The sequence below is a fragment of the Ralstonia pickettii genome, assembly GCF_030582395.1.
Lineage (GTDB): Bacteria > Pseudomonadota > Gammaproteobacteria > Burkholderiales > Burkholderiaceae > Ralstonia > Ralstonia pickettii_D.
This window is the reverse complement of sequence record NZ_CP104381.1, coordinates 2,931,040-3,044,984: the sequence shown is the minus strand read 5'-3', so window position 1 is coordinate 3,044,984 and position 113,945 is coordinate 2,931,040. Positions and strand designations below refer to the sequence as shown.

General features: G+C 63.4%; 104 protein-coding genes, 6 tRNA genes and 3 rRNA genes (2 of these 113 only partly in view). 86 read left to right on the top strand and 27 right to left on the bottom strand.

The window, feature by feature from the left end; all coding sequences use genetic code 11:
- On the bottom strand, positions 1-503 hold the 5' portion of the coding sequence (locus N5B55_RS14700; RefSeq protein ID WP_304538519.1) for a hypothetical protein. It extends 625 nt beyond the left edge of the window; only the first 503 of its 1,128 coding nucleotides appear in the window; the start codon lies at positions 501-503; the stop codon falls past the left edge of the window.
- A gap of 374 nt (positions 504-877) precedes the next feature.
- Here N5B55_RS14700 and N5B55_RS14695 point away from each other — a divergent pair, with 374 nt between their 5' ends.
- Positions 878-1,696 (top strand): MerR family transcriptional regulator, encoded by an 819-nt coding sequence (locus N5B55_RS14695; protein ID WP_065858054.1) that lies wholly within the window; start codon positions 878-880, stop codon positions 1,694-1,696.
- 91 nt (positions 1,697-1,787) lie between these two features.
- Here N5B55_RS14695 and N5B55_RS14690 read toward each other — a convergent pair whose 3' ends face one another.
- The 6 genes from N5B55_RS14690 to N5B55_RS14665 form a co-directional block, all read right to left on the bottom strand.
- Positions 1,788-2,684 carry a metal-dependent hydrolase gene (locus N5B55_RS14690; protein ID WP_009239703.1) on the bottom strand — a complete coding sequence of 299 codons (897 nt, stop codon included), beginning with the start codon at positions 2,682-2,684 and terminating at the stop codon, positions 1,788-1,790.
- The gene (locus N5B55_RS14685; RefSeq protein WP_304538518.1) at positions 2,681-3,703 is read right to left on the bottom strand and encodes an alpha/beta fold hydrolase; all 1,023 of its coding nucleotides are present in this window, start codon (positions 3,701-3,703) and stop codon (positions 2,681-2,683) included. The genes N5B55_RS14690 and N5B55_RS14685 overlap by 4 nt, the downstream gene beginning before the upstream one ends.
- Positions 3,704-3,712: 9 nt before the next feature.
- A complete protein-coding gene (locus N5B55_RS14680; RefSeq protein WP_065858050.1) occupies positions 3,713-4,603 on the bottom strand; it encodes an SDR family NAD(P)-dependent oxidoreductase in 891 nt (296 codons plus the stop codon).
- 28 nt (positions 4,604-4,631) lie between these two features.
- On the bottom strand, positions 4,632-6,254 hold the full coding sequence (locus tag N5B55_RS14675; protein WP_304538517.1) for a flavin-containing monooxygenase: 1,623 nt from the start codon (positions 6,252-6,254) through the stop codon (positions 4,632-4,634).
- A 145-nt stretch (positions 6,255-6,399) separates the two neighbouring features.
- Positions 6,400-10,710, bottom strand: a complete 4,311-nt coding sequence (locus tag N5B55_RS14670; protein ID WP_304538516.1) for an ATP-binding protein — start codon at positions 10,708-10,710, stop codon at positions 6,400-6,402.
- A 4-nt stretch (positions 10,711-10,714) separates the two neighbouring features.
- Positions 10,715-11,383: a response regulator transcription factor gene (locus N5B55_RS14665; protein ID WP_178959503.1), complete on the bottom strand. Its 669-nt coding sequence runs from the start codon at positions 11,381-11,383 to the stop codon at positions 10,715-10,717.
- A gap of 238 nt (positions 11,384-11,621) precedes the next feature.
- Here N5B55_RS14665 and N5B55_RS14660 point away from each other — a divergent pair, with 238 nt between their 5' ends.
- Entirely contained in the window at positions 11,622-12,770 is a 1,149-nt protein-coding gene (locus N5B55_RS14660; RefSeq protein WP_304538515.1) for a cation diffusion facilitator family transporter, read from the top strand.
- A gap of 16 nt (positions 12,771-12,786) precedes the next feature.
- On the opposite strand, the gene N5B55_RS14655 is transcribed toward N5B55_RS14660, so the two are convergent.
- Positions 12,787-14,001, bottom strand: coding sequence for a hypothetical protein (locus N5B55_RS14655; RefSeq protein WP_304538514.1), 1,215 nt, complete (start codon positions 13,999-14,001; stop codon positions 12,787-12,789).
- Positions 14,002-14,274: 273 nt separating this feature from the next.
- Between N5B55_RS14655 and N5B55_RS14650 the strand changes: the two genes are divergently transcribed.
- The 4 genes from N5B55_RS14650 to N5B55_RS14635 all read left to right on the top strand — a co-directional run bounded on the left by N5B55_RS14650 (position 14,275) and on the right by N5B55_RS14635 (position 15,970).
- A complete protein-coding gene (locus N5B55_RS14650) occupies positions 14,275-14,484 on the top strand; it encodes a hypothetical protein (protein ID WP_015855794.1) in 210 nt (69 codons plus the stop codon).
- A 44-nt stretch (positions 14,485-14,528) separates the two neighbouring features.
- Positions 14,529-14,756 (top strand): hypothetical protein, encoded by a 228-nt coding sequence (locus N5B55_RS14645; RefSeq protein WP_009239712.1) that lies wholly within the window; start codon positions 14,529-14,531, stop codon positions 14,754-14,756.
- Between the two features lie 336 nt (positions 14,757-15,092).
- The gene (locus tag N5B55_RS14640) at positions 15,093-15,515 is read left to right on the top strand and encodes a hypothetical protein (RefSeq protein ID WP_015855792.1); all 423 of its coding nucleotides are present in this window, start codon (positions 15,093-15,095) and stop codon (positions 15,513-15,515) included.
- A gap of 41 nt (positions 15,516-15,556) precedes the next feature.
- Positions 15,557-15,970, top strand: coding sequence for a hypothetical protein (locus N5B55_RS14635; RefSeq protein WP_065858034.1), 414 nt, complete (start codon positions 15,557-15,559; stop codon positions 15,968-15,970).
- A 41-nt stretch (positions 15,971-16,011) separates the two neighbouring features.
- On the opposite strand, the gene N5B55_RS14630 is transcribed toward N5B55_RS14635, so the two are convergent.
- Positions 16,012-16,728, bottom strand: a complete 717-nt coding sequence (locus N5B55_RS14630; RefSeq protein ID WP_304539803.1) for a glutathione S-transferase — start codon at positions 16,726-16,728, stop codon at positions 16,012-16,014.
- 117 nt (positions 16,729-16,845) lie between these two features.
- Between N5B55_RS14630 and N5B55_RS14625 the strand changes: the two genes are divergently transcribed.
- Together N5B55_RS14625 and N5B55_RS14620 are read left to right on the top strand one after the other, a co-directional pair.
- On the top strand, positions 16,846-18,099 hold the full coding sequence (locus N5B55_RS14625) for an MFS transporter (RefSeq protein ID WP_304538513.1): 1,254 nt from the start codon (positions 16,846-16,848) through the stop codon (positions 18,097-18,099).
- Between the two features lie 72 nt (positions 18,100-18,171).
- Positions 18,172-20,439, top strand: a complete 2,268-nt coding sequence (locus N5B55_RS14620; protein WP_304538512.1) for a mechanosensitive ion channel family protein — start codon at positions 18,172-18,174, stop codon at positions 20,437-20,439.
- Between the two features lie 277 nt (positions 20,440-20,716).
- On the opposite strand, the gene N5B55_RS14615 is transcribed toward N5B55_RS14620, so the two are convergent.
- The gene (locus N5B55_RS14615) at positions 20,717-21,763 is read right to left on the bottom strand and encodes a porin (RefSeq protein WP_304538511.1); all 1,047 of its coding nucleotides are present in this window, start codon (positions 21,761-21,763) and stop codon (positions 20,717-20,719) included.
- A 289-nt stretch (positions 21,764-22,052) separates the two neighbouring features.
- Here N5B55_RS14615 and N5B55_RS14610 point away from each other — a divergent pair, with 289 nt between their 5' ends.
- Positions 22,053-22,916, top strand: coding sequence for a MurR/RpiR family transcriptional regulator (locus N5B55_RS14610; RefSeq protein WP_015855786.1), 864 nt, complete (start codon positions 22,053-22,055; stop codon positions 22,914-22,916).
- 71 nt (positions 22,917-22,987) lie between these two features.
- Here N5B55_RS14610 and N5B55_RS14605 read toward each other — a convergent pair whose 3' ends face one another.
- Positions 22,988-23,752, bottom strand: coding sequence for a PepSY-associated TM helix domain-containing protein (locus tag N5B55_RS14605; RefSeq protein WP_304538510.1), 765 nt, complete (start codon positions 23,750-23,752; stop codon positions 22,988-22,990).
- A gap of 89 nt (positions 23,753-23,841) precedes the next feature.
- The gene (locus tag N5B55_RS14600; protein WP_304538509.1) at positions 23,842-24,798 is read right to left on the bottom strand and encodes a helix-turn-helix domain-containing protein; all 957 of its coding nucleotides are present in this window, start codon (positions 24,796-24,798) and stop codon (positions 23,842-23,844) included.
- Between the two features lie 117 nt (positions 24,799-24,915).
- Here N5B55_RS14600 and N5B55_RS14595 point away from each other — a divergent pair, with 117 nt between their 5' ends.
- Both N5B55_RS14595 and N5B55_RS14590 read left to right on the top strand, forming a co-directional pair.
- Complete coding sequence (locus N5B55_RS14595; RefSeq protein ID WP_304538508.1) at positions 24,916-25,836, top strand: alpha/beta hydrolase family protein; 921 nt, start codon at positions 24,916-24,918, stop codon at positions 25,834-25,836.
- A 135-nt stretch (positions 25,837-25,971) separates the two neighbouring features.
- Entirely contained in the window at positions 25,972-26,157 is a 186-nt protein-coding gene (locus tag N5B55_RS14590; RefSeq protein WP_065858020.1) for an ATP-binding protein, read from the top strand.
- A 32-nt stretch (positions 26,158-26,189) separates the two neighbouring features.
- On the opposite strand, the gene N5B55_RS14585 is transcribed toward N5B55_RS14590, so the two are convergent.
- On the bottom strand, positions 26,190-26,987 hold the full coding sequence (locus N5B55_RS14585; protein ID WP_304538507.1) for an AraC family transcriptional regulator: 798 nt from the start codon (positions 26,985-26,987) through the stop codon (positions 26,190-26,192).
- Between the two features lie 283 nt (positions 26,988-27,270).
- Here N5B55_RS14585 and N5B55_RS14580 point away from each other — a divergent pair, with 283 nt between their 5' ends.
- Positions 27,271-28,362 (top strand): ABC transporter substrate-binding protein, encoded by a 1,092-nt coding sequence (locus N5B55_RS14580; RefSeq protein WP_256731009.1) that lies wholly within the window; start codon positions 27,271-27,273, stop codon positions 28,360-28,362.
- Between the two features lie 677 nt (positions 28,363-29,039).
- Here N5B55_RS14580 and N5B55_RS14575 read toward each other — a convergent pair.
- Together N5B55_RS14575 and N5B55_RS14570 are read right to left on the bottom strand one after the other, a co-directional pair.
- Positions 29,040-30,341, bottom strand: a complete 1,302-nt coding sequence (locus N5B55_RS14575) for an MFS transporter (RefSeq protein WP_027680520.1) — start codon at positions 30,339-30,341, stop codon at positions 29,040-29,042.
- Positions 30,342-30,349: 8 nt separating this feature from the next.
- Positions 30,350-31,591 carry an AGE family epimerase/isomerase gene (locus N5B55_RS14570; protein ID WP_304538506.1) on the bottom strand — a complete coding sequence of 414 codons (1,242 nt, stop codon included), beginning with the start codon at positions 31,589-31,591 and terminating at the stop codon, positions 30,350-30,352.
- Positions 31,592-31,867: 276 nt separating this feature from the next.
- Between N5B55_RS14570 and N5B55_RS14565 the strand changes: the two genes are divergently transcribed.
- On the top strand, positions 31,868-33,481 hold the full coding sequence (locus N5B55_RS14565; RefSeq protein WP_304538505.1) for a glucan biosynthesis protein: 1,614 nt from the start codon (positions 31,868-31,870) through the stop codon (positions 33,479-33,481).
- Between the two features lie 282 nt (positions 33,482-33,763).
- Here N5B55_RS14565 and N5B55_RS14560 read toward each other — a convergent pair whose 3' ends face one another.
- Entirely contained in the window at positions 33,764-34,390 is a 627-nt protein-coding gene (locus N5B55_RS14560) for a DUF1415 domain-containing protein (RefSeq protein WP_304538504.1), read from the bottom strand.
- 192 nt (positions 34,391-34,582) lie between these two features.
- Here N5B55_RS14560 and N5B55_RS14555 point away from each other — a divergent pair, with 192 nt between their 5' ends.
- Entirely contained in the window at positions 34,583-34,948 is a 366-nt protein-coding gene (locus N5B55_RS14555; RefSeq protein WP_015855776.1) for a hypothetical protein, read from the top strand.
- Positions 34,949-35,015: 67 nt separating this feature from the next.
- On the opposite strand, the gene glpK is transcribed toward N5B55_RS14555, so the two are convergent.
- From glpK to glpD, 8 genes are all read right to left on the bottom strand, one after another.
- Positions 35,016-36,512: a glycerol kinase GlpK gene (gene glpK / locus N5B55_RS14550; RefSeq protein ID WP_304538503.1), complete on the bottom strand. Its 1,497-nt coding sequence runs from the start codon at positions 36,510-36,512 to the stop codon at positions 35,016-35,018.
- 113 nt (positions 36,513-36,625) lie between these two features.
- Entirely contained in the window at positions 36,626-38,371 is a 1,746-nt protein-coding gene (locus tag N5B55_RS14545) for an ABC transporter substrate-binding protein (protein WP_009239732.1), read from the bottom strand.
- Between the two features lie 153 nt (positions 38,372-38,524).
- Positions 38,525-38,806 carry a DUF2160 domain-containing protein gene (locus tag N5B55_RS14540; RefSeq protein ID WP_304538502.1) on the bottom strand — a complete coding sequence of 94 codons (282 nt, stop codon included), beginning with the start codon at positions 38,804-38,806 and terminating at the stop codon, positions 38,525-38,527.
- Positions 38,807-38,828: 22 nt separating this feature from the next.
- Positions 38,829-39,659, bottom strand: a complete 831-nt coding sequence (locus N5B55_RS14535; protein ID WP_009239734.1) for a carbohydrate ABC transporter permease — start codon at positions 39,657-39,659, stop codon at positions 38,829-38,831.
- Positions 39,652-40,542 carry a carbohydrate ABC transporter permease gene (locus tag N5B55_RS14530; protein ID WP_004637132.1) on the bottom strand — a complete coding sequence of 297 codons (891 nt, stop codon included), beginning with the start codon at positions 40,540-40,542 and terminating at the stop codon, positions 39,652-39,654. The genes N5B55_RS14535 and N5B55_RS14530 overlap by 8 nt, the downstream gene beginning before the upstream one ends.
- On the bottom strand, positions 40,539-41,636 hold the full coding sequence (locus N5B55_RS14525; RefSeq protein ID WP_154208140.1) for an ABC transporter ATP-binding protein: 1,098 nt from the start codon (positions 41,634-41,636) through the stop codon (positions 40,539-40,541). The genes N5B55_RS14530 and N5B55_RS14525 overlap by 4 nt, the downstream gene beginning before the upstream one ends.
- Positions 41,623-42,741: an ABC transporter ATP-binding protein gene (locus tag N5B55_RS14520; RefSeq protein WP_154208142.1), complete on the bottom strand. Its 1,119-nt coding sequence runs from the start codon at positions 42,739-42,741 to the stop codon at positions 41,623-41,625. Before N5B55_RS14520 ends, N5B55_RS14525 begins: the two co-directional genes overlap by 14 nt.
- Positions 42,742-42,809: 68 nt before the next feature.
- Complete coding sequence (glpD, locus tag N5B55_RS14515) at positions 42,810-44,387, bottom strand: glycerol-3-phosphate dehydrogenase (RefSeq protein WP_015855769.1); 1,578 nt, start codon at positions 44,385-44,387, stop codon at positions 42,810-42,812.
- Between the two features lie 122 nt (positions 44,388-44,509).
- On the opposite strand from glpD, the gene N5B55_RS14510 reads away from it, so the two are divergent.
- From N5B55_RS14510 to recQ, 31 genes are all read left to right on the top strand, one after another.
- The gene (locus tag N5B55_RS14510) at positions 44,510-45,304 is read left to right on the top strand and encodes a DeoR/GlpR family DNA-binding transcription regulator (RefSeq protein ID WP_441295867.1); all 795 of its coding nucleotides are present in this window, start codon (positions 44,510-44,512) and stop codon (positions 45,302-45,304) included.
- Positions 45,305-45,412: 108 nt separating this feature from the next.
- Positions 45,413-46,273, top strand: coding sequence for a CHAD domain-containing protein (locus tag N5B55_RS14505; protein ID WP_304538501.1), 861 nt, complete (start codon positions 45,413-45,415; stop codon positions 46,271-46,273).
- Positions 46,274-46,771: 498 nt separating this feature from the next.
- Positions 46,772-48,309, top strand: a 16S ribosomal RNA gene (locus N5B55_RS14500).
- Positions 48,310-48,369: 60 nt separating this feature from the next.
- Positions 48,370-48,446 (top strand) — tRNA-Ile (locus tag N5B55_RS14495).
- A 36-nt stretch (positions 48,447-48,482) separates the two neighbouring features.
- Positions 48,483-48,558: transfer RNA gene (locus N5B55_RS14490), tRNA-Ala, on the top strand.
- Positions 48,559-48,824: 266 nt separating this feature from the next.
- Positions 48,825-51,703 (top strand): 23S ribosomal RNA (locus N5B55_RS14485).
- 117 nt (positions 51,704-51,820) lie between these two features.
- Positions 51,821-51,933, top strand: a 5S ribosomal RNA gene (rrf, locus tag N5B55_RS14480).
- Together the 16S, 23S and 5S rRNA genes with 2 tRNA genes alongside form the textbook arrangement of a ribosomal RNA operon.
- A gap of 204 nt (positions 51,934-52,137) precedes the next feature.
- A complete protein-coding gene (gene tnpA, locus N5B55_RS14475; protein ID WP_004633552.1) occupies positions 52,138-52,509 on the top strand; it encodes an IS66-like element accessory protein TnpA in 372 nt (123 codons plus the stop codon).
- Complete coding sequence (gene tnpB, locus N5B55_RS14470; protein ID WP_306303472.1) at positions 52,476-52,841, top strand: IS66 family insertion sequence element accessory protein TnpB; 366 nt, start codon at positions 52,476-52,478, stop codon at positions 52,839-52,841. The genes tnpA and tnpB overlap by 34 nt, the downstream gene beginning before the upstream one ends.
- Positions 52,842-52,903: 62 nt before the next feature.
- A complete protein-coding gene (gene tnpC / locus N5B55_RS14465; RefSeq protein WP_009238807.1) occupies positions 52,904-54,433 on the top strand; it encodes an IS66 family transposase in 1,530 nt (509 codons plus the stop codon).
- Between the two features lie 390 nt (positions 54,434-54,823).
- Positions 54,824-54,909, top strand: a tRNA-Tyr gene (locus N5B55_RS14460).
- Between the two features lie 56 nt (positions 54,910-54,965).
- Positions 54,966-55,039: transfer RNA gene (locus tag N5B55_RS14455), tRNA-Gly, on the top strand.
- A gap of 19 nt (positions 55,040-55,058) precedes the next feature.
- Positions 55,059-55,133, top strand: a tRNA-Thr gene (locus tag N5B55_RS14450).
- Positions 55,134-55,176: 43 nt separating this feature from the next.
- Positions 55,177-56,367 carry an elongation factor Tu gene (tuf, locus tag N5B55_RS14445; protein ID WP_015855767.1) on the top strand — a complete coding sequence of 397 codons (1,191 nt, stop codon included), beginning with the start codon at positions 55,177-55,179 and terminating at the stop codon, positions 56,365-56,367.
- A gap of 88 nt (positions 56,368-56,455) precedes the next feature.
- A tRNA-Trp gene (locus N5B55_RS14440) sits at positions 56,456-56,531 on the top strand.
- A gap of 59 nt (positions 56,532-56,590) precedes the next feature.
- Entirely contained in the window at positions 56,591-56,971 is a 381-nt protein-coding gene (gene secE / locus N5B55_RS14435) for a preprotein translocase subunit SecE (protein WP_015855766.1), read from the top strand.
- 12 nt (positions 56,972-56,983) lie between these two features.
- On the top strand, positions 56,984-57,568 hold the full coding sequence (gene nusG / locus N5B55_RS14430; protein WP_015855765.1) for a transcription termination/antitermination protein NusG: 585 nt from the start codon (positions 56,984-56,986) through the stop codon (positions 57,566-57,568).
- Positions 57,569-57,745: 177 nt separating this feature from the next.
- Positions 57,746-58,177 (top strand): 50S ribosomal protein L11, encoded by a 432-nt coding sequence (rplK, locus tag N5B55_RS14425; protein WP_004634453.1) that lies wholly within the window; start codon positions 57,746-57,748, stop codon positions 58,175-58,177.
- 2 nt (positions 58,178-58,179) lie between these two features.
- Complete coding sequence (gene rplA, locus N5B55_RS14420; RefSeq protein ID WP_004634454.1) at positions 58,180-58,875, top strand: 50S ribosomal protein L1; 696 nt, start codon at positions 58,180-58,182, stop codon at positions 58,873-58,875.
- 376 nt (positions 58,876-59,251) lie between these two features.
- Complete coding sequence (rplJ, locus tag N5B55_RS14415; RefSeq protein ID WP_004634455.1) at positions 59,252-59,758, top strand: 50S ribosomal protein L10; 507 nt, start codon at positions 59,252-59,254, stop codon at positions 59,756-59,758.
- A 63-nt stretch (positions 59,759-59,821) separates the two neighbouring features.
- Positions 59,822-60,196 (top strand): 50S ribosomal protein L7/L12, encoded by a 375-nt coding sequence (gene rplL, locus N5B55_RS14410; protein WP_004634456.1) that lies wholly within the window; start codon positions 59,822-59,824, stop codon positions 60,194-60,196.
- Positions 60,197-60,645: 449 nt separating this feature from the next.
- Positions 60,646-64,752 (top strand): DNA-directed RNA polymerase subunit beta, encoded by a 4,107-nt coding sequence (gene rpoB / locus N5B55_RS14405; protein WP_304538500.1) that lies wholly within the window; start codon positions 60,646-60,648, stop codon positions 64,750-64,752.
- Positions 64,753-64,879: 127 nt separating this feature from the next.
- Positions 64,880-69,109, top strand: coding sequence for a DNA-directed RNA polymerase subunit beta' (gene rpoC / locus N5B55_RS14400; RefSeq protein ID WP_065859623.1), 4,230 nt, complete (start codon positions 64,880-64,882; stop codon positions 69,107-69,109).
- 259 nt (positions 69,110-69,368) lie between these two features.
- A complete protein-coding gene (locus N5B55_RS14395) occupies positions 69,369-71,225 on the top strand; it encodes a DUF2138 domain-containing protein (protein WP_304538499.1) in 1,857 nt (618 codons plus the stop codon).
- Positions 71,222-71,926: a DUF1175 domain-containing protein gene (locus N5B55_RS14390; RefSeq protein WP_304538498.1), complete on the top strand. Its 705-nt coding sequence runs from the start codon at positions 71,222-71,224 to the stop codon at positions 71,924-71,926. The genes N5B55_RS14395 and N5B55_RS14390 overlap by 4 nt, the downstream gene beginning before the upstream one ends.
- An 8-nt stretch (positions 71,927-71,934) precedes the next feature.
- On the top strand, positions 71,935-76,719 hold the full coding sequence (locus tag N5B55_RS14385; RefSeq protein WP_304538497.1) for an alpha-2-macroglobulin family protein: 4,785 nt from the start codon (positions 71,935-71,937) through the stop codon (positions 76,717-76,719).
- Between the two features lie 7 nt (positions 76,720-76,726).
- Positions 76,727-78,457 (top strand): DUF2300 domain-containing protein, encoded by a 1,731-nt coding sequence (locus N5B55_RS14380; protein WP_304538496.1) that lies wholly within the window; start codon positions 76,727-76,729, stop codon positions 78,455-78,457.
- Positions 78,458-78,465: 8 nt separating this feature from the next.
- Positions 78,466-79,257: a YfaP family protein gene (locus tag N5B55_RS14375; protein WP_154208716.1), complete on the top strand. Its 792-nt coding sequence runs from the start codon at positions 78,466-78,468 to the stop codon at positions 79,255-79,257.
- Positions 79,258-79,267: 10 nt separating this feature from the next.
- Positions 79,268-80,110, top strand: a complete 843-nt coding sequence (locus tag N5B55_RS14370) for a YfaP family protein (protein ID WP_304538495.1) — start codon at positions 79,268-79,270, stop codon at positions 80,108-80,110.
- A gap of 7 nt (positions 80,111-80,117) precedes the next feature.
- A complete protein-coding gene (locus N5B55_RS14365; protein WP_304538494.1) occupies positions 80,118-80,708 on the top strand; it encodes a class I SAM-dependent methyltransferase in 591 nt (196 codons plus the stop codon).
- A 112-nt stretch (positions 80,709-80,820) separates the two neighbouring features.
- Complete coding sequence (recQ, locus tag N5B55_RS14360; protein ID WP_304538493.1) at positions 80,821-82,734, top strand: DNA helicase RecQ; 1,914 nt, start codon at positions 80,821-80,823, stop codon at positions 82,732-82,734.
- On the opposite strand, the gene N5B55_RS14355 is transcribed toward recQ, so the two are convergent.
- The gene (locus N5B55_RS14355) at positions 82,731-83,651 is read right to left on the bottom strand and encodes a LysR family transcriptional regulator (RefSeq protein ID WP_304538492.1); all 921 of its coding nucleotides are present in this window, start codon (positions 83,649-83,651) and stop codon (positions 82,731-82,733) included. The genes recQ and N5B55_RS14355 overlap by 4 nt on opposite strands.
- A 99-nt stretch (positions 83,652-83,750) precedes the next feature.
- On the opposite strand from N5B55_RS14355, the gene N5B55_RS14350 reads away from it, so the two are divergent.
- The 36 genes from N5B55_RS14350 to dsbD all read left to right on the top strand — a co-directional run bounded on the left by N5B55_RS14350 (position 83,751) and on the right by dsbD (position 107,227).
- Positions 83,751-85,010, top strand: coding sequence for an MFS transporter (locus tag N5B55_RS14350; protein ID WP_304538491.1), 1,260 nt, complete (start codon positions 83,751-83,753; stop codon positions 85,008-85,010).
- Positions 85,011-85,308: 298 nt separating this feature from the next.
- Positions 85,309-85,686 carry a 30S ribosomal protein S12 gene (gene rpsL, locus N5B55_RS14345; protein WP_003265519.1) on the top strand — a complete coding sequence of 126 codons (378 nt, stop codon included), beginning with the start codon at positions 85,309-85,311 and terminating at the stop codon, positions 85,684-85,686.
- Between the two features lie 186 nt (positions 85,687-85,872).
- Positions 85,873-86,343: a 30S ribosomal protein S7 gene (rpsG, locus tag N5B55_RS14340; protein WP_004634470.1), complete on the top strand. Its 471-nt coding sequence runs from the start codon at positions 85,873-85,875 to the stop codon at positions 86,341-86,343.
- A gap of 115 nt (positions 86,344-86,458) precedes the next feature.
- Entirely contained in the window at positions 86,459-88,585 is a 2,127-nt protein-coding gene (fusA, locus tag N5B55_RS14335; protein ID WP_009241889.1) for an elongation factor G, read from the top strand.
- 83 nt (positions 88,586-88,668) lie between these two features.
- On the top strand, positions 88,669-89,877 hold the full coding sequence (gene tuf / locus N5B55_RS14330; RefSeq protein ID WP_009241890.1) for an elongation factor Tu: 1,209 nt from the start codon (positions 88,669-88,671) through the stop codon (positions 89,875-89,877).
- Between the two features lie 107 nt (positions 89,878-89,984).
- Positions 89,985-90,296, top strand: coding sequence for a 30S ribosomal protein S10 (rpsJ, locus tag N5B55_RS14325; RefSeq protein WP_004634473.1), 312 nt, complete (start codon positions 89,985-89,987; stop codon positions 90,294-90,296).
- A gap of 285 nt (positions 90,297-90,581) precedes the next feature.
- Positions 90,582-91,235, top strand: a complete 654-nt coding sequence (gene rplC, locus N5B55_RS14320; RefSeq protein WP_004634474.1) for a 50S ribosomal protein L3 — start codon at positions 90,582-90,584, stop codon at positions 91,233-91,235.
- An 11-nt stretch (positions 91,236-91,246) separates the two neighbouring features.
- A complete protein-coding gene (rplD, locus tag N5B55_RS14315) occupies positions 91,247-91,867 on the top strand; it encodes a 50S ribosomal protein L4 (protein ID WP_004634475.1) in 621 nt (206 codons plus the stop codon).
- Entirely contained in the window at positions 91,864-92,178 is a 315-nt protein-coding gene (gene rplW, locus N5B55_RS14310; protein ID WP_004634476.1) for a 50S ribosomal protein L23, read from the top strand. The genes rplD and rplW overlap by 4 nt, the downstream gene beginning before the upstream one ends.
- Positions 92,179-92,180: 2 nt before the next feature.
- A complete protein-coding gene (gene rplB / locus N5B55_RS14305; protein WP_009241891.1) occupies positions 92,181-93,011 on the top strand; it encodes a 50S ribosomal protein L2 in 831 nt (276 codons plus the stop codon).
- A 21-nt stretch (positions 93,012-93,032) separates the two neighbouring features.
- Positions 93,033-93,308, top strand: coding sequence for a 30S ribosomal protein S19 (gene rpsS, locus N5B55_RS14300; protein ID WP_004634478.1), 276 nt, complete (start codon positions 93,033-93,035; stop codon positions 93,306-93,308).
- A gap of 9 nt (positions 93,309-93,317) precedes the next feature.
- Positions 93,318-93,647, top strand: a complete 330-nt coding sequence (rplV, locus tag N5B55_RS14295; RefSeq protein WP_004634479.1) for a 50S ribosomal protein L22 — start codon at positions 93,318-93,320, stop codon at positions 93,645-93,647.
- A 9-nt stretch (positions 93,648-93,656) separates the two neighbouring features.
- Positions 93,657-94,451, top strand: a complete 795-nt coding sequence (gene rpsC / locus N5B55_RS14290; protein ID WP_012763158.1) for a 30S ribosomal protein S3 — start codon at positions 93,657-93,659, stop codon at positions 94,449-94,451.
- Positions 94,452-94,453: 2 nt separating this feature from the next.
- On the top strand, positions 94,454-94,870 hold the full coding sequence (gene rplP / locus N5B55_RS14285) for a 50S ribosomal protein L16 (RefSeq protein ID WP_003264123.1): 417 nt from the start codon (positions 94,454-94,456) through the stop codon (positions 94,868-94,870).
- 12 nt (positions 94,871-94,882) lie between these two features.
- Positions 94,883-95,077, top strand: a complete 195-nt coding sequence (rpmC, locus tag N5B55_RS14280; protein WP_304538490.1) for a 50S ribosomal protein L29 — start codon at positions 94,883-94,885, stop codon at positions 95,075-95,077.
- Positions 95,074-95,343, top strand: coding sequence for a 30S ribosomal protein S17 (gene rpsQ / locus N5B55_RS14275; protein WP_004634482.1), 270 nt, complete (start codon positions 95,074-95,076; stop codon positions 95,341-95,343). The genes rpmC and rpsQ overlap by 4 nt, the downstream gene beginning before the upstream one ends.
- Positions 95,344-95,610: 267 nt before the next feature.
- A complete protein-coding gene (rplN, locus tag N5B55_RS14270; protein WP_003264129.1) occupies positions 95,611-95,979 on the top strand; it encodes a 50S ribosomal protein L14 in 369 nt (122 codons plus the stop codon).
- 11 nt (positions 95,980-95,990) lie between these two features.
- The gene (rplX, locus tag N5B55_RS14265; protein WP_009241893.1) at positions 95,991-96,299 is read left to right on the top strand and encodes a 50S ribosomal protein L24; all 309 of its coding nucleotides are present in this window, start codon (positions 95,991-95,993) and stop codon (positions 96,297-96,299) included.
- 26 nt (positions 96,300-96,325) lie between these two features.
- A complete protein-coding gene (gene rplE / locus N5B55_RS14260) occupies positions 96,326-96,868 on the top strand; it encodes a 50S ribosomal protein L5 (RefSeq protein ID WP_009241894.1) in 543 nt (180 codons plus the stop codon).
- Between the two features lie 9 nt (positions 96,869-96,877).
- On the top strand, positions 96,878-97,183 hold the full coding sequence (gene rpsN / locus N5B55_RS14255) for a 30S ribosomal protein S14 (protein WP_004634486.1): 306 nt from the start codon (positions 96,878-96,880) through the stop codon (positions 97,181-97,183).
- 27 nt (positions 97,184-97,210) lie between these two features.
- Positions 97,211-97,606 (top strand): 30S ribosomal protein S8, encoded by a 396-nt coding sequence (gene rpsH, locus N5B55_RS14250; protein WP_004634489.1) that lies wholly within the window; start codon positions 97,211-97,213, stop codon positions 97,604-97,606.
- A gap of 12 nt (positions 97,607-97,618) precedes the next feature.
- Positions 97,619-98,152 (top strand): 50S ribosomal protein L6, encoded by a 534-nt coding sequence (gene rplF, locus N5B55_RS14245; RefSeq protein ID WP_012763152.1) that lies wholly within the window; start codon positions 97,619-97,621, stop codon positions 98,150-98,152.
- Between the two features lie 11 nt (positions 98,153-98,163).
- Positions 98,164-98,520, top strand: a complete 357-nt coding sequence (gene rplR, locus N5B55_RS14240) for a 50S ribosomal protein L18 (protein ID WP_009241896.1) — start codon at positions 98,164-98,166, stop codon at positions 98,518-98,520.
- A gap of 21 nt (positions 98,521-98,541) precedes the next feature.
- Positions 98,542-99,060: a 30S ribosomal protein S5 gene (gene rpsE, locus N5B55_RS14235; protein WP_004634493.1), complete on the top strand. Its 519-nt coding sequence runs from the start codon at positions 98,542-98,544 to the stop codon at positions 99,058-99,060.
- A 22-nt stretch (positions 99,061-99,082) separates the two neighbouring features.
- Positions 99,083-99,265, top strand: a complete 183-nt coding sequence (gene rpmD, locus N5B55_RS14230; protein ID WP_003264137.1) for a 50S ribosomal protein L30 — start codon at positions 99,083-99,085, stop codon at positions 99,263-99,265.
- 18 nt (positions 99,266-99,283) lie between these two features.
- Positions 99,284-99,715, top strand: coding sequence for a 50S ribosomal protein L15 (gene rplO / locus N5B55_RS14225; RefSeq protein ID WP_024977880.1), 432 nt, complete (start codon positions 99,284-99,286; stop codon positions 99,713-99,715).
- A 57-nt stretch (positions 99,716-99,772) separates the two neighbouring features.
- Positions 99,773-101,095, top strand: coding sequence for a preprotein translocase subunit SecY (gene secY / locus N5B55_RS14220; protein ID WP_037027069.1), 1,323 nt, complete (start codon positions 99,773-99,775; stop codon positions 101,093-101,095).
- 26 nt (positions 101,096-101,121) lie between these two features.
- The gene (gene infA / locus N5B55_RS14215; protein WP_003264140.1) at positions 101,122-101,340 is read left to right on the top strand and encodes a translation initiation factor IF-1; all 219 of its coding nucleotides are present in this window, start codon (positions 101,122-101,124) and stop codon (positions 101,338-101,340) included.
- A gap of 30 nt (positions 101,341-101,370) precedes the next feature.
- Positions 101,371-101,487: a 50S ribosomal protein L36 gene (gene rpmJ, locus N5B55_RS14210; protein WP_003264141.1), complete on the top strand. Its 117-nt coding sequence runs from the start codon at positions 101,371-101,373 to the stop codon at positions 101,485-101,487.
- A 21-nt stretch (positions 101,488-101,508) separates the two neighbouring features.
- A complete protein-coding gene (rpsM, locus tag N5B55_RS14205) occupies positions 101,509-101,874 on the top strand; it encodes a 30S ribosomal protein S13 (RefSeq protein ID WP_004634501.1) in 366 nt (121 codons plus the stop codon).
- A 24-nt stretch (positions 101,875-101,898) separates the two neighbouring features.
- Positions 101,899-102,300: a 30S ribosomal protein S11 gene (rpsK, locus tag N5B55_RS14200; RefSeq protein WP_003264143.1), complete on the top strand. Its 402-nt coding sequence runs from the start codon at positions 101,899-101,901 to the stop codon at positions 102,298-102,300.
- 203 nt (positions 102,301-102,503) lie between these two features.
- Positions 102,504-103,127 carry a 30S ribosomal protein S4 gene (gene rpsD / locus N5B55_RS14195; RefSeq protein ID WP_012763151.1) on the top strand — a complete coding sequence of 208 codons (624 nt, stop codon included), beginning with the start codon at positions 102,504-102,506 and terminating at the stop codon, positions 103,125-103,127.
- Between the two features lie 233 nt (positions 103,128-103,360).
- A complete protein-coding gene (locus N5B55_RS14190; protein WP_004634508.1) occupies positions 103,361-104,341 on the top strand; it encodes a DNA-directed RNA polymerase subunit alpha in 981 nt (326 codons plus the stop codon).
- Positions 104,342-104,482: 141 nt separating this feature from the next.
- Positions 104,483-104,881, top strand: a complete 399-nt coding sequence (gene rplQ, locus N5B55_RS14185) for a 50S ribosomal protein L17 (RefSeq protein ID WP_024977878.1) — start codon at positions 104,483-104,485, stop codon at positions 104,879-104,881.
- Between the two features lie 156 nt (positions 104,882-105,037).
- Entirely contained in the window at positions 105,038-105,376 is a 339-nt protein-coding gene (cutA, locus tag N5B55_RS14180) for a divalent-cation tolerance protein CutA (protein WP_154208700.1), read from the top strand.
- An 18-nt stretch (positions 105,377-105,394) separates the two neighbouring features.
- The gene (gene dsbD / locus N5B55_RS14175) at positions 105,395-107,227 is read left to right on the top strand and encodes a protein-disulfide reductase DsbD (protein ID WP_304538489.1); all 1,833 of its coding nucleotides are present in this window, start codon (positions 105,395-105,397) and stop codon (positions 107,225-107,227) included.
- On the opposite strand, the gene hemB is transcribed toward dsbD, so the two are convergent.
- Positions 107,228-108,223: a porphobilinogen synthase gene (gene hemB, locus N5B55_RS14170; protein WP_304538488.1), complete on the bottom strand. Its 996-nt coding sequence runs from the start codon at positions 108,221-108,223 to the stop codon at positions 107,228-107,230.
- 150 nt (positions 108,224-108,373) lie between these two features.
- Entirely contained in the window at positions 108,374-109,075 is a 702-nt protein-coding gene (yihA, locus tag N5B55_RS14165; RefSeq protein WP_012763149.1) for a ribosome biogenesis GTP-binding protein YihA/YsxC, read from the bottom strand.
- A gap of 256 nt (positions 109,076-109,331) precedes the next feature.
- On the opposite strand from yihA, the gene N5B55_RS14160 reads away from it, so the two are divergent.
- The 5 genes from N5B55_RS14160 to N5B55_RS14145 form a co-directional block, all read left to right on the top strand.
- A complete protein-coding gene (locus N5B55_RS14160) occupies positions 109,332-109,991 on the top strand; it encodes a c-type cytochrome (protein ID WP_009241906.1) in 660 nt (219 codons plus the stop codon).
- Positions 109,992-110,103: 112 nt separating this feature from the next.
- Positions 110,104-112,317 (top strand): cytochrome c biogenesis protein ResB, encoded by a 2,214-nt coding sequence (locus N5B55_RS14155; protein WP_304538487.1) that lies wholly within the window; start codon positions 110,104-110,106, stop codon positions 112,315-112,317.
- Positions 112,317-113,504, top strand: a complete 1,188-nt coding sequence (ccsB, locus tag N5B55_RS14150; protein WP_304538486.1) for a c-type cytochrome biogenesis protein CcsB — start codon at positions 112,317-112,319, stop codon at positions 113,502-113,504. Before N5B55_RS14155 ends, ccsB begins: the two co-directional genes overlap by 1 nt.
- Positions 113,505-113,538: 34 nt before the next feature.
- Entirely contained in the window at positions 113,539-113,616 is a 78-nt protein-coding gene (locus tag N5B55_RS25320) for a hypothetical protein (protein ID WP_369812433.1), read from the top strand.
- Positions 113,613-113,945 carry the 5' portion of a COG4315 family predicted lipoprotein gene (locus tag N5B55_RS14145; protein WP_304538485.1) on the top strand. It continues 96 nt past the right edge of the window, so 333 of the gene's 429 nt are visible here — the first part of the coding sequence; its start codon is at positions 113,613-113,615; its stop codon lies beyond the right edge, outside the window. The genes N5B55_RS25320 and N5B55_RS14145 overlap by 4 nt, the downstream gene beginning before the upstream one ends.

Here is a 113,945-nt window from a genome sequence, read left to right as displayed (position 1 = left end):
TCGGCGCGCATGTCGAGCGTGCCGTCGTCAAGCGAGAAACTGAAGCCGCGCAACGGGGGGTCTTCGCCCGGCCCGCGCGCAAAGACCACGGTATTGAAGAGCGCGGCCATGCTTTCGGCCGTGACGCGCACCGAACCGCTCACCGGCTGCAGCGTGTACGACGACACATCGTCGAGCCACACCGGGTCGCCGGGCGCACGCGGCACCATGCGCAGCGCGAGCTGATCGACCAGGAAGCCCACGCCGCCATCGAAACGAAAATCGACATGACGCAGATACGAGATCGCATCGGGCTGGCCAGAATCGCGCAGCGTGGCGGGCCGCACCTCACGCGTGGCGAGATTGCCCGACTGGAATGGCGCCCGCGCCTGGGCGCGTGCATCTTCCAGCTGCTTGGCTTTGTCGGCTTCGATGGCGCCGTGCCCGTCGCCCGCGGTGGCGCAGCTTTGCAGCAGCAGCGCCGCCACCACTGCGCCCGCAGCCCGAAGCCATGGAGCCCGCACTCGCGCACCGATGTTTTGACCGTACCCGGCCCTAGATGGCGCCTTGGATTTTTGTCGCGGGGAGGAAAAAGACGGGAGGCTGTTTGAGCGCAGCGAGTTTGCCTCTCCTCCCTCCCCGTGACACAAATCCAAGGGGCAGTCGCCATCTCGGGCGCGCCTTTCCTTGCTTACCTTTCTTTGGCAAGACAAAGAAAGTAAGTCGGCCCCGGCAGGGGGCGAAACACGGGATGTGCCAACAGCATCCACAGACTGCCAGCGGCGCAGCCAATGCAACATGAAGTCCCACATCGACGGTCTCCTCGTCGTGAGAAACGCACCGGAAACGTTCCGGTCACCGACGCGGTCTGTCGCCGCGCTCGTGTAGAATTTTTTGCATGCCTGCCCGCAAACCAACCGGCGACGCCGGTCCGCCTGCCACTCCGCCCGCCCGCGAGTTCACCATCGATGAACTGGCGCGCGCGGCTGAAACCACTGTCCGCAACGTCCGCTCGTATCAGGACCGCGGCCTGATCGATCCGCCCGAGCGGCGCGGCCGCGTGGGCATCTACACGCAGGCGCATCTGGGGCGGCTCAAGCTCATCAATCATCTGCTCGGGCGCGGCTACACGCTCTCCAACATCCAGGAGCTGCTCAAGGCCATCGTCGAGGGCCATGACCTGCGCTCCATCCTCGGGCTCGAATCCGCCATCGCGAGCCCCTGGTCCGATGAGTCGCCCAAGCACTACTCGCTCCTGGCGCTCGCCAAGCTGTTCGGCCGTGCCATGTCGCGTCAGGCGCTGGCGCGCGCCATCTCGCTCGGCCTGCTTGAACCCGATGGCCTGGGCTATCTGGCGCGCAGCCCGAAAGCACTGCTGGCCGGCGCACAGATGGCAAAAGCCGGTTTCCCGCTCGTCGAAGTGCTCGACATCATCGAGCGTGCCCGGCCGCATACGCAGGCGGTGGCCGACGATCTTGTCGCCATGGTGGTGCGCGAACTCGACAAGTACGGCAGCGACCTGCCGCCAGTCGAAGACGTGCCGCGTCTGGTCGACGTGATCTGGCGCATCCGTCCGCTGGCGCTGGTCGCGGTCGAGGCTGAGCTGATGCGTGCGCTCGAGACGGCCGCCAACAAATACCTTGGCGACCGCGTGGCGCAGGTCATCGAGCACATGCACGAACCGCCGGGCAGCGCGCCCGGGCCGGACAAAGGCTAGTGTCTCCAGCGCGCCCATGCGTGGGGCGCGCCTGATCTATTTCTAGTTTGATCCCGATATGACGGGTGCTGCAGGCGTTTTGAATGCCTGCTCAAGATCCGGCCGCGCCCGCCGTCGACAGCTTGCGGCGGATCGACGGCGACGGCGCTTCGCCGTTTGCAGCGGCGTACGCTTCAATTTCCGAGATCAGCTTGGGCAGGCGTTCAAGTGCGTCACGGTTGTCTTCATCCCAGGGGTGAAATGAAGGCCGGAAAAAGTCGAAGAATTCCGGGATGATCTTGCGCAGCGGCGCCGGGTGAATCCACAGGAAATGGAACGCCTTACCGAGGCCGAGGAATTTGTGCTTGACGGTGCGATCCGCAAAGATCAGCCGCAAGTGCACGTAGAACACCATCGCCCAGAATGTAACGGTCGTCACCAACATCGTCAGCGTGCGCGTGAGGTAGCGGCCCACGCCCGGCTTGATGGCCAGGTTCCAGACGTCGTAGCTGACGGCCTTGTGCTCGGTCTCTTCCATGGCGTGCCACAGCCAGACCTGGCGATAGCCGGGTTCCGAATTGCGGCCCAGGCCATCTTCATGCGAAAGCACCTGGCCGGCCAGCATGGCGGTGTAGTGCTCAAGCGCCACGGTCACGGCCAACTGGTGCGACTTGGGCGTGTACTTGCGCAGCACGTTCAGGAACTTGCCAATAAAGCGGTCGATCCGCGTGGCGGGCAGGCCGGCGCGATCGAGCAGGTCGTTGTACAGCACGTGCTCACGCGTGTGCATGGCCTCCTGCCCGATGAAGCCGGCCACGGCCTGCTTGAGCTCGGGGTCGGTCACCAGATGGCGGTAGTTGCGCACGCTGTCCATGAAGAAGCGCTCGCCGGTCGGGAAGAAGATCGACAGCGCGTTCAGGAAGTGGGTCACGTGCGGGCCTCGCTCGTGCCAGTTGCTGATGCGATCAGCCGGCAGGTGAGGATGCACGTCGCGACGGACTGGCATCATGGGCGGTTCTCCTGGAATGTGGTTTCTGAAAGGCGCGTCGATGCGCGCCCCTGATCGAGGAATGCACAGAGGTCGGTCCCCACGCGTACGGGGTCTTCCTCCATCGGGATATGGCCGAGCGCCGGATACATGCGCAGCGTGGCGCCGGGAATGCGGCGGGCGAATTCGCCGGCATGCGCGGGCGGGATCCACCGGTCGCGCTGGCCCCAGAGGATGAGCGTGGGCACTCGGATCGAGGCCAGCCCGCTGGTATCGACATCGTCAAAGCGGAACTTCGGCACCATCTTGCCGATGGCCTGTCGTGCGCCGTCGGCATAGAAGAAATCGGCGTAGCGGCGCAGCGTGGGTTCGGACACGCGCGACGGGTCGCCATACACATCGCGCGTGGCGGCGCGGATGATCCCCTCCGGCAGCATCCACGGCGACGTCATCCGCACGCCAATGTGATTGAACAGATCGATGTAGATCGGCAGCTTCATCGGAAAGCCGGCCGAATCGATCAGCACGAGCTTCTCGACGCGGCCCGGGTGCCGCACGGCAAAGTCCCACGACACCATGCCGCCCAGCGAGTTGCCGACCAGGGTCAGTTTCGACAGGCCGAGCGTGTCGACAAACGCGTCGATGAAGTCGCGGTACAGCGGCAGCTCCATCGTGCGCGGGCGGCCCTGAGCGTCGCGCAGTGGGCCGGTGATACCGAACGGCGGCAGGTCGAGCCGAATCACGCGATAGCGCCGCGTGAGTTGCGGCAGCACGCCATCCCACGTGTGCAGCGATGCGCCAAAGCCGTGGATCAGCAGCAACGTGCCGTCGGAATTGGCGGCACCTTCATCGGTGTAATGCACGCGCGTGCCCATCAGGGGCAGGTAGCGCGATTGCGGCTTGGCGTAGCGCGCGATCAGCACGTCGCGCCCGATGCTGCGCAGGCCGATGCGGCCGGGACGCAGCATCGCGCGGGCGACATTGAGCAGATTCGCGCGCGGGGGGCTGGCGAACAGTTCGCCGGTGGTGGCCGTGTCCATCGGCACCTCCTACTTGGCGCGCGCGGTGGCCGGCGCCGTATCGTCGCGCAGTGCCTTCTTGCGCGTGCGGCGGGCTTCGCGCACGACCAGCGCCTGATACGCGGCAGGCAGCACGCGGGCCATCACGTCTGCAGCGTGCGCATCGGGGCCGATCAGCACGCGGCGCTTGTTCTTGCGCACGCCATCCAGAATCACCTGCGCGGCCTTCTCTGCCGAGGTGATGAAGAACTTCTCGAACTCCGCCTTGCCTTGCTGTTCGTCGCGCACCAGGAAGCCGTTCATGCTCGGCGAGACGCGGCTCGACTTGGCAATGTTGGTCTTGATGCCGCCCGGATGGACGCACGTGGCCGACACGCCGCAGTTCATCAGATCCAGTTCCTGGCGCAGCGCTTCGGTGTAGCCGCGCACGGCGTACTTGCTGGCGTTGTAGGCGCCCATGCCCGGCTGCGCGAAGATGCCGAAGATGCTCGACGTATTGATGATGTGGCCGTTGCCCGTTGCCTTGAGCAGCGGCAGGAACGCCTTGGTACCGTGTACGACGCCCCAGAAGTTGATGTTCATGATCCAGGCCAGCTCGTCGTCTTCCATGCCTTCGATCGTGCTGGACAGCGCCACGCCCGCGTTGTTGAAAATCAGGTTGACCTTGCCGTGCGCGGCGGCCGCTTCTTCGGCCCAGCGGTACACGGCGGCGCGGTCGGCCACGTCGACCGCATGCGTGGTCACGCGGATGCGGTCGCCCTCGTGCGCGCGCACCAGTTGCAGTGTCTGCGCGAGCGCTGCTTCATTGCGATCGGCCAGCGCGAGGTGGCAGCCTTCGCGGGCCAACTGCAGCGCCAGCGATCGGCCCATGCCCGACGCGGCACCCGTGATGGCGGCAACCTGATTGTTGAATGACTTCATGGCGGGGTCTCCGTGTGGCTGACGCGCCTCAGGCGCGGTCGAGCGCTTCTTCGTTAGGGGTGTTCTGAGCGGCGGGCACCGTGCGGGCAGGTACGCGCAGCGGCACACCCTTCGGTACGGTCATCGGGCGCGTGCGGTAATCCGCCAGGCGGAAATGCGCGGTCGCGCGACGGAACTGCCACGTGAATCCCGGCCACAGCGTCGTGTTCTTGCCGGTCTTCGGATCGAGGTACCAGCTTACGCAGCCGCCGGCAGACCAGATCGCGTTCGACAGCCGCTTCTGGATGCCGTCGTTGAAGCGGCGCTGCACATCCGGGCGCACGTCAATGGCGGCCACGTTGTGTGCGCGCATCGACTTCAGCGCATCGACGATGTACGCCACCTGCGACTCAATCATGAACACCATCGACGAGTGGCCGAGCCCCGTGTTCGGGCCCACCACCATGAAGAAATTGGGGAAACCCGACACGGTCGTGCCCAGGTACGCCTCCGCGCCGTGCTTGTCCCACGCATCGACAATGTCCACGCCCTGGCTGCCAAGCAGCACACCACGCGGGAACGGGTCCGTTGCGTGAAAGCCCGTGCCGAAGATCAGGCAATCGACTTCGCGCCGCGTGCCGTCGGTGGTGACGATGGCGTTGGGCTCCACGCGTGCGATGCCTGAGGTGATGACGTCGACGTTGTCGCGCGTGAGCGCCGGGTAATAGTCGTTCGAGATCAGGATGCGCTTGCAGCCGATGGTGTAGTTGGGCGTGACCTTCTCGCGCAGCACCGGGTCTGCAACGCGGCGCTTGATATGGCCGCGGGCCATGCGTTCCACTGCCTTCATTAACTTCGGATGGATCACGAAGCCGAGCACGCGCGATTCCAGCATCCAATAGATGCCCGTGCGCATCAGCTTTTGCGTGAACGGCAGGTGGCGGAACAGCCAATGCTCCGCGCGCGACACCTTGCGGTCGGGCTTGGGCAGGATCCACGGCGGCGTGCGCTGATACAGGTCGAGGCGGCCGACCTTCGGCGCAATCTGCGGCACGAACTGGATGGCCGACGCACCCGTGCCGATCACGGCGACGCGCTTGCCGCGCAGGTCGTAATCGTGTTCCCAGAGCTGGGAGTGGAAGGCCTTGCCCTGGAAGGTTTCGATGCCGGGAATGTTCGGCCAGGCCGGACGGCTCAGGCCGCCCATGCCGGAGATCAGCGTGCGGGCGCGGTAGCGGCGGCCGTCGGCCATCTCCAGGTTCCACACGCCTGCAGCATCGTCGAATGCCGCGCGCGCCAGTTCGTGATGGAAGCGCACATGCGGGCGCACGCCAAATTCATCGGTGCAGCGCTCCAGATACGCGCGGATTTCCGGCTGCGGCGAATACATGCGCGACCAGTCCGGATTGGGCGCGAACGAAAACGAATACAGGTGCGATTGCACATCGCACGCGCAGCCGGGGTAGTGGTTGTCGCGCCACGTGCCGCCTACCGAACCCGCTTTTTCGAAGACGAGGAAGTTATCGATGCCGTGCTGCTTGAGCTGGATCGCCATCCCCAGGCCGGCAAAACCCGTCCCGATGATGGCGGCATCAATCAGGGCGGGGGCGTCGGGGCTGTGCGGGGTCGGCGCAGAAGCGTCGGCACGCGGGAAATCGGTCCGTGCGTTCACGTGGTGTCTCCGTGGGCACCACTTGGGCGCCTCTTAATGTGACATTGATCGATGTCATCGTAGGAGGCTGCCTGGAGCGAGTCAATCGGCCGATTGGAATGGTTGATCTAAAAGCGATGCATCGACCGCTTGAAACGGTTTTCCCTTATGAATCCGTCACTTGCGTGCGGTGCACAACGTCGGCGACGGGCGATCCGAAGGCGCCGAGTAACCCGTTGATATGCGTCAAAAGCCGCATCGTGCGCGCGCCGGCAGCGCGGATGTCGTTCGCAGTGCCGTCATGCACGGCATGGCGGAACGCTTCGGCTACGGCGTCCACGCCCGGGTTATGCAACAGCGCGAGGGCACCACCGGTGCGATGGGCCCAACGGCGCAGCGCTGCACGGTCCATCGCGTCCAGCAGCGGCTGGAGGCGCTGGGCGTCATCGGCCAGCGAAGACAGGAAGACCTGCGCCAAGTCGACCGCGGCGGGGTCCGACCCGAGTGCGGCGCGCAAGTCGTCGAGCGAGATGGTGGGCGGTTGCTCCGCGGCCGCGCCGGCGCCTGCGGGAGCGTCAGCGCTCCACAGCGCTGACAGCGCTTCCTGCAGCGTGGCAAGCGTGGTCGGTTTCAGCAGGCTCGCGTCCATGCCCACGGCGCGGCAGCGCGCATGCTCCTCGGACAGCGTTGTTGCCGTGATGGCGATGATAGGCAGGCGAGGGCCGTCGCCTTCTTCCTGGCGGATATGCCGCGCGAGATCGAAGCCGTCCATGCGCGGCATGTGGCAATCGGTGAGCAACGCGTCGAAACGGTGTTCGTGCAGGCGCTCGAGCGCGACCACCCCATCTTCGGCCAGCGTTACGCGGTACCCCAGCAAGCGGAGTTGCTTTGCGATCAGTTCGCGGTTGATGGGATGGTCTTCCGCCACGAGGATGTGCGCACCCTGCGCGTCACACGGTGGTGCTGCGGCCGGCAGCGCATGTGTCGCGGCGCTGGTCGCCTGCATAGGGTCGGATGCGGGAAGCGCGCGCTCACACGCCTCCACAAACGCATGCCAGTTCAGCGGGTTGATGCTCAGGGTGTTGCCGGGTCCGGCATGACAGGGTTCCGTGGTGATGCGGACGGCGCGCGCATCTGAGTGTGCGGTCGAGCTCAAGAGAATGTCGGCGTCGGCCACGGGGGCTGCTTGCAGTCCGGCCGCGATCGCGAATTGCGCGAGGCTGTGTCGCACGGCCGCGTCGTCCACAACAATGGCAACACTGCATCCCGCCAGTTGCGGTAACGCATACCGCGCCTCAAGCACTGGCACGGCCAGCCGCAGCGTGACGGCAGTGCCGTGCCCCGGGGCGCTCTCCATGACCAGTTCGCCGCCCATGAGGCCGGCAAGCTGACGAGAGATCGCCAGCCCGAGGCCGGTACCGCCGTAGCGGCGCGTGGTCGAGCGCTCCGCCTGCACAAACGGTGCGAACAGCGTGGCCTGAACCTCCGGCGAGATGCCGATGCCTGTATCGGAGACGCTGATGGCGAGATGCGCCGTATCGTCCGTTACGTGCGTGCATTTCGCCGAAAGCCGCACGCTGCCTGCATCGGTGAACTTGATGGCGTTGGAAAGCAGGTTGAACAGGATCTGCCGAAGACGAATGCCGTCGACCGAGACGCTGGCCGGCACCTCGGCGGCCACATCCACGTGCATGGCGAGCGCTTTTTCGTGCGCGCGGCTCGCCAACAGGCCGACCGTGCCGTCAAAGACCTCACGCAAGTCGGTGGCCGACGGTGAGATGTCCAGTCGGCCGGCCTCGACCTTTGCGTAGTCGAGGATGTCATCGAGGATATGCAGGAGGGCGCGCCCCGAATCCTGCACCAACGAGACCATCTGCTTCTGCTCGCCTTCGAGCTTGGTCTGCTGCAGCAGTTCGACCAGTCCCAGCACACCGTTCATCGGCGTGCGTATTTCGTGGCTCATCATGGCCAGGAAACGGTCCTTGGCATGCAGCGCCGATTCCGCTGCGTTCTTGGCCGCCTCCAACGCGTCGGCCTGCTCGCGCTCGGTGGTGACATCGCTCAGGTAGCCGTTCCAGACCGTGCGGCCGTCCGCCTCGCGGTGCGGAATCGAGCGTGCATGAAGCCAGCGCACCGAACCGTCCGGGCTGACGTGGCGGAATTGCAGGTCGAGTGGCGTCAACTCTCGCGCGGAGGCCAGCACGCTTTCCAGAACCCGCTGCCGGTCGTCCTGAAAAATAAGCAGTTCGGGCGTGGACAGGTACCGCAGCAAATCCTGCGGCTCGACGCCCAGCGTGTCGTGCGCCTTGCCAGCCACGTAGGTGATGCGTCCCTGCACCTCGCCCGGTGGCAGCTCAAACTGGTAGACCAACGCGGGCAGCGATTCGGTGACTTCGCGCAGGCGCTGTTCGAGGCGTTCCGCGCGGGCCTGCGCGTCGCGAATCTCGCTGATGTCGACCAGCGAGGCGACGGTGCCCGCGGGTTGCCCGTCCGGCAGATGGAACGGCTCGATCCAGTACAGCACGTTGCGCGATTGCCCGTCCGGCGTGTCGATGATGAGTTCTTCGCGCGTGCTTTCGCTGATCTGCGCGGCGCGCTGGTTGATATCGGACAGCGGCGACGTGTTGCTGACCGAATACAGTCCGAGCTCCTGCGGCGTGCGCCCCAGCAACGAAGCGCGGGGTTGGCCAAACATGTTGCAGAAGGCTGCATTCACGGCAACGTAACGCTGCGCGGCGTCTTTGGCGACGAGCGGGAACGGCACGGCCTCCATCAGCGCGCGCTGAAAGCTCAGTTGTTGGGCGAGGGTCTCTTCAGCGCGGCGGCGCTGATGATTCTCGCGGCGCAGTTGCATCTGCTTGATGAAGAGCGCCACTATTGCCGCCAGCACCAGTGCGGCCACCGGCCCAAACTTGCCGAGCACGGCCGACGCCGAAGGACCGAGCTGATAGCTGACCGACAGCCACTTGTTGCGGATGCTGACCTGCTCGCCTTCAGGCATGGCAAAAAGCGCGCGGTTGATAAGCGGCACCAGCGCGGCGTACCGCGCCGACACGCCCACGCCGATGCTCTCAATCGTGTTGGCCGAGCCTGTGACCTTCAGTTCGCCAGGAAAATGGTGGCGGATCAACGCGTCGGCCACCGGCAGATTGACAATGGTGAAATCGGCTTTGCCGCTGGCCACCATAGACAGCGCGTTGTCGACCGAACCCGCCGGCACGAGACGGATTTTCGGCACGTTTTGGTGCAATATCGCGGTCAGCGTATCGCTGGCAGGCAGTGCGACAGTCTTGCCGGAAAGCTCGGACAATGCCGCCACAGTCAACGCATCGTTGCGCCCGACGATAACCAGCGGCGTGGCGTCGATGGGCTGCGTGAGCGCAAATCCAGCTGGGCGAGCATCCTGGTCTGACATGCCGAGCAAGATGTCGACCTCGCCATTGCCCGCCTTGTCGAGCGCGTCGGCCCAGTCACGCACGGGGACGCGCTCGAACTGCAGGCCCAGCGTTCGCGAGAGGAAATTCTGGTACTCCGGGAAGATGCCGAGCAGGCCGCCGCCAGTGTCGTCAAAGGTGTACGGCATGTAATCCGGGTCGGCTGCGTATCGCAACGGGGGCAGCGATGCCAGCATGGCGCGCTCATCATCCGACAATTGCAGCGCCACGGTCGACGTACCGCCCTGAGCGATCCAACGGGCGCGAAGTTGGCTCATCGTGGTGTCAGGCAACTGCGCGAGATGGCGATCCAGATGGCGAATCAGCGTCGCGCGATTCCGGGGCGCGGCGAAATGGAGCGCATCGACCTGCTGGTTTGCAAGCTGCACGATCGATAGCTCCCGGTAGCGCGGCCGCGCCATCAGTTCCCGTGTCGGGTAGGTGACGCCAACGTAGACGTCGACCGTTTTGTCGAGCACGGCGTCCAAAGCATCGGCTGCGGTGGGCGTGCTCATCAGCACGATGTTCGGGTATTGATGGGCCAGTTCCTGCTCGAGTGAAGAGCCTTGCTCGACCGCAACGCGAACGCCCGCCCCGAAGGGGTTCTGCGCTATTTCGGCGTTTTCCGTGCGCGCGACCACTGCGGTGGGGCGTTCCAGATACGGCGCCGAATACTCCAGGCAATGGTCGTATTGAGAGCGTGGTGCCACGCTCATGACGATGTCGACATCGCCGCGACATGCCGCATTGAGAAGCTCGTCGCGCCGATTGAATACGCGAGGGACCACTCGCACTTGATCGTGCGGCAACAGCTGCATGAGGAGATCCCCCGAGAAACCGCTCAGCCGGTCCGCTTCAATACCCTCCAGCGGCATCATCGAGTTGCCAATGACGCCCACGATGAGCGTGTGCGGAAAGCGGGCCAATTGATACGCTCCCCCATGCGCGGCGTCGTCAGCATCGTCTTGCAGTGCGCCACCGCCCCACCACGCAAGGATGGCCGCACAGATGACGGCGGATACCGCGAAGAGGGAACGCCTCATCCGATCAGGCCTCACCGCTGCCAAGCAGCCCGTTGCGCGCGGCAAAGTCGAACAACGCCGCCTCGGTGCCCAGATCGAGCTTGCGCATGGCCGCCTGCTTCTGCGCGCTGATGGTCTTGACGCTGCGGTTGAGTTGCAAGGCAATCTCGCTGACCGTCTTGCCGGTCACATACATGCGCAGCACTTCCAGCTCGCGCTTGCCGAGCCTGGAGACGGGGTCGCCCTCGGTGGGCCGCGGCTCGCCGTTGCGGCAGAGCAGCTTGGCGTTGAGCAGCGGCGAGAGATAGATACGATCGGCGACCGCCGCGTGCATGCCTTCGAGGATGTGCTGCGGCTCGTCCGATTTGCTGACGATGACCTTGATGCCGGCGCGCAGAATGTTGCTCATCAGCGCGCGGGTCTCAAGCATGGTGAGCACCATCAGCCGCAGGTTCGGGTGACGGCGCACGAGGAATTCGAGCAGGATGATGCCGTCGCCGTAGCGGCTGCCCGGCATGGCGTAGTCGGTGATGGCGAGATCGCAGCGCACGCGGCTCAGCACGGCGAGCAGCTCATCGGCGTTGCTGGCTTCGCCCACCACCTCGTAGCCGTTGACCGCCGATACGAGGCGTCGCACGGCGGCCACGACGCCGGGGTGGTCATCTGCAATGACGAGTTGGACGGGGGGCTGCATGTCGACGTGTCTCCGAGCGTGTAACGTGCGGCAACGTGTTTGCCGCATTGCTGAGAATCGCCGAAGCCGCCACCGTGGAACATCGGAAAAGTCTTATTAGTGCGCCCCGATCTGCGCTCTTCTGGTGCAAATTTGTCGCGGTGCGTTGCGATTGTGTCGACCGGCTTGGTCCGAAGCAGCGCTTTTTGCGTGGCACAATGCTCGCGAATTCTTCCCGCGCTCCACTGCACCGATTCCCATGACGCCCACCTCCCAGACAGCCCTTTCCGCGGCCGCGCGCCAGCAGAGCGCCGAACGCTCCACGCTGGTCAGTGCGGGCGTCAATTGCCTGCTCTCGGCAGGGCAGATTGCGGCCGGGCTGTGGTCGCACTCCCAGGGCCTTGTGGCCGATGGGCTGCATACGCTGTCGGACCTGATCGCCGACGGCATCGTCTTTATTGCCAACCGCAACAGCCACAAGGGGCCGGATGAAGATCACCAGTACGGCCACGCGCGCTACGAGAACGCAGCGTCGCTGGGGCTGGGCCTGCTGCTGGTCGGAGCGGGCGCCGGCATGATCTGGGCTGCGGTGGAAAGCCTGCGCTCACCGCAGGGGCCCGCGCCCGTGCATGGGCTGGCGCTGGTGGTGGCGATGATCGCCCTTGCAGCCAAGGAGGGGCTGTTCCGCTACATGCTGGCCGTGGCCAAGCGGATCAACTCACGCATGCTGATTGCGAATGCGTGGCATGCGCGTTCCGATGCGGTGTCGTCGTTGGTGGCGGCGATTGGCGTGGCGGGCAACCTGATGGGCTATCACTGGCTCGACCCGCTGGCCGCGTGCGTTGTCGGTCTGATGATTGGCCGTGTGGGCGTGCGTTTCGGCTGGGAAGCGCTCAATGACCTGATGGACCGCGCGTTGCCGCCCGCGCAGGTGGAGGCCATTCGCGCCAGCCTCGAAGCCACGCCGGGCGTGATGAACGTGCACGATTTGCGCACGCGTGTGACGGGCGACCAGGCATTGGTGGACGCGCATATCGAGGTGGATCCGCGCGTCTCCGTGAGCGAGGGCCACGCGATTGCCGTGCGGGCCCGCACCAACGTGCTGACGGCGCATACGGCCATGGCCGTGCTCGACGTGCAGATTCACGTCGACCCGCGCGAGCGCATCGCGACCGACCCCGTGCCGCTGCCAGACCGCGACGCGCTGCACGCCCTGCTGGCACAACTGCTGCCGCCCGGCACCCCGCTCGACGCGCGCCACTGCGTGCTGCATTACGTCGATGGGGCGGTGGAGGTCGACCTGGTCTTGCCACCGGCGCTGGCCGGTGAACTCGGCCGCATTGCCGACGCCGTCCACGCGCGGTGGGATGGTCTCGTGCGCCTGCGCGTGCTGGTCACCGACGCTTGACCCGGGGCCTGCCGCGCTAGCGGCATTGATCGACCGCGTTGGCAGGCTGCGTCTTGGCGGGGTCGAAATGCAGCTGCTCCAATCCTTTTTCCGTCAGCGACATCCAGTCGATTGCGCCCGACGTGCGCAGCAAACCGGTGCTGCCCACCGGGCGCCATTGCACGCGCTTGCCGTCGGTGTTCAGCAGCGTGGCCGATAGCGTGAGGGAATCCGGCCCCGCCTGCAGTTGCAGCAGGCGGCCATCGGCGGCGGGCGTATAGGCGACGTTCTGGTTCACGGTGATGCCCGCTTCGCGCACGGTTGCCGGCATGCACGTAATGGACGCGCGCACCTTGCCCGTGGTGTCGATCAAATCGGCAAAGCCGTTGCCTTTGGCCACGCCGACCAGCAGATACCGCTCGATGGAGGGCATCCACGCGACGCTGTAGGTGTAGTACTGCAGATGCTTGTGCAGGAGCTGCTCGCCCGTCACGCGCCCGCTGACCGGGTCAAAGACCGCGATTTTCAGATTGGCTTCGGTCTCGCCCGGCACGAACTGCTGCCACGCGAGCAGCGCATTGGTGCTGCCGCCCGCCACCATGGGCCACCATTCGCGCCGGCCATCGGCAACATCGACGTTGTGCAGGCGGCGTCCGCGCCCGTCGTAGACCTTCAGGTAGACGCCGTTGCCGCTACCGAGGTTGTCGACACCGCCGCCGGTGACCCAGCCGTCGGAATAGAACACCACGAAGCGGTCGCCCACGGCCGTGATATGGCCGGAGTGCCCACCGGATTCCACCTGTTGCGGATACGGCTTGATGGGCCGCAGCGCCGTGTCATAGATGCCGAAGCGCTGGTTCACGTTTTCCGGCGCGTTCCAGCCGTCTTCAAACGACACCATCACCTGGCCCGCGCGGTTGCGGGCCACCGTCACGGGCTCTTGCGCTTCGGGCTTCTGGATGAAGATGCGCGGGGCATCGAGCACGCCCGTGTCGGCATGCCACTGCGCGACATAGACATCATGCGGCCAGCTTCCGGTGCGATCCGCGCCGCGCGGGGGCAGACCCGAGCTACTGAAGAACACGTTGAAGGTGTTGGCCGTTGCGCCAGGCACCGCGCCAATGCCATGCATGTATTGACGCGGGTCGGGCGCGCCGGCCGTTGCGACGGCCGGCAGGGCCAGCACGCAGGCGAGCGCCAGTACGGTACGGCGCAGGAAAGACAGTCGGGACACGTAACGCTCCATCTTCATCGGTGGCTGGGAGGCGGTTGCAGAACCGATTGGGCCACGGGCACCCGCCGAAGTTGCTGCGCGAATGGGGGAGCCCGTTTGGCGGAGTGGCACCTGGTGGTCCCGGACGTGAGGACGGCCCGTTTACCCCCCGCCGCGGCAATCAAGTTTCAGTTCCGTGTGCCGTTGTTCACAAGCAAGAGCGGAACCCATTCCGCCAATCCCTTCCCAGCGCGGACAGAGTGGGCACAAGCCCGCCGCCCACCGTGCCAGAACCGACCCAGCGAGAACAACATGACCCAGCGACTCGACGCCCGATGGCGAAGCGAAGTGACGGAGGCTCTACGTACCGTGGAAGCGCAGTTCGGCGTGGCACCGCAAAGCCTGCCGCGCGACGCGCTGATCGCGGCCCTGACGGACGCCATCTGGGCCCAGCGCGGCGCCTATGCGCGTGTGCGCGAGACGCTGGTTGCGTGTCCGGAGCTGGTCGACGAATCGATGTAGCGGCGTGCCTCGGTGCCGCTGCTGTTTTTCAAGAAGGTGATGTGATGCGGTACTGCGGTTCGCTGGATCTGGACCATCTGCTGCGCCAGCCGTTTGGCCTCCTGGGCCGCCTGGTGCCCGATGAAGACTCGGGGCGGCCCCTGCCTCCGGTGGAAGTGGCCGCGCGGGCGGTGTTGCTGCGCGCTGCCGGCTACGAAGTCATGCCTACCTGTGGGCACCATGACCGACGTGGCTTCTGTCTCGGCCACCCGGACCGGATCATCGGGATGTAAGCGCCCCACCTACGACGCATGCGCCACATGCGCGCAGTCATGCGCACATGCTGTTGCGAAAGCGCATCGCAGCGTGCCGAAACGGCCCGATCGCGTGTCGTCTGAAGCACCCGGAAAGCGTTGACTGGCGCACCTTTGCGGGCAATCCGTTGCCAAAAAGCAAACGGTAAAAATGACTTACATTCCGGTCCTTTTTCGGCCCATGGTTCTGGTGCATCCTGAATCAAGATAGATCGCACGGATGGCAGATTGTGCGACGTCGGACGCAACGTCAGGCCGGAAGTCGGAAGTTAATCGAATCGGCGACGCCTGCAATCTGGGGTCAGGGGAAACAACATGAAAACGCAATATCTCAGCAAACAAGAAATCTACGACGGCGCAGTCCGCCATCTGTTCGGCCAGGGCGGCGCTGCCATCCTGCCGCGTGGCGGTGCGGCGTACCACGGCCAGGGCGGCCGCTGCTGCCCGATCGGCAACCTGATCGGCGTGCGCGACTACACCACATCGATGGAAAGCGTGCCGGTGCGCTACATCCTCAAGCCGACCAACGAGATTCCGCGTTACATGGACGCAGGCGTCATCGCATTGCGCCGCGCGCTCAAGCGTGCGCGCATTGACGTGGATGACCGCGACACCGTAGAGCTGCTCTCCAAGCTGCAGAACGCTCACGACGTGTTCGGCACATGGGAGTGGAAGGAACGCCTGCAGTCGATTGCGCGCCAATTCGGCCTGAACGGCGCACTCGTCGATACATTCTGACCGACCGGCCGGTCACAGATCACCCTATAGAAGGTGACGCCATGAAAGGGAAGGGGACGTTCCTCGCCATCGAGGACATTTTTGAACGCGTGCGCGCGCACCTGCTCGCACAGCAATGCCGCTCCGAAGACGCTGACGGCGAGCCGCGCTACCGCGGCCTCGACAACCGTCGATGCGGCGTCGGCATCCTCATCGACGATGCGTTCTACTGCAGCGCCATCGAGCGCCTCGGCGTGAGCCTGCTGCGTGTGCCGGGCGAGGATCCGCTAGCCTGTGCGCTGCGCCGTTCGGGCGTGAATGTCGACGACGATCAGGTGGTGGATTTGCTGATCGATCTGCAGGACATCCACGATCTGGCGGCCATTGAAAGCTGGCCTGCCGCGCTGGAAGATATTGGCCGACGGCTGCCCCGCCAGTTGTCCTGCCAGTTGTCCGCTACGCCGCTGGCAGCCTGAACGGTGCATTCACCGCGAACCCGGCCTCGCGCCGGGTTTCGTCATTTCAGCGCATCAAGCTCGGGGTAGTGGCGAAAGATGCCCATCGTGTTGAACGGAATGCGACGCGGCGATTCCAGATACGCCGCGATGTTCGGCAGCGCCGCCACGCGATCATGCAGCGCAACCAGATGCGGCAGCTCTCGCTCGTAGCGCTGCATGTGGCGAGGAAACGCGTAGCGCAGCCCGGCCACGATCTGGAATAGCGACAAATCCACATAGGTCAGCGCATCGCGCACGGCCCAGGTTGGGCCGGCGGGGTTGCGGTCGAGCACGCGCTCGAAGTAGTGCAGGAACTTCGGCGCGCGATTGTCGAGAAAATCCTGTGTGCGGCGTTTGGCTTCGGTACGCTGGTCTTCGTAGTACTCGCACGACGCAATGGGGTGGTGCGTGTCATGGATCTCGACCACGAAATCGGCAATCGTCAGTTGCAGGCCGTGCGTCCACAGGCCGCCGGCTTCGTCATGCGGGGCCAGGCCATAGTGCTGGCCGAGATAAAGCAGGATGTTGGCCGTCTGCGCGATCACCAACTGGCCAGCCACCAGGAATGGCGGCGCGAACGGCGGTGTGGGAATGCCGGCGTCGTCCAGAAACGCCGCGATGGCGGCTTCATCTTCGCGGCCGAGGTCGGTATAGGGCACGGCGGCCTGCTCCAGCGCCAGCCGGACGAATTCGCCGCGGCCCTGGATTTCGGGCCAGTAGTAGAGCGTGGTTTCCATGGTCGGGGGATGCGCGAGGTGGGAGTTGCGCAGCAAGATCGATGCCGCATCGCAGCAGGAACGGCGCCTGCGAACGATAATAGGCGCTCGCCTCTGCGCTTGTTTCAACCACCCTCCGTGAACGCTCCGCTTTCTTCTCCGCCCGCCATCGAACCCGCTGATCCTTCGCGCTGGCTGGTGCGGGGCCACCCTGGTTATCTGCGCGCCAATCTGGCGTTGTTTGCCGCAGGCTTCTCCACGTTCTCCCTACTGTATTGCGTGCAGCCGCTCATGCCGTTGCTGGCGCACGACTTTGGCCTCACGCCCGCGCAGACCAGCCTCGTGCTGTCAGTGTCCACGCTGCTGCTGGCCTTTGCGATCCTGTTTGCGGGCCTGCTGTCGGAGTCGATTCATCGCAAGACGCTGATGGGCGTGTCGCTGGTGCTGTCGTCGGCGCTCACGTTGGCGGCGGCGATGCTGCCGGGCTGGCACGGGTTGCTGGCCACGCGGGCATTGCTGGGCGTGGTGCTGGGCGGCGTGCCGGCGGTGGCGATGGCGTATCTGGCCGAAGAGGTGCATCCGCAAGGGCTGGGCATGGCGATGGGCCTGTACGTCGGCGGCACCGCATTCGGCGGCATGGCGGGGCGCGTGATGACCGGCGCCGTGGCGGACCATTTCGGTTGGCGCGCCGCCATCGGCTTTACCGGCGCGCTGGGCTTGCTCGCGGCGCTGGCGTTCCTGTGGCTGCTGCCGCCGTCGCGCCGGTTTGTGCCGCGCAGGGGCGTGGCGCTGGTCGACCTGTTCGACACGCTGGGCGCGCATCTGCGCGAGCCGGGCCTGCGCGCGCTGTTCGCCATGGGCTTTCTGCTGATGGGCGGCTTCGTCACGATCTACAACTACGCGAGCTTCCATTTGCTCGATGCGCCGTATGCCCTCAGCCAGACGGCGGTGGGCGGCATCTTCATGGTGTACCTGCTGGGCATCGGTGCTTCTGCCTGGTTTGGCCGATTGGCGGATCGCCATGGCCGGGGCCACATGCTGCTGGCGGGCACGGTGCTGATGTCGCTGGGCGTGCTGCTGACCCTGGCTGGGCCGCTGGCGTTGGTGATTGGCGGTATCGCACTGCTGACTCTCGGCTTTTTCGGCGCGCACGCGGTGGCCAGCGGCTGGGTCGGACGCCGCGCGCAGCGTGCCAAGGGGCAGGCCGCGGCGCTGTATTTGCTGGCGTATTACCTGGGCTCCAGCCTGATCGGCACGACAGGCGGCAAGCTCTACGCGCCGTGGGGCTGGCCGGGCGTCGTGACGCTGGTGATGGGCTGCATGGCATGTGCGCTGGGCACGGCCGCCTGGCTCTGGCGGCGCGCCCCGCTGCCACCGGGCGCTAAGCGCTGAGGTTGTACGCCCGGGGAATTCGCGTATCGTGCCGTGATCGATGTCTGCATCTGGACGATCGCTTTTTCTGTCATGCGCACTCATTTTCTTTTCTGGACGCGGCGGCTGTGGCCGCTCGCATCGTTCCTGCTCCTGCTGATGGCAGGTGTCGCCAACGTGGCCGATGCGGCGCCGGAGTCGTTTGCCAAGCTGGCCGGGCTGCCGACTTCCACCACCAGCGCATCCGCGCCAGCGGCGGACCCGGCGCAGACGCGCCAATCGCTCGACACCGTCATCACGCTGCTCAACAACGACCAGCAGCGCACGGCCCTCGTCAATGAACTGAAGCAGTTGCGCGACGGCATGAGCGCGCAGCAGAAGGTGCAGGCCGAACAGGCGCCGGGTTTGCTTGGCGCGGTGGCCTCGCTCATCGAGAACGGCTCGCTGCAGGCCGATGTGGAAGCCGGTGCGCCGCGCTACTGGCTGCGCCGCATCGAGGCCGCGAGCGGTAACGCGAGCCTGCTGGTCGCGCCAGACAAGCGCATGCCGCTGGTTGCCGACTTTGCGAGCACGGTTGGCATCTGGGCGGCCATTGCCGCTGGCCTGCTCGGCCTTGGTTGGCTGATCCGCCGCGTCTTTGGCCTCACAGCGGGCCTCGGGCCCCATCCGACCACGCGCGCGTTGTTGATCGACGCGGCGCGCAAGATCGGTCCATGGGCGATTTCCTTTGCCGTCATCATGCGGCTGGGGCGCGATGCTTCCCCCGGCTTTGTCCTGGCGTTGGTGTTGGCCTACGCCATCGTATGGGGCGCGATCATCACGGCGGGCGTGGCGATGCTGTTCTCGCTGTTTTCCGGCAGCGCGCACCGGCGCGTGGCGGTCGAATATCTGTTCAAGCACGGCATGTGGCCGATCTTTCTGACGGCCAGCCTGGGCGCCTGCGGCGATGCACTGGTCGACCCGCGCGTGGCGTTGGTGCTGGGCGGCTCGCTCTGTCTGCTGCTGGCCACGGTGTGCAACGTGGTGGCGTCATTGATGCTGGCGGTAGGGGCGCTGTGGGCGCGCCGGCCCATCGGTCAGTTGATCGCCAATCGCCCGCTGGAACTGCGCAGCGGCGAGCACACGGGCAATCAGGTTCGCCGCCTGCTGGCCGCGTTCTGGCCGGTGCCGGTGCTGGTGCTGGCCGGCACCACCGTCACCGCCACGCTGACGACGCCCGACAACGTTGACGTTGTGGCGCGCCGCGCCGTGATGACGTCGCTGCTGCTGGTGGCCGCTTTTTTCCTGTCGGCGCTGGTCCGCCCGCGCGCGAATTGGCGCGCGCACCTGCGTCTGACGCGCAGCTCGCCTTATCTCGAGCGGCTCAAGCATTTTGTCGGCGCGCTGATCAAGCTCGTCATCTGGATCGCCTTTCTTGAACTGGTGTTGCGCGTGTGGGACCACACGCTGGTGGAGGTCACGCACAGTTCGGTCAATGGCAAGCGCATCGCCGATGCCTTGGTTGGCCTGATCGGCACCGTGTTTGCCACCTGGCTCGTCTGGATCCTGCTCGACACGGCGATCCTGCGGGCACTGTCGCCGGCATCCGCACGGGCGCAGCCCAGCACGCGTGCACTGACCATCCTCCCGCTGCTGCGCAATGGCTTGAAGGTGACGCTGGTGGTGACGGCCAGCATCGGCGTGCTGGCCAATCTGGGCGTGAACGTGACGCCGCTGGTGGCCGGAGCTGGCGTGATCGGCCTGGCGGTGGGGTTTGGGGCGCAGTCGCTGGCGCAGGACTTCATCACGGGCATCTTCATCCTGATGGAAGACACGATCAGCGTGGGCGATGTGGTGGACGTGGGGGTGGCCACGGGCTCCGTCATCAACCTGACCATCCGCACGGTGCGGCTGCGCGATGGCACGGGTGCGGTGCTGTCGATTCCGTTCAGCCAGATCAAGACCGTGCGCAATCTCTCGCGCGATTACTCCTTTGCCGACTTTGAAGTGCGCGTGGCGATGGAGGCCGAACCGCAGCAGGCGATCGACCTCGTGCGCACGGCGGCTGACCAGATCGCGGGTGAGCCGCGCTTTGCCTACACGCTGCTCGGCGGTGCGGAAATCTTCGGGCTGGACCGTTTCGAAGGTGGGGCGATGATCGTCAAGGGGCGGTTCAAGACGCGCCCGCAGAAGCAGGCGGATGTGCTGCGGGCGTTCAACGTTGTGCTCAAGGATGCGTTCGACGAGGCGCACGTGCCGCTGGCGGCGCCGGGGACGGTGTTGCGGACTTCGGCGGCGTTGGAGGAGTGGATGGCGCGGGTGGCGCCGGAGAAAGAGGCATCGGCTTCTTCCAATGAGCCACCTGCTGCTGCGCCGGCGTAAGGGCGTTGGTGGTTTGCTGGGGTTTCGTCCCCTGCCGGGGCCGACTTACTTTCTTTGTCTTGCCAAAGAAAGTAAGCAAAGAAAGGCGCGCCCGAGATGGCGACCCATCCCTTGAATTTATGTCGCAGAGAGGGGAAGGGAAAAACTCGCTTCGCTCAGACAGTTTCCCTTCCTTTTTCCTCTCTGCAACAGAAATTCAAGGCGCCATCTAGGGCAGGGAAAGTCAACAGCCAAACCGGCTGGGCGCATTTGTTGGCGCCCAGGCCGTGTTTTCGTTTTAGAAGCCGTGGCGCATGCCGACCATGACGCCGGTCTGCGAGGCTTTCGGCAGTGCGGCTGCAAGGACGGTGCCGGCGTCTTTCTGATGGGTGTAGTCCATGCCGACGTACAGCCACGTGCGCTTGCTGACCACGTAATTCATGATCGCGTAGGCCGTGTAGCGCAGGCCGTCGGGGTCGCGCTGGCGCGTGGCCATGCCGCCCACCACGAGGTTGTACTGGCCGCTGAAGTCGTATTTCACGCCGCCGAGGATGAGGTCGTTCTTGGTAGGCGTGCCGTCGCGGTAGTTGATGTAGCCGAGCATCAGTTTTGCGGGGCCGACCTGCACGCTGCCGCCGGTCGTCCACGTGCGGGTGCCGACCGATTGCAGGTCTTTCTGCTGCTCCCATGCGCCGCCGAACGCGAACGGGCCGCTGGCGTAGTTGAGCGACAGCGCGCTGTAGTTGCCCGCCGAGAACGCCCCTGCCTGCTCGCCCATGCCGACCATCACGCCCGGGCGCCAGCCGTTGAAATCGCCCACGTACTTGACCGAGTTGTCGATGCGCACGCCGGTGGCCGTCACGTGCCAGGCGGTTGCGCCGAGGTTGCCGATCGAAAGCGCGTCGTACTGCCCGGCCGTGTTGAAGACGAGGTTCTCCTGCCGGCCGAACGTCAGCGAGCCGAACCCGCCCTCCAGCCCGACATACGCCTGGCGCCCGAACAGGCGCGAGGTGGCAGGCGTGGTCGGCTTGTAGCCACCCAGGCCCATGTCGTTGGTGGACCCCACGCCCGTGTCCGGCGCGAAACCGCTGACCAGGTGGAACACGGCCTTCAGCCCGTTGCCCAGGTCTTCCGACCCGCGAATGCCGAAGCGGCTGCCGCTGTAGTAGCCGCCCGCCATCTCGGCCTTGCCGTGGCCGTCGGCGTCGTTGTTGGTGCTGTAGCGCAGGCCGGTTTCCATCACGCCGTACAGCGTGACGCTCGATTGCGCGTGCGCGGGGCCGCAGGCCAGCAGCGCCGACAGTGCAACGGCCGACAGCGGAATGGAACGGATCGAAATGGTCATGTGGCTCCCTTATTGTCGTAACGACTGTTGTGTTGGCCGGAACGGGTTTTCCGGCCTGGCTCGGGGGCCGACTCTCAGGCAAGTCTGCGCTGTAAGGGTTGAAGTTACGCATGCACCGGCAAAGCGCCGCACACGTCGCGCCGGTGGGAGCATTGCCCGCTGAAGGGGCATTGCGCGTAAACCGCGGGCTTACAGATTCTTGGGGGTTTTCCCTCGGACGGGCGGCGTGGTGCGGGGCTCCCGCTACACTGGCAACGCCGATTTCCGTTTGCCCCCCCCCCGTACCGCCATGCCCTCGTTCTCTGTTCCCTTGCTCAACGCCTTGCGCGACCAGCTGCCCGCGCTCTCGCCGGCGCAGCAGGGCGTGGCGCGGTTGATTCTGGAAGCGCCGGAGCTGTCGCTCGAACAATCGGTGGAGACGCTGGCCGTTCGCGCCGGCGTGTCGATGCCGACCATCGTGCGGATGTGCCAGGCGCTCGGTTTCGAAGGCTTGCGCGAGTTCAAGGCGACGCTGGCCGCCGAGCTGGCACACGCGCAGCCCACGCTGCCGGGTCATGTCGGCCGGGCAGACCCGCCGGCGCTGGTGGCCAGCAAGGTCATCGATGGCGCCACGCGGGCGCTGGCCAAGCTGCGTGAATCGCTGTCCACCACGCAGGTCGACGCCGCCGCCGAGCGCATCGCCCGCGCGCGCCGCGTCGATTGCTATGCAGCCGGTGCGGCTTCATCGTTCATGGCGAACGACATGCAGGCGCGGCTCATGCGGCTGGGGCTGGCGTCCAACGCCTACTTCGATGCGCATTTGCAGCTCGTGTCGGCCGCCATGCTCGGCGCGTCCGACGTTGTGGTGGCGTTCTCGCATGTGGGGCGCATGCCGTATCTGCTCGAGTCGATCGCCTATGCGGCCGAGCAGGGCGCGTGCGTGATCGCCATCACCCAGGCGGGCACGCCGCTGGCCGAGCGCGCGCAGATCGCGCTGACGGTGGACGTGCCGGAAGATGCCGTGATGCGGGTCGGCACCGAGGCGTACCTCGTGCACCTGACCGTGATCGAAATCTTGATGACCTGCGTGGCGCAACGCCGCGACGAGATGGTGCGCTCGCGCATGCGGGCCATCCAGAGGCTGCTCACCGAGCGCAGCGTCGATCGCCCGTAATCGACGGCGGCGGCGCGTCGAAGGCGAAAAAAATGGCGCCACGCGGGCGCCATCCTCCAAACATGCGGCACTCAGAGCCGCGAAATCGCCAGCCCGACCGCCAGCAGACTCCCCAAGCCGAAGATCGTCCAGCCGACCGTGCGGCGCTTGGTGGTCATCACCCACAGCCACAGGCCCGAGATCGACAGGAAGATCAGGCAGCCGGCCAGCGTATCCACCAGCAGAATCCACGGCACCGTCATGCCGACGCCCTTGTGCAGGTTCATCAGCGTGCCCAGGAAGCCGTTGTCGGTCTGGCGGATCGCTACCGAGCGGTTGCCGGCCCAGTATTCCGCCTGGATTTGCGAGGTGGCGCTGCCAAAGTTGAAGGTCCATTGCTCGGGCTGCATCAGCGGCTTGGCGGCGGGTTCGCGCGGTGCGTCGGCGTTCTTCTCATCCTTGGCGCCTTCGCCCTTGGCCGGGCGCTCGGCCCAGGCCACCGGCTTGGCCTTTTCCACGCGTGTGCGGCTGGCCGGCTCCGGCGTGTTCAGCGTCTGCTGCAGCCACGCGGCCATCGCTTCGGGCGTGGCCGGTACGGGGTCGGGCAGGGCGATCTGCGTATTGATGCGCTGCTGCGTCACGGGCAGCTTCAACACCGCGCGGTGGTTCAGCCAGATGCCCGACACGCCAAAGATCAGGCCCATCACGGCGCCCCACAGGCCGAACCAGCCATGCGTCTTGCGCAGCCAGCGGACGATCGTGGCGCGGCGGTTGGCCGGGTGTTCGGATTTGGCCTTCGCCGGGCGAGCGGTGGCGGCCGGCTCAGCCGAAAGCGGGGGATGGGACAGGTCGGTCATGAAGCACAAGGCGGCGTAAGGGCCGCCGGAGGGAGGCAAATCGACCGGCCAATATAGATGAGAATGATTCTCGTTGCAATCGGGCGCAATTACAGCGTAATGCGCTCCAAGGCCCGCCGGGACGCCTCGTCCGCCGGATAGAAACACTCGATGCGCATCTCCTGCAGCCCCGCATCGCGCGGTGTGCCCAGCGTGGTGAGCGTGGAGAACAGCGAGATCGTCACGCCGTCGCGCTGCAGCGAAATGGGAAGGAACGGCGGCGGATCCCCGGCATCCTGTGCGGGCGTAGCGTGGGCTGCCGGCGCATCCGCCGCATCGAACAGCGCCGGTTGCATTGCGCGGATGTCGCGCAGCAGCCGTTGCGTGGCCGGGTCAATAGCTTGCAGCGCCAGTTCCTGCCGCACGCGCCGGGCCAGGTAGCGGCCGACGGCTTCACGGTTGGCGATGGCCGGCCACAGCGCGGTCGGGTCGAACACCAGCTTCATCATGTTGACGGCACCCGGCGCGCCTTCGGACCGGTCGTCGCCGATGGCCCAACGCATCAGGCGGCGATGCGCGGCATTCGCATCGAGCACATGCCAGAAGCGGTCGAGCACGATGGCAGGATACGGCGCCTGCTTATCAAGAATCAGCTTCACCGCATGCCGCACCGCCTGCATCATCGGCGAGGTTTCATCGGGCGGCGTGGCGAGGCCCTGTTCGGAATAGGCGGGCGCGAAACCGGCCGCCAGCAGCATCTGGTTGCGATGGCGTAGCGGCACGTTCAGCTCCTCGGCCAGTTGCAGGATCATGTTGCGGCTCGGTGCCGCGCGGGCCGATTCCAGAAAGCTCACATGCCGCTGGGATACACCCGCCGCCAGGGCCAGCGCCAGCTGGCTATAACCGCGCCGCGTGCGCCAGAAACGCAGCAACTGCGGGAAGCGCAAGAGCGCAGCTTCGGGCGGCTCATTTGCCTCTGGGGCGGCATCGGCGGCGTCTTCAAGCATGAGGGTGTCGTCGGTGGCGGACGAAGTCTGGGATGAGGTGGCAGGCTTGGCGGGGGTCATGTCACCTATTGAAGCAGAGTCGGGTAGCTGCCGCGATTACCTGCCGCGTAATTGTGACCGCATCCGGCGGCGCCAATACTCGGTCCATCCCAACTTGATAGCCCGAGCGGAGTGCCCATGCAGCGCGAACCGATCGACTACCCCGCCGATGCTCTTCCCACCCGCGACGATCACGTCCGCACGGCCGACGGCTGGACGCTGCCCGTGACGGTTACCAGCCCCGGGCTGGGCGCGCACGGCACCGTGGTGATCTGCTCGGCGCTGGGCGTGCCGCGCCAGTTCTACGCGGCGTTTGCGCGGGCGCTGTGCCTGGGGGGCTGGCGTGTGGTGACGTTCGACTACCGCGGCATTGGCGAGGCGGCAGCAACCGGCCCAGGCACGCCGCGCTTTGCCGACTGGGGCCGGCGCGACATCGACGCGGTGCTGAAATGGGTGCACGACACGCTCGTCCCCGAGGGCTGCAGCGGACGCAGGCTGGTGGTGCTCGGCCACAGCGCGGGCGGGCAGCTGGCGGGGCTGGCGCCGCACATCGTGCATGCGGATGCGCTGGTGCACGTGGCGGTGTCGCTGGCGAATGCGCGGCTGTGGCCGTGGCACGGCCCGCTGACCCGTCCGCAACTCGCATGGCTGCTGCGTGTGCGGATTCCCTTGGCGGTGGCGCGGGTGCGCGGCGGCATGCTGCCGCTGGCGGCTGTCGGCATGGGGCCGATGTCGATTCCGGCGGTCATCCTCGGCGATTGGGCGCGCTTTGCCCGTCGGCGCGGCTATCTCTTTGCGCCCGGCGCGGGGCTGGATACGTCGCGTTACCCGCGGCTTGCCGTGCCGCTGCTCGCCTGGGGTTTTGACGATGACCCGATGGCGCCGGCCAACGCCATCGACGCGCTCATCGCGCAGTTGCCCGCCACGCGCGTCACGCGCCGCCAGGTGAGCGGCGCGGCGCTCGGTGCCAAGGGCGTCGGCCACATGGGCTTCTTCCGCGCATCGTCCAGCGCGCCGTGGTGGCGCGAAACCGTGGCGTGGCTCGATGCCCTCGCTTGAGTGAGCGCCCTGATCCGCCATGCCGCCTGCGGCCCGCAACGCGATCCTCAAATGCGCTGGAGCCGGCCCCTCGGGTTCGATGCGCCTGACGATGAAAGACGACGGCCCGCACATCCCCCCAGTTGGATCGCACGCGTGTTCGAGCCGTGCCTGCGCCTGAATGCCAGCCGCGATCGCCACAGCGGGGGCTTCGGTCTGGGGTTGGCGATCGTGCAGCGTAGTGGGCTGGTGCATGGCGGCGATATCCGGCTCGATGCGGCAGCGGCAGGAGGGGCGCGGTTTGCGGTGCTGCTGCCCGCGATGACGCCGCCGCCGCGGTAGGTGCCGCAGGAGGGTCACCACTGCCGTGGTCGCTACGCCTCGTCGCCGCCCGGTCGATGCAGAAACGCGCTCGGGCTCCTGCCGAACGCCCGGCGGAACATCGCCGAGAACGCGCTTTGGCTGTTGTAACCCAGCTCCTGTGCCACGCGCGACAGCGGCATCCCCTGCGACATCATCGGGATGGCACTGGCGAGCACCGCCTGCTGGCGCCACTGCGAAAAGCTCACACCCAGTTCGTCCCGGAAGCGCCGCGCCAGCGTGCGTGCGCTGGCGCCCACATCGCGGGCGAGCGCATCGAACGTGAGCGGGGTGCCGGGGTCGGCCATCACGCGTTCGCACAGGGCCCGCAAGCGCTTGTCGGCGGGCATGGGCAGATCCAGCGGCAGCGGGGCGCTGCGGCGCAGCTCATCGAGGATCAGCATGGCCAGCGCTTGCTCGCGCGCGGCCGGCAGCGGCTGGCGGACGTCCATCGCTGCAATCAGCTCGCGCAGCAGCGGCGACACCTCCATGACGCGGCACTGCGCGAGCGTGCCCGTCACCACGGACGGGTCGGCATACAGCGTCCGCAGGAAGGCCGCCTCGACCACCCACACTTCGTGTTCGATGCCGGGCGGAATCCAGATCGCCCGCGAGGGCGGGACCACCCAGGCGGTGTCGCCGGCCTGCACGCGTAGCACGCTGTTGTGGCTGTACGCCACTTGCGCCCAGGGATGCGTGTGGCGCGGAAACCGCGTGTTGGCCTCCATCTGCCGCGTGTAGAGCCGTACTGGATGCGCCGCCGAGGGCGGCGTGCGGCCTTCGATATCGGTGGGCAGGAGGCGCTGTGGCATGGCGGGTTTGCGACAGAAACAGTCGGGCCAGTGTAAATGCGCCGGCGGGACTTGTCGAAGCCGGAGGTCGATGGCAGGCTATCGCCCGGCGTCGACGAGGGTGGGCGCCACACTAGAAAGCGGACCGCAGAAGCGGTCTCGACAAAAAACGCCGTTGCCCACGAGGCACGCGGCGACATGGGTGCGAACAATGCAAACGGGAAATCACACGCGCAGCCGGGGGGCGCGCGGGGCGATGGGGTGGTTGCGGCCGTGGGCCGCGCTTGCCGCGTGTGTGGCATGCATGGCTGCGTTGACAGCGCCGCCGGCCCACGCCGACATCAGCATCATCCAGTCTTTGCCGCTGTCCGGTACGCAAGCCGCGACGGGGCGGGCGCTCAATGCGGGCGCACGGCTGTATTTCGACTGGCTCAATCTCGATGGCGGCATTAACGGCGAGACCATCCGCCTGGTCGCCCGTGACGACGAGCAGAAGGTCGAGCAGACCGTTCGCAACGTGCGGGACATGGCCAAGATCGACAACCCGGTGGCGGCCCTTACCGTGGTCGGCACCGCCAATGTGGAAGCGCTCATGCGCAGCGGCGTGCTGACCGAAGCCAACCTGCCGCTGGTCGGCCCGGCCACCGGGGCCTCCAGCATGACCGGCGATCCGCTGGTGTTTCCCATCAAGGCCAGCTACCGGCAAGAGATCGACAAGATGGTGAGCGCGCTCGTCACCATTGGTGTCACGCGCATCGGCGTGCTGTATCAGGACGATGCGCTCGGCAAGGAGGTGCTGGCAGGCGTGGAGCGCGCGCTCAAGCCGTACAAACTCACGATGGGCGGTACGGCTTCGTACCCGCGCAATACGGCTTCGGTGAGCGCTGCCGTCGACAAGCTGCTCGGCGCCGATGTGCAGGCCATCTTCCTGGGCGCCACGGCCGAACCCGCCGCGCAGTTCATCAAGCAATACCGCGCGCGCGGTGGCGGTGCGCAACTGCTTGGGCTGTCGTCGATTGATCCGGGCATTCTGCTCAAGGTGGCCGGCATCGATGCGGTGCGCGGCTATTCGCTGGCGCTCGTGATGCCCAACCCCGGCAAGGGCGTGAACCCGGTCATCCGCGAATTCAACCGCGCACGCGCGGCCGTGGGCGCAAAGGATGTCGAACTGTCGTTCCGCGCGGTGGAAGGCTTTGTGGCCGCCAAGGTGCTGGCCGAAGCAGTGCGCCGCGCCGGCCCCAAACCCACGCGCGACCAGGTGCGCCGCGAGTTGGCCCATCTGCGCAACTTCGACGTGGGTGGCGGATTTGTGGTGGATTTTTCCGACCGCACGCGTCCTGGTTCGCATTATGTGGAGTTGGGGGTGGTGGGGCCGAATGGGCTGGTGATTCAGTAACGCTGGGCGCGTGAAGCTTGTTGTGCTGAATGGCAGGGTTGGGAGCGAGGAGGAAGGGGGGGGCTTTGTTGGTGGTGCATCCCTTGTTTCATCCCCTGCCGGGGCTGACTCACTTTCTTTGGTCTTGCCCAAAGAAAGTAAGCAAAGAAATGCGCGCCCGAGATGGCGAAAGATTCCTTCAATTTCCGTAACCGGGCGGAGGCGGGGAAAACTCGCTGCGCTCAGACAGTTCCCCGCCTTTTTTCCGCCCGCTTACGAAAATTGAAGGCGCCATCTAGGGCAGGAAAGTCAAAGGACAAAAGCCACACCAACTAAGCGCACGCCCAAACGACAAGGCCAACCTCACGATGGGGTTGGCCTTTTTCTTTTGACGTTGAGCCCTTGATGGCGCCTTGAATTTTTGTGAGCGGGCGGATCAAGGAAGGAGGCTGTCTGAGCGCAGCGAGTTTGCCTCCTTCCCCGCCCGGTCACACAAATTCAAGGGGAAGTCGCCATCTCGGGCGCGCCTTTCTTTTGCTTACTTTTCTTTGGCAAGACAAAGAAAAGTGAGTCGGTCCCGGCAGGGAACGAAAGGTGAGTGGACCACAAAAAATCCAGAGGAAACAAAAAGCCAAAAAGCAAAACGCCCCTCAGAGAGATACCCCCTCCGAGAGGCGTTCCTTCAATCCAAAAGCCCGTCAGGCCACAGGCGCCGTGCCCGCGCCATGCTCATGCCTGCCAGCCGGCTTGACGATCGCCAGCGTGGCAATCAACCCGCACAGGGCAGCGAACGACACCCACACGCCGGGCATGGCCTTGTTGCCCGTCTCGTGGATCAGCCATGTGGCAATCGCCGGGGTAAAGCCGCCGAAGATGGCCGTGGCGAGGCTGTATGCCAACGAAAAACCGGTGGTACGCACTTCCGGCGGCATGATTTCAGTGAGCGTGACGACCATCGCGCCGTTGTAGCTGCCATAGAGGAACGACAGCCACAGCAGCACGATCAGCATGCGTGCGAACGACGGTGCGCTCACCAGCCACTGCATCGCCGGGTACGCCGTCACCAGCATCAGCACGGTAAAGAGGATCAGCAGCGGGCGGCGGCCGACGCGGTCGGACACGGCGCCCATCACCGGCAGCCAGAAGAAGTTCGAGGCGCCCACGCACAGCGTGACGATCAGGCTGTCCATGTCCGACAGGTGCAGCACGCTCTTGCCGAAGGTCGGCGTGTAGGCGGTGATCAGGTAGAACGACACCGTGGTCATCACGACCATCAGCGTACCCGCGCCCACCAGGCGCCAGTTTTGGCCCATCGAGCGGAACACGGCGCGCAGGTCCGGGCGGTGCTTGCGCTTCTGGAATTCTTCCGTCTCTTGCAGCGAACGGCGGATGATGAACAGGAACGGCACAATCAGGCAGCCGATCAGGAACGGCACGCGCCAGCCCCATGCGCTCATCTCAGACGGCGGCAGCAGGTACGACATCAGCACGCCCAGCAGCGCGGCAAACATGACCGCCACCTGCTGGCTGGCCGACTGCCAGCTCACGAAGAAGCCCTTCTTGCCTGGGGTGGCGATTTCGGCCAGGTAGACCGACACACCGCCCAACTCCACGCCAGCCGAGAAGCCCTGCAGCAACCGGCCGATCAGCACCAGCAGCGGCGCCGCCAGCCCGATGGTGGCGTAGCCCGGCACCAGCGCGATCAGCAGCGTGCCGCAGGCCATGAGCGCCAGCGTGACGATCAGCCCCGTGCGACGGCCGTGACGGTCGATGTACGCGCCCAGGAAGATTGCGCCCAGCGGCCGCATCAGGAAGCCGGCACCGAAGGTCACGAGCGACAGCATCAGCGAGAGGAACTCGTTGCCGGCGGGGAAGAAGGTGTCGGCAATGGCCTTGGCGTAATAGCCATAGACCATGAAGTCGTACATCTCCAGGAAGTTGCCGCTAACCACCCGGAAGACGGTGCGGGCCTTGGATTCGTTGGGGTTGGAGGTATGCATGATGGTTCTCACTGAACAGCTTGGGTACAACGTGCGGGCGAGCCGGACAGCGCGCTGCGGGCCGCCTCATAAAAGGTGGTGATGTGATACGGCGTGCTCGACGGCATGTCGGCGCGCAGGCGCTGGCCGGCGGGGTCGACCACTTCGTTCCAGCCTTGCGCATGCAGGAAGCGCGCAGACCACGCCGGCAGAAGGCGCGCGAGCATGGCGCCCTGCGTTTCGGTGCAGAGCGCGAGCGCGCGGCCGTATTCCGTCTGCGCCCAGATGCGCTGGCTGGCGTCGCGCATCGTGCCGTCCAGATTGAGCGCCAGGCACACGCCCTGCGTCTCGGCATCCACGCCATCGGCGCAGGCGGCATCCACTGCGCGGGCGAGGGTTTCGGCCAGGCGGCGGCCGGCTTCGGACCGCGTGAAGACAACGGCGTGTCCTCGCACGAGATAAAACCATTCGAACTGGTGACCGGGTTCGATGCGGTTGTCGGTGCTGGCCTCGTCAACCGGCAACTCGGTGATGCTGCCCGTACGCGTATCGATGAAGCGCGCAAGGATGCCCTCGGCCAGCGTGCGCACGCCCGCCTCGGCCCAGGCGGGCGGTTCGTCCAGCGCGGCGGAGGCCAGGTACGCCTCGGTCAGATGCATCACCGGGTTCTGCGCGACACCGGCCAGCGTGGTGCTGAACGTGCCGTCCATGGATGCGACCGGCAGCGGTTGGGCTCCGGCCCGCGCAAAGCGGCGCGTGATCACATCGTGCGCGTCGTGCATCAGCGCGGCGGCACGCGGGTCGTCACTCACGGCCAGCCAATGTGCGGCGGCAAACAGCACAAAGGCGTGCGTATACAAATCCTTCGTGGTGTCGTGCGGGGCCAGCGCGCTGTCGATCGCAAACAGCCAGCCGTCGTGGATCGTGTCGCGAAAGCGGGTGTCCAGCGCATGGCACAGCGCGGCGGCGCGTTCGGCGCAGAGATCGCGATGTCGCTCGGAGAGTTGCGTGGCACGCGCGAAGGTATACAACTGCCGCGCACACGCCATCGCCCGGTAGCGTGCGGTGGATGCCGGCACCAGCGCGCCGTTGTCGACGACGAGCGCCTCATAGCAGAGGCCGGCCTGAGCATTCCAGCCGGGGCCCAGCCACATGGGCAGCAGGACGTCGTCGTAGTAGCGGTCGAAGGATTCCAGCGCCGCCGCAATCGCGGCGGACGGTTCGGTCGTGGCCGTATCGGGCGGCGGGGGCGTGGAGGGTTGTGAAAGCATGTGCGCCGTGGTGATCGTGGCGGGCGCCGACCCATTCTCGTCGGGCCGGTTGCTCGTATCTGTTCTGTCCACCATAGGCGACGTACATCCGTTCTACCTGTGAACAGACCCGGGATTGTGCTCCAACTGGCGGCCCGACGCCACGCACAAGTGGGCCAATCCCGGTCGCGGTGCAGGGTTGTGGGTCCAATGAAAGGTTTTTGCAGGATGCTGCCTGGGCGTGGGTTGTGCGAAGATGAATCACCCCTGGCTCATCCCCTGGTCCTGCCCCGATCCATGCACCGTCGCGACCTGCTCAAGCAGTTGGCCGCCGGGCTGCTTGCCCTGGCTCCTGGTTTGTCCCGCAGCGCCACGCCCGGCACCGCCGCTGGCGCCTCCGAACCGTTTGACGAAGCCCGCCTGCTGGCGCGCGCTCGGACCTTGGCGGCACGGCCGTATCGGCCGCGCAGCACGCAGTTGCCTGCGCCGCTGGCTGCACTGAACTGGGACGGCTATCAATCGATTGGCTATCGCCCCGATCACGCCCTGTGGGCAGGACAGCACTTGCCGTTCGAGGCCAGGTTCTTCCACCTCGGGCTGTTCTTCAAGTCGGCCGTGCAGATGCACGAGGTGGTGGACGGTCAGGCTCGCCTGATCGCCTACGACCCCGCCATGTTCGATTACGGCCGGAGCGGACTGGCCCGCCAGGCGCTGCCGGCCGATCTTGGTTTCGCCGGTTTCCGGCTGACGACCAAGGCGGACCCGACGCGCGATGTGGCGGCCTTCCTGGGTGCCAGCTACTTTCGCGCCGTCGGCGGGCAGTGGCAATACGGTATGTCGGCGCGCGGCCTGGCGATTGACACGGGGTTACCTCGCGCAGAAGAGTTTCCGGATTTCACTGAATTCTGGCTGGTGCGCCCGGCCGCCGACGCCGATACGGTGCGCGTCTATGCGCTGCTCGATTCTCCGAGCGTGGCCGGCATCTACCGCTTTGACATCCGCCCCGGCGACACGCTCGTGATGGACGTGGCCGCCACGCTCTACGTGCGCAAGCCGATCGAGCGTCTGGGCATCGCCCCGCTGACCAGCATGTTCCTCTACGGCGAGAACGACCGCACCGACCGCGCCGGCGATCGCCACAGCGCTGCACGTCGCTGGCGCGCATCGGACTGGCGCCCGGAAATCCATGATTCCGATGGCCTGGCCATCTGGCGTGGCTCGGGCGAGTGGATCTGGCGGCCGCTGGCCAATCCGCCCGTGCTGCGCAGCCAGCGCTTTGCCGACGACAGCCCGCGCGGCTTCGGCCTGCTGCAGCGCGACCGCAATCCCGATCACTACCAGGATGACGGCGTGTTCTATGAGAAGCGCCCGAGCGTGTGGGTCGAGCCCACGCACGACTGGGGTGAAGGCGCGGTGGAACTGGTGGAGCTGTCGGCCAACGATGAAACATTCGACAACATCGTCGCGTTCTGGCGGCCGGCTGTTGCGCCGCATGCCGGGCAGGAGCTGGCGTTCGGCTATCGGCTGACGTGGGGCGCGCAACCCGCGGCGGCCTCACCGCTGGCGCGAGTGGTGGCGACGCGCACGGGCATTGGCGGCGTGGTGGGACAGCCGCGCAAATACTTCTCGTGGCGCTTCGTGGTGGACTTTGCCGGCGGCGAGCTGTCGCGGCTGGGGCGCAGCACGGCGGGGTCGACTGTGGAGCCTGTCATACGCGCCTCGCGCGGGCGGGTGGAGATTGCGTCGGCGCGGCCGCTGGCGAGCATCGATGGCGTCCGGGCGATGTTTGATGTGGTGCCGGATGCGAGCAATGCGCCGATTGAGTTGTTGCTGACGTTGCAGTCGGGGGAGCGGTTGCTTTCTGAGACTTGGGCGTATCAGTGGACGCCGCCGGTGGATCGGGGCGTGTGAGACTGGTTTCTTGGGGCGTCGGCTTTTATGGCTGGTGCCGGTCCATCCCTTGTTTCACCCCCTGCCGGGGGCGACTCACTTTCTTTGTCTTGCCAAAGAAAGTAAGCAAAGAAAGGCGCGCCCGAGATGGCGAAAGATTCCTTGAATTTATGTCGCAGGGAGGGAAGGGAGGCAAACTCGCTGCGCTCAGACAGGCCTCCCTTCTTTTCCTCCCTGCAACAGAAATTCAAGGCGCCATCAAGGGCATCAACGGCCAAACCGTCGCTGCCTTTGGTCAGTTGGTTAGTCGCGGGGCGGTGTCTTGCTGAACTTCTTTGCCATTTCTGCCCAGCCTTCGGGGCCCAGCTTTTCCATCGTCGCGATATTGCGTTCGTAGATGTCCGCTGCGTCGGGCACGGCTGCGGCGGCGCGGGCGATGCTGTCTTCGCGCAGCAGATGCAGGATGGGGAGGGGCGCGCGGTTGGTGGCGTTGGCGATGTCGTCAGGCTCTGCGTCGGCGAAGACGAATTCGGGGTGGAAGCTGGCCAGTTGCAGTTCGCCTTCGTAGCCAGCCTTGGCGAGCACGGATTCAGCCCGCTCCGTGAGCGAATGGAAATCGAGGAAGTCGGCAAGGGCGGGGACGATCAGCAACGTGGTGTCGATCTGTGCGGCGGGGGTGGCGTGCAGCAGGTCCGCTTCGGCACGCAGGTGGTCGAGCACGTCGCCGTCCATCGTGGCGCGGCTGACGACGTATCGAACCTGCCGCTTGACGTGGACGGCCTTGGCGAAGGGGCAGAGGTTCAGACCAATGACGGCGTCTTCCAACCAGCGCTGTACCGTCGCGACATGAAGGGCGGCGGCGTTTGCGTCCAAGTTGACGGCATCGGCGGGGGGATCCAGCAGGACGAAATCGGGGGCGTGGTCAGACACGGCGTGCGGGCAGGGAAGAGACAGCGGGCAGTGTAGTCGATGGGTCGGGAGCGTTTCTTGCGACGGTGTAGACGTTGTGATTTGCAACGTCCGGCGCGCGCCGTTGATGTGCGCCGAGATCACTTCGGGTGCCTCGTGCGCCGCTTATGTGGTCCGTCCATTCCGTGTTTTTGTAAAAGAAGGAGCTCAACCATGATTGAACTGCGCCTGAAAACCGCCCTTGCCGTTGCCGCCACGTTTGCTGCGTCGGCTGCTTTCGCACAGATGACGCCGGCACCGCAGACTTCACCGCAGACCACCGGCACCGTGCAGACCGCCCCGCAAGACGGGCCGGCCACTTCGTCGTCTGACCCGCTGGTTCAGAAGCGCATTGACGACAAGGCTGCAAGCGACGAGTACAAGGCTCGCAAGGCCGACGCCAAGGCTGCCTACAAGGAAGAAAAGAAGGCTGCCAAGGCCAACCGCAAGGCCGAGAAGAAGGAGGCTCGCGCCAAGCGCAAGGAAGCGATGAGCGAACAAGGCGGCCCCGCCCAGACGCCGAACAGCGAAGGCAAGTAAGCCCTTGTCTCGCTCATGAAAAAAGGCGACCTTCGGGCCGCCTTTTTTTTGGGCTCATTGTGCGCCTTCAGTGAGCACGCGCGGTCGGCAGGCGGACCTGCGCGACGGCCATTTCCCACTGGGCGATGCGATGCGCCGCCTCGTCGCGGCTGATGACCGGGTGGAACGTGCGCGAGGCACGCCATTGCTGGGCGACTTCCGCTTCATCACGATAGAAGCCGGTTGCGATGCCCGCCAGGTAAGCCGCGCCGAGCGCCGTTGTCTCGATGATCTCCGGGCGCACCACCGGAATACCCAGCAAATCTGCCTGGAACTGCAGCAGCAGGTTGTTTGCCGAGGCACCGCCATCGACGCGCAGTTCCGAGATGGTGGAAACGGCATCGCGCGTCATGGCCTGCAGCAGTGCCGTGCTTTGGAAGGCGATGGATTCGAGTGCCGCACGAGCGATGTGGCCGATGGTGGTGCCGCGTGACAGGCCCACGATGGCGCCCTGCGCGGTGGGATCCCAGTACGGCGCCCCTAGGCCCGTGAACGACGGCACGAATACCACACCGCCGGAATCGGGCACCGAGGCGGCCAGGCCTTCGACGTCTGCCGAACGCTGGATGGCGCGCAGGCCATCGCGCAGCCACTGCACGACCGCCCCGCCCACAAACACACTGCCTTCGAGCGCGTAGCTGCGCTTCGTGCCGCTCTGGCAGGCGGCTGTGCTGATCAGGCCGTTGTGCGACTGGACTGCCTTGTCGCCGGTGTTGAGCAGCATGAAGCAGCCGGTGCCGTAGGTGTTCTTGGCCATGCCGGGCTTGAAGCAAGCCTGACCGAACAACGCAGATTGCTGGTCGCCGGCAATGCCGCCGATCGTGAGCGAGGCGCCCAGCCAGTCGGCATCGGTCTGCCCAAATTGATACGCGGATGGATGCACCTCGGGCAACAGGCTCGGGTGAATGTCCAGCGCGCGCATCAGATCCGCGTCCCATTCGCCCGTGTGGATGTTCCACAGCATCGTGCGGGACGCGTTCGATACGTCGGTCACATGGAGGCGGCCGCGTGTGAGTTGCCAGACGAGCCAGCTGTCGATGGTGCCGAAGGCGAGTTCGCCACGCGCGGCGCGCTCGCGGGCGCCATCCACGTGGTCAAGAATCCAGCGCAGCTTGGTGGCGGAAAAATACGGGTCGATGATCAGGCCGGTGCGCTTGCGCACCTCGTCTTCCAGGCCCTCGGCGCGCAGGCGCTCGCAGATGGCTTCGGTGCGGCGGTCCTGCCAGACGATGGCGTTGAAGATCGGTTTGCCTGTGGCGCGCTCCCACACCATGGTGGTTTCGCGCTGGTTGGTGATGCCGAGCGCGGCCATGTCGGCGGCGGAGAGCTTCGCTTGTTCAAGTGCGGCGCGGCAGGTGGCGAGCTGGCTGTTCCAGATGTCGAACGGATCATGCTCCACCCAGCCGGGCTGCGGAAAATGCTGGGGAAACTCCTGCTGGGCGCTGGCGACGATCTGGCCGGCGCGGTTGAAGACGATGGCGCGTGAGCTGGACGTGCCCTGGTCGAGCGCGAGGAGGTATTCCATAAGGCAGATTCAGGTGACCGCCGGGCCGGAGTGAACCTGTCCGGCGGTGGGTAAAACGGAAGCAGGCATGGTAGCCCGCCGGCCGATGTTTGGTCGACCGGCGGGCATGCGAATTAACGTACCTTGCCGGCCTTCCAGGCTGCGAGCAGCTTGTCGTAGGCCACCGTCTCACCCTTCGGACGCTCGTTGTCGAGCTTCTTCCAGGGGGCGTGTTCGGTCGACAGCCACTTCGACGGATCGCTTTCCGGGTTCAGCTTCGGCGCGCAGTTCTTCATGCCGGCGCGCTGCAGGCGGCCCATAACCTGGTCCATTTCCTTGGCCAGGTTGTCCATCGCGCCTTGCGGCGTCTTCTCGCCCGTGACGGCCGTGGCGACGTTCTTCCACCAGAGCTGCGCCAGCTTCGGATAGTCGGGCACGTTGTTGCCGGTCGGCGTCCAGGCCACGCGGGCCGGGCTGCGGTAGAACTCGATCAGGCCGCCGTACTTGGCCGCGTTCTTGGTGAAGTAGTCGCTGTGGATATCGGAGTCACGAATGAACGTGAGACCGGTGATCGACTTCTTGAGCGACACCGTCTTCGACGTGACGAACTGGGCGTACAGCCACGCAGCCGAGCGGCGCTCGAACGGGGTGGATTTGAAGAACGTCCACGAGCCGACGTCCTGGTAGCCGTTCTGCATGCCGTCTTTCCAGTACGGGCCGTGCGGCGACGGGGCCATGCGCCACTTCGGCGAGCCGTCGGCGTTCACGACCGGGCCCGGCTTGGTCATCGGCGCGGTGAAGGCGCTGTACCAGAACACCTGCTGGGCGATGTGGCCTTGTGCGGGCACCGGGCCGGCTTCGTTGAAGGTCATGCCGGTCGCTTCAGGCGGGGCGTACTTCTTCATCCAGTCGATGTACTTCGTGAGGGCGTACACCGCGGCCGGGCTGTTGGTGGCGCCGCCGCGCGAGACCGATGCGCCCACCGGAGTGCATTTGTCCTTGTCATCCACGCGGATGCCCCATTCGTCCACCGGCAGGCCGTTCGGGATGCCCTTGTCGGCGGAGCCGGCCATCGACAGCCATGCATCGGTAAAGCGCCAGCCGAGCGACGGATCCTTCTTGCCGTAGTCCATGTGGCCGTAGACGCGCTTGCCGTCGAGCTCCTTCACGTCGTTGGTGAAGAAGTTGGCGATGTCTTCATAGGCCGTCCAGTTGACGGGCACGCCCAGGTCGTAGCCGTACTTCGCCTTGAACTTGTCCTGCAGGTCCTTGCGGGCGAACCAGTCAGCGCGGAACCAGTACAGGTTGGCGAACTGCTGGTCGGGCAACTGGTACAGCTTGCCGTCGGACGCGGTGGTGAAACTCGTGCCGATGAAATCCTTCAGGTCCAGGCCCGGGTTGGTGAACTCCTTGCCTTCACCCGCCATGTAATCGGACAGCGGCATGATCACGCCGTAGCGGTAGTGTGTGCCGATCAGGTCGGAGTCGGAAATCCAGCCGTCATAGATGCTCTTGCCCGATTGCATCGAGGTCTGCAGTTTTTCGACGACATCGCCTTCCTGCATGATGTCGTGCTTGACCTTGATGCCGGTGATTTCTTCGAAGGCCTTGGCCAGCGTCTTCGATTCATACGCATGCGTGTCGAGCGTTTCCGACACGACGTGGATTTCGGTTACGCCCTTGGCCTTGAGCTTGGCGGCGGCGTCCATGAACCACTTCATTTCCGCCATCTGCTTGTCTTGCGACAGCGTGCTGGGCTGGAATTCGCTGCTGATCCACTTCTTGGCTTCGGCTTCGCCGGCATGGGCTGCGCCGACTGCCAGGGCGCTTGCCAGTGCGATGGCACTGATCTGAAGCGTCATGCGCCAGGATGTTTTCATCGGTATCTCCTCGTGCTTTTTGTTCTCCCCGCAGCGAAAACATCCGACATTCCGACGCGGGGAGCGTGGTGGAATGCGTGTGCCCACAAGGGCGTGGAAGCGCGGCATTCTGCCGAGACTTCCGGTCCTGCGTAATCGAGGTCGCCTTCTAACTCAGCCGCGCCACATCACGATGATCAGCACCACCATCGAGGCGATGAAGCCGCCCCAGGCGCTGGTCTCTTCCGACGTGAGCCCAACCCAGACCAGGTTGATATAGGCCGCGGTCAGCAAGCCAATGAAGAGGCGGTCGCCGCGCGTGGTGGCAATGGGCAGGAAGCCCTTGCGCTCCACCGTCGGGCGGGCCACTTCCCACACCGTCATGCTGGCCAGCATCAAGGCGATGCAGCCAAAGAAGATCGCCACTTCGGGCGTCCAGGCCATCCAGCTGAACATGGCTGTGTCTCCCGTTCTTGTTTTAGACGCGGCCCATCGCGAAACCCTTCGCGATGTAGTTCCGCACAAACCAGATCACCAGCGCACCCGGAATGATCGTCAGCACACCGGCTGCAGCCAGCACGCCCCAATCCATGCCCGAGGCCGACACCGTGCGCGTCATCACCGCGGTGATGGGTTTGGCATCGACCGAGGTGAGCGTGCGCGCGAGCAGCAGTTCCACCCAGCTGAACATGAAGCAGAAGAACGCCGTCACACCCACGCCTGCCTTGATGAGGGGCAGGAAGATCTTCAGGAAGAACTTGGGGAAGCTGTAGCCGTCGATGTAGGCCGTCTCGTCAATCTCACGCGGGATGCCCGACATGAAGCCTTCGAGAATCCACACCGCCAGCGGCACGTTGAACAGCATGTGCGCCAGCGCCACGCCCAGGTGCGTGTCCATCAGGCCGACCGTCGAATACAGCTGGAAGAAGGGCAGCAGGAACACCGCGGGCGGCGTCATGCGGTTCGTCAGCAGCCAGAAGAACATGTGCTTGTCGCCCAGGAAGCGGTAGCGCGAGAAGGCGTAGGCCGCCGGCAGCGCTACCACGGTCGAGAGCACCGTGTTCATCGTCACGTAGATGATGGAGTTGATGTAACCCCAGTACCACGACGGGTCGGTGAAGATGATCTTGTAGTTGTCGAACGTGACGAGCTTCGGCCAGATCGAGAAGCCGGCCAGCGTCTCCTCGTTGGTCTTGAGTGACATGCTCAGCATCCAGTACAGCGGCAGCACGGCAAATGCCACATACACCGCCAGCGTGATCGCGCGGGCGATCTTGCGCTGGTGTTCGTTGTTGTTGTTCTTACGCATGGTCGTCTCCCACGGCCGTGCTCGCGCTGCCCATGCGTTGCATCCAGTTGTAGAGGACGAAGCAGAACAGCAGGATGATGAGGAAGTACACGATCGAGAATGCTGCCGCCGGGCCCAGGTCGAACTGACCTACCGCCTTCTGCGTCAGGTACTGCGACAGGAACGTCGTCGCGTTGCCCGGGCCGCCGCCGGTCAGCACGAACGGCTCGGTGTAGATCATGAAGCTGTCCATGAAGCGCAGCAGCACGCCGATCATCAGCACGCCGCGCATCTTCGGCAGCTGGATGTAGCGGAAAACGGCCAGGCGGCTGGCGCCGTCAATCTCGGCGGCCTGGTAGAACGCATCCGGAATCGAGCGCAGGCCGGCATACGCCAGCAGCGCCACCAGCGGCGTCCAGTGCCACACGTCCATGATGAGCACGGTGATCCACGCATCGAACGAATGCGACGTGTAGTTGTAATCGATGCCCATCTGGTTGAGCCAGTAGCCGGCCAGGCCGATATCGGAGCGCCCGAAGATCTGCCAGATGGTGCCCACCACGTTCCAGGGAATCAGCAGCGGCATGGCCAGCACCACCAGTGCGGCCGAAGCCTTCCAGCCCTTGGAGGGCATCGACAGCGCCAGGCCGATGCCCAGCGGAATTTCCACGGCCAGCACGCACAGCGAGAAAATCAGCTGGCGCGTGAGCGCGTCCTGCAGATCGCCGTCGCGCAGGATCTGGCGGAACCAGTCCACGCCCACGAACACGTGCTGCTCGGGGCTGATGATGTCCTGCACCGAGTAGTTCACCACCGTCATCAGCGGCAGGATGGCGGAGAACGCCACGCACAGGAACACCGGCAGGATCAGGAACCACGCCTTGTTGTTGAGCGGCTTGTTCATCGGCCGATCCTCTCGTCATTGCTGTAGTACAGCGTCTGCGGCGCATCCAGGCGCAGCCACACGCGCGATTCGGTCACGGACACTTCGTTGGGCAGCTTGGCCTTGATCGGCAGTCCGTTGCCTTCACCGAGGCTGGCGGTCAGCAACTGGTGCGTACCCAGTTGCTGCACCTGATGGACGCTGGCGGCGACGGTGCCGACTTCGCCGGGTGCGGCCAGTTGCACGAATTCCGGCCGAATGCCGAGCTTGAGCGAACCGTTTGCGTTCTTGAGCGTGGCGAGCGTGTCCCGCCCCACCGACAGGCGCTGGCCGCCCAGCGCAATCACATCGCCATCCACCGTCACCGGGTAGAGGTTCATGCCCGGGCTACCGATGAAGTAGCCGACGAACGTATGGTCCGGCCGCTCGAACAGCGCTTCCGGCCCGCCTTGCTGCACGACCTTACCTTCGGTCATGACGACCACCTCGTCGGCAAAGGTCAGCGCTTCCACCTGGTCGTGCGTCACGTAGATCAGTGTGAGCTTGAGCTGCTGGTGAATCTTCTTGAGCTGGCGACGCAGTTGCCATTTCAGGTGCGGATCGATGACGGTGAGCGGCTCGTCGAACAGGATGGCCGCCACGTCCTTGCGTACCAGGCCGCGGCCCAGCGAGATCTTCTGTTTGGCGTCGGCCGCCAGACCTGAGGCGCGGCGCTTGAGCGCGTGCTGCAGCTCGAGGATCTCGGCCACTTCCTCCACGCGCTTCTTCACTTCGGCTTCCGGCGTCTTGCGGTTGCGCAGCGGGAAGGCGAGGTTGTCGAACACGGTCATCGTGTCGTAGATGACCGGGAACTGGAACACCTGCGCGATGTTGCGCTCGCGCGGGCTGGCGTGCGTGACGTCACGGTCGTCAAACAGCACCTGCCCTTCGGACGGCGTCAGCAACCCCGAGATGATGTTCAGCAGCGTGGACTTGCCGCAGCCCGACGGACCGAGCAGGGCATACGCACCGCCGTCGCGCCAGGTCATGTTCATGGGCTGCAGCGCGTAGTCGCTCAGGTTTTGCGGATCGGGGCGGTAGCTGTGCCCCAGGTTGCGGAATTCAATGCGTGCCATGTGCGCCTCCCTGCTTGGGCGCGCTCACCAGCTTGCCCGCATCGTCGAACAGGAACAGTTCGGCGGGATCGACAAACACGTCCAGCGTCGCTCCCAGTTCGAATTCATGCACGCCCGGCAACTGCGCGACCAGGCCAATGCTGCTTGTCTGGCCAGCGGCGTGCGCGCGCACGTGCAGATACGTTTCGGAGCCAGACAGCTCGGCCAGCTCCACCGTGCCCGGCAGCGCGACGGCACCACCGTTGCGCGGCGCCAGGCGGATGTGGCTCGGACGCAGGCCGATGCGGCACCGCGTGCCAGCGGCCATCGGCAGCGGGCGCGTCCATGCAACGTCAATGCCTTGTGGCAGGCGGATCTGGTTGCCTTCCACCACGGTGGCGTCCAGCACGTTCATCGGCGGGTCGTTGAAGATGGCCGCGGCGTCAACCGACACCGGCACTTCGTACATGTCGAGCGTCGGGCCGTCCTGCAGCACGCGGCCTTCATGCATGACGACGGTGTGGCCGCCGAGCAGCAGCGCTTCCTGCGGTTCCGTGGTGGCGTACACGACCGTCGTCCCGCCGTCGGCAAAGAGCGATGCCAGCTCGGCGCGCAGTTCTTCGCGCAGCTTGTAGTCGAGGTTGACGAGCGGCTCGTCCAGCAGTACCAGCGGCGCCCGCTTGACGAGTGCCCGGGCCAGCGCGCAGCGTTGCTGCTGTCCACCGGACAGCTCGGCTGGCAGGCGCTGCAGCAGATGGTCGATGTGCAGCTTGGAGGCGACGGCCCGCACGCGCGTGTCGATCTCGCCCTTGTTGGTGCCCTGCAGGCGCAGCGGCGAGGCGATGTTGTCGTACACCGTCATCGCCGGGTAGTTGATGAATTGCTGGTACACCATCGCCAGATTGCGATCGCGCACTCCCACGCCCGTCACGTCCTTGCCGTCGACCAGTACGCGGCCGGTGGTCGGCCGATCCAGCCCGGCCATGATGCGCATCAATGTGGTCTTGCCGGCTTGCGTCGGCCCGAGCAGCACATTGATCGCGCCGGGCGCCAGCCGCAGGCTGGTCGGGTACAGATGCGTCTGCGCCCCGACCATGGCCGTAACCTGGTCCAGTTCCAGAATCAATTGATGTCTCCCGTCTTACTGCTTTGATTTCTTTGATGTCTTGAATCGGGCGCCTAGCCCCCGGTGGTTCAGGGCGCCCGTTCCGCAACTGGAGCGGTCCCACCTTCCGGCAGATGCCGCGCCAGCCAGCCTTCCAGGCGGCTGCAATCGGCATCGCTGGCGTGCAGGCCCAGCTTGGTCCGCCGCCACAGGATGTCCTGCGCCGTACGGGCCCATTCGTGTTCGATCAGGTAACGGATTTCGGCTTCATACAGGCCAGGCGTCACTTCGGCGCCCAGCTCTTCGAGCCGCGTGGCGCCTGCGAGCAGCGTGTTGATGCGGGTGCCGTACTGGTGGGCGTAGCGCAGTGCCAGTTGGGTGGGCATCCACGGCAAACGTTTTTGCAGGCGCGTCACAAAATCGTCGAAGGTGTATTCGGCAACCAGCTGCCCCGGCGCTTCCAGATCACCGCCCGGCAGCGATGCGGTAGCCGTCCACGATGGCTTGCCGGCCAGCGGCAGATGCGGGGCCAATTGATCCAGGGCTTCTTCGGCCAACTTGCGGTAGGTCGTGATCTTGCCGCCCCACACGTTGATGAGCGGCGCGCTGGCGCTATCGGCGCCGGTCTCGCATTCGACCAGGTAATCCCGCGTGATAGCCGAAGCATTGGCCGCGCTGTCGTCCAGCAGCGGCCGTACACCCGAATAGCTCCACACCACGTCGGCTGGCGTGAGCTGCTGGGTGAAATAGCGGCTGGCCATTTCGCACAGGTATTGGATTTCGCCGGCATCGATGGCCACTTGGTCCACCGAGCCCTTGTATTCCAGGTCCGTCGTGCCGATCAGCGTGAAATCGTTTTGGTACGGGATCGCAAACACGATCCGCCCGTCCGGGTTCTGGAAGATGTAGGCGAACGGGTGATCGAACATCCGCCGCACCACGATGTGGCTGCCCTTGATCAGCCGCAGGCCGCGCGTGCTCGGAAGCGCGTGCGCGGAGCGCGCGAATTCCGCGGCCCACGGCCCGGCCGCATTGACGATCGCCTTTGCGCGCACCGAGCGGATACCGTCCGGGCCGGCCAGCGAGGCGTGCCAGCCACCAGCGCGGCGCTCGGCGTTCAGGCAGCGCGTGCGGGTGAGAATCTGCGCGCCGCGATCCGCCGCATCGCGGGCGTTGAGGACCACCAGGCGGGCATCGTCCACCCAGCCGTCGGAATAGACGAAGCCACGCGTATAGCCCGCCTTGAGCGGCTGACCCGCCGGATGCCGCGCCAGCTTGATCGATTCCGAGCCCGGCAGGAAACGCCGACGCGCCAGATGGTCATACAGGAAGAGGCCTGCACGGATCATCCATGCTGGGCGCTGCGCGGCATCGTGCGGCATCACAAATCGCAGCGGCCACATGATGTGCGGCGCCATGCGCAGCAGCACCTCGCGCTCCTGCAGCGCCTTGCGCACCAGGCTGAATTCGTAATATTCGAGGTACCGCAGCCCGCCGTGGATCAGCTTGGTCGATGCCGAAGAGGTGTGCTGGGCCAGGTCGTCTTTTTCACACAAGACCACCGACAGGCCACGGCCCACGGCATCACGGGCGATACCGACCCCGTTGATGCCGCCTCCGACCACCAGCAGATCACAGTCCAGATGCGACGCGTCAGTGAGTTGCATGGGTTTGAATCTGTTGATTTTCGCGCCTTTCCTTGCGAATAGTGACGCGTTGGCGGATAGTTTAGTGAAGGGTGAAAATAAAGCAACATAGGGAATCGCCTAATCCGCTCACATGTGTTCGTTTGTGTTCATTTCGTGACTTGATGCTTCCGCGACACCGCCAGATCCTCGAATACGTCCGTCAACACGGCGATGCCTCCGTCGATGCGCTCGCCCGCGTGCTGGGCGTCACGACGCAAACCATCCGTCGCGATATCCGTCAGCTCGAAGATGAGCGCCTCCTGGCGCGCTACCACGGCGGCGTCGGCCTGCCGTCGTCGGTCGAAAACATCGATTACGACCAGCGCCAGGTTCTGCACATCGACGCCAAGCGCCGCATCGCCGAGGTCGTTGCGCGCCACGTCGAGCCTGGCCGCTCGCTCATCATCAATATCGGCACCACGACCGAAGAGGTTTCCAAGGCGCTCGTCGGCCCGAATGGCCCGCGTGGCTTGCGCGTGATCACCAATAACCTGAACGTCGCGTCGATTCTTTCCGGCAGCCCGGACGCCGAAGTCATCGTTGCCGGCGGTCTCGTGCGCAACCGCGACCGCGGCATCGTCGGCGAAGCCACGATCGACTTCATGAAGCAGTTCCGCGTTGACATCGGCATCATCGGCGTCTCCAGCATCGACGAAGACGGCACGCTGCTCGACTACGACTACCGTGAAGTCCGCGTCGCCCAGTCCATCATCGAGCAGTCGCGCGAAGTCTGGCTCGTGGCCGATCACTCCAAGTTTGGCCGCCGCGCAGTCGTCCGTCTGGGCCATGTCTCGCAGATCGACAAGTTCTTCACCGACATCCCCGTGCCGGAGCCGATGGCCGAAGTCCTCCGCGCCGCCGAGGTCGACGTGATCGTCGCCAGCGAAACGCGCTGACGTTGGATCAGGCTTTCCTGCAGTCTTTGCCTGCTCGACTACAGTGAAATGGCAAGGCGCGCACCTTGCGTGCCCCTTGTCATCCAGACTCGTCATACGGAGAGCATCGTGAGCAAGCACTCACATGCGGCAATCCTTTCGATCTTCGCGCGCATTGTCACCGAACATATCGCCGTGCTGCGTCAGGCGCTTGCCAAGCTGGCGGCGCCGGATCCCAGTCACGAAGATCTTCACCAGTTCCGTGTCACCCTGCGCCGACTACGCTCAGCCTGGGTGACCTTTGCGCCGGTTCTGCCAACAAGCTTTGTCGACCAGTGGAAACCTCGCCTGCGGGCGCTCGCCGCTTCGACCGGCCCTGTCCGGGAGTGGGATGTGCTGCTCTCAGATTGGTTGCCCGCTGTCCGGGAGGTCCTCGCCGATAGTGACGAGACCGCTCGTGTATGGCTAGAGGAGGCGGTTATCAAGTCCCAACAGGCGCGCGACCGCGCTTGGGAAGCGTTGCGCGCCGAATTGGCATCGCCGAATGTGCGCCGAGCGCTGCTTGAACTGGAAGAGGGAGTCGCTGGCTTCCATACAGAAGGCGACCCGGAGCGGCATCGCCGCTTTGCCCGGGCCCGGGCCCGGGCGCTCCAGAAGAAGCTGATCCGCCGAGGGCGCCGCCCCAAGCGCTCGTCTGCGCCCCGGCTACATCGAGCCCGCATCGCCGCAAAGCAGTGGCGCTATTTATATGAGGCGTTCTACCCGGCGCTCGGCGCCCACGCGGGCAAGCGCTACCGGAAGCATTTGCGCAATGTCCAGGACGCCTTGGGCGAGGTGCACGATGCGAGTGTCTCTCTCGACAGCGTGGCAGCCTTATTGGAGGTGCCGCCCCCACTTCCTATAGTGAGCGCCTTTCACAAGCGCGCCCGCAGGGCGCGAAAGCGGGCCGCCGAGGAACTCCGCTGGGTGCGATCGCATACAGCGCAGTAGCCTCCCGAAAGTGCAGAAAAGACCCTATGGATAGAAAGGGCTTGCGCTGCTCCATAAACCCGCCTATAGTTCGCCCCTCGCTGCAAAACACAGCGCCGAAACGTAAGTGACGGTGGTGGTGTTGGGTGGTGGAGAAGCAGGAGTGGAGCGGGTTTGCGGTCGATTGGGTGGTTGGCGATTGGCTGGGGATTCGGTGGTGGTTGGCGGCGCGTTGGTGGATAAAAAATCTTCGACGAGTTGTTGACAGCGACGAAAAAGCTCTGCATAATCTCGTTTCTCTGCTGCAGACAACGCAGCGACGCGGTGAACAAAGTTGATCGCGAAGTTCTTTAACAAGCAAACAGCCGATAAGTGTGGGCGCTTAATACTGGGTGCGGCGGATTTCGATCCGCTAGCTAACAAGTAATGAAGTGCTCGCACAGAAGTAAGGTTTGAACGAAAGTTCAAGTCAGATTCTGAGAGTGAGCGACCGCTCGTAAAGAGCGAAAACAGCAGATTGAACTGAAGAGTTTGATCCTGGCTCAGATTGAACGCTGGCGGCATGCCTTACACATGCAAGTCGAACGGCAGCATGATCTAGCTTGCTAGATTGATGGCGAGTGGCGAACGGGTGAGTAATACATCGGAACGTGCCCTGTAGTGGGGGATAACTAGTCGAAAGATTAGCTAATACCGCATACGACCTGAGGGTGAAAGTGGGGGACCGCAAGGCCTCATGCTATAGGAGCGGCCGATGTCTGATTAGCTAGTTGGTGAGGTAAAGGCTCACCAAGGCGACGATCAGTAGCTGGTCTGAGAGGACGATCAGCCACACTGGGACTGAGACACGGCCCAGACTCCTACGGGAGGCAGCAGTGGGGAATTTTGGACAATGGGCGAAAGCCTGATCCAGCAATGCCGCGTGTGTGAAGAAGGCCTTCGGGTTGTAAAGCACTTTTGTCCGGAAAGAAATGGCTCTGGTTAATACCTGGGGTCGATGACGGTACCGGAAGAATAAGGACCGGCTAACTACGTGCCAGCAGCCGCGGTAATACGTAGGGTCCAAGCGTTAATCGGAATTACTGGGCGTAAAGCGTGCGCAGGCGGTTGTGCAAGACCGATGTGAAATCCCCGAGCTTAACTTGGGAATTGCATTGGTGACTGCACGGCTAGAGTGTGTCAGAGGGGGGTAGAATTCCACGTGTAGCAGTGAAATGCGTAGAGATGTGGAGGAATACCGATGGCGAAGGCAGCCCCCTGGGATAACACTGACGCTCATGCACGAAAGCGTGGGGAGCAAACAGGATTAGATACCCTGGTAGTCCACGCCCTAAACGATGTCAACTAGTTGTTGGGGATTCATTTCCTTAGTAACGTAGCTAACGCGTGAAGTTGACCGCCTGGGGAGTACGGTCGCAAGATTAAAACTCAAAGGAATTGACGGGGACCCGCACAAGCGGTGGATGATGTGGATTAATTCGATGCAACGCGAAAAACCTTACCTACCCTTGACATGCCACTAACGAAGCAGAGATGCATTAGGTGCTCGAAAGAGAAAGTGGACACAGGTGCTGCATGGCTGTCGTCAGCTCGTGTCGTGAGATGTTGGGTTAAGTCCCGCAACGAGCGCAACCCTTGTCTCTAGTTGCTACGAAAGGGCACTCTAGAGAGACTGCCGGTGACAAACCGGAGGAAGGTGGGGATGACGTCAAGTCCTCATGGCCCTTATGGGTAGGGCTTCACACGTCATACAATGGTGCATACAGAGGGTTGCCAAGCCGCGAGGTGGAGCTAATCCCAGAAAATGCATCGTAGTCCGGATCGTAGTCTGCAACTCGACTACGTGAAGCTGGAATCGCTAGTAATCGCGGATCAGCATGCCGCGGTGAATACGTTCCCGGGTCTTGTACACACCGCCCGTCACACCATGGGAGTGGGCTTTACCAGAAGTAGTTAGCCTAACCGCAAGGAGGGCGATTACCACGGTAGGGTTCATGACTGGGGTGAAGTCGTAACAAGGTAGCCGTATCGGAAGGTGCGGCTGGATCACCTCCTTTAAGAGCGTGCATCCGACGTTAGGCGTCCACACTTATCGGTTTGTTTGATGTTACAGCCAAGGGTCTGTAGCTCAGGTGGTTAGAGCACCGTCTTGATAAGGCGGGGGTCGTAGGTTCAAGTCCTACCAGACCCACCAAGTTACGGACGGTGGAAGAAGTTCTCTGCCGTGACTGGGGGATTAGCTCAGCTGGGAGAGCACCTGCTTTGCAAGCAGGGGGTCGTCGGTTCGATCCCGTCATCCTCCACCATTACCTTTTGGTTACCAAACGCAAGCATCGACGCGGTGTCGATGGTGTTTGCGTTTGGCCTAGCCAAGACGAGCGTAAAAGTTCGGCTGTTCTTTAACAATATGGAATGTAGTAAAGGTGTCGCGGTGCGTTGATGAGGCGCACATATAAAACGCGACACTGGGTTGTGATTGTATCAACCAGTATTACCAGAGCAATCGATGAGATTGTCTTGGAATACGGCACAACGCGAGAACTCAGCCTATAGCGAGACATACTCGTTATAGGGTCAAGCGAATAAGTGCATGTGGTGGATGCCTTGGCGATTACAGGCGATGAAGGACGTAGTAGCCTGCGAAAAGCTGCGGGGAGCTGGCAAACGAGCTTTGATCCGCAGATATCCGAATGGGGAAACCCGGCCCGTATGGGTCATCTGTTACTGAATACATAGGTAACAGAAGCGAACGCAGTGAACTGAAACATCTAAGTAGCTGCAGGAACAGAAATCAACCGAGATTCCCAAAGTAGTGGCGAGCGAAATGGGATCAGCCTTGTACTCTTTAGCAGTATTGTTAGCAAAGCGGAATGGAAAGTCCGGCCATAGTGGGTGATAGCCCCGTATGCGAAAACAGTATTGTGGAACTAGGTGTACGACAAGTAGGGCGGGACACGTGAAATCCTGTCTGAAGATGGGGGGACCATCCTCCAAGGCTAAATACTCGTAATCGACCGATAGTGAACCAGTACCGTGAGGGAAAGGCGAAAAGAACCCCGGGAGGGGAGTGAAATAGATCCTGAAACCGCATGCATACAAACAGTCGGAGCCTGGAAACGGGTGACGGCGTACCTTTTGTATAATGGGTCAGCGACTTACATTCAGTGGCAAGCTTAACCGATTAGGGAAGGCGTAGCGAAAGCGAGTCCGAATAGGGCGTTCAGTCGCTGGGTGTAGACCCGAAACCAAGTGATCTATCCATGGCCAGGTTGAAGGTGCGGTAACACGTACTGGAGGACCGAACCCACTAACGTTGAAAAGTTAGGGGATGAGCTGTGGATAGGGGTGAAAGGCTAAACAAACTTGGAAATAGCTGGTTCTCTCCGAAAACTATTTAGGTAGTGCCTCGTGTCTCACCTTCGGGGGTAGAGCACTGTCATGGTTGGGGGGTCTATTGCTGATTACCCCGCCATAGCAAACTCCGAATACCGAAGAGTGCAATCACGGGAGACAGACATCGGGTGCTAACGTCCGGTGTCAAGAGGGAAACAACCCAGACCGCCAGCTAAGGTCCCTAAATATTGCTAAGTGGGAAACGAAGTGGGAAGGCTAAAACAGTCAGGAGGTTGGCTTAGAAGCAGCCACCCTTTAAAGAAAGCGTAATAGCTCACTGATCGAGTCGTCCTGCGCGGAAGATGTAACGGGGCTAAGCAATATACCGAAGCTGCGGATGCACGTAAGTGCATGGTAGGAGAGCGTTCTGTAAGCCTGTGAAGGTGTCTTGTAAAGGATGCTGGAGGTATCAGAAGTGCGAATGCTGACATGAGTAGCGATAAAGGGGGTGAAAGGCCCCCTCGCCGTAAGCCCAAGGTTTCCTACGCAACGTTCATCGGCGTAGGGTGAGTCGGCCCCTAAGGCGAGGCAGAGATGCGTAGCTGATGGGAAGCAGGTTAATATTCCTGCACCGTCGTATGATGCGATGGGGGGACGGATCGCGGAAGGTTGTCCGGGTGTTGGATGTCCCGGTCCCTGCATTGGAGATGGCACTTAGGCAAATCCGGGTGCGTGATTCAAGGGTGTGGGGCGAGCGACTTTAGGTCGCGAAGCAATTGGAAGTGGTTCCAAGAAAAGCCTCTAAGCTTCAGTCATACGAGACCGTACCGCAAACCGACACAGGTGGGCGAGATGAGTATTCTAAGGCGCTTGAGAGAACTCGGGAGAAGGAACTCGGCAAATTGGTACCGTAACTTCGGGATAAGGTACGCCCTTGTAGTTTGACTGGCTCGCGCCAGAAGGACGAAGGGGTTGCAATAAAATGGTGGCTGCGACTGTTTAATAAAAACACAGCACTCTGCAAACACGAAAGTGGACGTATAGGGTGTGACGCCTGCCCGGTGCCGGAAGATTAAATGATGGGGTGCAAGCTCTTGATTGAAGTCCCGGTAAACGGCGGCCGTAACTATAACGGTCCTAAGGTAGCGAAATTCCTTGTCGGGTAAGTTCCGACCTGCACGAATGGCGTAACGATGGCCACACTGTCTCCTCCCGAGACTCAGCGAAGTTGAAGTGTTTGTGATGATGCAATCTCCCCGCGGCTAGACGGAAAGACCCCATGAACCTTTACTGTAGCTTTGCATTGGACTTTGAACCGATCTGTGTAGGATAGGTGGGAGGCTTTGAAACCGGGACGCTAGTTTCGGTGGAGCCGTCCTTGAAATACCACCCTGGTTTGTTTGAGGTTCTAACCTTGGCCCGTGAATCCGGGTCGGGGACAGTGCATGGTAGGCAGTTTGACTGGGGCGGTCTCCTCCCAAAGTGTAACGGAGGAGTTCGAAGGTACGCTTGGTACGGTCGGACATCGTACCTAAAGTGCAATGGCAAAAGCGTGCTTAACTGCGAGACCGACAAGTCGAGCAGGTGCGAAAGCAGGACATAGTGATCCGGTGGTTCTGTATGGAAGGGCCATCGCTCAACGGATAAAAGGTACTCTGGGGATAACAGGCTGATACCGCCCAAGAGTTCATATCGACGGCGGTGTTTGGCACCTCGATGTCGGCTCATCTCATCCTGGGGCTGTAGCCGGTCCCAAGGGTATGGCTGTTCGCCATTTAAAGAGGTACGTGAGCTGGGTTTAAAACGTCGTGAGACAGTTTGGTCCCTATCTGCCGTGGGCGTTGGAATCTTGACGGGGGCTGCTCCTAGTACGAGAGGACCGGAGTGGACGTACCGCTGGTGTACCTGTTGTCTCGCCAGAGGCATCGCAGGGTAGCTATGTACGGAAGAGATAACCGCTGAAAGCATCTAAGCGGGAAACTTGCCTGAAGATGAGGATTCCCTGGAGACTTGATCTCCCTGAAGGGTCGTTCGAGACCAGGACGTTGATAGGCTGGGTGTGGAAGCGCAGTAATGCGTTCAGCTAACCAGTACTAATTGCCCGTGCGGCTTGATCCTATAACCGGTATGTTTCCGGCTGGGTCCGCCTTGTGCCTGATACACATCACTCACAACCCCAAATCTACATTCCCATATTGGTCGCGTTGACCCCGTCAACGTGGCAACAAGTCATAGCCTGGTGACCATAGCGAGTCGGTACCACCCCTTCCCATCCCGAACAGGACCGTGAAACGACTCCGCGCCGATGATAGTGCGGATTCCCGTGTGAAAGTAGGTCATCGCCAGGCTCTCCCCATACAACACCCCAGCTCAATCTTTGCGCTGGGGTGTTTGTCTTTGCGCGCTCAGCTTCGATACCCGGCTTCTCCTGGCACATCTTGGTCCGGTGAACCAGATCGGCTCATTGCTGCGTGGTAAGCACCCGGTGAACCCGTCTTGAAGGGGACCCGCGTAGCAAGGAGCATCGTGTCCATCTAGTTCTAGGTGGACACGTGGACACTATCGAAGAGAGCGCGCCAATACGGCGCCGACGTCGGCATAGCGCCGAGTTCAAGGCCAAGGCAGTGCAGGAGTGCATGCAGCCGGGTGTTTCGATCGCGGCGATAGCCCTGCACCATCGCCTCAATGCGAATCTGCTGCGGCGCTGGGTCGCCGAGCAGGAAGCAAAGAATGGCGCGCCTGAGGACCGCGAGTTGATGAGGGTGCCGCAAGGCGAGTTCATCCCGTTGCGGATCGGCGAGCCGACCACTGCCGTGCCGGACATCCAGATCGAAGTCCGCCGTGGCGCGACGACGATCAGTCTTCGCTGGCCGGGATCGGCCGCAGCGCAGTGCGCCCAGTGGCTGCAAGGGTGGTTGCGTTGATTCGGGTGGACGCGATCTGGTTGGCCGTGGAGCCGCTGGACATGCGCGCCGGTACCGAAACGATCCTCGCGCGGGTCGTCAAGGTGTTCGGCGCGGCACGCCCCCACCACGCCTACCTGTTTGCCAATAAGAGTTCGACGCGCATGAAGGTGCTGGTCTACGACGGCTTCGGCATCTGGCTGGCCGCGCGGCGCCTCAACAAGGGGCGCTTCATCTGGACGAACGGCGACCAGGCGATCGCCACGGCGCTCAATCCCGAGCAATTGCGTGCGCTGGTGACGGGGCTGCCTTGGCAGACGCTCACCCACGACCACGCGATCACGGTCGTGTAATACCCCCAAAGCCGTAAACTGGCTTCCTTCCAGAGGACTTGGGGTTCTGGCAGACTCGCCGCATGAACCTACCCACCAACCTCGATGCCCTGAGCCCGGACGAACTGCGCACACTGGCTGCGCAGTTGATGGCCCAGGTCGGCGAGAAGGACCGGGAGTTGCGGTACCGGCAAGCCAAGATCGACCAGCTCACACACGAGCTGGCCATCCACAAGCGCTGGAAGTTCGGCAAGCGCAGCGAGCAACTGACATCTGAACAGGCGAGTCTGCTGGACGAAGCCATTGACGCAGACCTCGAGGCGATTGAGACCGAACTGGAAGCGCTCCTGCCGTCGTCCAAATCTGAAGCCAAGAGCAAGCCCAAGCGCCAGGCATTGCCGCCGCAGTTGCCGCGCACCGACATCCACCACGAGCCGGACGCAGAGACCTGCACCTGTGGGTGTGCGCTCAAGCGCATTGGCGAAGACATCAGCGAGAAGCTGGACTACACGCCGGGCACGTTCACCGTGGAGCGTCACATCCGCGGCAAATGGGTGTGCGATCAGTGTGAGACGCTGGTGCAGACGCCGGTGCCACCCCACGTCATCGACAAAGGCATCCCGACGGCCGGACTGCTGGCACATACGCTGGTGTCCAAGTTCGGCGACCACCTTCCCCTGTATCGGCAGGAGCGCATCTATGCGCGCGCCGGTCTGGCCATCCCGCAATCGACACTGGGCGCGTGGGTGGGCATCTGTGGCGTGCGTCTGCAACCGCTGGTGGACGCCCTGCAAGAAGAGGTTCTGAGCCACGGTGTTCTGCACGCCGACGAAACGCCAGTGCAGATGCTCGCGCCCGGCAATGGCAAGACGCACCGCGCCTACCTGTGGGCCTATGCGCCGAGCGAGTTCGAGAAGATGCGCGCGGTGATTTACCAGTTTGCGCCCAGCCGCAGCGGCGAGCACGCTCGCGCGTTCCTGGGGCAGTGGCAAGGCAAGCTGGTATGTGATGACTTCGCCGGCTACAAGGCCAGCTTCGACGGTGGCGTCACTGAGATCGGTTGCATGGCCCATTCGCGGCGCAAGTTCTTTGAACTGCACGACAAGCACAAGAGCGAATTGGCGGGCCAGGCACTGCGCTACATGGTGAGCTTGTACGAGATCGAGGCGCAAGTGCGGGATGCTGAGCCAGACCAGCGCCTGGCAGCGCGGCAACAAAGGGCTGGCCCGATTCTAGAGCGGCTGCACGCCTGGCTCGAGGAACAGCGACGCCGCGTCCCAGACGGCTCGGCGATCGCGCGGGCCATTGACTACAGCCTCAAGCGGTGGCCGGCTCTCGTGCGTTACCTCGACGACCCGACGGTGCCCATCGACAACAACCACGTCGAGCGACAGATCCGGCCGGTTGCCCTGGGTCGCTCCAATTGGTTGTTTGCAGGCTCACTGCGCGCCGGTCAACGCGCGGCTGCCGTCATGAGCCTGATCCAATCGGCCAAGCTCAACGGGCACGATCCCTACGCCTATCTGAAAGACGTCCTCACGCGACTGCCGACCCACAAGGCGGCCGACATCGCCGAACTGCTCCCGCATCGCTGGACGCCCAGCGCCACCTAGCTGGCAAGACGGGTTCACCGGGTGCTTACGCTGCGTGGAACGAGCCTCCGTTGCTCAATCGGTTCGTATGTCTGTTTGAGCCCCGCGCCCCAAAGAGCGGTTGGCCACGGCCGTCTTGCTGCGCGACGCGCAAATGCGACCGCGCGGTCTGCGAGTCGCTCTGTGCCAGGACCTGCTTCGCTAGATTGCTGCGCATATTCCATGACGTTGCGGAGCGATCTGCGGCTCTTCAGGGCGCCGCGCGCTTGGCGGACTGTTCTCGTAGCGACTCCGATCTCTGCAAGCATTGCGCCATATAAGGATGAGAGCATCAATGCTCGAAATCTCGCGATTTCATCAAGCAGCGCTTGACAGGGTGGCCTGATGGTCCCATAATCGCAAGTTCTCTTCGGAGAGGTGCCCGAGTGGCTAAAGGGGGCAGACTGTAAATCTGTTGGCTTACGCCTACGTTGGTTCGAATCCAACCCTCTCCACCAGAATTAAGCAGTGAGTTCGGTCGCAAGGCCGGGCGGCAAGGGAAGTAGTAACCCGGGCGGGTGTAGCTCAATGGTAGAGCAGAAGCCTTCCAAGCTTACGACGAGGGTTCGATTCCCTTCACCCGCTCCATTCACTGTTAGCAAGTTTTGCCCATGTGGCTCAGTGGTAGAGCACTCCCTTGGTAAGGGAGAGGTCGGCAGTTCGATCCTGCCCATGGGCACCACGCATCCACCAACGCAAATCGCTACCGAGACAGGAGTCGCGACATGGCAAAGGAAAAGTTCGAGCGGACCAAGCCGCACGTGAACGTTGGTACGATTGGTCACGTTGACCACGGCAAGACGACGCTGACCGCGGCGATCACGACCGTGCTGGCGACCAAGTTTGGTGGTGCCGCCAAGGCATACGACCAGATCGACGCGGCGCCGGAAGAAAAGGCACGCGGCATTACGATCAACACCGCGCACGTTGAGTACGAAACGGCCAACCGCCACTACGCGCACGTTGACTGCCCGGGCCACGCCGACTACGTCAAGAACATGATTACCGGTGCTGCCCAGATGGACGGCGCCATCCTGGTGTGCTCGGCCGCTGACGGCCCGATGCCGCAAACGCGTGAGCACATCCTGCTGGCCCGTCAGGTTGGCGTGCCGTACATCGTCGTGTTCCTGAACAAGTGCGACATGGTGGACGACGCTGAGTTGCTGGAACTGGTCGAGATGGAAGTGCGCGAACTTCTGTCGAAGTACGACTTCCCGGGCGACGACACCCCGATCGTCAAGGGTTCGGCCAAGCTGGCGCTGGAAGGCGACAAGGGCGAACTGGGCGAAGTGGCCATCATGAACCTGGCCGACGCACTGGACACCTACATCCCGACGCCGGAGCGCGCTGTTGACGGCACGTTCCTGATGCCGGTGGAAGACGTGTTCTCGATCTCGGGTCGCGGCACCGTGGTGACCGGCCGTATCGAGCGCGGTGTGGTCAAGGTCGGCGAAGAACTTGAGATCGTCGGTATCAAGGCCACGCAAAAGACCACCTGCACGGGCGTGGAAATGTTCCGCAAGCTGCTGGACCAGGGTCAAGCAGGCGACAACGTCGGTATTCTGCTGCGCGGCACGAAGCGCGAAGACGTCGAGCGCGGCCAAGTGCTGTGCAAGCCGGGTTCGATCAAGCCGCACACGCACTTCACGGGCGAGGTCTACATCCTGTCGAAGGACGAAGGCGGCCGTCACACGCCGTTCTTCAACAACTACCGTCCGCAGTTCTACTTCCGTACGACGGACGTGACCGGCTCGATCGAGCTGCCGGCCGACAAGGAAATGGTCATGCCGGGCGACAACGTGTCCATCACCGTCAAGCTGATCGCCCCGATCGCCATGGAAGAAGGCCTGCGCTTCGCAATCCGTGAAGGTGGTCGTACCGTCGGTGCTGGCGTCGTCGCTAAGATCATCGAGTAAGTGCTGTAACTCTTCCGTGCGGCTGCCAACCGGCCGCACGTGAAGTGCCAGAGTGGGGTTGACCGAATGGCAACCCCAAAGCTGTTTTAGGGGTATAGCTCAACTGGCAGAGCGTCGGTCTCCAAAACCGAAGGTTGGGGGTTCGATTCCCTCTGCCCCTGCCAATTCATCAGCCGCGTCGCGCAGGAAAACGCGCCACGCGGCTTAGTCTCGTTTGGGAAACATGGCCAATCCGAACGTCGAAACCGTCAACACCGCCAGCGGCAAGTGGCTGCTGGTCTTGGCGTTCCTGCTGCTAGTTGCTGGGGTGATCGGTTTTTACCTGCTGGCACAACAGCCAAGCTATGTCCGTGCTGCCTCGCTGATTGGCGGGCTGGTGCTGGGCGCGGGCGTTGCGCTGGTGTCCGCACCTGGGCAAGGCTTCATCGAGTTCGCGCGTGAGTCTTACCGCGAAGTTCGCAAGGTGGTGTGGCCGACGCGCAAGGAAGCCGGGCAGATGACCGGTCTGGTGTTTGCGTTCGTCGTGATCATGGCCTTGTTCCTGTGGTCTGCGGACAAGCTCATCGAGTGGGTGATCTTCTCGCTCGTGTTGGGCTGGAAATAATCGGGTGAAGCCATGACGGATAACGTAGTGAACGACACGTCCACGGATTCGTCCGCACCGGCCTCCAAGAAGCGCTGGTATGTCGTGCATGCCTATTCGGGCATGGAAAAAAGCGTGCAACGCGCGCTGCAGGAGCGCATCGAGCGCGAAGGCCTGCAACATCTGTTCGGCCAGATTCTGGTGCCGTCGGAAGAGGTGATGGAAAGCAAGAGCGGCCGCAAGACCGTGACTGAGCGTCGCCTGTTCCCTGGCTATGTTTTTGTCGAAATGGAAATGACCGACGAGACTTGGCACTTGGTGAAAAACACTTCCAAGGTGACCGGTTTCATTGGTGGTACGGGCAATCGCCCCTCGCCGATTTCCAAGAGCGAAGTCGACAAGATCATGGCCCAGATCCAGGAAGGGGTCGAAAAGCCGCGTCCCAAGACGCTGTTCGAAGTGGGCGAAATGGTGCGCGTGAAGGAAGGCCCGTTCACCGACTTCAACGGCAACGTCGAGGAAGTGAACTACGAGAAATCGCGCCTGCGCGTTTCCGTGACGATCTTTGGGCGTGCGACACCGGTCGAACTCGAGTTCGGCCAGGTCGAGAAGGTTTAAAAAAATTCGGTGTGGTGGCGCAAGCCACTGCACTAGTCGTCCGGTCCACTGGACCTGACGGGCAACGGTGGCGAAGCCGCCTGCGCCAACAGAGGAGCGTCGGCCTTGCGCCGGTGCGTTACCACTCAACAGGATTGCCATTGTTTTCTGAGCTAGGCAATCCGGATTGGAGTCAAGATGGCCAAGAAGATTATTGGCTTTATCAAGCTGCAAATTCCGGCTGGTAAAGCAAATCCGTCCCCGCCCGTCGGCCCGGCCCTGGGTCAGCGCGGTCTGAACATCATGGAGTTCTGCAAGGCGTTCAACGCGCAGACTCAAGGTATGGAACCGGGCTTGCCGGTGCCGGTGGTGATCACCGCCTTCGCCGACAAGAGCTTCACCTTCGTGATGAAGTCGCCGCCCGCGACTGTGCTCATCAAGAAGGCTGCCGGTATCCAGAAGGGTTCCGCCAAGCCGCATACCGACAAGGTTGGCAAGATCACCCGCGCTCAGGCAGAGGAAATCGCCAAGGCGAAGAACGCTGACCTTACCGCAGCTGATCTGGACGCCGCCGTGCGTACGATCGCCGGTAGCGCCCGTTCGATGGGTATCACGGTGGAGGGCCTGTAATCATGGCAAAGATTTCGAAGCGTGCGGCCGCGAACAAGGCCAAGGTCGAACGTACCAAGTTCTACCCTATCGACGAAGCACTGAGCCTCGTTAAGGAATGCGCCAGCGCCAAGTTCGATGAGTCCATCGATGTGGCTGTGCAACTGGGCATCGATGCGAAGAAGTCGGACCAAGTGGTTCGTGGTTCGGTGGTGTTGCCTGCGGGTACCGGCAAGTCGGTGCGCGTGGCTGTGTTCGCACAAGGCGACAAGGCCGAGCAAGCCAAGGCTGCTGGCGCTGAGATCGTCGGCATGGAAGACCTCGCCGAGCAGATCAAGGCTGGCAAGATGGACTTCGACGTCGTGATCGCCTCGCCGGACACGATGCGCGTGGTCGGTACGCTGGGTCAGATCCTGGGCCCGCGCGGCCTGATGCCGAACCCGAAGGTCGGCACCGTGACGCCGGACGTTGCCACGGCTGTGAAGAACGCCAAGGCGGGTCAGGTGCAATTCCGTGTCGACAAGGCCGGTATCATCCACGCCACCATCGGCCGCCGCTCGTTCGAGCCGGCAGCATTGAAGAGCAACCTGGCTGCATTGCTGGACGCTCTGACCAAGGCCAAGCCGGCGTCGAGCAAGGGCGTGTACCTGCGCAAGGTCGCCGTCTCGTCGACGATGGGCGTGGGCGTGCGTGTTGACCAGGCAACCCTGGCTGCCTGATCGCTGTCGATCTTTCGCACCGGGCGGCCCGATAACCATCCTGGTGTTAGCAGTTTTCTCTCGCGTGGCCCCGGTCACGCGGACCCTGGAAGCTTAAGGGACAAGACTTTGGGCAGTGGTAGACGTTTGCGCAAGCAGGCCGACGCCGCTGGTTATCAAAGACCGTTGGCGGTGAAGGGCTCCTTGGAGCCAACACCTTAATCGCAGCCGATTCCGGAAACGGAGCCGATGCTCAGCCAACGCAGATGGCGCCCCCGAAGGGAATGAGTGACTTTGGTATTGCCGAAGTGATTTGTGCCAATCGGACGCCGTACTTTTGGACTGACCGAGGTGACCGCAGCGATTGCGCAAGCCGAAGTCGTTTTGGAGCTTAACCGTGGCACTCAATCTCGAAGATAAGAAGGCCGTCGTGGCCGAGGTAACGGCGCAAGTCGCCAAGGCCTCGACCATCGTCGTTGCTGAATATCGCGGTATCACGGTTGGCGATCTGACCAAGCTGCGCGCGCAAGCGCGCCAGCAAGGCGTTTACCTGCGCGTTCTGAAGAACACGCTGGCACGCCGCGCTGTTGAAGGCACGCCGTTTGCCGAACTCGCCGAGCAACTGACTGGCCCGCTGATCTACGGTATTTCCGAAGACGCAGTGGCCCCGGCCAAGGTGCTGAACGATTTCGCCAAAGGCAATGACAAGCTGGTGCTGCGCGCCGGTTCGTACGATGGCAAGGTTCTCGACGTCGACGCCGTAAAGGCGCTGGCAACGATTCCGAGCCGCGAAGAACTGCTCAGCAAGCTGCTGTTCGTCATGCAGGCTCCGGTGTCGGGCTTTGCCCGCGCCCTGGGTGCCCTGGCTGCCAAGCAAGGCGAAGGCGAGGCTGCAGCGGCCTAATAGGCTGCTCCACCGCTTACAGATCGCACGATCGATACCGAATCACATTCTGGAGTTATTCAAATGGCAATCACCAAAGACGACATCCTGGAAGCCGTTGGCGCGATGTCCGTGATGGAACTGAACGACCTGGTCAAGGCGTTCGAAGAGAAGTTTGGCGTGTCGGCTGCTGCCGTGGCCGTGGCCGGTCCGGCTGCTGCTGGTGGCGCTGCTGCCGCTGAAGAGCAAACCGAATTCACCGTGACGCTGAAGAGCGCCGGCGCGAACAAGGTTGGCGTCATCAAGGCCGTGCGTGAAATCACTGGTCTGGGCCTGAAGGAAGCCAAGGACCTGGTCGATGGCGCACCGAAGCCCGTGAAGGAAGGCGTTGACAAGAAGACCGCCGACGAGCTGGTGAAGAAGCTGGTGGAAGCCGGCGCGGAAGCCGAAGCCAAGTAAGTGCAGGTCTCGCGTGCCGTATCCGGTACGCGATGGAGGCTGGCAAAGGGAGTTTTCCCGGCGCCAGCCTTTTTGCGCTTGTGGGGCCAGTTGTTGAGCGATCCCGCAATCACGCTGTAAGTATCGTTGAAGTCTCTTCGCCGGGTTTTCCGGCAGCCGGCCCAGACAAGGCCAGCAGAGGCCAAACATCAGTGGCACACTAGGCAGTTCGCAGTCCGCTGATGTTTGTCTTCTGAACCGACTGCAGAAGGCAAGTTTGGTCGGGTACTCCCCCGTCCGTAGCATGGGCTCCATGGGCCCATGTGCGAACGGCGCGCGCAGTACCGTCAGCCAGAGGTTGGTAGCGGCCAACCGCCAAATCCCGTCACCAGTCGCTGAACACCTCAAGTGTCAGGCGTGCCTTATCGCCTTAAGTCCGTCGCGCGCACTTGCGATGATTCGGAGATCCCATGGCGTACAGCTTTACCGAGAAAAAGCGTATTCGCAAGAGTTTCGCGAAACGCGCAACGGTTCATCAGGTTCCCTTCCTGCTTGCCACCCAGATTCAATCGTATGCCCAGTTCTTGCAGGAGAACACTCCTGTTGCACAACGCAAGAGCGAAGGTTTGCAAGCGGCGTTCAACGCCATTTTCCCCATCGTGTCGCACAATGGTCTGGCACGCATGGAGTTCGTGTCGTACCACCTGTCCAACCCGCCGTTTGACGTCAAGGAATGTCAACAGCGTGGTCTGACCTTCCACTCGGCGCTGCGCGCAAAAGTGCGCTTGATCATCAACGACCGCGAGAATCCCACCAAGGTCAAGGAGATCAAGGAGCAGGAAGTTTACATGGGCGAAATTCCGCTCATGACCTCCACCGGTTCGTTCGTGATCAACGGGACGGAACGTGTGATCGTGTCCCAGCTGCATCGTTCGCCGGGCGTGTTCTTCGAGCACGACAAGGGCAAGACGCACAGCTCGGGCAAGCTGCTGTTCTCGGCGCGGATCATTCCGTACCGCGGCTCGTGGCTCGATTTCGAATTCGACCCGAAGGACATCCTGTACTTCCGCGTCGACCGCCGCCGCAAGATGCCGGTGACGATCCTGCTGAAGTCGATTGGCCTGACGCCGGAACAGATCCTGGCGCACTTCTTTGTGTTCGATAACTTCACGCTGAAGACCGAAGGCGCACTGATGGAATTCGTGCCCGAGCGTCTGCGCGGTGAAGTCGCTCGCTTCGACATTTCCGACAAGAACGGCAAGGTCGTGGTCGAGAAGGACAAGCGCATCAACGCCAAGCACATCCGCGACCTGGATTCCGCGGGCACCAAGCTGATCAGCGTGCCGGAAGACTACCTGCTGGGCCGTGTGCTGGCGAAGAACATCGTCGATCCGGACACCGGTGAAGTCCTGGCCAACGCCAACGACGAACTGACCGAAGGCGTGCTCGAGAAGCTGCGTGACGCCGGCGTGAAGGAAATCCAGACGCTGTACACGAACGACCTGGATCAGGGTCCGTACATGTCCGCGACGCTGCGCACGGACGACACGGCCGACCAGACCGCCGCGCGTATCGCGATCTATCGCATGATGCGCCCGGGCGAGCCGCCGACCGAAGACGCCGTCGAAGCGCTGTTCCAACGTCTGTTCTACAGCGAAGACTCGTACGACCTGTCGCGCGTTGGCCGCATGAAGGTCAACAGCCGCCTGAACCGCTCGACCGGTACCGGCCCGATGGTGCTGACCGACGAGGACATCCTCGACACGATCAAGCTGCTGGTGAACCTGCGTAACGGCAAGGGCGAAGTGGACGATATCGACCACCTCGGCAACCGTCGTGTGCGTTGCGTCGGCGAACTGGCGGAAAACCAGTTCCGCGCTGGTCTGTCGCGCGTTGAGCGTGCCGTGAAGGAACGTCTGGGTCAGGCCGAGACGGAAAACCTGATGCCGCACGACCTGATCAACTCGAAGCCGATTTCGTCGGCGATTCGCGAGTTCTTCGGTTCGTCGCAGCTGTCGCAGTTCATGGACCAGACCAACCCGCTGTCGGAAGTCACGCACAAGCGTCGTATTTCGGCACTGGGCCCGGGCGGTCTGACGCGCGAGCGTGCGGGCTTTGAAGTCCGTGACGTGCACCCGACCCACTATGGCCGCGTGTGCCCGATCGAAACGCCGGAAGGTCCGAACATTGGTCTGATCAACTCGCTGGCGCTGTACGCACAGCTGAACGACTACGGCTTCCTCGAAACGCCGTACCGCAAGGTTGAAAACGGCAAGCTGACCGACCAGGTGGATTACCTGTCGGCCATCGAGGAAGGCAAGTACGTGGTGGCGCAGGCCAACGCGACGCTCGACAAAGACGGTAACCTGATCGACGAACTGGTTTCCGCGCGCGAAGGCAGCGAGCGTGAAACCCGTATGGTCACGCCGGACCGCGTGCAGTACATCGACGTGGCACCGTCGCAGATCGTGTCGGCTGCAGCTTCGCTGGTGCCGTTCCTCGAGCACGATGATGCAAACCGTGCACTGATGGGCGCGAACATGCAGCGTCAGGCCGTGCCTTGCCTGCGTGCGGACAAGCCGCTCGTGGGTACGGGCGTCGAGCGCACCGTGGCGGTGGACTCGGGTACCGCCGTGCAGGCAACCCGTGGCGGCGTGGTCGACTATGTTGACGCGAACCGCGTGGTGATCCGCGTGAACGACGACGAAGCCGTGGCCGGTGAAGTCGGCGTGGACATCTACAACCTGATCAAGTACACGCGTTCGAACCAGAACACGAACATCAACCAGCGTCCGATGGTCAAGGTGGGCGACATCGTTGCCCGCGGCGACGTGATTGCTGACGGTGCCTCGACCGACATGGGCGAGCTGGCGCTCGGCCAGAACATGCTGGTCGCGTTCATGCCCTGGAACGGCTACAACTTCGAAGATTCGATCCTGATCTCGGAGCGCGTCGTGGCTGAGGACCGCTACACCTCGATCCACATCGAGGAACTGTCGGTCGTTGCCCGCGACACCAAGCTCGGACCGGAAGAAATCACGCGCGACATCTCGAACCTGGCCGAAGCCCAACTGGCTCGCTTGGACGAGTCGGGCATCACGTACATCGGCGCGGAAGTGGAAGCCGGCGACGTGCTGGTCGGCAAGGTTACGCCCAAGGGCGAGACCCAGCTGACGCCGGAAGAGAAGCTGCTGCGTGCGATCTTCGGTGAGAAGGCGTCCGACGTGAAGGACACCTCGCTGCGCGTGCCGTCGGGCATGAGCGGTACCGTGATCGACGTGCAGGTCTTCACGCGTGAAGGCGTGGTGCGTGACAAGCGCGCCCAGTCGATCATCGACGAAGAACTGAAGCGCTACCGCCTGGACCTGAACGACCAGCTGCGTATCGTGGAAGGCGATGCCTTCCAGCGTCTGGAGCGTCTGCTGGTGGGCAAGGTTGCCAACGGCGGCCCGAAGAAGCTGGCCAAGGGCACCGCGCTCAGCAAGGAATACCTGGCCGATCTGGACAAGTGGCACTGGTTCGACATCCGCCCGGCGGAAGACGAAGTTGCGCTGCAACTGGAAGCCGTGAAGGTCGCCATCGAGCAGAAGCGCCACGACTTCGACCTCGCGTTCGAAGAGAAGCGCAAGAAGCTCACGCAAGGCGACGAACTGCCGCCGGGCGTGATCAAGATGGTCAAGGTGTATCTGGCCGTGAAGCGTCGCCTGCAGCCTGGTGACAAGATGGCCGGCCGTCACGGTAACAAGGGTGTTGTGTCGAAGATCACCCCGATCGAAGACATGCCCTACATGGCCGACGGCACACCTGCTGACATCGTGCTGAACCCGCTGGGCGTGCCTTCGCGGATGAACGTGGGTCAGATTCTCGAAACCCACCTGGGTTGGGCCGCGCGCGGTCTGGGTGAACGCATCGGCAACATGCTCAAGGCGCAAGCCAAGGCGGCCGAGATCCGCAAGCTGCTGGAACAGATCTACAACGAAAGCGGCAAGGTTGAAGATCTGGACAGCCTGTCCGACGCTGAAATCCTGGAACTGGCCGAGAACCTGAAGAAGGGCGTGCCGTTCGCGACGCCGGTGTTCGACGGTGCGCATGAGGATGAAATCCGCCGCATGCTGGACCTCGCCTATCCGGAAGACATCGCGAAGGAGAAGGGCCTGACCGCTTCCAAGCAGCAGGTCACGCTGTTCGACGGCCGCACCGGTGAAGCCTTCGAGCGTCCGGTCACGCTGGGCGTGATGCACATGCTGAAGCTGCACCACTTGGTCGACGACAAGATGCACGCGCGTTCGACCGGTCCGTACTCGCTGGTGACGCAGCAGCCGCTGGGCGGTAAGGCCCAGTTCGGTGGCCAGCGTTTCGGTGAAATGGAAGTGTGGGCACTCGAAGCGTACGGCGCATCCTACGTGCTGCAGGAAATGCTGACCGTGAAGTCGGATGACGTGAACGGCCGGACCAAGGTGTACGAGAACATCGTCAAGGGCGAGCACTCGATCGATGCCGGCATGCCGGAATCGTTCAACGTGCTGGTGAAGGAAATCCGCTCGCTGGGTATCGACATCGACCTCGAGCGCAACTAAGCGCCGATGCGGTGAGGGCGTGGCGGCAACATCGCCATGCCCTGGTAACAGCAGCCATTGACGAAGATTTAGGGCCGGCGCCTTTGGGTCACACCAGGGCGCCAGCCTCAAACTCAAGGAGTTTGGAATGAAAGCATTGCTCGACCTATTCCGTCAGGTACAGCAAGAAGAGCAGTTTGACGCGATCAAGATCGGCCTCGCGTCGCCTGAGAAAATCCGTTCGTGGTCGTTCGGCGAAGTCAAGAAGCCCGAGACCATCAACTACCGTACGTTCAAGCCTGAGCGTGACGGCCTGTTCTGCGCCAAGATCTTTGGCCCGATCAAGGACTACGAGTGCCTGTGCGGCAAGTACAAGCGCCTGAAGCACCGTGGCGTGATCTGCGAGAAGTGCGGCGTTGAAGTCACGCTGGCCAAGGTGCGCCGTGAGCGCATGGGCCACATTGAACTGGCTGCGCCGACCGCGCACATCTGGTTCCTGAAGTCGCTGCCGTCGCGTCTGGGCATGGTGCTCGACATGACGCTGCGCGACATCGAGCGCGTGCTGTACTTCGAAGCATTCGTCGTGGTTGAGCCGGGCATGACCGCGCTCAAGAAGAGCCAGATCATGTCGGAAGACGACTACTTGGCCAAGTGCGACGAGTACGGCGAAGGCGAATTCGTCGCCATGATGGGCGCGGAAGGCATTCGCGAGCTGCTGCGCGGCATCGACATCGAGAAGCAGATCGAGACGATCCGCGCCGAGCTGCAGGCCACGGGCTCGGAAGCCAAGATCAAGAAGTTCGCCAAGCGCCTGAAGGTGCTCGAGGCATTCCAGCGTTCGGGCATCAAGCCGGACTGGATGATCCTGGAAGTGCTGCCGGTGCTGCCGCCCGAGCTGCGTCCGCTGGTGCCGCTGGACGGCGGCCGTTTCGCCACGTCGGACCTGAACGATCTGTATCGCCGCGTGATCAACCGGAACAACCGTCTGAAGCGTCTGCTCGAGTTGAAGGCGCCGGAGATCATCGTGCGCAACGAAAAGCGCATGCTGCAGGAAGCAGTGGATTCGCTGCTGGACAACGGCCGTCGCGGCAAGGCGATGACCGGCGCCAACAAGCGTCCGCTGAAGTCGCTGGCTGAAATGATCAAGGGTAAGGGCGGCCGTTTCCGTCAGAACCTGCTGGGCAAGCGCGTGGACTACTCGGGCCGTTCGGTCATCGTGGTGGGCCCGACGCTGAAGCTGCACCAGTGCGGCCTGCCCAAGCTGATGGCGCTCGAGCTGTTCAAGCCGTTCATCTTCCACAAGCTGGAAACGATGGGCATCGCCACCACGATCAAGGCGGCGAAGAAGGAAGTGGAAAGCCAGACGCCGGTGGTGTGGGACATCCTCGAAGAGGTGATCCGCGAACACCCGGTGATGCTGAACCGTGCGCCGACGCTGCACCGCCTGGGTATCCAGGCGTTCGAGCCGGTGCTGATCGAAGGCAAGGCCATCCAGCTGCACCCGCTGGTCTGCGCGGCGTTCAACGCCGACTTCGACGGTGACCAGATGGCTGTTCACGTTCCGCTGTCGCTAGAAGCGCAGATGGAAGCGCGCACGCTGATGCTGGCGTCGAACAACGTGCTGTTCCCGGCGAACGGCGATCCGTCGATCGTGCCGTCGCAAGACGTGGTGCTGGGTCTGTACTACACGACCCGGGACAAGATCAACGGCAAGGGCGAGGGCATGACCTTCGCTGACATCTCGGAAGTGATTCGCGCCTACGAGAACAAGGAAGTCGAACTGGCTTCGCGTGTGAACGTGCGGATCACCGAGTATGAGCTGGTGAACCCGGAAGCCGACGGCGATGCCCGCTTCGCGCCGAAGATCACGCTGCAATCGACCACGGTCGGCCGCGCGATCCTGTCTGAGATCCTGCCCAAGGGTCTGCCGTTCTCGGTGCTGAACAAGCCGCTGAAGAAGAAGGAAATTTCGCGCCTGATCAACACGGCATTCCGCAAGTGCGGTCTGCGCGAAACCGTGATCTTCGCTGACAAGCTGCTGCAGTCGGGTTTCCGCCTGGCAACGCGCGCCGGTATCTCGATCGCCATCGACGACATGCTGGTGCCGCCGGCCAAGGAGAAGATCATCTCCGAGGCAGCCGCCAAGGTGAAGGAATACGACAAGCAGTACATGTCGGGTCTGGTGACGGACCAGGAGCGTTACAACAACGTCGTGGACATCTGGGGCGCCGCCGGCGACCAGGTGGGCAAGGCGATGATGGAGCAGCTTCAGACCGAAGACGTGGTCGACCGCCACGGCAACACCGTCAAGCAAGAGTCGTTCAACTCCATCTACATGATGGCCGACTCGGGCGCACGGGGTTCCGCGGCGCAGATCCGTCAGCTCGCCGGTATGCGTGGCCTGATGGCCAAGCCTGACGGCTCGATTATTGAGACGCCGATTACCGCAAACTTCCGCGAAGGCCTGAACGTTCTGCAGTACTTCATCTCGACCCACGGTGCACGTAAGGGTCTGGCTGATACGGCACTGAAGACCGCGAACTCGGGTTACCTGACGCGTCGTCTTGTCGACGTGACGCAGGATCTGGTGGTGGTGGAAGACGATTGCGGCACCTCCAACGGCGTGGCCATGAAGGCCCTGGTCGAAGGCGGTGAAGTGATCGAAGCCCTGCGCGACCGTATCCTGGGCCGCGTGGTCGTCAACGACGTGGTGAACCCCGAAACGCAGGAAACCGCGATCGAGGCCGGCACGCTGCTCGACGAAGACATGGTGGACCTGATCGACGCGCTCGGCGTGGACGAAGTGAAGGTCCGCACGCCGCTGTCCTGCGACACGCGTTACGGCCTGTGCGCCAAGTGCTACGGTCGCGACCTCGGCCGCGGTGTGCTGGTCAACTCCGGCGAAGCAGTGGGTGTGATCGCTGCGCAGTCGATCGGTGAGCCGGGCACGCAGCTGACGATGCGTACGTTCCACATCGGTGGTGCGGCATCGCGTGCGGCAGTGGCATCGAGCGTGGAAGCGAAGGCAACCGGTACCGTGCGTTTCACGGCGACCATGCGTTACGTCACCAACGCGAAGGGCGAGCAGATCGTCATCTCGCGTTCGGGCGAAGCGCTGATCACCGACGACCACGGCCGTGAGCGTGAGCGCCACAAGATCACGTACGGCGCGACGCTGCTGGTCAAGGATGGTCAGTCCATCAAGGCCGGCACGCAGCTCGCCACGTGGGATCCGCTGACGCGTCCGATCATTTCGGAGTACTCGGGCACCATCAAGTTCGAGAACGTCGAAGAAGGCGTGACCGTCGCCAAGCAGATGGACGAAGTGACCGGTCTGTCGACGCTGGTGGTGATCGATGCGAAGCGTCGTACCGCTGCCACGAAGGGCATCCGTCCGCAGGTGAAGCTGCTCGACTCGTCGGGCGCCGAAGTGAAGATCCCGGGCACGGACCACTCCGTGACCATCGGCTTCCAGGTGGGCGCGCTGATCACCGTGAAGGACGGTCAGCAGGTGCACGTGGGTGAAGTGCTCGCACGTATCCCGACCGAATCGCAGAAGACGCGTGACATTACCGGTGGTCTGCCGCGTGTGGCCGAGCTGTTCGAAGCCCGTTCGCCGAAGGACGCCGCCGTGCTGGCGGAAGTCACCGGTACGGTTTCGTTCGGTAAGGACACCAAGGGCAAGCAGCGCCTGGTGATTACGGATCTCGACGGCAACGCCCACGAGTTCCTGATCGCCAAGGAAAAGCAGGTGCTGGTGCACGACGGCCAGGTGGTCAACAAGGGCGAGATGATCGTCGAAGGCCCGGCCGACCCGCACGACATCCTGCGTCTGAAGGGCGTGGAAGAGCTGGCGACCTACATCGTCGACGAAGTGCAGGACGTGTACCGTCTGCAAGGTGTGAAGATCAACGACAAGCACATCGAAGTGATTGTTCGTCAGATGCTGCGCCGTGTGCAGATCGTCGATACCGGCGACACCCGCTTCATCCCGGGTGAACAGGTGGAGCGTTCGGACCTGCTCGACGAGAACGACAAGGTGATCGCGCTGGGCAAGCGTCCGGCGACCTACGAGAACCTGCTGCTGGGTATTACGAAGGCATCGTTGTCGACCGACAGCTTCATCTCGGCGGCGTCGTTCCAGGAAACCACGCGCGTGCTGACCGAAGCCGCCATCATGGGCAAGGTCGACGACCTGCGTGGTCTGAAGGAAAACGTCATCGTGGGCCGTCTGATCCCGGCCGGTACCGGCCTGGCCTACCACCGCGCCCGCAAGGCGAAGGAAGTGGCCGACCGCGACCGCGCTGCAGCGATTGCCGAAGAAGAAGCCGCTTCGATCTTCGAAACGCCTGCTGTTCAGCAAGAAGGCGACGCGTAAGCGAACGCCAGCAACACCATCAAAGCCCGGCCACGTGCCGGGCTTTTTTTTGCCCGCATTTTGGCTGGGCGCCGTGTGCAGACGCCAAACAACACTGGTGCTGTCGGGTTCGTATTTTCTTGAGACGTTAACCCGCCTTAACATGCCAACCGCTATGATTTCCCGGTTATAGACCGGCACTTTTTACAATCTGCGCGCCCTCCAGCGGAGCAGATTCCAGCAAGTCGCCGGCCCCTCCAGTCTTGCCGACGATTCCTCCATGAAGCTCACACGCAAGCAGATCGCCGTTGGTGCGGTCGCCCTGGTCGTTGCCGGCGCGGCGGTGGTGCAGATGGTCTGGCACCCGTTTGGCCGCTCGCGCGCGCTGCACGCCCGCCAAGTCCAGCTCGACCTGACCTATCCCGACGCCCTGATCGACAGCCAGAGCCTGTCGCAACTGCCGCGCGACGTGCTGCGTGTGCCGTTGCTGCGCGACGTGCTCACCGAAGATTTCGTGGCCTATTACGAAGGCAACGAAGACCGCCTCTCGGTGGCCGGTGCGCTGCGCCGCCTGGCGTACGAGCAGAAGCTCGACCTGGCCGAGACGGTGCTCAAGCACGTGTTTGACGAACCCGCCCGCGTGATGCTGTGGCGCGGCCCCGACGACAAGCTGCGCTACTGGGTGCTCTCGATGCAGCGCAACGGCCTCGCCAAGGCGCTGGAAGCCGTCGCCACTGTTGCCACCAGCGACACGCAGCTCACCAAGGTCGCCGATGGGCTCGGCGATTCCGGCGCGCCGGTCTATGCGCTCAGGCTTTCGGCCACGCGTTCGATCCTGATTGCCAGCAAGGGCGACCGGCTGATCGCGCTGTCCGAGCCGGGCATGCTGCTCGACAAGGACGGCAAGCCGATCTCCAAGCAGGCGAACGCGCTGGCGGCGCTGTTCTCCGACGACGCTGGCAAGCGCAATGTGCAAGGCACGGCGTACGCGCTGCCCGCGCAGGAACCGACGGGCCATCACGTTGTGGTGAGCGCCAACTATCTGTCGTTCGGTTATCAGCAGTACTTCCCCGGCATTGAAGCGCTGCGTTTCGACTTCGGTTCGGGCAAGGACGGCACGGGCAACGGCTGGCAGAGCGCCGCGCTCATCGACCCGGCCCGGCTTTCGGCCAAGTGGGATAACGCCGGCCTGTGGCGGGCGCTGCCGTCTGATCCTGCCGCGTGCGCGACGCTGCCGGTCGACTGGAAGGCCGCTGGCTCGCTGCTGAAGTCCGTGGCTGGCGATGCCAAGGAGGTCAGCGAAGCCGCCGCACATGTCGGCGAGGCATTCGCGGGCCCGGCTGCAGTGTGCTGGTACGGCAAGTCGTCGCTGGTGGCGCCGTTGTTCGTCGCGAAGCTGTCGTCGGTGTCGCAGGCAGAAGCCGTTAAGCCGGCGCTCGGCGCGCTATTCGGCAAGATTGTCGGTTCGTACGAAGCCAAGGCGCAGGCCGACGACAAGTCCGGTCCGTACAAGCGCCTGCCGGTGACGACAAAGCAGGGCCCTGCCAACGCCACGCTGTGGCAGCGCCCGGTCAGCGCGCGCTACGGTACGGCCCAATCGGCCGCCGCACCGTTTGCGGCGCAGCTGTCGGCCGATCGCTACTTCCCCGTCACGCTCGCGATTGCGGGCGATGTGGTCGTGTTCTCGCCCGACGCGCGCCTCGTTGAAGACGCCCTGGCGGTGCTCGCGAAGCGCTTCCCCGCCGTGGCCGATAGCCTGCCGAAGGACAAGACCGATCGCATCGTCCTGACGATGACGCCCGCATCGCTCGCGCCGCTCGTTCGCCGCGAAGCCGGTGCCGCGCTGCCCGCCGATCAGGAAGCAGTGTTCCTCAACGCGGCGCAGACGCATCTGTTTCCGAAGCTCAAGGCGTTGTCGCGATACGCGCCGGTGTCGCTGGCGCTGGACGGCGGTGTGCCGTCGGCGCGCGGTTGGGTGCCGGTGACGTGGCTCTCCAGCGGACGCGGCCTGCCTGCCGGTGGAGACGGAACGCCGCCGCCGGCTGACGCAACGGCAGCGCAAGCTCCGGCGGCCGATGCGCCGGCCACAGCGGCTGCGGCGCCCGCCTCCGAAGACAACACCAGCACGCAGCAATGACGTTGCGCGCCCAGGCCGCCGCGTTGAACCGCCGCCGTTGGTTGACGGCGGCGGGCGCCTGCCTGCTCGCTCCGGCTGTACATGCGCTGTCGGGCTGGGCTGATACGGCGCCCGCCGATGCCGATGCCCTGACGCCGGACCAATCCAGCGTGTTCCGCGCGTGGTTCGTGCGCATCGTTAACGAGCAGCTCCGCCAAGGCCCGACCCCGCGCTGGACGCACCGTGACTGCGCCGGCCTCGTGCGCTTTGCCGCCGGCGAGGCGCTGCGCCCCCACGACGCCCGCTGGCTGCGCGCCAATGGCATGCGCGATGCAGAATCCGCCCGGCAACTGCCGCCCGAGCTGAACCTCACGCCCGCCCAGCGCACGCTCACCCAGCGGTGGGCACGCCTCGATGGCAGCACCGGCGCCTATGTTTCGGCGCTGGGGCTCATCCAGCAGAACAGCCGCTTCATCGCCAAGGACGTCAACCAGGCGCTCCCGGGCGATCTGCTCTTCTTCGATCAAGGCGACGACCAGCATCTGATGATCTGGATGGATCGCTACATCGCTTACCACACCGGCACCGTCACCCGCACCGACAACGGCCTGCGCGCGGTCCCGGTTTCTGAACTGATGCAATGGAAAGACTCGCGCTGGCAGCCGCAGAGCGGCAACCCCAACTTCATCGGCGTGTTTCGTCTGGCCTTTTTGACACGGTAGAAAAACTCATGCGCAACCGTTGGCTGTCGTTCAATCTCGTTGCCGCCGTCTGCGTGACGGTGCTGGCGTTGGTCGCTTCGGTGCCGACAGCGCACGCGGCGGACGCGCCGGAAGCGCCGAACCCCACGCTGTTCGACGTGCCGGGCAGCGGCTACGAGCCGATCAAGGGACAGCCGTTCTTCCTGCTCTCGGATGCGAGCTACGGCACCGATCAGGAAGCGCTGGTCCGCCTTGAAGCCCCGGGCCGCGAGTACAAGGACGAACTGTCCCGCTACGGCGGCGCCGACATCCTCGTCTACCGCGTGCCGCAGCCGCTGGAATTTCTGAAGGCGCAGAAGAACCTGCACCGCATCGACGTCAAGGCCAACTACACGGGCGAAGGCCTGGCCAATACGCTGGCCTATCTGTGGGACAACTGGACGCGACAGGCCCGCCGCGCCTGGCAGCGCGTGCTGTCGTTCGCCACGCGCAGCAAGGCCGTGGAGACTGCGCCGCAGTTCAGCATGGGCGATCAGATGACCGCGCCCACGCGCTTCTCGAACAACCCGCAGTACGCGCCGCTCAAGGGCTACGAACTGCTGGGCCGCTTCCGCTACCCGATCTGGGATGCCAAGCCCATCGCGCCGCCCAAGGACGTGCAGCTCGAAGGCAGCAGCAGCGAATGGATGCCGCAGAACGCCGGCAACGTGATGATCCCGGTCGGCAAGCTGCCGGCGGGTTTGTACATCGTTGAAGCCGTGATTGGCGCGTACCGTGCGCATACGCTGTTGTTCGTGTCGGACACCGTGGCCGTCACCAAGGGCACTTCGCAAGGGATGATGGTGTGGACGGCCGAGCGCAAGAGCGGCAAGCCCGTCGCCGGCGCATCGGTCAGCTGGACCGACGGCGTAGGCGTGCTGGCCTCAGGTACCACCGAAGCGGACGGCACGGCCGACCTGCGTCACGTCTCGCCTGAACGCAGCTACGTGATCGGCAGCGACCGCGCGGGCGGCGTGTTCATCTCCGAGAATTTCTACTACGACAGCGAGATCTACAACACCAAGCTGTACGCCTTCACCGATCGTCCGTTGTATCGCCCGGGCGACGAGGTGAGCGTCAAGTTCATCGGCCGCAACTTCAAGAACGCGACCGAATCGACCGTGCCGGCGGCTGGCGACATCAAGCTGCAAGTGCTCGACCCGAATGGCGCACCGGTGGCCACGTCGACCACGCGCCTGACGGGCGAGACCGGTGCCGACGCGCGCTTTACACTGCCGTCCAACGCGCCTGCCGGCGGCTACTCGCTGCGCTTCGACTACAACGGCGGCACATACGGCGGCGCCTTCCGCGTGGCCGAATACATCAAGCCACACTTTGACGTGAACCTGTCGCTGGACAAGGCGAGCTACGGCACGGGCGAAGCGGTCAAGGGCAAGATCAGCCTGCGCTATCCGGATGGCAAGCCCGTCAAGAACGGCAAGGTGTCGGTCAGCTTGCGCGCGCAGCAGGTGACGATGGTGGAGGGCGAGCTGCGCTACGCGGGCCTGTTCCCCGTCAAGCTGGAGCAGCAGGAACTGACCACCGATGGGGACGGCAACGCCAAGCTTGAACTGCCCGCCGCCAAGGAGCCGAGCCGCTACGTCGTGACCGTGTTTGCCAACGATGGCGCGGCGTACCGCGTGAAGGTCACGCGCGAATTGCTGATCGCACGTGGCGCGACGCCGTACAAGCTGGCGACCACGTCGAACTTCACCACGCCGGGGCAAAACGTGTCGTTTACGCTGACGCCGATGCCGGTTGTCGGTGGAGCAAGCGGTGCCAGCGCGCCGCCCGCCAAGTGGGATCTGGTGCGCCTGGAAACGCGCACGCGCACCGAAGGCACGCTGGCGCCGGATGCCAAGGGCAATGCCACGTTCCCGGTCAAGTTCGACCAGCCGGGTTCGTACACGCTGTCGGTGCGCGATGCGGCCGGTAACCTGCTTGCCGCATCGAGCCACTGGGTGGCCGGCGATGGCGTGCAGACTGTGCCGGGCAACATCGAAATGGTGTTCGACCGCGATCGCTACCAGATTGGCGACACGGCCGAAGCGCTGATCACCTTCCCGCTGCCGGTGGACGATGCGCTGCTCACGCTTGAACGTGACAAGGTCGAGCACCACGCGCTGCTCACGCGCGGCGGCGATTGGCTCAGCCTGACGAAGGTCACGCCGTCGCAATACCGCGCGCGCATCAAGATCGGCGCGGAGTTCGCGCCCAACATGACGTTCTCGGTGCTGTACGTGCGCGACGGCGACATGGTGTTCCAGAACGCCGGCATCGTCGTCACACAACCGACGCTGGACCTGGCCGTGCATGCCGACAAGGCCGTCTACGCCCCGGGCGAGACCGTCACGCTGGACCTGACCAGCGCGCTGGCGGGCAAGCCCGTACCGGCCAACCTGACCGTGTCGGTGGTCGACGAAATGATTTACGTGCTGCAGCCAGAGGTGGCGCCCAGCATCGTCGATTTCTTCTATCACCCACGCCGCAACAGCGTGCGTACCACGTCGAGCCAGAGTTTCATCAGCTACGATCTGGCGCTCGCTTCGCTGCCGGGCAAACCGGGTGGAACGTATGGCCGCCACAACGAGCGCGGCGTGAAGGTGTTGGAGCGGCCCCGCCGCGACGAGCAGGACACCGCTGCTTGGGTCGCCAACCTGCAGACCGGCGCTGACGGCCGCGCCCGCATGACGTTCAAGATGCCGGATTCGCTGGCGCGCTGGCGCATCACGGTGCGTGCGGTGTCCACCACCGGCGCATCGGACGGCATCGTTGGCCAGCGCACGGCGAGCATTCGCTCTGACAAGCCGCTGTACCTGAAATGGACGGGCCCGCAACGCTTCCGCGAAAACGATCAGCCGCGTCTGGACATGGTCGCCTTCAACCAGACCGACAAGGACATCACCGCCGACTGGATCGTCTCCGGCGCTGGCCTGAACATCAACCAGCGCGTGACGCTCAAGCGCGGCGCCAACTACCTGCGCGCGCCCATTACGGCGCTGCAGGCGGGTGTCGTGAACGCCGAGCTGAAGCAGGACGACAAGGTTTCGGACCGTCTGCAGACCACGCTCAAGCTGGATGCAACGGGCTGGCTGGCCGACCGTGAAAACGTCGTCCCGCTCACGCAGTTGCAGGGCACGCGCCTGCCGCTTGGCCTGCCGGCTGATGCGCGCGACGTGCGCCTGCGTGTGGTCGGCAACACCGCCAGCCAGTTCGCCCGCGTGGCGGATGACCTGATCGAATATCCGTACGGCTGCGCCGAGCAGACCGCCAGCCGCCTGATCCCGCTGGCAATCGCTCAGCAAAGTCTGGCGGCCACCGGCACGCGACTGGGCGACGGCGGCCCGGCCGGCACGCAAGGCGTCGACGCGCTGTTGCGCACGCAACGCCAGCGGCTGGCACTGCTGGCGGGCACCAGCGGCACCTTTGGCTGGTGGGGCGAGCTGACCACCAGCAGCGCGCTCATCACGTCGTATGCGTATTACGCGGATTGGCTTGCCAGCCGCTCGGTCGGCATCAGCCTGCCGGCAGACAACTGGAAGCAGGTGCTCGAAGCCTACAAGCGCACCAGCCAGAACGAGCCGCTGCTGCACCGCGCGCTGGCGCTGTGGTTTGCCAATGAGATGGGGCTGCCGGTGGCGACGCCGCTGTCGGGCGTGGCGAACGAGCTTGCGCCCAGTGGCGGCAAGGCGGCCAAGGCCCCGGCCGATGCCGATCCTGCAGCGGGTGACAGCCTGATCTTCGTGGCGCCGGATTCGCCGCGCGGCCGCCAGGTGGCGACGGTGCTGACGGCACAACTGATGCGCCAAGTCGGCCAGCCTGTGCCGGAAGCGCTGGTCTCTGCTGACATTGCTGCCCGCAATGCGCTGGCCGCCGACACCTCACCGCTGGTGCAAAGCCTCCTGCTGATGGGCGGCGGGCGCTCGGCTGCCGATCCGGGCCCGCTGCTGGCCCGCGCCAGCGCTGCCATGCCGACGATGGATCGCGCTGTCGCGCTGGTTTGGCTGCAGAAGGGTCTGGGCGGTCTGCAAGGCGCGAGCGTTGCCGCCATCCAACCGGCTGTTGCGGCTGGTGGCTGGCAGGCGACGCGCTCTCCGGTGGGTGTGCCGACGTGGCGCTGGACCGGCGCGCAAGCCCCCGCCGCGCTGGACCTGACGGCGGCTCCGACCGACGTGACCACCCAATCGGCCATCGTGTCGTACCGCAGCCGCGCGGCTGAGGCCTCCAAGCTGCCGATCACGGTGGAGCGCAAGCTGTACCGTCTTGAGCCGACCGACAGCGCGCCCGCCAAGGCCGATCCAAAGGCGCCCAAGCAGCCGGCGGCCGACACCAGCAGCAGCGGCATCGCCTTTACCGCCAAGCCGGTCAAGCCGGGCGACACGCTCGACAGCAATGCACTCTACGTCGACGAGGTCGTGCTGACGCCGCGCCAGGGCACGTACCGCTACGGCCTGGTCGAAGTGCCGCTGCCGCCTGGGGCCGAAGTGGAGGCCACCACGTGGGGCATCCAGATCGACGGACTGAAGGGTGAGCCGAACGAAGGCAATGGCGCGCAGGCGTTCGAGCGCAAAGCCGCGTATGAAATGGGCCAGCTCTCGTACAACCAGCCGGTGCCCGCGCTGGAGCGCCCGACCGTGCTGCGCCAGCTTGTGCGCTTCTCGCTGCCGGGCCGCTTTGCGCTGCCGCCGGTGCGCTATTTCCGCATGTACCAGCCGGAAGCCAAAGCGTTCCAAGGCGACGGCAAGACCGCCAGCTATCCGTTCAAGGTGGAGTGATCTGGCGATGCCTTCCCGCCTGCTCGCGCGTGGTGTGCTGACCGGTCTGCTCTGGGCCGGCGGCGCACTCGCGCCTGCCGGGCAGGCTGGGCACGCCCTCGCCGCGCCGGTTGTCCAGTCGCTTTCGCAGCTTCGATATGCCGCTTTGCATGGCGATGAAGCCAAGCTCTGGCAATTCAGCGCTGACCCTGCCGGCGGCGTGCCGCAAGCCACTGCGTTGCCGCGCGACACCGAAACACCGCTCGGCAGCGTCTGGAAACTCTTCGTCTACAGCTATCTCGTCTCGCGCCGCATCAGCACGCCCGACTACACGTGCCACGGTAACGACCCCGAAGAGGTCTACTGCTGCACCGCCGGCAACAGCATCGACCGCGAGCGCGCGCTCATCCAGTCGTGCGGACGCTATTTCGAACCGGTGCGCCTCGGGCTGGACCGCGCGGACTGGCGCCGTTTCTGGCAGCAGGCCGGGGCGCCCACATGGCTGCGCGAGCTGCGTGCCATGCAGCCGACGCATCGCGTGCCGGTCGCCGATCTGCTCACCGCGCTGCGCAGCGTTCCGGCCGAAGGGCGTGAAACGGCCGCGCAAACGCTCATCTCGGTGCTGACCGTCGGGCGTGGCGAGGGCACAGTATCGGATTTCGGCGGTTTGCTGCGCGCCAAGACGTGGACGATGCCCGACCCGCAGCGCCCCGGCGCGTCCATCGGCGGCGCCGCGGGCTGGCTGGCCGACGGCACGCCTGTCTGGCTAAGTGGTGCCGGATCGAGCAATCAGGTGCTGGCCGCCGCCGCACCGCGTCTCACATCGTTGATCGAGCAGACGCCCGTGCCCGACGACGATGCCTGTGTCGTGGTGGATTTCTTCGCGCGTTACCCGATTCGCGAAGTGCGCGACGCCAGCGGCAAGCCGGTCGCCGCCGGTCGCCTCGAAGGCCGCTACGCCGTGCGCTTCGTCAACGGCAACACGCTGCCCATCGAGAGCAAGGGGGAGCTGACGCTCGCGCGCCAGAACAACGTGCCGGTCATTACCGGCCGCCTGGGCATGAACGATTACGTGGCACGGGTGGTTGAGCGCGAAGGCGAACTCGCCGAGCCCCAGGCAGCGCGTGCGTTGGCCGTGGCGGCGCGCAGCTACCTCGTGCAGCACGCCTCGCGCGACAGGGGCTGCTACCGCATCGCCGACAGCTCGCGCACCCAGCGTGTGCTGCCGCGCCCGCCGATGGCCGCCGCACGCAAAGCAGCCGAATTTACCGACACGCTGGTATTGGCGGGCCAGTCCGTGCAATACCACGGCACCATCAGCGCGCGCGGCCAGATGAGCTGGACCGCCGCGCGCGCCGCTGCTCAGCGCGGCCAGGGGTTCGACGCCATCCTCGCGCAGTGGTGGCCGCAGGCGACGCTCACGTCATTTCAGAGCCCGGTAGCGGGGGATTGTTCACCCGTGGCAGGGGCACAGCAGTGGCTCCAGGCGCGTGCGCCCGGTTGGTCCGCGCGTCTTCGCACGGAGGCGGGCTATGAGACGCCGCCGCTGCCCGCCGTGTGCGTCGTGCACGAGGGCCGGCCGTACGCCGATGCGCGCCGCAACCGGCTGTACGTGCACCGCCTTGCGACCGAGGAGGACCGCATCGCGCTGACGCACGAGTATCTGCACCTCGCCTTTGCGCGCCACCCGCGCGGGCAGGACGAACAGTTTGTCGAGGCGATGGCGCGTCGCCTGATTCGAGGGGAGGGTTTGCTGTGAAGAGTGGGATGACGCGCTTGGCGCTGTGCACCGTCGCGCTGCTGCTGGCCGCTTCGGCGCTGGCGGAGCCGGTGGCCGATCTGGAAGGGCCGATCGGCGGCTGGCGCAACAGCAAGCTGACCAACGAGCTGGAACAGTACACCGCGGCGTATCCGAAACCCCCCGTGGACCGTGGCGCGCAAAAGTACCGCACGCTCATCGCCGGGCGCATCCGCGCGGCGGGCAAGCAGCGCCGCCCGCCGGTGCTCGTCGTCAACGGCAACGCCATGCCGCTGTATGGCGATGGCGAAGGCCGTTTTGCGCGCCCCTGGGCGTTCGGCCCCGGCTCGAACAGCGTCGAAATCGTCAGTGCCGACGGGCAGTCACGCCAACGCCTGCAGTTCTACGAGGCCGACACCACCAAGACATCGGCCAAGCTGCGCGCCGTCCTCACGTGGGACGACCCGCGCGCCGAGGTCGACATGCACGTCATTTCGCCGATTGGCGACCACGCGTTCTGGGCGCAGCCGCTGCTGTCCGACGGCGGCGGCCTCGACGTGGACAGCGTCGACGGTGCCGGGCCGGAGATTTTCTCGACCGCCGCGCCACGCCCGGGCGTGTGGCTGTTCTACGTGAACTATTGGGGCAACTTCAACGCCGGCGGCTACAACTTCGACGAAAAGGCACATGACCGGGATCTCATCACCGCACAATTGACGCTGATCTATAACGAGAACACGCCCAACGAGCGGCGCGAGTTCGTCAGTGTGCCGCTGCGCAAGATCGGCGAGCTGGCGCTGATGAAATCGATCCGCTTCTGACGTGACGCACATGATGCCTTCCACTTTCCGTCTCGCCGCTGCCATCGCGCTGGCCGCGTTTGCGGCCGCTGGCAGCGTGCTTGCGCAAACCGACGCCGGCAATATCGAGATGACTGCGCCGCTCAATGGCTGGCGCAATTCGGCGGGCGATGAATCCCGCTACACGCAGGACGTGCATTACCCGGCCGTATCGGTGTCGACGCCCCAAGGGCAGGGTTTGGCGTCGATGATCGCCGGGCGCATCCGCAACCAGCCGAAGGCTGCTGCAGCAATGGAAGAAAGCAAGCCGCGCCGCCGCCGTGGCGCCGACGGCTCGTCGGTGGGCACGCTGATCGTCAATGGCGTGGCCATGCCGCAGCGCATCGAGGCAGACGGTACGTTCTCGCGCCCGTATGCATTTGGCGCCGGCAGCAACAGCGTGGAGGTGCGCAGCGCGCGCGGCGACGCCAAGCGCGTGCAGTTCTACGACAGCTACGCTGGCAAGCAGCGTCCGCGTTTGCGCGTGGTCCTGTCGTGGGACACCGATGGCACCGATCTCGACTTGCACGTCATATCGCCCGACGGCCAGCATGCCTGGTACGGCAACCGCGTGGTCGAAAACGGTGGGGCGCTCGACGTGGACGTCACCACCGGGTATGGTCCCGAGATCTACTCGAACCCGGCCCCCGTGCCCGGCACGTATCTCGTCTACGTGAATTACTACGGCAGCGGCAATGACGGCAGTGCGATCACCACCGCCACCGTCAGCATCATCACCGACGAGAACACGCCGTCCGAGCGCCAGCAGACGTTTGTCGTGCCGATGCGCAAGGCCGGCGATCTGACGCTGTTACGCAGTTTCACAATGAAATAGGATCGCCATGGACACGCAGACCGTTGCCGCCTACGACGCGCTCGCCGAAACCTTCGCGCAGGAGTGGCGCGACCAGCCTGCGCCTGAAGACCTGTATGCGTTGCTGCGCCGTGAGTTCAAGGCAGGCGGCGCCACCGCCGACATCGGCTGCGGCGCGGGCCGCGAGGTAGCGTGGCTCAACGCCAATGGGTATCCCGCCGTCGGCTACGACGCCTCCGCCGGGTTGCTCGAAGCCGCGCGCGAGCAGTATCCGGGGCTGTCGTTTCGGCAGGCGCTGCTGCCCGAGTTGGTCGGTATTGCCGAAGGCGCGTTCGACAACGTCCTCTGCGAGACGGTCATCATGCATCTGCCGCCCGAGCAGATTGGCGCGTCGGTGGAGCGCCTGGTGTCGTTGCTGCGCCCGGGCGGCACGCTGTACCTGAGCTGGCGCGTCACGCCTGAGGCGGATCAGCGCGATGGGCGCGGCAGGCTGTTCGCGTCCTTCGATGCGACGCCCGTGCGCAAGGCGCTGGCCGGCACCGAGCTGATCTTTGACGAGGCGGCGGTCAGCCAGTCCTCGGGTCGGACGATCCATCGCATCGTGGCGCGCAAGGTTTGACCGCAGCGTTGCCCACAATCCGAGTGTCCTGATTGACCGCCCCTCGGCGGGGTTTGTCACAATAGCGGTTTCGCCCAGCCCGCGCGTGACACCGCGCGCACCCGCCGTCCCGATGTACGACTCCCCCGCCATAGACCACGCGCTGCAGGCGCTGCCCGAAGACACCGCCGCCGCCACGCATGCGGTGCTGCACGATGTGTTCGGCTACAGCGCATTCCGCGGCCCGCAGGCGGAGATCGTCGCCCATGTTGCGGACGGCGGCGATTGCCTGGTGCTGATGCCTACCGGCGGCGGCAAATCGCTTTGCTATCAGATACCTGCACTCGTGCGGCACCGGCGTGGGCAGGGCGCCGGCATTGTGGTTTCGCCGCTGATCGCGTTGATGCAGGACCAGGTGGCCGCGCTGGAAGAAGCCGGCGTGCGCGCCGCGTACCTCAATTCCGCGCTGACGGGCGCTGAGGCCGCGCAGGTCGAGCGCGATCTGGCGGCGGGCCGGCTGGATCTCGTCTACGTGGCGCCCGAGCGGCTGATGACGCCGCGCTTCCTCGATTTGCTTGAGCGATCGCGCATCGGCCTGTTTGCCATCGACGAAGCGCACTGCGTGTCGCAGTGGGGGCACGATTTCCGGCCGGAGTACATCCAGCTTTCCGTGCTGCACGAGCGTTTCCCGCACGTGCCTCGCATTGCGCTCACCGCCACGGCCGATGCCGTCACGCGCGACGAAATCGTCGAGCGGCTGGCGCTGACGGACGCGCGCGTCTTCCTCTCCAGCTTCGATCGCCCGAACATCCGCTACACCATCGTCGAGAAGGACAGCGCGCGTCAGCAACTGCTGCGCTTCATCCGCGCCGAGCACATGGATGGCGACACCTGCGACGCCGGCATCGTCTACTGCCTCTCGCGCAAAAAGGTGGAGGAGACCGCCCAGTGGCTGGCCGAGCAAGGCATCCGCGCGCTGCCGTATCACGCAGGGATGGACTCCCAAGTGCGTGCCCGCCATCAGGCCATCTTCCGCAAGGAGGAGGGCGTCGTGATGGTGGCGACCATCGCTTTTGGCATGGGCATCGACAAGCCCGATGTGCGTTTCGTTGCGCATCTCGACTTGCCGAAGAGCCTTGAAGGCTATTACCAGGAGACGGGCCGCGCCGGCCGCGACGGTCTGCCCGCCAACGCGTGGATGGCGTATGGCCTGGCCGACGTGGTACAGCAGCGCCGCATGATCGACGAGTCCGATGCGGACGATGTGCACAAGCGCGTCTCCACCGCCAAGCTCGAAGCGCTGCTTGGCCTGTGCGAAGCCGCAACCTGCCGGCGCGTGGCGCTGCTCGCGTACTTTGGTGAGAGCAGCCAGCCGTGCGGCAACTGCGATACCTGCCTGACGCCGCCGCAAACCTGGGATGCCACGCGCGAGGCGCAGATGGCGCTGTCGTGTGCATACCGCGTGCAGCAGGCGAGCCGCGTGACCTTTGGCGCCGGCCAGCTCATCGATATCCTGCGCGGTAACGCAACGGAGCGCGTCAAACAGTGGCACCACGAAACGCTCTCTACCTTCGGCATCGGCAGCGATCTGTCCGAAGCCGCGTGGCGCAGCGTGTTCCGACAACTGGTCGCGCAAGGCCTGTTTGCGGTGGACCACGGCGGCCATGGCGCGCTGATCCTGACCGACGCGGCGCGCCCCGTGCTCAAGGGCGCGCGATCGGTGATCCTGCGCCGACAGGCCGAGAAGGTGCGTAGCGCGTCGTCATCGTCGACGAAGAAGGAGCGTCGCGCCGATCCGGCCGCCGAGCTTTCTACCGAAGCGCAGGTGCGCTGGCAGGCGTTGCGTGCCTGGCGGACGCAGGCTGCGCGCGAGCACAGCGTGCCTGCGTATGTGATCTTCCACGACGCCACGCTGGCGCGCATTGCCGAGACCGATCCCGACTCGCGTGAAGCGCTGGGCGAGCTTCCCGGTATCGGCATGGCCAAGTTGGACCGCTACGGCCAGGCGCTGCTCGACGTGCTGGAGAAGTGCCGCGACCAAGCCTAGGCGGACAGCGGCAGTGGCCCCATCGCGCCGGTGCTGCTCAGGTGGTCGCCCAGGAAATCGACAAACGCCCGCACCTTCGGCAGCAGGTGCACACGCTGCGTGAACACCGCGTGCAGCGGCACCTCCCGCGCCGTGTAGTCGGTCAGCACGGCCTGCAAGCGCCCCGTCGCAACATCGTCACGCACCAGATACGCTGGCCCCAGCGACACGCCCAGCCCTGACCGTGCCGCCTCGCGCAGCACCAGGCTGTTATTGGCGAGCATCGAGCCCGCGACGTGAGCGATATGACGATGGCCGGCGGCGTCCGTCAGCACCCAGTCGTGTGGCCCGTCGTAGTTGGCGTAGACGAGGCAGTTGTGATTGCGCAAATCCTCGGGCGACTGCGGAATGCCCCGCTCGCGAAAATACGATGGCGCCCCGTAGATGGCGTGCGCGCAATTCGCCAGCCGCCGCGCGACCAGCGAAGAGTCCTCGAGCATGCCAATGCGGATCGCCACGTCGATGCGCCCCGCGACCAGATCAGCGTAGCGGTCGTTCATGTCCAGGTCGATCTGCACGGCGGGGTAGCGCGCCTGGAATGCGCCCAAGAGCGGCGCCAGCAATGTCACCGCAAACGAGGCCGGCGCCGACACGCGCAACGTGCCGCGCGCCTCGTCGCGCAGGGCGCTCACGGCCTGCTCCGCTGCATCGACGAGCGCCAGGCCTTCGCGGCTTTTCTCGAAGAACGCCGCGCCCGCTTCGGTGAGCGACAGGCGCCGCGTCGTCCGTTGCAGCAGACGCGTCTGCAACCGCGCCTCCAGCCGCGCCAGCGCCTTGCTGATCACCCCGCGCGACATCACCATCGCCTCGGCCGCCGCCGACAAGCTGCCGCGCTCCACTACCTGCACGAAGATCGCCACATCAGAAAGCCGGTCCATATTTGCGCACGTATGGAAACAATATGGCGCCAGAGCCTACCTTAATCTGCGCAAATCGGCTGGCTACGATGGGCCCTCCGAACCTTCGTCCTGTTCATCATGACTACCGAAGCTCCTGCCATCGCCGATCCCAACCCGCCCGCCGCCGACCGGCTCCCCCTGGGCGCCACGCCGCTGTTTGCCGTCGCCGTCGGGCTTATCGTCATCAACCTGTTCGGCATCCAGCCGCTCATTGCCGAGATCGCCGCGAGCATTGGCTGGACCACCGCCGCCGCTGGCTTGCTCGTCACCGCCACGCTGATCGGTTATGGCATCGGTCTGTTGCTGCTGATGCCGCTGACCGACCTGCAGGACAACCGCGCGCTGGCCTCGCGCACGCTGTGGGGCGCGGTGGCTTCGCTGGCGCTGACCACCGTCGCGCACAGCGGCCAGGTACTGATGCTCACCGCCTTCGCCATCGGCCTGACGTCGACTGTCATTCAGATGCTGATTGCGCTGGCGGGGCGCCTGGCCGCCGACCACCGGCGAGGGCGCGTGCTCGGTGACATCATGATCGGCCTGAACCTGGGCATCCTGCTCTCCCGCCCGGCCGCCAGCTTCATCGCCGCGCAGTGGGGGTGGCGGGCGTTTTACGGTGCTTCTGGGGTGGCGATTGCCGTGCTGGCCGTCCTGCTGCCGCGCGTGATGCCGACCTTCGTGCCGCCGCGCACGTTGTCATACGGCGCGCTGCTGGGCTCGTACGGCAATCTGCTGCGCAGAGAGCCGGTGTTGCGTCGCCGTGCCGCTACGCAGGCCTTGCTGATGGCGGCGTTCACGCTGTTCTGGACGGCTGTGGCCCTGCGGTTGGCGGCAGCGCCGTTCCATCTTTCGCAAAATGGCATCGGGATCTTCGCGCTGTGCGGTGCCGCCGGTGTCGTGGCCGCGCCGATTGCCGGGCGGCTGGCGGATCGCGGTCTCGTGCGCGTGGGTACGCTGCTCGCGCACGGCAGCGCGGCAACGGGTTTGCTCGTGGCGCTTGCTTCGGCGCTGCTGCCGGGCCTGAGCGTTCCCGTCATGTTGGCGATGCTCGTGGCTGCGGCGCTGTTGCTCGATTTCGGCGCCATCGGCGACCAGGCGCTTGGCCGCTACATGGTCAACACGCTGTCGCCCGAGATCCGGGGGCGCGTGAATGGTCTGTACACCGGAGCGTTCTTCTTCGGCGCGGCAGCAGGCGGTGGATTGGCCGGCGTGGCGTGGGCCCGCGCCGGATGGATCGGCGTATCCGTTCTTGCGCTCGGGTTTGTGGCCGCAGCTGCACTTGTCTTCGTATGGCCAGCGCGTGCGCCGCGTGCGATTGGCGCCACACCGCGCCGATGCTGACCTGTTCACGCGTCGCCAGACTGGCGGCGCGCTTGACGCTTGCAAGACAGCCCGCTATAGTGCCAGATTCGAGTTTTTGGCTTCTGGTTTCGCGCGTCCGTGCCCGGCAAAGCGCTGTGCAAGACATTCTGAACCAGACGGGCTCGCGCTCTTTGGTCTTGATCTGTTCCCGCAGGTCCTCCCTTCAGAGCGTTCTGCTCGCCACTTCCATAAAACCCGATTGCGCCGTCCGCCTCACAAATGAGGCGTTCACGTTATGTGAGCCGGCGATTTTTCAAAAACCAAGCTGGATTGAACAATGCCAACCATCAATCAACTGGTTCGCAAGCCCCGCGTCTCGGAAAAGCTGAAAAGCAAGAGCCCGGCACTTGAGAACTGCCCGCAGCGTCGCGGCGTGTGCACCCGCGTGTACACCACGACGCCGAAGAAGCCGAACTCGGCACTGCGTAAGGTCGCCAAGGTGCGCCTGACCAACGGTTTCGAAGTCATTTCGTACATCGGCGGTGAAGGCCACAACCTGCAAGAACACAGCGTCGTGCTGATCCGCGGCGGCCGTGTGAAGGACTTGCCGGGTGTGCGTTACCACATCGTGCGCGGCTCCCTTGACCTGCAAGGCGTCAAGGACCGTAAGCAAGCGCGTTCGAAGTACGGCGCGAAGCGTCCGAAGGCGGCCTAAGTCGTCAGTGAGATCGCGCCGCTTTTGCGGTCACGGTCTTGTCATGAGCAGGCGGTACAACGGTGCGTTTTTCGACCGCACTGGCACCGTCGAGTAAGTGGTCACCCGGCTCAGATTGTTGGAAGACAAGCTAGTTGGTGGCCGGAGAACCGAAGCGGTTCTCAACTGAACAGAGAAGGAAAGAAGATGCCACGTCGTCGTGAAGTCCCCAAGCGGGAAATTCTGCCGGACCCGAAGTTCGGCAATGTGGAAGTCGCCAAGTTCATGAACGTCCTGATGTTGGACGGCAAGAAGTCGGTGGCTGAACGTATCGTCTACGGTGCGTTCGACCAGATCGAGAAGAAAGCAGGCAAGGCGCCGATCGAGGTGTTCACGCTGGCTATCGGCAACATCAAGCCGGTGGTCGAAGTGAAGAGCCGTCGTGTTGGTGGCGCCAACTATCAGGTGCCGGTCGAAGTCCGGCCGTCGCGTCGTCTGGCATTGGCGATGCGTTGGCTGCGGGAAGCTGCGAAGAAGCGCAGCGAGAAGTCGATGGCCCTGCGTCTGGCTGGTGAGCTGCTCGAAGCCTCGGAAGGCCGCGGCGGCGCCATGAAGAAGCGCGACGAAGTGCACCGCATGGCTGAAGCCAACAAGGCGTTCTCGCACTTCCGCTTCTAAGCGACGCGACAACGTTGTTGGTTGCTGGGCGGGCTGTGTGCGCACATCTCGCCCATTTGTATTAGGGGCGCTTGGCCGTGGGCCAGCGCCCCGTTGACGAATCTGAGGATTAACCGTGGCTCGTAAGACCCCCATTGAGCGCTACCGTAACATCGGTATTTCCGCTCACATCGACGCCGGCAAGACCACCACGACCGAGCGGATCCTGTTCTACACCGGTGTGAACCACAAGATCGGTGAAGTGCATGATGGCGCTGCCACCATGGACTGGATGGAGCAGGAGCAAGAGCGCGGCATCACCATCACGTCCGCTGCTACCACCGCCTTCTGGAAGGGCATGGGCGGTAACTACCCCGAGCACCGCTTCAACATCATCGACACCCCGGGCCACGTGGACTTCACCATCGAGGTGGAGCGTTCCATGCGTGTGCTGGACGGCGCGTGCATGGTGTACTGCGCAGTGGGTGGCGTGCAGCCGCAGTCCGAAACCGTCTGGCGTCAGGCCAACAAGTACAAGGTGCCGCGTCTGGCGTTCGTCAACAAGATGGACCGTACCGGCGCGAACTTCTTCAAGGTCTACGACCAGCTGAAGACCCGTCTGAAGGCCAACCCGGTGCCCGTCGTGGTGCCCATCGGCGCTGAAGACGGCTTCCAGGGCGTCGTCGATCTGCTGGAAATGAAGGCCATCATTTGGGACGAAGCCAGCCAGGGCGTGAAGTTCGAATACCACGACATCCCGGCCAACCTGGTTGACGTCGCGAACGAGTGGCGCGAGAAGATGGTCGAGTCGGCAGCTGAAGCCAGCGAAGAGCTGATGGAAAAGTACCTGGGCGGCGAAGAGCTGTCCCGTGCTGAGATCGTCAAGGCACTGCGCGACCGTACCATCGCCTGCGAAATCCAGCCGATGCTGTGCGGCACCGCGTTCAAGAACAAGGGCGTGCAGCGCATGCTCGACGCCGTGATCGACTTCCTGCCGTCGCCCGTCGACATTCCGCCGGTTCAAGGCATCGACGAAAACGACGAAGAGAAGAAGCTCGAGCGCAAGGCAGACGACAACGAGAAGTTCTCGGCGCTGGCGTTCAAGATCATGACTGACCCGTTCGTTGGTCAGCTGATCTTCTTCCGCGTCTACTCGGGCAAGATCAACTCCGGCGACACCGTGTACAACCCGGTGAAGCAGAAGAAGGAGCGTCTGGGCCGTATTCTGCAGATGCACGCCAACCAGCGCGAAGAAATCAAGGAAGTGCTGGCAGGCGACATCGCCGCTGCGGTGGGCCTGAAGGACGCCACCACGGGCGACACGCTGTGCGACCCGAGCGCTCCGATCATTCTCGAGCGCATGGTGTTCCCGGAGCCGGTGATCTCGCAGGCAGTCGAGCCGAAGACCAAGGCTGACCAGGAAAAGATGGGTATCGCCCTGAACCGCCTGGCTGCTGAAGATCCGTCGTTCCGTGTGCGTACCGATGAAGAATCGGGTCAGACAATCATTTCGGGTATGGGCGAGCTCCACCTCGAAATTCTGGTCGATCGCATGAAGCGCGAATTCGGCGTGGAAGCCAACATTGGCGCCCCGCAAGTTGCCTACCGCGAAACCATCCGCAAGAAGGTCGAAGACGTCGAAGGCAAGTTCGTCAAGCAGTCCGGCGGTCGCGGCCAGTACGGTCACGCTGTGATCACGCTGGAACCGGCGGACGAGGAGGCGAAGAAGGCTGGCAAGAACTTCGAATTCGTCGACGCCATCAAGGGCGGTGTGATTCCTCGCGAATACATTCCGGCGGTCGAGAAGGGTATCGTCGACACGCTGCCGGCCGGTATTCTGGCGGGCTTCCCGGTGGTGGACGTGAAGGTCACGCTGACGTTCGGTTCGTACCACGACGTGGACTCGAACGAAAACGCGTTCCGCATGGCCGGTTCGATGGCTTTCAAGGAAGCCATGCGCCGCGCCACGCCGGTTCTGCTGGAGCCGATGATGGCTGTGGAAGTGGAAACGCCGGAAGACTACACGGGCACCGTGATGGGCGACTTGTCGTCCCGCCGCGGCATCGTGCAGGGCATGGACGACATGGTGGGCGGCGGCAAGATCATCAAGGCCGAAGTCCCGCTGTCGGAAATGTTCGGTTATTCGACGTCGCTGCGCTCGCAAACGCAGGGCCGCGCCACGTACACCATGGAATTCAAGCAATACGCTGAGGCGCCGAAGAACATCGCCGAAGCTGTGATGGCTGCCAAGGGTACGAAGTAATCAACGTGTTTTGGCGGCGCGCGCGTGCGTGCCGCCTGCATCCCAAATCTAGTAATTAGCCGATTCCGAATTGAGGAGCTGACATGGCAAAGGAAAAGTTCGAGCGGACCAAGCCGCACGTGAACGTTGGTACGATTGGTCACGTTGACCACGGCAAGACGACGCTGACCGCAGCGATCGCAACCGTGCTGTCGAGCAAGTTCGGTGGTACCGCGAAGAAGTACGACGAAATCGACGCAGCGCCGGAAGAAAAGGCACGCGGCATTACGATCAACACCGCGCACATCGAGTACGAAACGGCCAACCGCCACTACGCGCACGTTGACTGCCCGGGCCACGCCGACTACGTCAAGAACATGATCACCGGTGCCGCTCAGATGGACGGCGCCATCCTGGTGTGCTCGGCCGCTGACGGCCCCATGCCGCAAACGCGTGAGCACATCCTGCTGGCCCGTCAGGTTGGCGTGCCGTACATCATCGTCTTCCTGAACAAGTGCGACATGGTGGACGACGCTGAGTTGCTGGAACTGGTCGAGATGGAAGTGCGCGAACTTCTGTCGAAGTACGACTTCCCGGGCGACGACACCCCGATCATCAAGGGTTCGGCCAAGCTGGCGCTGGAAGGCGACAAGGGCGAACTGGGCGAAGTGGCCATCATGAACCTGGCCGACGCACTGGACACCTACATCCCGACGCCGGAGCGCGCTGTTGACGGCACGTTCCTGATGCCGGTGGAAGACGTGTTCTCGATCTCGGGTCGCGGCACCGTGGTGACCGGCCGTATCGAGCGCGGTGTGATCAAGGTCGGCGAAGAAATCGAAATCGTCGGTATCGCCATGGACGGCGACAAGCCGAAGATCGACAAGACGACCTGCACGGGCGTGGAAATGTTCCGCAAGCTGCTGGACCAAGGTCAGGCAGGCGACAACGTCGGTATTCTGCTGCGCGGTACGAAGCGCGAAGACGTTCAGCGTGGCCAAGTGCTGGCCAAGCCGGGCTCGATCAAGCCGCACACGGAATTCACGGGCGAGGTCTACATCCTGTCGAAGGACGAAGGCGGCCGTCACACGCCGTTCTTCAACAACTACCGTCCGCAGTTCTACTTCCGTACGACGGACGTGACTGGCTCGATCGCCCTGCCGGAAGGCAAGGAAATGGTCATGCCGGGCGACAACGTGTCGATCACCGTCAAGCTGATCGCCCCGATCGCCATGGAAGAAGGTCTGCGCTTCGCAATCCGTGAAGGTGGTCGTACCGTCGGTGCTGGCGTCGTTGCCAAGATCCTGAAGTAAAAGGCGGATTGATGCGCTGTTCCTCGCAAGGGGTGCGGCGCATCGCCTGTTGCATCGCTCTTTCAATCTACCGGCGGCCCGGCCGCCATGCTCTTTAAGGAAACATCATGCAGAACCAGAAGATCCGTATCCGCCTGAAGGCTTTCGACTATCGCCTGATCGACCAGTCGGCCGCTGAAATCGTCGAGACCGCCAAGCGCACCGGCGCGATCGTCAAGGGCCCGGTGCCCCTGCCGACTCGCATCCAGCGTTTCGACGTTCTGCGTTCGCCGCACGTCAACAAGACCAGCCGCGACCAGTTCGAAATCCGCACGCACCAGCGCCTGATGGACATCGTCGACCCGACGGATAAGACTGTCGACGCGCTGATGAAGCTGGACCTGCCGGCCGGTGTGGACGTCGAGATCAAGCTGCAATAAGCAAGACACCGCTGCCGGATCCTTCCGGTAAAGGGCAAACGGCGAGCCAAGTGCTCGCCGTTTTGCTTTTGAGGTGGCGGATGTTGCATTGCACACGACATCCGGACGCTATCCGGCAATAGGCCTTGCATATTGTTCGTAACCGGGATATATTGTAGGGCTACCCCTTTACTCAGGGGAGTGGGCTGGCCATTTGGCCTCGCGCTGTCTCTTTAGGCGCAGTCCAGTTCAAGATTCGTAGTATCAATCAGCCCCGGCCAATCGCAGCTGGGAATGGAGCAAACCATGAGCCTTGGCCTTGTAGGTCGCAAGGTTGGCATGACCCGTATTTTCACGGACGACGGCGATTCGATTCCCGTCACCGTGCTCGAGGTCGGCGACAACCGCGTGACGCAAATCAAGACGGACGAGACCGACGGTTATACCGCGGTTCAAGTCACCTTCGGCACCCGACGCGCCAGCCGCGTCACCAAGCCGCTGGCGGGTCATCTCGCCAAAGCCGGCGTGGAAGCGGGCGAAGTCATCAAAGAATTCCGAGTGGATGCCGCTCGTGCCGCTGAGTTCCAGCCTGGCGCGAACATCAGCGTCGACCTGTTCGAAGTCGGTCAGAAGATCGACGTCCAGGGTGTGACGATTGGTAAGGGCTACGCCGGTACCATCAAGCGCTACAACTTCTCGTCGGGCCGCGCCTCGCACGGTAACTCGCGCTCGCACAACGTGCCGGGCTCGATCGGTATGGCGCAGGATCCGGGCCGCGTGTTCCCGGGTAAGCGCATGACCGGTCACATGGGTGACGTCACCCGTACCGTCCAGAATCTGGAAATCGCCAAGATCGACGCGGAGCGCAAGCTGCTGCTGGTCAAGGGTGCGATTCCGGGCGCCAAGGGCGGTCAAGTCATCGTCACGCCGGCCGTGAAGGCCCGCGCCAAGAAGGCATAAGGAGCAAACGCATGGAACTGAAGCTGCTCCAGGACAACGGTCAACTCGGCGCCGGCGTTGCTGCCTCGCCGGAAGTGTTCGGCCGTGACTACAACGAAGCCCTCGTTCACCAAGTCGTCGTCGCTTATCAGGCCAACGCTCGCAGCGGTAACCGTAAGCAGAAGGACCGTGAAGAGGTCAAGCACACGACCAAGAAGCCGTGGCGTCAAAAGGGTACGGGCCGCGCCCGTGCAGGTATGAGCTCCTCCCCGCTGTGGCGCGGGGGTGGTCGTATCTTCCCGAACAGCCCGGAAGAAAACTTCTCGCAGAAGGTCAACAAGAAGATGTACCGCGCCGGCATGCGCTCGATCTATTCGCAGCTCGCCCGTGAAGGTCGCATCAACGTCGTTGACAGCCTGTCCGTCGACGCGCCCAAAACCAAGCTGCTGGCCGACAAGTTCCGCGCCATGGGCCTGGATTCGGTGCTCGTGATTACCGATAACCTGGACGAAAACCTCTTCCTGGCATCGCGCAACCTGGCGCACGTGCTCGTGGTTGAGCCGCGTCACGCCGACCCGCTGTCGCTCGTGCACTACAAGAAGGTGCTCGTGACCAAGGCAGCCGTCGCGCAGATCGAGGAGTTGCTGAAATGACGCAAGTTGCCAAGAACGACCATCGCCTGATGCAGGTGCTGCTGGCGCCTGTGGTGTCTGAAAAGGCAACCCTGGTGGCCGAGAAGAACGAACAGGTCGTGTTCGAAGTGGCTCGCGACGCCAACAAGGGCGAAGTGAAGGCTGCTGTCGAGCTGCTGTTCAAGGTCGAAGTCGAGTCCGTCCAGATCCTGAACCAGAAGGGCAAGCAAAAGCGCTTCGGCCGCTTCATGGGTCGTCGTGACCACGTGAAGAAGGCCTATGTGTCGCTGAAGCCGGGCCAGGAAATCAATTTTGAAGCGGAGGCCAAGTAATCATGGCACTCGTCAAAACCAAGCCGACATCGCCGGGCCGCCGCTCGATGGTGAAGGTCGTTAACCCCGACCTTCACAAGGGCGCGCCGCACGCTCCGCTGCTGGAAAAGCAAATCCAGAAGTCGGGTCGTAACAACAACGGCCACATCACCACCCGTCATAAGGGCGGTGGTCACAAGCATCACTATCGCATCGTCGATTTCAAGCGTAACGACAAGGACGGTATCCCGGCCAAGATCGAACGCCTGGAATACGACCCGAACCGTAGCGCCAACATCGCGCTCGTGCTGTTCGCTGACGGCGAACGCCGCTACATCATCGCCCCGAAGGGCGCTGTGGTTGGCCAAGCCATCGCCAACGGCTCGGAAGCGCCGATCAAGGCCGGTAACAACCTGCCGATCCGCAACATCCCGGTCGGTACGACGATCCACTGCGTGGAAATCCTGCCGGGCAAGGGCGCTCAAGTTGCCCGTTCGGCCGGTACGTCCGCCGTGCTGCTGGCTCGCGAAGGCATCTACGCTCAAGTGCGTCTGCGCTCGGGTGAAGTGCGCCGCGTGCACATTGAGTGCCGCGCGACCATTGGTGAAGTCGGCAACGAAGAGCACAGCCTGCGCCAGATCGGCAAGGCCGGTGCAACCCGTTGGCGCGGCATTCGCCCGACCGTTCGCGGTGTGGTGATGAACCCGGTCGATCACCCGCATGGTGGTGGTGAAGGGAAGACTGCTGCTGGCCGTGATCCGGTGTCCCCGTGGGGTACGCCGACCAAGGGCTACCGCACCCGTCGTAACAAGCGCACTGACAGCATGATCGTTCAGCGCCGTCACAAGCGTTAATCGGTAGGTAGGAGCTTAGATATGACTCGTTCCGTAAAAAAGGGTCCTTTCATTGACGCCCACCTGCTGAAGAAGGTTGAGGCGGCAGTGCAAACGAAGGACAAGAAGCCCATCAAGACTTGGTCGCGTCGTTCGACCATTCTGCCGGACTTCATCGGCCTGACGATCGCCGTTCACAACGGCCGTCAGCACGTGCCCGTGTATGTCACGGAAAACATGGTTGGCCACAAGCTCGGCGAATTTGCGCTCACGCGTACGTTCAAGGGCCACGCTGCCGACAAGAAAGCGAAGCGATAAGGGGCAATCATGGAAGTTAAAGCGATTCATCGCGGCGCCCGTATCTCCGCACAGAAGACGCGCCTGGTCGCTGACCAGATTCGCGGCCTGTCGATCGAGCGCGCGCTCAACGTGCTGACGTTCAGCCCGAAGAAGGCGGCTGGCATCGTGAAGAAGGTGGTTGAGTCCGCCATCGCGAACGCCGAGCACAATGAAGGCGCCGATATCGACGAGCTGAAGGTCAAGTCGATCTACATCGACAAGGCCACGTCGCTCAAGCGCTTCACGGCGCGTGCGAAGGGCCGTGGCAACCGCATCGAGAAACAAACCTGTCACATCACTGTGACGCTGGGCAACTAAGGGGTCACGATGGGACAGAAGATTCATCCGACTGGCTTCCGTCTGGCTGTCAGCCGTAACTGGGCATCGCGTTGGTACGCGAGCAACACCCAGTTTGCCGGCATGCTCAAGGAAGACATCGAGGTTCGTGAGTTTCTGAAGAAGAAGCTGAAGAACGCGTCGGTGGGCCGCGTGGTCATCGAGCGTCCGGCCAAGAATGCTCGTATCACCATTTACAGCTCGCGTCCGGGCGTGGTGATCGGCAAGAAGGGCGAGGACATCGAACTGCTGAAGGCTGAACTGCAGCGCCGCATGGGCGTGCCCGTGCACGTGAACATCGAAGAAATCCGCAAGCCGGAAGTCGATGCACAGCTGATCGCCGATTCGATCACGCAGCAGCTCGAGCGCCGCATCATGTTCCGTCGCGCAATGAAGCGCGCGATGCAGAACGCGATGCGTCTGGGTGCCCAAGGCATCAAGATCATGAGCTCGGGCCGTCTGAACGGCATCGAAATTGCCCGTACCGAGTGGTACCGCGAAGGCCGTGTGCCCCTGCACACGCTGCGCGCAGATATCGACTACGGCTTCTCCGAAGCGGAAACCACCTACGGCATCATCGGTGTCAAGGTGTGGGTGTACAAGGGTGACCACCTCGGTCGCAACGACGCACCCGTCGTGGAAGAGCCGCAAGAAGAGCGCCGCAAGCGTCCGGGTCGCCCGGAAGGTCGTCGCCGTGAGGGCGAAGGTCGCCCGGCCGGTCAGCGCCGCGGTGCTGGTGCTGGTGCAGGTGCCCGTCGTGGCGCCGACGCCAAGACTGGAGAATAAACATGCTGCAACCTAAGCGCAGGAAGTACCGCAAGGAGCAGAAGGGCCGTAACACCGGTATCGCGACGCGCGGCAACGCAGTCTCGTTCGGCGAGTTCGGTCTGAAGGCGATGGGCCGCGGCCGTCTGACCGCGCGTCAGATTGAGTCGGCCCGTCGTGCGATGACCCGTCACATCAAGCGTGGCGGCCGCATTTGGATCCGGATTTTCCCGGACAAGCCGATCTCGAAGAAGCCTGCCGAAGTCCGTATGGGTAACGGTAAGGGCAACCCGGAATACTACGTGGCTGAAATTCAGCCGGGCAAGATGCTGTACGAAATGGACGGCGTTGGCGAAGAACTGGCACGCGAGGCATTCCGCCTGGCCGCTGCCAAGCTGCCGATCGCGACCAGCTTCGTGGTGCGTCAGGTCGGAACGTAAGGAGCACACACCATGAAAGCATCCGATCTGCGCGACAAAGATGTCGCCGGGCTGAACCAGGAGCTCTCCGAGCTGCTGAAGGCCCAATTTGGCCTGCGCATGCAAAAAGCGACGCAACAGCTGCAGAACACCAGCCAGCTGAAGAAGGTGCGTCGTGACATCGCGCGTGTCCGCACCGTGCTGGGCCAGAAGGGGAACCAGAAATGACTGAAGCCGCAACGTCCCTGAAGCGCACGCTCGTCGGTCGCGTTGTCAGCAACAAGATGGACAAGACCGTCACGGTCCTGATCGAAAACCGCGTCAAGCATCCGCTGTACGGCAAGTACGTGGTGCGCTCGAAGAAGTATCACGCGCACGACGAAGCCAATCAGTACAACGAAGGCGACAAGGTTGAAATCACGGAATCGCGTCCGCTCTCCCGCACCAAGTCGTGGGTAGTGTCGCGTCTGCTTGAGGCTGCACGCGTGATCTAAAACAACAGCGGAGTAGTTTGCTGTTGCAAGGCCGAGATTATGTGATATAGTCTCGGTCTTTCCCTTTCAGAGGGTGGCTGGCAAATCTGCTGGTAGCTCGGGTGAGGGAAAAAGCGAATGGGCCAGGCGGCAATCGCCGTCGGGCAGCTACCGACTTCAAGTTGATCAACCCAATCGCAGTTGGCGCAATGCCAGCAGCCGGCGGGACCAAGACTGATCGCCTCTGCGCATTGTGCGTTTGGCGAATTAAGTTGGGACGAGAACACCATGATTCAGACAGAAAGCCGGCTCGAAGTGGCCGATAACACGGGTGCGCGTGAAGTCATGTGCATCAAGGTGCTGGGCGGTTCGAAGCGCCGCTACGCCAGCGTCGGCGACATCATCAAGGTCAGCGTCAAGGATGCTGCCCCGCGTGGTCGCGTGAAGAAGGGCGATATCTACAATGCCGTGGTGGTACGTACCGCCAAGGGCGTGCGCCGTCCTGACGGCTCGCTCATCAAGTTCGACGGCAATGCCGCCGTGCTGCTGAACACCAAGCTTGAGCCGATCGGCACCCGTATCTTCGGGCCGGTCACTCGCGAACTCCGTACCGAGCGCTTCATGAAGATCGTGTCGCTCGCGCCGGAAGTGCTGTAAACGGAGGCCGCATGAACAAGATTCGCAAGGGCGATCGCGTCATCGTCCGTACCGGTAAAGACAAGGGCAAGCAAGGTACTGTGCTGGCCGTGCTCGCCGAGCATGTGACGGTTGAAGGCGTGAACGTTGCAAAGAAGCACGTGCGTCCGAACCCGATGCTGGGTACCACGGGTGGTGTGGTCGACAAGGTCATGCCCATCCATATTTCGAACGTTGCGCTCGTGGATGCCAATGGCAAGCCGTCGCGCGTCGGCATCAAGGTTGAAGGCGGCGTGAAGACGCGCGTGCTGAAGACCACCGGTGCTGCCGTCGGCGCTTGATTCTGGGCAATAGAGAGGAGTTGAGCATGACTGCACGTCTGCAAGAGTTTTACAAAGAGAAGGTTGTGCCCGAACTGATCAAGCAGTTCGGCTACAAGTCCGTGATGGAAGTGCCGCGTATCACCAAGATCACCCTGAACATGGGTCTTGGTGAAGCCATCAATGACAAGAAGGTCATCGAGCACGCCACGGGCGACCTGATCAAGATCGCTGGCCAGAAGCCCATCGTGACGAAAGCCCGCAAGGCTATCGCCGGCTTCAAGATTCGCCAGGGTTACCCGATCGGTACGATGGTCACGCTGCGTGGCCAACGTATGTACGAATTCCTGGATCGCTTCATCACCGTGTCGCTGCCCCGCGTGCGCGACTTCCGTGGTGTGTCGGGTAAGGCGTTCGATGGTCGCGGCAACTACAACATCGGTGTGAAAGAGCAGATCATTTTCCCCGAGATCGAGTACGACAAGATCGACGCACTCCGTGGTCTGAACATCAGCATCACGACGACTGCGAAGAACGACGAGGAAGCGAAGGCGCTCCTCAATGCGTTCAAGTTCCCGTTCCGTAATTAAGGGGTTACCGTGGCTAAATTGTCTCTGATCGAACGCGAGAAGAAGCGTGCCAAGCTCGTGGCCAAGTACGCTGAGAAGCGCGCCGCTCTCGAAGCCATCGTGGCCGACCAAAGCAAGTCGGAAGAAGAGCGCTACGAAGCGCGTCTGAAGTTGCAAGCGCTGCCGCGCAACGCAAATCCGACGCGTCAGCGCAACCGCTGCTCGATCACCGGTCGTCCCCGCGGTACGTTCCGTAAGTTCGGCCTGGCGCGTAACAAGCTCCGCGAGATCGCCTTCAAGGGCGAGATCCCGGGTCTGACGAAAGCCAGCTGGTAATCACGCACAGGCTACAGGAGAAACAGTATGAGCATGAGCGATCCGATCGCCGATATGCTGACGCGTATCCGCAACGCGCAAGCGGTGGAAAAAGCGTCGGTGGTCATGCCGTCGTCGAAGCTGAAGGTGGCAATCGCCAAAGTCCTGAAGGACGAAGGCTACATCGACGAATTCGCCGTGACCGAGCAGGGTGGTAAGTCCACGCTGACGATTGGTCTGAAGTACTACGCTGGCCGCCCGGTCATCGAGCGCCTGGAGCGCGTCTCGAAGCCTGGTCTGCGTGTGTACAAGGGCCGTAATGAAATTCCGCAAGTGATGAACGGCCTGGGTGTCGCCATCATCTCGACCCCGCAGGGTCTGATGACGGACCGCCGCGCCCGCGCAACCGGTGTCGGTGGCGAAGTCATTTGCTACGTCGCCTAAGGGAGGGGAACCATGTCTCGCGTAGGTAAGGCTCCCATCGCGCTGCCCAAGGGCGCTGAGGTCAATTTCGCAGGTGGTCTGCTGACCGTTAAGGGCCCGCTGGGTACCCTGACGCAGCCGATTCACTCGTTGGTCAAGGTCACCACCGACAACGGCACGATCACGTTCGCGCCGGCAGATGAGTCGCGTGAAGCCAATGCGTTGCAAGGTACGATGCGCGCCCTGACGGCCAACATGGTCAAGGGTGTGACGACGGGCTTCGAGCGCAAGCTGAACCTGGTCGGCGTGGGTTACCGTGCATCGGTTCAGGGCACCGCTCTGAAGCTGCAACTCGGTTTCTCGCACGACGTGATCCATGAGATGCCGGAAGGCGTGAAGGCGGAAACGCCGACGCAAACCGAAATCATCATCAAGGGTTCGGACAAGCAAAAAGTTGGTCAGGTCGCCGCTGAAGTGCGTGGTTATCGTCCGCCGGAGCCTTACAAGGGCAAGGGTGTGCGCTACGCCGATGAGCGTGTGATCCTGAAGGAAACCAAGAAGAAGTAAGGGTGCACATCATGAACAAAAATGACTCGCGTCTGCGCCGTGCACGTCAGACCCGCCTGAAAATTGCGGAACTGAACGTCGCCCGTCTGGCTGTGCACCGTACGAACCTGCACATTTATGCGCAGGTCTTCTCGGAAGATGGCACCAAAGTCCTGGCTTCGGCCTCGACGGCGGAAGCCGAAGTCCGCAAGGAACTGAACGGCAACGGTGGCAACACCGCTGCTGCCACCCTGGTGGGTAAGCGTATCGCTGAGAAGGCGAAGGCTGCCGGCATCGAAGCCGTGGCGTTCGATCGCTCGGGTTTCCGTTATCACGGTCGCGTAAAGGCTCTGGCCGACGCGGCACGCGAAGCTGGCCTGAAGTTCTAAGCCGGCATAGAGGATATCGTCATGGCAAAAATTCAACCTAAGGTCCAAGGGGACGAACGCGACGACGGTCTTCGCGAGAAGATGATCGCGGTCAACCGTGTGACCAAGGTGGTCAAGGGCGGCCGGATTCTCGGTTTCGCTGCTCTGACTGTGGTCGGCGACGGCGACGGCCGTATCGGCATGGGCAAGGGTAAGGCTAAGGAAGTCCCGGTGGCCGTGCAGAAGGCAATGGACGAAGCCCGTCGCAAGATGGTCAAGGTCCCGCTGAAGAACGGTACGCTGCAGCACGAAGTGGTTGGCAAGCATGGCGCCGCGAAGGTGCAGATGATGCCCGCGAAGGACGGTACCGGCGTGATCGCCGGCGGCCCGATGCGCGCTATCTTCGAAGTGATGGGCGTGACGAACATCGTGACCAAGTCGCACGGTTCGACCAATCCTTACAACATGGTGCGCGCAACGCTGGATGGCCTGCGCAAGATGAGCACCCCGGCCGAAGTTGCCGCCAAGCGTGGCAAGTCGGTCGAAGAGATCCTCGGCTAAGCCGAAGGGATAGGTGAACGATATGTCGCAGAAAACCGTGAAAGTCCAACTCGTGCGCAGCCTGATCGGTACGCGCGAAGACCACCGCGCCACGGTGCGCGGCCTGGGCCTGCGCCGCATGAACTCGGTGTCCGAATTGCAGGACACGCCCGCAGTGCGCGGCATGATCAACAAGGTGTCCTACCTGGTCAAGGTCATCGGCTAAGGCAAGACGGAGAAGAACATGCAACTGAATAACCTGAAGCCGGCAGCCGGCTCCAAGCACGCCAAGCGCCGCGTTGGTCGCGGTATTGGTTCGGGCCTGGGCAAGACGGCTGGTCGTGGTCACAAGGGTCAGAAGTCGCGTTCAGGTGGTTTCCATAAGGTCGGCTTCGAAGGCGGCCAGATGCCCCTGCATCGTCGTCTGCCCAAGCGTGGTTTCACCTCGCTGACCAAGGAATTCACCGCTGAAGTGCGTCTGGGCGACCTGGCGGGCCTGCCGATCGAAGAAATTGATCTGCTGTCCCTCAAGCAAGCCGGCCTCGTTGGCGAGATGGTCAAGAGCGCCAAGGTGATCCTGTCTGGCGAAATCGACAAGAAGGTCACTCTGAAGGGTATCGGCGCGACGGCTGGGGCGAAAGCTGCAATCGAAGCGGCTGGTGGCTCGCTGGCCTAATAGCCTGCTGTTTTACACTGACGGAGCATCCGTTTGGCCACGGCGAAACCTAATGTGATGGCCCAGGCCAAGAACACGGCCAAGTACGGCGATCTTCGCCGTCGGCTAGTGTTCCTGGTTCTGGCACTGCTGGTGTACCGGATCGGTGCGCACATTCCTGTGCCGGGTATCGATCCGGATCAACTGGCGCAGCTTTTCCAACGGCAGTCGGGTGGCATCCTCGGGATGTTCAACCTGTTCTCCGGCGGCGCGCTGTCGCGTTTCACGGTGTTTGCGCTGGGGATCATGCCGTACATCTCGGCGTCGATCATCATGCAACTGCTGACGATCGTGTTGCCGCAGCTGGAATCGTTGAAGAAGGAAGGCCAAGCCGGCCAGCGCAAGATTACGCAGTACACGCGCTACGGTACGGTCGTCCTGGCAACGTTCCAGGCGCTGGGGATTGCAGTGGCACTCGAAGCACAGCCGGGTCTGGTTTTGGATCCGGGTCTGATGTTCCGGGCCACCGCCGTGATTACGCTGGTGACGGGCACCATGTTCCTGATGTGGCTGGGTGAGCAGATCACCGAGCGCGGTCTGGGCAACGGGATCTCGATCATCATTTTCGGCGGGATTGCTGCGGGACTGCCCAACGCGATCGGCGGGTTGTTCGAGCTGGTGCGTACCGGATCGATGGGGATTTTCTCGGCGATCCTGGTGGTGGCGATTATCGGTGCGGTGACGTTCTTGGTTGTGTTCATTGAACGCGGTCAGCGCAAGATCCTCGTCAATTACGCAAAGCGGCAGGTTGGTAACAAGATTTATGGCGGGCAGTCGTCGCATTTGCCGCTGAAGTTGAACATGGCTGGGGTGATTCCGCCGATCTTTGCATCGTCGATCATTCTGTTCCCGGCCACGATCGCGGGCTGGTTTACAGCCGGTAACTCGACGAATCCGGTCGCACGGGTCGTCAAGGACCTGGCAGCGACGCTGTCGCCGGGTCAGCCGGTGTACATCCTGCTGTATGCAGCGGCGATCATCTTCTTCTGTTTCTTCTACACCGCGCTGGTCTATAACAGCCGGGAAGTGGCGGATAACCTGAAGAAAAGTGGGGCGTTCATTCCGGGCATCCGTCCCGGCGAGCAAACCACGCGGTATATCGACAAGATTCTGGTGCGGTTGACCCTGGCGGGTGCGATCTACATCACGCTGGTGTGTCTGTTGCCGGAGTTCTTGGTGCTGCGCTGGAATGTGCCGTTCTACTTCGGTGGGACATCCCTGTTGATCATCGTGGTTGTCACGATGGACTTCATGGCACAAGTGCAGTCCTACGTGATGTCTCAGCAGTACGAGTCTTTGATGAAGAAGGCGAATTTCAAGGGAAACCTGACGCTCCGCTAAGAGCGATCGCACGAACCTGAAGGGACATGGCTAAAGATGACGTGATCCAGATGCAGGGCGAGGTGCTGGAAAACCTCCCCAACGCAACGTTTCGCGTCAAGCTAGAGAACGGCCACGTAGTGTTAGGCCATATTTCCGGCAAGATGCGCATGCATTACATCCGCATCTTGCCCGGGGACAAGGTGACGGTCGAATTGACCCCGTATGATCTGTCCCGCGCGCGCATCGTATTCCGGGCGAAGTGAGCGGACTGGAATTGAAGGAAGAGGAAAATCATGAAAGTGCTGGCTTCTGTTAAGCGCATTTGCCGCAACTGCAAAATCATCAAGCGCAAGGGCGTGGTGCGTGTGATCTGCTCGTCGGACCCGCGTCATAAGCAGCGCCAAGGCTAATTTCGCAAAGAGGATTGACGAATGGCACGTATCGCAGGGGTCAACATCCCCAACCACAAACATACCGTGATTGGCCTGACGGCGATCTACGGTATCGGCCGCTCGCGCGCTCAGAAGATTTGCGAGGCTACTGGCATCCCGACCGACAAGAAGGTGAAGGACCTAACGGATCCGGACCAGGACGCGCTGCGCAAGGAAATCGAGAAGTTCCTCGTTGAAGGCGATCTGCGCCGTGAAACGACGATGAACATCAAGCGCCTGATGGATCTGGGCTGCTACCGTGGCGTGCGCCATCGCAAGGGCCTGCCGATGCGTGGTCAGCGTACTCGCACCAATGCCCGTACCCGTAAGGGTCCGCGCAAGGCCGGCGTCGCGCTCAAGAAGTAATCCGTCGGGTAAAGGATAGGAACTATGGCAAAAGCAGCGAATACCGCCGCCCAGCGCGCGCGCAAGAAGGTTCGCAAGAACGTCGCCGACGGCATCGCGCACGTTCACGCGTCGTTCAACAACACGATCATCACGATCACCGACCGCCAGGGCAACGCTCTGTCGTGGGCGACTTCGGGTGGCCAAGGCTTCAAGGGCTCGCGTAAGTCGACGCCGTTCGCCGCCCAGGTCGCAGCTGAAAGTGCTGGCCGCGTGGCGCAGGACCAAGGCATCAAGAACCTGGAAGTGCGCATCAAGGGCCCGGGCCCCGGTCGTGAATCGGCAGTGCGTGCACTGAACAACCTGGGTATCAAGATCCAGTTGATCGAAGACGTGACGCCGGTGCCGCATAACGGCTGCCGTCCGCCGAAGCGCCGTCGTATCTAAGCGATTCGACCGACCGCGCCCGCTGCTGGCGAGGTCGGTCTGCGGGTGCTATACTTGCCCGCTTGCCTGTCTTCCGGGTTCCCGGAAGGCGGGTTTCGTCTTTTCATAAGCCCACTGTTCGCTGCCGTCCCGTTGTTTAGGGCTGAGCAGGCGGACCATCCGAAGCCGTGCGCCTCGGATGACTGATAACGAAGGAACATAACGTGGCACGCTATACCGGTCCCAAGGCGAAACTGTCTCGCCGCGAAGGTACTGACCTTTTCCTGAAGAGCGCACGTCGCTCCCTCGCCGACAAGTGCAAGCTGGACAGCAAGCCTGGTCAGCACGGCCGCACCTCCGGTGCCCGCACCTCAGACTACGGCAACCAACTGCGTGAAAAGCAGAAGGTCAAGCGCATCTACGGCGTGCTTGAGCGTCAGTTCCGCCGCTACTTCGCTGAAGCCGATCGTCGCAAGGGCAACACGGGTGAGACCCTGTTGCAACTGCTGGAATCGCGCTTGGACAACGTCGTGTACCGCATGGGCTTCGGCTCGACCCGCGCAGAGGCGCGGCAGCTGGTGTCGCACAAGGCGATTCTGGTGAACGGTCAAGCACTGAACGTGCCGTCGGCCCAGATCAAGACGGGCGACGTGATTGCCATCCGTGAAAAGTCGAAGAAGCAAGTGCGTATTGCCGAATCGCTGACGCTGGCAGAGCAAACCGGCTTCCCGACGTGGGTTGCCGTGGATGCCAAGAAGATGGAAGGCACCTTCAAGCAAGTTCCGGATCGCGCAGATATCGCCGGCGACATCAACGAAAGCCTGATCGTCGAATTGTATTCGCGTTAATGACGAGGCCCGTGCCGCAAGGTGCGGGCTCGTGCGCCTTTTGGGGACGCTCATCGTCTACATTGTGTTCGAGCGCTGGGTATCACTGGTGCGCAGATCCAATCCGAATCGTTACGTGCCGCAACGCGATTGCGGTACGCGCGTCTTCCGTCACGTATTCCGTGGCGGATTCTTTTAGTCCCCGTCAGCCTTATCGGTGTAACGAGCCGAGGGTATTGAAATAGGACAACCTAATGCAAACAGCACTCCTGAAGCCCAAAATTATTGCGGTTGAGCCGCTTGGCGATCATCACGCGAAGGTCGTCATGGAACCGTTCGAGCGCGGCTACGGCCACACGCTCGGTAACGCGCTGCGCCGCGTGCTGCTGTCGTCAATGGTCGGCTATGCACCGACCGAAGTGACGATCGCTGGGGTCGTCCACGAGTACTCCACCATCGATGGCGTTCAGGAAGACGTCGTCAACCTGTTGCTGAACCTGAAGGGCGTGGTGTTCAAGCTGCACAACCGTGATGAAGTCACGGTGTCGCTGCGCAAGGAAGGCGAAGGCGTGGTGACTGCGGCCGATATCGAGCTGCCGCACGATGTCGAAATCATCAACCCGGGTCACGTCATTGCGAACCTGTCGGCTGGCGGCAAGCTCGATCTGCAGCTGAAGGTCGAGCAAGGCCGCGGCTATGTGCCGGGCAACGTGCGCAAGTTCGGCGATGAGTCGAGCAAGGTCATCGGCCGCATTGTGCTGGACGCATCGTTCGCGCCGGTGCGCCGTGTGTCTTATGCCGTTGAGTCCGCTCGCGTTGAGCAGCGTACCGACCTCGACAAGCTGGTGATGAACATCGAAACCAATGGCGTGATTTCGCCGGAAGAGGCGATCCGCCAGTCGGCTCGCATTCTGGTGGATCAGTTGTCGGTGTTTGCCGCGTTGGAAGGCACTGAAAGCGCCGCCGAGGCCGCCGCCGCCCGAGCACCGCAGATCGATCCGATCCTGCTGCGCCCGGTCGACGACCTGGAGCTGACGGTGCGTTCGGCCAACTGCCTGAAGGCGGAAAACATCTACTACATCGGCGATCTGATCCAGCGTACCGAGAACGAACTGCTCAAGACCCCGAACCTGGGTCGCAAGTCGCTCAACGAGATCAAGGAAGTCCTCGCTTCGCGCGGCCTGACGCTCGGCATGAAGCTCGAGAACTGGCCGCCCGCAGGTCTGGAGAAGTAAGTTGCAGTGCTCGGCCGGTGCGTTCGCATCGGCCGGTTTTCCCGCCGTTGCTGTCTGAACGGCCTATTGTTAAGGCTACCGGCCCGCGCCTCGCGAGAGGTGATAGAAGAGCTGGTCAAACACTCTTAAGAAGGAATCATCATGCGTCACCGTCATGGTTTGCGGAAACTGAACCGCACCTCGTCGCACCGTCTCGCGATGCTGCGCAACATGTCCAACTCGCTGCTGCAGCACGAGCTGATCAAGACCACCCTGCCGAAGGCCAAGGAGCTGCGCAAGGTTGTCGAGCCGCTGATCACGCTGGCCAAGAAGGACACCGTCGCCAACCGCCGTCTGGCATTCGCCCGTCTGCGCGACCGCGACATGGTTACCAAGCTGTTCAACGAACTGGGCCCGCGTTTCGCGACTCGTCCGGGCGGCTATACCCGTATCCTGAAGTTCGGTTTCCGCCAGGGCGACAATGCGCCGATGGCACTGGTCGAGCTGCTCGACCGTCCGGAAGTTGCCGAAGCTGTGGAAGTCGACGGCGCTGCTGAGTAAGCATCGCGAATGTTTGCCAGTGCGACAAGGCGTCGCGCTGGGCAAGCTGCAGGATGCGTGCTTCTGCGCGCATTACAATGAAGCCAGGATTCTGATCCTGGCTTTTTTGTTGCCTAATTTCGGCGTCCACCTATCGGAAACATCCGTGGAGTGTCTATGTCTGCCGGAACCGAAGTGCTGCTGGTGCTGACCAACCTACCCGATGCCGCGAGCGCGGATCGCGTTACCAAGGTTGTGCTGGAATCTCGTGCGGCAGCTTGCGTCAACCGCTTGCCGGCTTGCGCGTCGGCCTATTGGTGGAATGGTGCGATCGAGCAGGCCGTCGAGATTCCGCTGCTGATCAAGACCACGCGGACCGCCTACCCTGCGTTGGAAACCGCGCTGCGCGAGGTCCATCCGTATGAGGTCCCTGAGATCATCGCTGTGCCGCTCGCTGCCGGCTTGCCGGCGTATCTTGGGTGGGTCGCCAACGAAACGCGCCAGCATCCCGATTGATGTTCGTTTGCCGTTGATATGACTTTCTCCTCGTTTCTGTCCGCGCGACGCATGATGCAGTTGCTAATGCTGCTTATCGCGTTGGCGATGGCGCGACTGCCCGCACATGCTGCCGACGATTTCCTCCCGCCCGAGCAGGCGTTTCGCTTTTCCGCCACACAGGTCGATGGCCAAACTGTCGAAATCAAGTTTGCCATCGCCGATGGCTACTACATGTACCGCGAACGTTTCGCGGTGGCAGCAGATCCGGCCACGGTCACGCTTGCGCCGCCCGACATGCCGGCAGGCAAGGTCAAATTCGATGAGACGTTCAACAAGGACGTCGAAACCTATCGCCATGAAGTCGCATTCCACGTGAAGGCACAGAACGCAACGGCTCCGTTCACATTGATCGTCACGTCACAGGGATGCGCGGATCAGGGATTGTGTTATCCGCCGATGAAGAGTCGATTCCAGGTGGAGCCGGCCGCTGTGCCGACGGCACCAAGCGCCGCAGTAGTCAGCGGGGCCGAGCCTGAGGACCAACAGAGTCATATCGCCAGCACGCTGGGCAGTGGCAACCTCGGGGCAATTGCCTTGCTGTTCTTCGGCTTTGGTTTGTTGCTGACATTCACGCCGTGCGTGCTGCCCATGCTGCCGATCATCTCGGCCATCGTGGTGGGCGAGCATGCCACGCGCATGCGTGCTGCGTTGGTGTCGGCGGCGTATGTGCTGGGGATGGCGACGGTCTATACGGCGCTTGGCGTGGCGGCGGGCTTGGCGGGGCAGGGTCTTCAGGCTGCGCTGCAGAACCCTTGGGTGTTGGGCACGTTTGCGTTGCTGATTGCGTTGCTGTCGCTGTCAATGTTTGGCGTGTACGAGTTGCAGTTGCCAGCGTCGTGGCATCACCGGTTGACGCAGGCATCCAACAAGCTAAGCGGCGGCCAGATTGCGGGCGCCGCGGTTATGGGGGCGCTGTCGGCGTTGATCGTTTCACCGTGCGTGACGGCACCGTTGGCGGGGGCGCTGGCCTACATTGCACAAACCGGCGATGCGGCCACGGGGGGTACAGCACTGTTTGCCCTGTCCATGGGGATGGGGGTGCCGCTGATTCTCGTGGGCGTGGGTGCCGGCAATCTGCTGCCGCGCTCGGGGCATTGGCTGACCGTCACCAAGGCGATCTTCGGCTTCATCTTGTTGGCCGTGGCCCTCTACATCGTGCAGCCGGTGTTGCCTGCGTGGGCCGCGATGGTGGCTTGGGGCGCGCTGCTGATCGGTGCGGCCGTGTTTCTGCGGACGTTCGACTCGCTGCCGGACGGCGCAGGCAACGTGCAGCGCCTGGGCAAGGTGGTGGGTGTCGTATTGGCGCTGGCGGGTGCGGCGCAACTGGTGGGCGTGGCTGCAGGTGGGCGCGATCCGCTGCAACCGCTGGCCGGGGTGCTGCGTGCATCGACCGGTGCTTCCACGCAAGCCGAGGCGCATGGCCTGACCTTCAAGCGCGTGAAGAGCACGGACGAACTCGACGCCGAGGTACGCAACGCCAGTGCGTCGGGCCGCGCGGTGATGCTCGATTTCTACGCCGACTGGTGCGTAAGCTGCAAAGAGATGGAGCGCCTCACCTTTACCGATGCTCGGGTGCGCAAGGCGCTTGCCGACGTGGTGCTCCTGCAGGCCGACGTGACGGCCAACAATGCCGATGACCAGGCATTGCTCAAGCGCTTTGGCTTGTTCGGCCCGCCTGGGACGATCTTTTTCGATGCGCAGGGTCGCGAACTGAAGGCGCGTGTGGTTGGCTTCGAGCGCGCCGACACGTTCCTGGAAAGCCTGCGCCGAGCCATCGGCACGGCGCAGGCAGCCAAGCCGACGGCTTGATTACGCGCGCAGCAAGCGCGCGGCGTCCAGCGCGAAATAGGTCAGGATGCCGTTCGCGCCCGCGCGCTTGAACGCCAGCAGCGACTCAAGCACGACCTTGTCGTGATCGAGCCAGCCGTTCTGCGCGGCGGCTTTCAGCATCGCGTATTCACCGCTGACTTGATAGACGTATGTGGGAAAGCGGAACTCATCCTTCACGCGTCGCACGATATCGAGGTACGGCATGCCGGGCTTGACCATCACCATGTCGGCGCCTTCGGCGATGTCGAGCGCCACTTCGCGCAACGCCTCGTCCGAGTTGGCCGGGTCCATCTGGTAAGTCATCTTGTTGCTCTTGCCCAGATTGGCGGCCGAGCCCACCGCATCACGGAACGGGCCGTAGAACGCTGAAGCGTACTTTGCCGCGTAGGCCATGATGCGCGTGTAGATGTGATCGTCGTTCTCCAGCGCCAGGCGGATCGCACCGATGCGGCCGTCCATCATGTCCGACGGTGCGACGATGTCCACGCCCGCCTCGGCTTGCACCAGCGCCTGGCGTATCAGAATGTCGACAGTCTCTTCGTTGAGCACATAGCCGTTGGCATCGAGCACGCCGTCCTGGCCGTGGCTCGTGTACGGATCGAGCGCCACGTCGGTCAGAATCCCCAGTTCAGGGAAGCGCGCCTTGAGCGCTTTCACCGCGCGCGGGATCAGTCCGTCCGCATTGGCGGCCTCGATACCATCCGGCGTCTTGAGCGACGGCTCGATGACAGGGAACAGCGCCAGCACGGGAATGCCAAGCTGCACGCACTGCTCTGCCACGCCCAACAGCACATCGATCGACACGCGCTCCACGCCCGGCATGGACGGCACGGCTTGGCGCACATTGGTGCCTTCGAGGATGAAGACGGGGTAGATGAGGTCGTCGGGAGTGAGGCGCGATTCGCGCATCATGCGGCGGGAGAAATCGTCGCGGCGCATGCGGCGCGGACGATGGTCGGGGAAGCTCGCGATCATTTCAGCAGACCCTAAGAACACACTGTGAAGTTTCGAAACCTTTGTCGCGATTATCCATCCTATGCTCGGACAATGCGCCAGCGACGCTGATGCAGCGTCCCCCGCGGCTCCTCCCTGACGCGGGTTCCCATCGATGGCTCGATGGGGTCGTTACCCCCGTTGCGCGTTTGGCGACGGGGTTTTTTTTGCCTGTTCGGCTTGCGGCTGGGGCTCCAGCGCCTCTGGCAGGCACAGCCAGCCTGCGACAATTCGCTGCGCTTCTTCAATGCCGCGGCGCTTCAGGCTCGAGAACAGCTGCACCGTCAGCGACACATCACCGTCGATCTGCGCACGGTAATCGGCCAGCACCTTGCGTGCCGCCATGAGCGCGCGCGAGGCGTCGTTGTTGGTCAACTTGTCCGCCTTCGTGAGCAGCACGTGGATCGGCTTGCCTGTCGGCAGGAACCACTCGACCATCTGGCAATCGAGGTCGGTAAACGGCCGGCGCGCGTCCATCATGATAACGAGCCCGGCGAGTTGCTGGCGCGCCTGGACGTAGTCGCCGAGCAGATGAACCCAGTGCGATTTGGTCTCGCCGGGTGCTTCGGCATAGCCGTAACCGGGCAGGTCGACCAGGAAGCCGAGTGGGTCTTCCGCCTTGGCAGGCATCACCGAGAAATAGTTGATGTGCTGCGTGCGGCCGGGCGTCTTGCTGGAAAAAGCCAGCCGCTTCTGATTGCACAGGATATTGATTGCGGTCGATTTGCCTGCGTTGGAGCGGCCCGCAAATGCGACTTCCGGCACGGCGGTCGCCGGTAAATCACGCAGATGATTGACGGTGATGAAGAAACGGGCTTGATGCAGGAGCGACATGCGCGGCAGTACCTGTAAACTGCAGTTCAGAACTGCGTGGTTGCTGCGCCGCGAGGTCGCATTGCAGAGGTGTTATTGTACAATACGCCGGTTTACGGACGTCCCCACCAGATCCGTCGCAGGACCGCCCCGAGGCCCGGGCCGGTCCGTTTTCATGCGCTGATCCGGCACGAGGAGGAGGGGGCGCCCGGCGCCGCAGGGTCCCGCATAGGGCGGCGCACGCAGCATTCGAAAACAATCTAAACAAGGTGTGCGAATGAACCGCATCGCGAACGTTTTTGCTGTCGCAGCGCTGTCCCTGGCATCGGCCTTTTCCGTGGTCCATGCCGAAGAGCAAAAAGTCGCCAAGGCCGACGCCGCGCGCGGCGAAACGATCTTCAACAACGGTGTGCCGGCCAATGGCGTGCCCGCATGTACCAGCTGTCACGGCGCCGGCGGCAACAGCGCCATGAACGTCAACCCGAAGCTGGCCGGCCAGCACGCCGAATACGTCGAAAAGCAGCTCAAGGATTTCAAGGCAAAGACTGATCGCAACCACCCGGTCATGTCGCTGTATGCCAGCGCGCTGTCGGATCAGGACATGAAGGACATCGGGGCCTACCTGGGCAAGCAACCGGCCTGGAAGCCGGGTTCGGCCAAGAGCAAGGACACGATCGAGCTGGGCCAGAAGCTGTATCGCGGCGGGGACGCCAAGCGCGGTATCGCAGCGTGCGCAGGCTGTCACGGTCCGACGGGTGCTGGCATCCCGGCGCAGTATCCGCGTATCGCAGGTCAGTTCTCTGAATACACGGAGGCTCAACTGGTGGCCTTCCAGAGCGGCGCTCGCAAGAACAGCGTACAGATGCACGACCTGGCCGGTCGCATGACGGCCCAGCAGATCAAGGCGGTGGCCGACTACATTGCTGGCCTGCGCTAATCTGCCGCACCCGGCTGTCATGTGACGGCCGCACAATCAATAAGAAGAACAGGGTGGCAATGCGCCTGGCATCGCCACCCTGTTTTCGTTTCTGAACAGGTTTTTTCCCCGCATGTCTTCGGTCTCCACTTCCGGCGTCCAGATCCGCTCCCGCCGTCGCGCGTTGCGCGAAACGGTCGAGCTGCTGTCGTCGATGCGTTTTGCGATCAGCCTGCTGACGGTGATCGCCATCGCCAGCGTGATCGGCACGGTGCTCAAGCAGAACGATCCGTACCCGAACTACGTCAACCAATTCGGGCCGTTCTGGGCCGACGTATTCCGATCGCTGACCCTGCCGACCGTCTATAGCGCGTGGTGGTTTCTGCTGATCCTGGCATTCCTGGTGGTGTCGACGTCGCTGTGCATCGTGCGCAACGCGCCCAAGATGCTGGCCGACATGCGCGCCTGGCGCGAGAACGTGCGCGAAGGCAGCCTGCGCGCGTTCCATCACCGTGACGAATTTGATTCCCCCGTCGATATCGCCACCGTGACCGCACGCCTGGCCGCGCTTGCGCAGAACCGCGGCTTCCGCATCAAGGCGTTTGCGCGCGATGGTGGGGCCACGCTCATCACGGCAAAGGCAGGGGCGGGCAACAAGATCGGCTACATCCTGGCGCATACGGCCATCGTCGTGATCTGTATCGGCGGGCTGCTGGACGGCGACATGATGATCCGCGCGCAGATGTGGTTTGGCGGCAAGTCGCCCATCAAGGGCAATGCCGTCATCAGCGACATCGGCCCGGAGCATCGGCTGTCGACATCGAACCCGGGCTTTCGCGGTAATGCGTTCGTGCCGGAAGGTTCGACCGTCAGCACGGCGATTTTGAACATCGCGGATGGCGCCCTGATCCAGGATCTGCCGTTCACGATCACGCTCAAGAAGTTCACCGTCGAGCATTATTCGACCGGCATGCCCAAGCTGTTCGCCAGCGACATCGTCGTGACCGACCGCCGCACCGGCAAGCAGACCGCTGCGCGCGTGGAGGTGAACAAGCCGTTTGTGTATGACGGCGTGGCGATCTATCAGTCGAGCTTTGAAGATGGCGGCTCGAAACTGAAGTTGATCGGCTATCCGATGCACGGCGACAACGCCAAGACGTTCGACATGTCGGGCGTCGTCGGCGAAAGCTCGAAGCTCACCGGCAAGGGCGGCGACTACACGGTCGAGTTCTCCGACTTCCGCCTGATGAATGTGGAAACGGTGACCGACGCCTCGGGCAAGCAGGACGCACGCGGCGTCGGCAAAAAGGGCGGCGCGGAAAACGGTCTGCGCGCGGAGCTGGGCAACGTTACCAAGATGACGCGCGACCGCGACCTGCGCAACGTCGGTCCGTCGGTGCAGTACAAGCTGCGCGACGCCAACGGCCAGGCACACGAGTTCAGCAACTACATGCTGCCCGTCACGCTCGACGGGCAATCGGTGTTTCTGGCCGGCATGCGCTCACAGCCGGACGAGCCATTCCGCTATCTGCGCATTCCTGCCGATGCGCAAGGCACCGTGGCCGACTGGATGCGCCTGCGCGCCGCGCTGCAGAATCCGGCGATGCGCGGCGAAGCGGCGCGCCGGTTTGCGCTGCTCTCCATGCCGGGCGAAGACCGCGCGGAACTGCGCAACCAGTTGATGGAAAGCGCCCGTCGCGCGCTCGATCTCTTTGCCGGTGCCGCGGACGTGAAGGATGGCTCCGCAGGTGCACAGGGCGGCTTTGCCGCAGTGGCCACGTTCCTGCAGAAATCGGTGCCCGAAGGCGAGCGTGAGAAGGCCGCCGATGTGCTGATGAAGATCATCAACAGTTCCATGTGGGAACTGTGGCAATTGGCCCGCGCCCAGGACGGGCAGCCTGCGCCAACCGTCGATGCCGCGAGCAGCCAGTGGTTGCAGAGCGCCATCAACGCGCTGTCGGACAATGTCTTCTATGGGGCGCCGGTCTATCTGCAGTTGAGCGACTTCCAGCAGGTGCAGGCCAGCGTCTTCCAGCTCACGCGTGCGCCGGGCAAAAACATCGTGTATCTTGGGTCGCTGCTGCTGGTGCTGGGCGTGTTTTCCATGTTCTACGTGCGAGAGCGCCGCTGGTGGCTGTGGATCCGGCCGCAATCCGGCCAGGCCAACGAAAGCGCCTCCGGCGCACATGTGCTGACCGCCATGTCGACCATGCGCCGCACGCTCGACTTCGACCGCGAGTTCGAGCGCCTCAAGCACGATATCCGCGCCGCGGCAGGCGCCCCCGCCGCACCCGATGCCGCTGGTGCAGCGAGCGTCGACCCCAAAACCAACGAAGTGAGCAGGTGATGGAAGCGACCAATCCCCAACCGACCGTGGCGAGCGCTGATCTGGGTGCGCTGCAGCGCCCGTCGTATTTCCGCCGCCTGGGCTGGTTTGACTGGCTGTTTGCTGCAATGCTGGCTGCCGGCGCGGATTACGCCTTCTCGCGGTATGGTGCGTACATGGACGGCTACGAGCGCGGCATTCTCGTTGCCGCAGTGCCTGCCTTCGCATGGCTGGGCTGGACGTGGAAGCCGGTGCGCGTGCTGATGATCGGCATCGCCGTGTTGTCGCTGTTCGGCATCTCGCAATACGCTGGCGCCAATGGGCCGGATCTCGCCCGCGCTGAACACGCCTTCTTCCTCAAGTATTTCCTTGCCAGCCAGTCCGCCATCCTGTGGATGAGTGCGCTGATCTTCCTGTCTACCCTGTTCTTTTGGACGGGGCTGCTGCTGCGCTGGGAAGCGGGTGGATCCATCGGCAGCAAGCTGTGCTGGGCTGCGGTGGTCCTCGGTCTGACCGGCATGCTGGTGCGGTGGTACGAGTCGTACCTGGTGGGCGCAGACATTGGCCACATCCCCATCTCGAATCTGTACGAGGTGTTCATCCTCTTCACGCTGATCACCTCGCTGTTCTATCTGTACTACGAGCAGCGTTACAAGACCCGTGCGCTGGGGCCTTTCGTGATGCTGGTGGTGTCGGCGGCGGTGGGCTTTCTGCTGTGGTACACGGTGTCGCGCAGCGCGCAGGAGATCCAGCCGCTGGTACCGGCACTGCAGAGCTGGTGGATGAAGATTCATGTGCCGGCCAATTTCATCGGTTACGGCACGTTCGCCCTGTCCGCCATGGTGGGCTCGGCTTATCTTCTGAAGGAGCGCGGCGTGCTGGCCGATCGGCTCCCGTCCCTCGAGGTGCTGGACGACGTGATGTACAAGGCCATCACCGTTGGGTTTGCGTTCTTCACGATCGCCACGATTCTCGGCGCGCTGTGGGCGGCTGACGCCTGGGGCGGCTACTGGAGCTGGGATCCGAAGGAAACCTGGGCGCTGATCGTTTGGCTGAACTACGCCGCCTGGCTGCACATGCGCCTGATGAAGGGCCTGCGTGGTCGCATGGCGGCCTGGTGGGCGCTGATCGGCCTGTTGGTGACGACGTTCGCCTTCCTCGGTGTGAACATGTTCCTCTCGGGCCTGCACAGCTACGGCGAGCTGTAAGCCGTCAGTCACAAAAAAATCTCGGCAGACTGGAATAAAGACGCGCCTAGCGTGTTTACTGCTCAGTGAGGGCGCGATCGACGCGCCTCTCCATCCAAGGAGAAGAAGATGAGCCAGTCTGCAGCTTCCCAGAAGTCGTTCAATCCGCGCGCCGCGTTGGCCGGCGCCGCGCTGCTCGCTGCATTCGGTTTGGCAGGCTGCAGCGGCATGGGCATGGGGGCGTCGTCGACGCCGTCGGCCGTTAAGGTGACCAACGGCACGCTCACGGATGAGCACGGCATGGCGCTTTACACGTTCGACCGTGACGCCACGGCCGGGAAGAGCGCCTGCAATGGCAAGTGCGCCGACAACTGGCCGCCGCTGGCCGCCAACGATGCCGATAAGCCGTCCGGCGATTACACCATCATCACGCGCGACGACGGCAAGAAGCAGTGGGCCTAC

Bases quoted from the DNA above. Each gene is read 5' to 3' on its own strand.
- N5B55_RS14575 (WP_027680520.1), bottom strand. From the start codon at position 30,341: ATGCATACCTCCAACCCCAACGAATCCAAGGCCCGCACCGTCTTCCGG.
- rpsQ (WP_004634482.1), top strand. From the start codon at position 95,074: ATGACTGAAGCCGCAACGTCCCTGAAGCGCACGCTCGTCGGTCGCGTT.
- N5B55_RS14665 (WP_178959503.1), bottom strand. From the start codon at position 11,383: ATGCAGCCCCCCGTCCAACTCGTCATTGCAGATGACCACCCCGGCGTC.
- N5B55_RS14365 (WP_304538494.1), top strand. From the start codon at position 80,118: ATGGACACGCAGACCGTTGCCGCCTACGACGCGCTCGCCGAAACCTTC.
- rplW (WP_004634476.1), top strand. From the start codon at position 91,864: ATGACGCAAGTTGCCAAGAACGACCATCGCCTGATGCAGGTGCTGCTG.
- rplQ (WP_024977878.1), top strand. From the start codon at position 104,483: ATGCGTCACCGTCATGGTTTGCGGAAACTGAACCGCACCTCGTCGCAC.
- rpsK (WP_003264143.1), top strand. From the start codon at position 101,899: ATGGCAAAAGCAGCGAATACCGCCGCCCAGCGCGCGCGCAAGAAGGTT.
- cutA (WP_154208700.1), top strand. From the start codon at position 105,038: ATGTCTGCCGGAACCGAAGTGCTGCTGGTGCTGACCAACCTACCCGAT.
- rplE (WP_009241894.1), top strand. From the start codon at position 96,326: ATGACTGCACGTCTGCAAGAGTTTTACAAAGAGAAGGTTGTGCCCGAA.
- N5B55_RS14385 (WP_304538497.1), top strand. From the start codon at position 71,935: ATGCGCAACCGTTGGCTGTCGTTCAATCTCGTTGCCGCCGTCTGCGTG.
- tuf (WP_009241890.1), top strand. From the start codon at position 88,669: ATGGCAAAGGAAAAGTTCGAGCGGACCAAGCCGCACGTGAACGTTGGT.
- yihA (WP_012763149.1), bottom strand. From the start codon at position 109,075: ATGTCGCTCCTGCATCAAGCCCGTTTCTTCATCACCGTCAATCATCTG.
- N5B55_RS14630 (WP_304539803.1), bottom strand. From the start codon at position 16,728: ATGGAAACCACGCTCTACTACTGGCCCGAAATCCAGGGCCGCGGCGAA.
- secE (WP_015855766.1), top strand. From the start codon at position 56,591: ATGGCCAATCCGAACGTCGAAACCGTCAACACCGCCAGCGGCAAGTGG.
- rpsJ (WP_004634473.1), top strand. From the start codon at position 89,985: ATGCAGAACCAGAAGATCCGTATCCGCCTGAAGGCTTTCGACTATCGC.
- N5B55_RS14690 (WP_009239703.1), bottom strand. From the start codon at position 2,684: ATGATGCCAGTCCGTCGCGACGTGCATCCTCACCTGCCGGCTGATCGC.
- dsbD (WP_304538489.1), top strand. From the start codon at position 105,395: ATGACTTTCTCCTCGTTTCTGTCCGCGCGACGCATGATGCAGTTGCTA.
- N5B55_RS14540 (WP_304538502.1), bottom strand. From the start codon at position 38,806: ATGTTCAGCTGGATGGCCTGGACGCCCGAAGTGGCGATCTTCTTTGGC.
- N5B55_RS14355 (WP_304538492.1), bottom strand. From the start codon at position 83,651: ATGGACCGGCTTTCTGATGTGGCGATCTTCGTGCAGGTAGTGGAGCGC.
- nusG (WP_015855765.1), top strand. From the start codon at position 56,984: ATGACGGATAACGTAGTGAACGACACGTCCACGGATTCGTCCGCACCG.
- tnpC (WP_009238807.1), top strand. From the start codon at position 52,904: ATGAACCTACCCACCAACCTCGATGCCCTGAGCCCGGACGAACTGCGC.
- glpD (WP_015855769.1), bottom strand. From the start codon at position 44,387: ATGCAACTCACTGACGCGTCGCATCTGGACTGTGATCTGCTGGTGGTC.
- N5B55_RS14640 (WP_015855792.1), top strand. From the start codon at position 15,093: ATGAAAACGCAATATCTCAGCAAACAAGAAATCTACGACGGCGCAGTC.
- rpmD (WP_003264137.1), top strand. From the start codon at position 99,083: ATGTCGCAGAAAACCGTGAAAGTCCAACTCGTGCGCAGCCTGATCGGT.
- N5B55_RS14655 (WP_304538514.1), bottom strand. From the start codon at position 14,001: ATGAAGATGGAGCGTTACGTGTCCCGACTGTCTTTCCTGCGCCGTACC.
- hemB (WP_304538488.1), bottom strand. From the start codon at position 108,223: ATGATCGCGAGCTTCCCCGACCATCGTCCGCGCCGCATGCGCCGCGAC.
- N5B55_RS14380 (WP_304538496.1), top strand. From the start codon at position 76,727: ATGCCTTCCCGCCTGCTCGCGCGTGGTGTGCTGACCGGTCTGCTCTGG.
- N5B55_RS14545 (WP_009239732.1), bottom strand. From the start codon at position 38,371: ATGAAAACATCCTGGCGCATGACGCTTCAGATCAGTGCCATCGCACTG.
- tuf (WP_015855767.1), top strand. From the start codon at position 55,177: ATGGCAAAGGAAAAGTTCGAGCGGACCAAGCCGCACGTGAACGTTGGT.
- N5B55_RS14695 (WP_065858054.1), top strand. From the start codon at position 878: ATGCCTGCCCGCAAACCAACCGGCGACGCCGGTCCGCCTGCCACTCCG.
- infA (WP_003264140.1), top strand. From the start codon at position 101,122: ATGGCTAAAGATGACGTGATCCAGATGCAGGGCGAGGTGCTGGAAAAC.
- rpsH (WP_004634489.1), top strand. From the start codon at position 97,211: ATGAGCATGAGCGATCCGATCGCCGATATGCTGACGCGTATCCGCAAC.
- N5B55_RS14645 (WP_009239712.1), top strand. From the start codon at position 14,529: ATGCGGTACTGCGGTTCGCTGGATCTGGACCATCTGCTGCGCCAGCCG.
- N5B55_RS14615 (WP_304538511.1), bottom strand. From the start codon at position 21,763: ATGACCATTTCGATCCGTTCCATTCCGCTGTCGGCCGTTGCACTGTCG.
- N5B55_RS14155 (WP_304538487.1), top strand. From the start codon at position 110,104: ATGTCTTCGGTCTCCACTTCCGGCGTCCAGATCCGCTCCCGCCGTCGC.
- N5B55_RS14610 (WP_015855786.1), top strand. From the start codon at position 22,053: ATGCCCTCGTTCTCTGTTCCCTTGCTCAACGCCTTGCGCGACCAGCTG.
- rplA (WP_004634454.1), top strand. From the start codon at position 58,180: ATGGCAAAGATTTCGAAGCGTGCGGCCGCGAACAAGGCCAAGGTCGAA.
- rplX (WP_009241893.1), top strand. From the start codon at position 95,991: ATGAACAAGATTCGCAAGGGCGATCGCGTCATCGTCCGTACCGGTAAA.
- N5B55_RS14390 (WP_304538498.1), top strand. From the start codon at position 71,222: ATGACGTTGCGCGCCCAGGCCGCCGCGTTGAACCGCCGCCGTTGGTTG.
- N5B55_RS14600 (WP_304538509.1), bottom strand. From the start codon at position 24,798: ATGACCCCCGCCAAGCCTGCCACCTCATCCCAGACTTCGTCCGCCACC.
- N5B55_RS14350 (WP_304538491.1), top strand. From the start codon at position 83,751: ATGACTACCGAAGCTCCTGCCATCGCCGATCCCAACCCGCCCGCCGCC.
- N5B55_RS14680 (WP_065858050.1), bottom strand. From the start codon at position 4,603: ATGAAGTCATTCAACAATCAGGTTGCCGCCATCACGGGTGCCGCGTCG.
- ccsB (WP_304538486.1), top strand. From the start codon at position 112,317: ATGGAAGCGACCAATCCCCAACCGACCGTGGCGAGCGCTGATCTGGGT.
- rpsE (WP_004634493.1), top strand. From the start codon at position 98,542: ATGGCAAAAATTCAACCTAAGGTCCAAGGGGACGAACGCGACGACGGT.
- N5B55_RS14650 (WP_015855794.1), top strand. From the start codon at position 14,275: ATGACCCAGCGACTCGACGCCCGATGGCGAAGCGAAGTGACGGAGGCT.
- rplC (WP_004634474.1), top strand. From the start codon at position 90,582: ATGAGCCTTGGCCTTGTAGGTCGCAAGGTTGGCATGACCCGTATTTTC.
- rplB (WP_009241891.1), top strand. From the start codon at position 92,181: ATGGCACTCGTCAAAACCAAGCCGACATCGCCGGGCCGCCGCTCGATG.
- N5B55_RS14685 (WP_304538518.1), bottom strand. From the start codon at position 3,703: ATGGACACGGCCACCACCGGCGAACTGTTCGCCAGCCCCCCGCGCGCG.
- glpK (WP_304538503.1), bottom strand. From the start codon at position 36,512: ATGGAATACCTCCTCGCGCTCGACCAGGGCACGTCCAGCTCACGCGCC.
- N5B55_RS14565 (WP_304538505.1), top strand. From the start codon at position 31,868: ATGCACCGTCGCGACCTGCTCAAGCAGTTGGCCGCCGGGCTGCTTGCC.
- N5B55_RS14635 (WP_065858034.1), top strand. From the start codon at position 15,557: ATGAAAGGGAAGGGGACGTTCCTCGCCATCGAGGACATTTTTGAACGC.
- rplN (WP_003264129.1), top strand. From the start codon at position 95,611: ATGATTCAGACAGAAAGCCGGCTCGAAGTGGCCGATAACACGGGTGCG.
- rpsC (WP_012763158.1), top strand. From the start codon at position 93,657: ATGGGACAGAAGATTCATCCGACTGGCTTCCGTCTGGCTGTCAGCCGT.
- rpsS (WP_004634478.1), top strand. From the start codon at position 93,033: ATGACTCGTTCCGTAAAAAAGGGTCCTTTCATTGACGCCCACCTGCTG.
- N5B55_RS14585 (WP_304538507.1), bottom strand. From the start codon at position 26,987: ATGCCACAGCGCCTCCTGCCCACCGATATCGAAGGCCGCACGCCGCCC.
- N5B55_RS14525 (WP_154208140.1), bottom strand. From the start codon at position 41,636: ATGGCACGCATTGAATTCCGCAACCTGGGGCACAGCTACCGCCCCGAT.
- N5B55_RS14570 (WP_304538506.1), bottom strand. From the start codon at position 31,591: ATGCTTTCACAACCCTCCACGCCCCCGCCGCCCGATACGGCCACGACC.
- rplR (WP_009241896.1), top strand. From the start codon at position 98,164: ATGAACAAAAATGACTCGCGTCTGCGCCGTGCACGTCAGACCCGCCTG.
- rpsG (WP_004634470.1), top strand. From the start codon at position 85,873: ATGCCACGTCGTCGTGAAGTCCCCAAGCGGGAAATTCTGCCGGACCCG.
- rpmJ (WP_003264141.1), top strand. From the start codon at position 101,371: ATGAAAGTGCTGGCTTCTGTTAAGCGCATTTGCCGCAACTGCAAAATC.
- N5B55_RS14370 (WP_304538495.1), top strand. From the start codon at position 79,268: ATGATGCCTTCCACTTTCCGTCTCGCCGCTGCCATCGCGCTGGCCGCG.
- N5B55_RS14595 (WP_304538508.1), top strand. From the start codon at position 24,916: ATGCAGCGCGAACCGATCGACTACCCCGCCGATGCTCTTCCCACCCGC.
- N5B55_RS14580 (WP_256731009.1), top strand. From the start codon at position 27,271: ATGGCTGCGTTGACAGCGCCGCCGGCCCACGCCGACATCAGCATCATC.
- N5B55_RS14670 (WP_304538516.1), bottom strand. From the start codon at position 10,710: ATGAGGCGTTCCCTCTTCGCGGTATCCGCCGTCATCTGTGCGGCCATC.
- N5B55_RS14620 (WP_304538512.1), top strand. From the start codon at position 18,172: ATGCGCACTCATTTTCTTTTCTGGACGCGGCGGCTGTGGCCGCTCGCA.
- secY (WP_037027069.1), top strand. From the start codon at position 99,773: ATGGCCCAGGCCAAGAACACGGCCAAGTACGGCGATCTTCGCCGTCGG.
- N5B55_RS14535 (WP_009239734.1), bottom strand. From the start codon at position 39,659: ATGCGTAAGAACAACAACAACGAACACCAGCGCAAGATCGCCCGCGCG.
- rplO (WP_024977880.1), top strand. From the start codon at position 99,284: ATGCAACTGAATAACCTGAAGCCGGCAGCCGGCTCCAAGCACGCCAAG.
- rplP (WP_003264123.1), top strand. From the start codon at position 94,454: ATGCTGCAACCTAAGCGCAGGAAGTACCGCAAGGAGCAGAAGGGCCGT.
- recQ (WP_304538493.1), top strand. From the start codon at position 80,821: ATGTACGACTCCCCCGCCATAGACCACGCGCTGCAGGCGCTGCCCGAA.
- N5B55_RS14660 (WP_304538515.1), top strand. From the start codon at position 11,622: ATGACGCCCACCTCCCAGACAGCCCTTTCCGCGGCCGCGCGCCAGCAG.
- rplF (WP_012763152.1), top strand. From the start codon at position 97,619: ATGTCTCGCGTAGGTAAGGCTCCCATCGCGCTGCCCAAGGGCGCTGAG.
- rplK (WP_004634453.1), top strand. From the start codon at position 57,746: ATGGCCAAGAAGATTATTGGCTTTATCAAGCTGCAAATTCCGGCTGGT.
- rplL (WP_004634456.1), top strand. From the start codon at position 59,822: ATGGCAATCACCAAAGACGACATCCTGGAAGCCGTTGGCGCGATGTCC.
- rpoC (WP_065859623.1), top strand. From the start codon at position 64,880: ATGAAAGCATTGCTCGACCTATTCCGTCAGGTACAGCAAGAAGAGCAG.
- N5B55_RS14160 (WP_009241906.1), top strand. From the start codon at position 109,332: ATGAACCGCATCGCGAACGTTTTTGCTGTCGCAGCGCTGTCCCTGGCA.
- N5B55_RS14530 (WP_004637132.1), bottom strand. From the start codon at position 40,542: ATGAACAAGCCGCTCAACAACAAGGCGTGGTTCCTGATCCTGCCGGTG.
- rplD (WP_004634475.1), top strand. From the start codon at position 91,247: ATGGAACTGAAGCTGCTCCAGGACAACGGTCAACTCGGCGCCGGCGTT.
- N5B55_RS14605 (WP_304538510.1), bottom strand. From the start codon at position 23,752: ATGACCGACCTGTCCCATCCCCCGCTTTCGGCTGAGCCGGCCGCCACC.
- rpsL (WP_003265519.1), top strand. From the start codon at position 85,309: ATGCCAACCATCAATCAACTGGTTCGCAAGCCCCGCGTCTCGGAAAAG.
- rpoB (WP_304538500.1), top strand. From the start codon at position 60,646: ATGGCGTACAGCTTTACCGAGAAAAAGCGTATTCGCAAGAGTTTCGCG.
- N5B55_RS14190 (WP_004634508.1), top strand. From the start codon at position 103,361: ATGCAAACAGCACTCCTGAAGCCCAAAATTATTGCGGTTGAGCCGCTT.
- rpsM (WP_004634501.1), top strand. From the start codon at position 101,509: ATGGCACGTATCGCAGGGGTCAACATCCCCAACCACAAACATACCGTG.
- N5B55_RS14555 (WP_015855776.1), top strand. From the start codon at position 34,583: ATGATTGAACTGCGCCTGAAAACCGCCCTTGCCGTTGCCGCCACGTTT.
- N5B55_RS14375 (WP_154208716.1), top strand. From the start codon at position 78,466: ATGACGCGCTTGGCGCTGTGCACCGTCGCGCTGCTGCTGGCCGCTTCG.
- N5B55_RS14395 (WP_304538499.1), top strand. From the start codon at position 69,369: ATGAAGCTCACACGCAAGCAGATCGCCGTTGGTGCGGTCGCCCTGGTC.
- rplV (WP_004634479.1), top strand. From the start codon at position 93,318: ATGGAAGTTAAAGCGATTCATCGCGGCGCCCGTATCTCCGCACAGAAG.
- rpmC (WP_304538490.1), top strand. From the start codon at position 94,883: ATGAAAGCATCCGATCTGCGCGACAAAGATGTCGCCGGGCTGAACCAG.